The sequence below is a fragment of the Kribbella voronezhensis genome (genome assembly GCF_004365175.1).
Taxonomy (GTDB): domain Bacteria; phylum Actinomycetota; class Actinomycetes; order Propionibacteriales; family Kribbellaceae; genus Kribbella; species Kribbella voronezhensis.
Window position 1 is genome coordinate 5482664 of the sequence record NZ_SOCE01000001.1, and the last position, 113758, is coordinate 5596421.

Annotated in this window: 108 protein-coding genes and 1 pseudogene (2 of these 109 cut by a window edge); 69 read left to right on the plus strand and 40 right to left on the minus strand. The window is 67.8% G+C overall.

The features are described 5' to 3' along the window. Positions 1-480 carry the start of a sugar ABC transporter substrate-binding protein gene (locus tag EV138_RS25660; protein WP_133981314.1) on the minus strand. It extends 813 nt beyond the left edge of the window, so only the first 480 of its 1293 coding nucleotides appear in the window; the start codon lies at positions 478-480; its stop codon lies beyond the left edge, outside the window. Positions 481-499: 19 nt separating this feature from the next. Beyond that, positions 500-1555 carry a LacI family DNA-binding transcriptional regulator gene (locus tag EV138_RS25665; protein WP_133981315.1) on the minus strand — a complete coding sequence of 352 codons (1056 nt, stop codon included), beginning with the start codon at positions 1553-1555 and terminating at the stop codon, positions 500-502. Positions 1556-1626: 71 nt separating this feature from the next. Between EV138_RS25665 and EV138_RS38415 the strand changes: the two genes are divergently transcribed. After that, complete coding sequence (locus tag EV138_RS38415) at positions 1627-1761, plus strand: hypothetical protein (RefSeq protein WP_255513736.1); 135 nt, start codon at positions 1627-1629, stop codon at positions 1759-1761. Between the two features lie 26 nt (positions 1762-1787). After that, positions 1788-2375: a histidine phosphatase family protein gene (locus tag EV138_RS25670; RefSeq protein ID WP_133981316.1), complete on the plus strand. Its 588-nt coding sequence runs from the start codon at positions 1788-1790 to the stop codon at positions 2373-2375. A 432-nt stretch (positions 2376-2807) separates the two neighbouring features. Here EV138_RS25670 and EV138_RS25675 read toward each other — a convergent pair whose 3' ends face one another. Next, positions 2808-3374 carry a TetR/AcrR family transcriptional regulator gene (locus EV138_RS25675; RefSeq protein WP_133981317.1) on the minus strand — a complete coding sequence of 189 codons (567 nt, stop codon included), beginning with the start codon at positions 3372-3374 and terminating at the stop codon, positions 2808-2810. An 89-nt stretch (positions 3375-3463) separates the two neighbouring features. On the opposite strand from EV138_RS25675, the gene EV138_RS25680 reads away from it, so the two are divergent. After that, complete coding sequence (locus EV138_RS25680) at positions 3464-3910, plus strand: DUF4267 domain-containing protein (RefSeq protein WP_133981318.1); 447 nt, start codon at positions 3464-3466, stop codon at positions 3908-3910. A 339-nt stretch (positions 3911-4249) separates the two neighbouring features. Here the strand turns inward: EV138_RS25680 and EV138_RS25685 are convergent, their stop codons facing one another. Continuing rightward, a complete protein-coding gene (locus EV138_RS25685; protein ID WP_133981319.1) occupies positions 4250-5035 on the minus strand; it encodes a GNAT family N-acetyltransferase in 786 nt (261 codons plus the stop codon). A gap of 17 nt (positions 5036-5052) precedes the next feature. Next, positions 5053-5889 carry an NAD(P)H-binding protein gene (locus EV138_RS25690; RefSeq protein ID WP_133981320.1) on the minus strand — a complete coding sequence of 279 codons (837 nt, stop codon included), beginning with the start codon at positions 5887-5889 and terminating at the stop codon, positions 5053-5055. An 85-nt stretch (positions 5890-5974) separates the two neighbouring features. On the opposite strand from EV138_RS25690, the gene EV138_RS25695 reads away from it, so the two are divergent. Beyond that, on the plus strand, positions 5975-6703 hold the full coding sequence (locus EV138_RS25695; protein ID WP_133981321.1) for a helix-turn-helix domain-containing protein: 729 nt from the start codon (positions 5975-5977) through the stop codon (positions 6701-6703). A 140-nt stretch (positions 6704-6843) separates the two neighbouring features. On the opposite strand, the gene EV138_RS25700 is transcribed toward EV138_RS25695, so the two are convergent. Further along, positions 6844-7248 (minus strand): NUDIX hydrolase, encoded by a 405-nt coding sequence (locus EV138_RS25700; RefSeq protein ID WP_112244085.1) that lies wholly within the window; start codon positions 7246-7248, stop codon positions 6844-6846. 80 nt (positions 7249-7328) lie between these two features. Here EV138_RS25700 and EV138_RS25705 point away from each other — a divergent pair, with 80 nt between their 5' ends. The 8 genes from EV138_RS25705 (at position 7329) to EV138_RS25740 (ending at position 14416) form a co-directional block, all read left to right on the plus strand. Next, on the plus strand, positions 7329-8210 hold the full coding sequence (locus EV138_RS25705) for a PHP domain-containing protein (RefSeq protein WP_133981322.1): 882 nt from the start codon (positions 7329-7331) through the stop codon (positions 8208-8210). Further along, positions 8207-8824: a MarC family protein gene (locus EV138_RS25710; RefSeq protein WP_133981323.1), complete on the plus strand. Its 618-nt coding sequence runs from the start codon at positions 8207-8209 to the stop codon at positions 8822-8824. The genes EV138_RS25705 and EV138_RS25710 overlap by 4 nt, the downstream gene beginning before the upstream one ends. A 25-nt stretch (positions 8825-8849) precedes the next feature. After that, complete coding sequence (locus tag EV138_RS25715; RefSeq protein WP_133981324.1) at positions 8850-9746, plus strand: RecB family exonuclease; 897 nt, start codon at positions 8850-8852, stop codon at positions 9744-9746. 250 nt (positions 9747-9996) lie between these two features. Beyond that, a complete protein-coding gene (locus EV138_RS25720; RefSeq protein WP_133981325.1) occupies positions 9997-10839 on the plus strand; it encodes an alpha/beta fold hydrolase in 843 nt (280 codons plus the stop codon). Further along, entirely contained in the window at positions 10836-11675 is an 840-nt protein-coding gene (locus tag EV138_RS25725) for an alpha/beta fold hydrolase (RefSeq protein WP_133981326.1), read from the plus strand. The genes EV138_RS25720 and EV138_RS25725 overlap by 4 nt, the downstream gene beginning before the upstream one ends. 173 nt (positions 11676-11848) lie before the next feature. Continuing rightward, entirely contained in the window at positions 11849-12646 is a 798-nt protein-coding gene (locus tag EV138_RS25730; RefSeq protein WP_133981327.1) for an ABC transporter permease, read from the plus strand. Beyond that, positions 12639-13454, plus strand: a complete 816-nt coding sequence (locus tag EV138_RS25735; protein WP_238158352.1) for an ABC transporter permease — start codon at positions 12639-12641, stop codon at positions 13452-13454. The genes EV138_RS25730 and EV138_RS25735 overlap by 8 nt, the downstream gene beginning before the upstream one ends. A 2-nt stretch (positions 13455-13456) precedes the next feature. Further along, positions 13457-14416 (plus strand): ABC transporter ATP-binding protein, encoded by a 960-nt coding sequence (locus EV138_RS25740; protein ID WP_133981328.1) that lies wholly within the window; start codon positions 13457-13459, stop codon positions 14414-14416. Here EV138_RS25740 and EV138_RS25745 read toward each other — a convergent pair. Both EV138_RS25745 and EV138_RS25750 read right to left on the minus strand, forming a co-directional pair. Next, positions 14413-14727 (minus strand): hypothetical protein, encoded by a 315-nt coding sequence (locus tag EV138_RS25745; protein ID WP_133981329.1) that lies wholly within the window; start codon positions 14725-14727, stop codon positions 14413-14415. The two genes, EV138_RS25740 and EV138_RS25745, sit on opposite strands and share 4 nt — an antisense overlap. Beyond that, complete coding sequence (locus tag EV138_RS25750; RefSeq protein ID WP_133981330.1) at positions 14724-15548, minus strand: hypothetical protein; 825 nt, start codon at positions 15546-15548, stop codon at positions 14724-14726. The genes EV138_RS25745 and EV138_RS25750 overlap by 4 nt, the downstream gene beginning before the upstream one ends. A 218-nt stretch (positions 15549-15766) precedes the next feature. Here EV138_RS25750 and EV138_RS25755 point away from each other — a divergent pair, with 218 nt between their 5' ends. The 5 genes from EV138_RS25755 to EV138_RS25775 all read left to right on the plus strand — a co-directional run bounded on the left by EV138_RS25755 (position 15767) and on the right by EV138_RS25775 (position 28671). Next, entirely contained in the window at positions 15767-16273 is a 507-nt protein-coding gene (locus tag EV138_RS25755; protein ID WP_166678675.1) for an RNA polymerase sigma factor, read from the plus strand. After that, positions 16270-17310, plus strand: coding sequence for a hypothetical protein (locus EV138_RS25760; RefSeq protein ID WP_133981332.1), 1041 nt, complete (start codon positions 16270-16272; stop codon positions 17308-17310). Before EV138_RS25755 ends, EV138_RS25760 begins: the two co-directional genes overlap by 4 nt. A gap of 160 nt (positions 17311-17470) precedes the next feature. Continuing rightward, on the plus strand, positions 17471-23758 hold the full coding sequence (locus tag EV138_RS25765; RefSeq protein WP_166678676.1) for an RHS repeat domain-containing protein: 6288 nt from the start codon (positions 17471-17473) through the stop codon (positions 23756-23758). 2 nt (positions 23759-23760) lie between these two features. Continuing rightward, entirely contained in the window at positions 23761-27828 is a 4068-nt protein-coding gene (locus EV138_RS25770; RefSeq protein WP_166678677.1) for an RICIN domain-containing protein, read from the plus strand. A gap of 12 nt (positions 27829-27840) precedes the next feature. After that, positions 27841-28671: an RICIN domain-containing protein gene (locus EV138_RS25775; RefSeq protein ID WP_133981335.1), complete on the plus strand. Its 831-nt coding sequence runs from the start codon at positions 27841-27843 to the stop codon at positions 28669-28671. A 6-nt stretch (positions 28672-28677) separates the two neighbouring features. On the opposite strand, the gene EV138_RS25780 is transcribed toward EV138_RS25775, so the two are convergent. Next, positions 28678-29697, minus strand: coding sequence for an ArsR/SmtB family transcription factor (locus EV138_RS25780; RefSeq protein ID WP_133981336.1), 1020 nt, complete (start codon positions 29695-29697; stop codon positions 28678-28680). A 194-nt stretch (positions 29698-29891) separates the two neighbouring features. Beyond that, positions 29892-30749: an alpha/beta fold hydrolase gene (locus EV138_RS25785; RefSeq protein ID WP_133981337.1), complete on the minus strand. Its 858-nt coding sequence runs from the start codon at positions 30747-30749 to the stop codon at positions 29892-29894. Between the two features lie 47 nt (positions 30750-30796). Here EV138_RS25785 and EV138_RS25790 point away from each other — a divergent pair, with 47 nt between their 5' ends. Then, positions 30797-31555, plus strand: coding sequence for a ParA family protein (locus EV138_RS25790; RefSeq protein WP_133981338.1), 759 nt, complete (start codon positions 30797-30799; stop codon positions 31553-31555). 6 nt (positions 31556-31561) lie between these two features. On the opposite strand, the gene EV138_RS25795 is transcribed toward EV138_RS25790, so the two are convergent. Together EV138_RS25795 and EV138_RS25800 are read right to left on the minus strand one after the other, a co-directional pair. After that, on the minus strand, positions 31562-32500 hold the full coding sequence (locus tag EV138_RS25795) for a DUF4349 domain-containing protein (RefSeq protein WP_238158353.1): 939 nt from the start codon (positions 32498-32500) through the stop codon (positions 31562-31564). Between the two features lie 122 nt (positions 32501-32622). Beyond that, positions 32623-34830, minus strand: a complete 2208-nt coding sequence (locus tag EV138_RS25800; RefSeq protein WP_133981340.1) for a DEAD/DEAH box helicase — start codon at positions 34828-34830, stop codon at positions 32623-32625. 154 nt (positions 34831-34984) lie between these two features. Here EV138_RS25800 and EV138_RS25805 point away from each other — a divergent pair. The 3 genes and pseudogenes from EV138_RS25805 (at position 34985) to EV138_RS25815 (ending at position 37085) form a co-directional block, all read left to right on the plus strand. Further along, positions 34985-35838: pseudogene (locus tag EV138_RS25805) on the plus strand (ferritin-like fold-containing protein). Between the two features lie 198 nt (positions 35839-36036). After that, positions 36037-36675 carry a nucleotidyltransferase domain-containing protein gene (locus EV138_RS25810; protein ID WP_133981341.1) on the plus strand — a complete coding sequence of 213 codons (639 nt, stop codon included), beginning with the start codon at positions 36037-36039 and terminating at the stop codon, positions 36673-36675. Continuing rightward, positions 36672-37085, plus strand: coding sequence for a DNA-binding protein (locus EV138_RS25815; protein WP_133981342.1), 414 nt, complete (start codon positions 36672-36674; stop codon positions 37083-37085). Before EV138_RS25810 ends, EV138_RS25815 begins: the two co-directional genes overlap by 4 nt. 270 nt (positions 37086-37355) lie before the next feature. On the opposite strand, the gene EV138_RS25820 is transcribed toward EV138_RS25815, so the two are convergent. The 5 genes from EV138_RS25820 to ligD form a co-directional block, all read right to left on the minus strand. Beyond that, complete coding sequence (locus tag EV138_RS25820) at positions 37356-37634, minus strand: GlsB/YeaQ/YmgE family stress response membrane protein (RefSeq protein WP_133981343.1); 279 nt, start codon at positions 37632-37634, stop codon at positions 37356-37358. Between the two features lie 233 nt (positions 37635-37867). Beyond that, positions 37868-38095, minus strand: a complete 228-nt coding sequence (locus EV138_RS25830; protein WP_112244045.1) for a DUF3107 domain-containing protein — start codon at positions 38093-38095, stop codon at positions 37868-37870. A gap of 150 nt (positions 38096-38245) precedes the next feature. After that, a complete protein-coding gene (locus EV138_RS25835; protein ID WP_112244043.1) occupies positions 38246-38875 on the minus strand; it encodes a TetR/AcrR family transcriptional regulator in 630 nt (209 codons plus the stop codon). Positions 38876-38940: 65 nt separating this feature from the next. After that, on the minus strand, positions 38941-39147 hold the full coding sequence (locus EV138_RS25840; RefSeq protein ID WP_133981344.1) for a hypothetical protein: 207 nt from the start codon (positions 39145-39147) through the stop codon (positions 38941-38943). Between the two features lie 50 nt (positions 39148-39197). After that, positions 39198-40124 carry a non-homologous end-joining DNA ligase gene (gene ligD / locus EV138_RS25845; protein WP_133981345.1) on the minus strand — a complete coding sequence of 309 codons (927 nt, stop codon included), beginning with the start codon at positions 40122-40124 and terminating at the stop codon, positions 39198-39200. A gap of 41 nt (positions 40125-40165) precedes the next feature. Between ligD and EV138_RS25850 the strand changes: the two genes are divergently transcribed. The 3 genes from EV138_RS25850 to moeZ all read left to right on the plus strand — a co-directional run bounded on the left by EV138_RS25850 (position 40166) and on the right by moeZ (position 45458). Next, a complete protein-coding gene (locus EV138_RS25850; protein ID WP_133981346.1) occupies positions 40166-41083 on the plus strand; it encodes an alpha/beta fold hydrolase in 918 nt (305 codons plus the stop codon). Positions 41084-41323: 240 nt separating this feature from the next. Then, a complete protein-coding gene (locus EV138_RS25855) occupies positions 41324-44095 on the plus strand; it encodes a Calx-beta domain-containing protein (RefSeq protein ID WP_133981347.1) in 2772 nt (923 codons plus the stop codon). 172 nt (positions 44096-44267) lie between these two features. Continuing rightward, complete coding sequence (gene moeZ / locus EV138_RS25860) at positions 44268-45458, plus strand: adenylyltransferase/sulfurtransferase MoeZ (RefSeq protein WP_112244033.1); 1191 nt, start codon at positions 44268-44270, stop codon at positions 45456-45458. A 102-nt stretch (positions 45459-45560) separates the two neighbouring features. Here moeZ and EV138_RS25865 read toward each other — a convergent pair whose 3' ends face one another. Next, a complete protein-coding gene (locus tag EV138_RS25865; RefSeq protein WP_133981348.1) occupies positions 45561-46364 on the minus strand; it encodes a maleylpyruvate isomerase family mycothiol-dependent enzyme in 804 nt (267 codons plus the stop codon). Beyond that, positions 46361-47005 carry a TetR/AcrR family transcriptional regulator gene (locus EV138_RS25870; RefSeq protein WP_166678678.1) on the minus strand — a complete coding sequence of 215 codons (645 nt, stop codon included), beginning with the start codon at positions 47003-47005 and terminating at the stop codon, positions 46361-46363. The genes EV138_RS25865 and EV138_RS25870 overlap by 4 nt, the downstream gene beginning before the upstream one ends. Positions 47006-47081: 76 nt before the next feature. Between EV138_RS25870 and EV138_RS25875 the strand changes: the two genes are divergently transcribed. Beyond that, positions 47082-47348 (plus strand): DUF2277 domain-containing protein, encoded by a 267-nt coding sequence (locus EV138_RS25875; protein WP_112244027.1) that lies wholly within the window; start codon positions 47082-47084, stop codon positions 47346-47348. 7 nt (positions 47349-47355) lie between these two features. After that, complete coding sequence (locus EV138_RS25880) at positions 47356-47703, plus strand: hypothetical protein (protein WP_133981350.1); 348 nt, start codon at positions 47356-47358, stop codon at positions 47701-47703. Between the two features lie 21 nt (positions 47704-47724). Here the strand turns inward: EV138_RS25880 and EV138_RS25885 are convergent, their stop codons facing one another. Next, positions 47725-48594, minus strand: a complete 870-nt coding sequence (locus EV138_RS25885) for a phosphotransferase (RefSeq protein ID WP_238158354.1) — start codon at positions 48592-48594, stop codon at positions 47725-47727. A gap of 93 nt (positions 48595-48687) precedes the next feature. Here EV138_RS25885 and EV138_RS25890 point away from each other — a divergent pair, with 93 nt between their 5' ends. After that, positions 48688-49527, plus strand: coding sequence for a TIGR03560 family F420-dependent LLM class oxidoreductase (locus EV138_RS25890; protein ID WP_133981351.1), 840 nt, complete (start codon positions 48688-48690; stop codon positions 49525-49527). Positions 49528-49615: 88 nt separating this feature from the next. Continuing rightward, complete coding sequence (locus EV138_RS25895) at positions 49616-49912, plus strand: MGMT family protein (protein ID WP_133981352.1); 297 nt, start codon at positions 49616-49618, stop codon at positions 49910-49912. A 279-nt stretch (positions 49913-50191) separates the two neighbouring features. Here EV138_RS25895 and EV138_RS25900 read toward each other — a convergent pair whose 3' ends face one another. The 4 genes from EV138_RS25900 to EV138_RS25915 form a co-directional block, all read right to left on the minus strand. Further along, entirely contained in the window at positions 50192-50884 is a 693-nt protein-coding gene (locus tag EV138_RS25900) for a DUF6624 domain-containing protein (protein ID WP_133981353.1), read from the minus strand. Next, complete coding sequence (locus tag EV138_RS25905) at positions 50871-51242, minus strand: HIT family protein (protein WP_133981354.1); 372 nt, start codon at positions 51240-51242, stop codon at positions 50871-50873. Before EV138_RS25905 ends, EV138_RS25900 begins: the two co-directional genes overlap by 14 nt. A 111-nt stretch (positions 51243-51353) precedes the next feature. Further along, positions 51354-52799, minus strand: coding sequence for an MFS transporter (locus tag EV138_RS25910; protein ID WP_202866821.1), 1446 nt, complete (start codon positions 52797-52799; stop codon positions 51354-51356). Then, entirely contained in the window at positions 52796-53158 is a 363-nt protein-coding gene (locus EV138_RS25915) for a MarR family winged helix-turn-helix transcriptional regulator (RefSeq protein ID WP_133981355.1), read from the minus strand. The genes EV138_RS25910 and EV138_RS25915 overlap by 4 nt, the downstream gene beginning before the upstream one ends. A 231-nt stretch (positions 53159-53389) precedes the next feature. Between EV138_RS25915 and EV138_RS25920 the strand changes: the two genes are divergently transcribed. From EV138_RS25920 to EV138_RS25930, 3 genes are all read left to right on the plus strand, one after another. Further along, positions 53390-55312 carry a sensor histidine kinase gene (locus EV138_RS25920; protein ID WP_133981356.1) on the plus strand — a complete coding sequence of 641 codons (1923 nt, stop codon included), beginning with the start codon at positions 53390-53392 and terminating at the stop codon, positions 55310-55312. Between the two features lie 162 nt (positions 55313-55474). Next, positions 55475-58624, plus strand: coding sequence for an ATP-dependent helicase (locus EV138_RS25925; protein WP_238158355.1), 3150 nt, complete (start codon positions 55475-55477; stop codon positions 58622-58624). 169 nt (positions 58625-58793) lie between these two features. After that, positions 58794-62018 carry an ATP-dependent helicase gene (locus EV138_RS25930; protein WP_133981358.1) on the plus strand — a complete coding sequence of 1075 codons (3225 nt, stop codon included), beginning with the start codon at positions 58794-58796 and terminating at the stop codon, positions 62016-62018. Here the strand turns inward: EV138_RS25930 and EV138_RS25935 are convergent. Then, the gene (locus tag EV138_RS25935; protein ID WP_133981359.1) at positions 62015-62560 is read right to left on the minus strand and encodes a Uma2 family endonuclease; all 546 of its coding nucleotides are present in this window, start codon (positions 62558-62560) and stop codon (positions 62015-62017) included. The genes EV138_RS25930 and EV138_RS25935 overlap by 4 nt on opposite strands. A gap of 94 nt (positions 62561-62654) precedes the next feature. Continuing rightward, positions 62655-63185 carry a Uma2 family endonuclease gene (locus EV138_RS25940; protein ID WP_133981360.1) on the minus strand — a complete coding sequence of 177 codons (531 nt, stop codon included), beginning with the start codon at positions 63183-63185 and terminating at the stop codon, positions 62655-62657. A 120-nt stretch (positions 63186-63305) separates the two neighbouring features. Between EV138_RS25940 and EV138_RS25945 the strand changes: the two genes are divergently transcribed. Both EV138_RS25945 and EV138_RS25950 read left to right on the plus strand, forming a co-directional pair. Continuing rightward, positions 63306-64253, plus strand: a complete 948-nt coding sequence (locus tag EV138_RS25945; RefSeq protein ID WP_166678680.1) for a sigma-70 family RNA polymerase sigma factor — start codon at positions 63306-63308, stop codon at positions 64251-64253. Between the two features lie 104 nt (positions 64254-64357). Next, positions 64358-65038, plus strand: coding sequence for a GOLPH3/VPS74 family protein (locus EV138_RS25950; protein ID WP_133981362.1), 681 nt, complete (start codon positions 64358-64360; stop codon positions 65036-65038). Between the two features lie 100 nt (positions 65039-65138). Here the strand turns inward: EV138_RS25950 and EV138_RS25955 are convergent, their stop codons facing one another. Together EV138_RS25955 and deoD are read right to left on the minus strand one after the other, a co-directional pair. Further along, the gene (locus EV138_RS25955; protein WP_238158356.1) at positions 65139-65516 is read right to left on the minus strand and encodes a hypothetical protein; all 378 of its coding nucleotides are present in this window, start codon (positions 65514-65516) and stop codon (positions 65139-65141) included. 185 nt (positions 65517-65701) lie between these two features. Then, the gene (deoD, locus tag EV138_RS25960) at positions 65702-66415 is read right to left on the minus strand and encodes a purine-nucleoside phosphorylase (protein ID WP_133981364.1); all 714 of its coding nucleotides are present in this window, start codon (positions 66413-66415) and stop codon (positions 65702-65704) included. Positions 66416-66458: 43 nt separating this feature from the next. On the opposite strand from deoD, the gene nudC reads away from it, so the two are divergent. Then, on the plus strand, positions 66459-67382 hold the full coding sequence (gene nudC, locus EV138_RS25965) for an NAD(+) diphosphatase (protein WP_166678681.1): 924 nt from the start codon (positions 66459-66461) through the stop codon (positions 67380-67382). On the opposite strand, the gene EV138_RS25970 is transcribed toward nudC, so the two are convergent. From EV138_RS25970 to EV138_RS25985, 4 genes are all read right to left on the minus strand, one after another. Then, entirely contained in the window at positions 67365-67964 is a 600-nt protein-coding gene (locus EV138_RS25970) for a hypothetical protein (RefSeq protein ID WP_133981365.1), read from the minus strand. The two genes, nudC and EV138_RS25970, sit on opposite strands and share 18 nt — an antisense overlap. Before the next feature lie 127 nt (positions 67965-68091). Next, entirely contained in the window at positions 68092-69021 is a 930-nt protein-coding gene (locus tag EV138_RS25975; protein WP_166678682.1) for a LysR family transcriptional regulator, read from the minus strand. 60 nt (positions 69022-69081) lie between these two features. Beyond that, complete coding sequence (locus tag EV138_RS25980; RefSeq protein ID WP_133981367.1) at positions 69082-70635, minus strand: alpha/beta hydrolase; 1554 nt, start codon at positions 70633-70635, stop codon at positions 69082-69084. A gap of 100 nt (positions 70636-70735) precedes the next feature. Continuing rightward, positions 70736-70975, minus strand: a complete 240-nt coding sequence (locus EV138_RS25985; protein ID WP_112243990.1) for a mycoredoxin — start codon at positions 70973-70975, stop codon at positions 70736-70738. A gap of 112 nt (positions 70976-71087) precedes the next feature. Here EV138_RS25985 and EV138_RS25990 point away from each other — a divergent pair, with 112 nt between their 5' ends. The 4 genes from EV138_RS25990 (at position 71088) to EV138_RS26005 (ending at position 74630) form a co-directional block, all read left to right on the plus strand. Continuing rightward, entirely contained in the window at positions 71088-73214 is a 2127-nt protein-coding gene (locus EV138_RS25990; protein WP_133981368.1) for an ATP-dependent DNA helicase UvrD2, read from the plus strand. Between the two features lie 530 nt (positions 73215-73744). Further along, the gene (locus EV138_RS25995) at positions 73745-73939 is read left to right on the plus strand and encodes a hypothetical protein (RefSeq protein ID WP_133981369.1); all 195 of its coding nucleotides are present in this window, start codon (positions 73745-73747) and stop codon (positions 73937-73939) included. A 150-nt stretch (positions 73940-74089) separates the two neighbouring features. Continuing rightward, entirely contained in the window at positions 74090-74377 is a 288-nt protein-coding gene (locus tag EV138_RS26000; protein ID WP_112243984.1) for a WhiB family transcriptional regulator, read from the plus strand. Next, positions 74337-74630, plus strand: coding sequence for a putative WhiB-interacting protein (locus tag EV138_RS26005; protein WP_500778644.1), 294 nt, complete (start codon positions 74337-74339; stop codon positions 74628-74630). Before EV138_RS26000 ends, EV138_RS26005 begins: the two co-directional genes overlap by 41 nt. Before the next feature lie 194 nt (positions 74631-74824). Here the strand turns inward: EV138_RS26005 and EV138_RS26010 are convergent, their stop codons facing one another. Next, positions 74825-75364: an NUDIX hydrolase gene (locus EV138_RS26010; protein ID WP_133981370.1), complete on the minus strand. Its 540-nt coding sequence runs from the start codon at positions 75362-75364 to the stop codon at positions 74825-74827. A gap of 32 nt (positions 75365-75396) precedes the next feature. Here EV138_RS26010 and EV138_RS37380 point away from each other — a divergent pair, with 32 nt between their 5' ends. Beyond that, the gene (locus EV138_RS37380) at positions 75397-75564 is read left to right on the plus strand and encodes a hypothetical protein (RefSeq protein WP_166678683.1); all 168 of its coding nucleotides are present in this window, start codon (positions 75397-75399) and stop codon (positions 75562-75564) included. Positions 75565-75636: 72 nt separating this feature from the next. On the opposite strand, the gene EV138_RS26015 is transcribed toward EV138_RS37380, so the two are convergent. Next, positions 75637-76950, minus strand: a complete 1314-nt coding sequence (locus tag EV138_RS26015) for an ABC1 kinase family protein (protein ID WP_133981371.1) — start codon at positions 76948-76950, stop codon at positions 75637-75639. A gap of 242 nt (positions 76951-77192) precedes the next feature. Further along, on the minus strand, positions 77193-77351 hold the full coding sequence (locus EV138_RS37385; RefSeq protein WP_012922897.1) for a DUF5679 domain-containing protein: 159 nt from the start codon (positions 77349-77351) through the stop codon (positions 77193-77195). 513 nt (positions 77352-77864) lie between these two features. On the opposite strand from EV138_RS37385, the gene EV138_RS26020 reads away from it, so the two are divergent. Together EV138_RS26020 and EV138_RS26025 are read left to right on the plus strand one after the other, a co-directional pair. Next, a complete protein-coding gene (locus EV138_RS26020) occupies positions 77865-78401 on the plus strand; it encodes a M48 family metallopeptidase (RefSeq protein ID WP_133981372.1) in 537 nt (178 codons plus the stop codon). 647 nt (positions 78402-79048) lie between these two features. Next, on the plus strand, positions 79049-81238 hold the full coding sequence (locus EV138_RS26025) for an MMPL family transporter (protein ID WP_133981373.1): 2190 nt from the start codon (positions 79049-79051) through the stop codon (positions 81236-81238). A 66-nt stretch (positions 81239-81304) separates the two neighbouring features. Here EV138_RS26025 and EV138_RS26030 read toward each other — a convergent pair whose 3' ends face one another. Further along, positions 81305-83563, minus strand: coding sequence for an FdhF/YdeP family oxidoreductase (locus EV138_RS26030; protein WP_133981374.1), 2259 nt, complete (start codon positions 83561-83563; stop codon positions 81305-81307). 146 nt (positions 83564-83709) lie between these two features. Between EV138_RS26030 and EV138_RS26035 the strand changes: the two genes are divergently transcribed. Genes EV138_RS26035 through EV138_RS26045 form a run of 3 tightly spaced genes read left to right on the plus strand, consistent with a single transcriptional unit; the run spans position 83710 to position 87467 of the window. After that, the gene (locus tag EV138_RS26035) at positions 83710-84444 is read left to right on the plus strand and encodes an SDR family NAD(P)-dependent oxidoreductase (protein ID WP_133981375.1); all 735 of its coding nucleotides are present in this window, start codon (positions 83710-83712) and stop codon (positions 84442-84444) included. 13 nt (positions 84445-84457) lie between these two features. Next, the gene (locus tag EV138_RS26040) at positions 84458-85762 is read left to right on the plus strand and encodes an MFS transporter (protein ID WP_133981376.1); all 1305 of its coding nucleotides are present in this window, start codon (positions 84458-84460) and stop codon (positions 85760-85762) included. A 10-nt stretch (positions 85763-85772) separates the two neighbouring features. Beyond that, complete coding sequence (locus tag EV138_RS26045; protein WP_133981377.1) at positions 85773-87467, plus strand: helix-turn-helix domain-containing protein; 1695 nt, start codon at positions 85773-85775, stop codon at positions 87465-87467. Here the strand turns inward: EV138_RS26045 and EV138_RS26050 are convergent. After that, positions 87457-88389: an NADP-dependent oxidoreductase gene (locus EV138_RS26050; RefSeq protein WP_133981378.1), complete on the minus strand. Its 933-nt coding sequence runs from the start codon at positions 88387-88389 to the stop codon at positions 87457-87459. The two genes, EV138_RS26045 and EV138_RS26050, sit on opposite strands and share 11 nt — an antisense overlap. Positions 88390-88496: 107 nt before the next feature. Between EV138_RS26050 and EV138_RS26055 the strand changes: the two genes are divergently transcribed. From EV138_RS26055 to EV138_RS26100, 10 genes are all read left to right on the plus strand, one after another. Further along, the gene (locus tag EV138_RS26055) at positions 88497-88895 is read left to right on the plus strand and encodes a winged helix-turn-helix transcriptional regulator (RefSeq protein WP_133981379.1); all 399 of its coding nucleotides are present in this window, start codon (positions 88497-88499) and stop codon (positions 88893-88895) included. Positions 88896-89105: 210 nt separating this feature from the next. Beyond that, the gene (locus EV138_RS26060) at positions 89106-89966 is read left to right on the plus strand and encodes a CpaE/TadZ family protein (RefSeq protein ID WP_133981380.1); all 861 of its coding nucleotides are present in this window, start codon (positions 89106-89108) and stop codon (positions 89964-89966) included. Between the two features lie 45 nt (positions 89967-90011). Next, complete coding sequence (locus EV138_RS26065) at positions 90012-90362, plus strand: type IV pilin protein (protein WP_133981381.1); 351 nt, start codon at positions 90012-90014, stop codon at positions 90360-90362. An 85-nt stretch (positions 90363-90447) separates the two neighbouring features. Further along, positions 90448-91542, plus strand: a complete 1095-nt coding sequence (locus tag EV138_RS26070; protein ID WP_133981382.1) for a type IV pilus twitching motility protein PilT — start codon at positions 90448-90450, stop codon at positions 91540-91542. Next, positions 91539-93176 (plus strand): GspE/PulE family protein, encoded by a 1638-nt coding sequence (locus EV138_RS26075; RefSeq protein WP_133981383.1) that lies wholly within the window; start codon positions 91539-91541, stop codon positions 93174-93176. The genes EV138_RS26070 and EV138_RS26075 overlap by 4 nt, the downstream gene beginning before the upstream one ends. A gap of 1 nt (position 93177) precedes the next feature. Next, entirely contained in the window at positions 93178-94383 is a 1206-nt protein-coding gene (locus tag EV138_RS26080; protein WP_133981384.1) for a type II secretion system F family protein, read from the plus strand. After that, complete coding sequence (locus EV138_RS26085) at positions 94383-94847, plus strand: type II secretion system protein (protein WP_133981385.1); 465 nt, start codon at positions 94383-94385, stop codon at positions 94845-94847. Before EV138_RS26080 ends, EV138_RS26085 begins: the two co-directional genes overlap by 1 nt. Continuing rightward, the gene (locus tag EV138_RS26090) at positions 94838-95479 is read left to right on the plus strand and encodes a PilW family protein (RefSeq protein ID WP_166678684.1); all 642 of its coding nucleotides are present in this window, start codon (positions 94838-94840) and stop codon (positions 95477-95479) included. Before EV138_RS26085 ends, EV138_RS26090 begins: the two co-directional genes overlap by 10 nt. After that, positions 95476-97548 carry a hypothetical protein gene (locus EV138_RS26095; RefSeq protein WP_133981386.1) on the plus strand — a complete coding sequence of 691 codons (2073 nt, stop codon included), beginning with the start codon at positions 95476-95478 and terminating at the stop codon, positions 97546-97548. Before EV138_RS26090 ends, EV138_RS26095 begins: the two co-directional genes overlap by 4 nt. Before the next feature lie 125 nt (positions 97549-97673). Continuing rightward, the gene (locus EV138_RS26100) at positions 97674-98327 is read left to right on the plus strand and encodes a response regulator transcription factor (RefSeq protein ID WP_133981387.1); all 654 of its coding nucleotides are present in this window, start codon (positions 97674-97676) and stop codon (positions 98325-98327) included. A gap of 2 nt (positions 98328-98329) precedes the next feature. On the opposite strand, the gene EV138_RS26105 is transcribed toward EV138_RS26100, so the two are convergent. After that, positions 98330-99106, minus strand: coding sequence for a prepilin peptidase (locus tag EV138_RS26105; RefSeq protein WP_133981388.1), 777 nt, complete (start codon positions 99104-99106; stop codon positions 98330-98332). Positions 99107-99312: 206 nt separating this feature from the next. Between EV138_RS26105 and EV138_RS26110 the strand changes: the two genes are divergently transcribed. The 10 genes from EV138_RS26110 (at position 99313) to EV138_RS26155 (ending at position 108954) form a co-directional block, all read left to right on the plus strand. Then, the gene (locus EV138_RS26110; protein ID WP_133981389.1) at positions 99313-99966 is read left to right on the plus strand and encodes a response regulator transcription factor; all 654 of its coding nucleotides are present in this window, start codon (positions 99313-99315) and stop codon (positions 99964-99966) included. A gap of 358 nt (positions 99967-100324) precedes the next feature. Next, complete coding sequence (locus EV138_RS26115; protein WP_133981390.1) at positions 100325-100756, plus strand: type II secretion system protein; 432 nt, start codon at positions 100325-100327, stop codon at positions 100754-100756. 131 nt (positions 100757-100887) lie between these two features. Then, positions 100888-101949, plus strand: coding sequence for a type IV pilus twitching motility protein PilT (locus EV138_RS26120; protein WP_238158358.1), 1062 nt, complete (start codon positions 100888-100890; stop codon positions 101947-101949). Beyond that, positions 101946-103259: a GspE/PulE family protein gene (locus EV138_RS26125; RefSeq protein ID WP_133981392.1), complete on the plus strand. Its 1314-nt coding sequence runs from the start codon at positions 101946-101948 to the stop codon at positions 103257-103259. The genes EV138_RS26120 and EV138_RS26125 overlap by 4 nt, the downstream gene beginning before the upstream one ends. Positions 103260-103262: 3 nt before the next feature. Continuing rightward, the gene (locus tag EV138_RS26130; protein ID WP_133981393.1) at positions 103263-104468 is read left to right on the plus strand and encodes a type II secretion system F family protein; all 1206 of its coding nucleotides are present in this window, start codon (positions 103263-103265) and stop codon (positions 104466-104468) included. Then, entirely contained in the window at positions 104468-104905 is a 438-nt protein-coding gene (locus tag EV138_RS26135) for a type IV pilus modification PilV family protein (RefSeq protein ID WP_133981394.1), read from the plus strand. Before EV138_RS26130 ends, EV138_RS26135 begins: the two co-directional genes overlap by 1 nt. Next, positions 104896-105510 (plus strand): PulJ/GspJ family protein, encoded by a 615-nt coding sequence (locus tag EV138_RS26140; protein WP_238158359.1) that lies wholly within the window; start codon positions 104896-104898, stop codon positions 105508-105510. The genes EV138_RS26135 and EV138_RS26140 overlap by 10 nt, the downstream gene beginning before the upstream one ends. Beyond that, on the plus strand, positions 105507-107543 hold the full coding sequence (locus tag EV138_RS26145) for a hypothetical protein (protein WP_133981395.1): 2037 nt from the start codon (positions 105507-105509) through the stop codon (positions 107541-107543). The genes EV138_RS26140 and EV138_RS26145 overlap by 4 nt, the downstream gene beginning before the upstream one ends. A gap of 60 nt (positions 107544-107603) precedes the next feature. After that, positions 107604-108245 carry a response regulator transcription factor gene (locus EV138_RS26150; protein WP_133981396.1) on the plus strand — a complete coding sequence of 214 codons (642 nt, stop codon included), beginning with the start codon at positions 107604-107606 and terminating at the stop codon, positions 108243-108245. A gap of 43 nt (positions 108246-108288) precedes the next feature. After that, positions 108289-108954, plus strand: a complete 666-nt coding sequence (locus EV138_RS26155) for a glycosyltransferase family protein (protein ID WP_202866822.1) — start codon at positions 108289-108291, stop codon at positions 108952-108954. A gap of 199 nt (positions 108955-109153) precedes the next feature. Here EV138_RS26155 and EV138_RS26160 read toward each other — a convergent pair whose 3' ends face one another. Together EV138_RS26160 and EV138_RS26165 are read right to left on the minus strand one after the other, a co-directional pair. Beyond that, on the minus strand, positions 109154-109684 hold the full coding sequence (locus EV138_RS26160; RefSeq protein ID WP_133981397.1) for an NUDIX hydrolase: 531 nt from the start codon (positions 109682-109684) through the stop codon (positions 109154-109156). Beyond that, on the minus strand, positions 109681-110997 hold the full coding sequence (locus EV138_RS26165; protein ID WP_133981398.1) for a zinc-dependent metalloprotease: 1317 nt from the start codon (positions 110995-110997) through the stop codon (positions 109681-109683). The genes EV138_RS26160 and EV138_RS26165 overlap by 4 nt, the downstream gene beginning before the upstream one ends. Before the next feature lie 204 nt (positions 110998-111201). On the opposite strand from EV138_RS26165, the gene EV138_RS26170 reads away from it, so the two are divergent. The 5 genes in view from EV138_RS26170 to EV138_RS26190 are tightly spaced (at most 50 nt apart) and all read left to right on the plus strand, a layout consistent with a single transcriptional unit that may run on beyond the window. After that, positions 111202-111627 (plus strand): molybdenum cofactor biosynthesis protein MoaE, encoded by a 426-nt coding sequence (locus tag EV138_RS26170; RefSeq protein ID WP_133981399.1) that lies wholly within the window; start codon positions 111202-111204, stop codon positions 111625-111627. Between the two features lie 30 nt (positions 111628-111657). Further along, positions 111658-111897, plus strand: coding sequence for a hypothetical protein (locus EV138_RS26175; protein WP_133981400.1), 240 nt, complete (start codon positions 111658-111660; stop codon positions 111895-111897). Next, a complete protein-coding gene (locus tag EV138_RS26180) occupies positions 111894-112931 on the plus strand; it encodes a YlbL family protein (protein WP_133981401.1) in 1038 nt (345 codons plus the stop codon). The genes EV138_RS26175 and EV138_RS26180 overlap by 4 nt, the downstream gene beginning before the upstream one ends. 50 nt (positions 112932-112981) lie before the next feature. Next, positions 112982-113554 carry a PPA1309 family protein gene (locus EV138_RS26185; protein ID WP_202866823.1) on the plus strand — a complete coding sequence of 191 codons (573 nt, stop codon included), beginning with the start codon at positions 112982-112984 and terminating at the stop codon, positions 113552-113554. After that, positions 113551-113758, plus strand: the 5' end (the start) of a protein-coding gene (locus EV138_RS26190; protein WP_133981402.1) for a UPF0182 family membrane protein. It continues 2765 nt past the right edge of the window; the window shows 208 of its 2973 coding nt (coding positions 1-208); it begins with the start codon at positions 113551-113553; the stop codon falls past the right edge of the window. The genes EV138_RS26185 and EV138_RS26190 overlap by 4 nt, the downstream gene beginning before the upstream one ends.

Below are 113758 nucleotides of genomic sequence, written 5' to 3' on the forward strand. Positions count from 1 at the left end.
CCGCGTCTCGACGTACCAAGGCACTCCGTACGACGTGCCGCCTACCTTGGTGGTGTCCAGCGCGCCCGGGAAGAAGCCGGCGGTGTCGATGCCGCTCGGAGTCGGATCCAGCGCGCCGAGGTCGGCGAACTCGCCCATCCACGTGGTGCCGACCATTGCTGCATCGGGCACCGACTGGGCGGTGATCGCGGTGGTGAACTTGTTGTGCGCGGCGTCCCACGGGATCGGCGTGACGGTCACCTTGACGCCGGGGTTGGCCTGCTCGAACTCCTTGGTGAGCTTGGGCAGGTTCTCGCCCTCGGTGCCCATCGCCCAGACGGTGAGGTTGCCGGTCGCGGGCTCGCTGCCGACACTGGTCGTTGCCTTCGGCGCCGATTCGTCGGAGTTGGCGGACCGGCCGCAGCCGGTCAGTGCCAGCGCCGTCGCCGTAAGAGCCGCACCGCCGATCACCAGTCGACGGTGGAGGGTGTGCGTGGTCATTTCTGGTCTCCTCACTCGGTTACTGCCTCTCACTCGCTGCCCCCGGTCCGGTACCGCAGCTCTCCCGCAGCACAAGCTCTGTCGCCAGTACGTCGTTCCGCGCCCGGGTCCGTTCCCCGGTGATCCGCTCGTGCAGTCTCTGCGCCGCCAGCCGCCCCAACTCAGCCATCGGCTGCCGCACCGTCGTCAACCCCGGCGACACATACCGCGCCGCCATCACGTCATCCCACCCCGTCACCACAACGTCCTCCGGCACCCGCACCCCACCCCGCCGCAGCTCTTGCAGGACCGCCAACGCCAACTCGTCATTGGCACAAACCAAACCCTCAGGCAGTGCGTCGGTCCTTCGCTTTTCTGTGTCTTCCATTGCTGTGAGCAACTGCATGGCCAGCGCGGCGCCGGCGGCCTCCGTCAGCGGGACTCTCTCCGGCTCGTTCACCGGCAGCTTGTGGGCGCGCAGGGCCGCCGAGTAACCGGCGTACCGCTCGGACACGTCGTACGAACTCGCCGGATCACCGACGAACAACAAATTTTGCCGCCCGTGATCGAGCAACCGCCTCGTCAGCTGTTCCGCACTGGCGGCACTTTCGCTCCGCACCGAATCGCACCCTGTCACCGGCGGATGCGCTACCAGCACGATCGGTACGCCGGCGCGCCGCAACTCCTGCACCGCCGGGAGATCAAGAGCGTTGCCATGCACAACGATTCCGTCGACCCGCCCAGCCAGGTCCCGCAGGCTGCGCTGGGGATCCGCGTTGCCATGCGTGACCGTCAGGATCACGCTCTGACCGTGCTCACCGGCCCACCGCTCGTACCCCATCAGCAGATCGCCGTAGAACGGGCCGGCCAGGTCGGGCAGCACGAGCCCGTGCGCCTCGTGACGTTGCACCGCGAGACTTCGGGCGGCTCGCAGCGGCACGTAGTTCAGCTCGCGGGCCGCCTGGTCGACCCTCTCCTTCGCCTTCGCCGACACCGGACCGGTCCCTTGCAGGACACGCGAAACTGTCGCGATCGACAGCTTCGCGAGCGCCGCGACGTCATAGATCGTCGCGGGCCTGCTGGTTCCGGATGCCATCGTGCGAGTCCTTCCGCGGTCTGTCCGACAGGCTCCCATCGCGAAAGTGGAAGCGCTTACACTTTTCGACCTTGCCCTGTCCGGACCGGATCGGTCAAGGCCTCGGCGGTATCCATCACGCTCTGTCGCAGCGCGGGATCGGTCTGAGCGTCGTCGAGAGCGGCTCGCTCTTCCGGCTCGCCGCAGCGGTCCGCTACGGGTCCTGAACTTGCTCGTCTGCAACCATGAACGCGTGACGACACACGGGCAATCAGCGGAACGGGAGGACCGGCTCTGGCTGGTCCGGCATGGCGAAACCGAATGGAGCAAGTCGGGACGGCACACGTCGACAACCGACCTGCCGCTCACCGAAGAAGGGGAGCGGATCGCCGCCTCGTTGAAGGAACGGCTGGCGGGCGAACAGTTCGACCTGGTCCTGACCAGCCCACGCCAACGCGCCCGGCGGACGGCGGAACTCGCCGGCTTCCCGGACGCCGAGGTCGACGACGACCTGGTCGAATGGAACTACGGCGACTACGAAGGCATCACCACCGCGGAGATCCGCAAGACCGTTCCCGGCTGGACCGTCTGGGCGAACCCCGTACCCAACGGCGAAACCCCAGCCGAAGTCGCCACCCGCCTCGACCGGGTCAACGCCCGCATCGCCGCCGTCGACGGCGACGTCCTAGTCTTCGGCCACTCCCACGCCCTCCGCGCTTTAACGGCGCGCTGGCTGGAACTGGACGTCACCGAAGGCCGCCACTTCGTCCTCAACACAGCCACGGTCTCAGTCCTAGGCTGGGAACGAGGCTCCCCCGTAATCCACCACTGGAACAGCTAGCACAACCCCACCCACACAGCTGCTACGTCACTGCTCCCCACCCCAGCTACTGGCTCCTACGTCGCCCTCCGCTGCCTCGCTCGAGGACCTGCTCCCACCCTCGCCGACCCCGCCCACGCCGGTTCCTACGTCGCCGCTCCCCGCCCCCTGCGAGCTCGCGTGCTGACTCCGCCCACGCGGCTCCTCCGTCGCATTCAGTTGCCTCGCACAACGCGTGCCCCGGTCGATCGACTGAGTCGACCACCGTCGTTGCTACCGGGCGCCGGAGTGGTCAGCTCCGAGCGGCAGGCGTTCGTCGGGCATCCCTCGGCTGAGGCGCTACGAGAGCGGTCGTCCCCGGCGCCACCGCGGATGCGCGGTACTGGGTTTGCCTCGCCTACCGTGCATCGCGGCCGGTGGTGGGCGGGTACAGGAGTCGAGCCGCGGGTGCAGTCAGGGCGCTATCAGGTCGATCAGGAGGTCGATGCGTTCCTCGTGGTGGGTGGGGCGGAGGCGGTGGCCTTGGGTGAGGGTGGCGAGGCCGTGGAGGGAGCTCCAGAAGAGTTCGGTGAGGGCTTCGTGTTCTGCGCCGGCGAAGGGTTCGGTGGCCTGGTGGAAGGCGTCGAATGCGGCTCTCAAGGGTGCTGGGGTTTCGTTGGTGCCGAAGGTCAGGTCCGTGCGGCGGACGAACATCGCGTCGTACAGGGCCGGGTGGTCGGCGGCGAACCCGAGGTAGCTGCGGGCGATTCGTCGGAGTGCGTCGGGGGGAGACGCTGCGCCCGAGACGGCTTCGCGTAGTACGGCTGCCAGTTCTTCGAAGCCTTCCAGGGCGACCGTGGCGGCGATGGCGTCCATGTTCTTGAAGTGGCTGTAGAGGACGGGCTGGCTGTACTCCACCTTCTCGGCCAGCTTGCGGGTGGTGACCGCGTCCCAGCCCTCTGCCTCGGCCAGCTCTCGCGCCGCACCGACGATCAGCCGGCCGCGTTCGGCCCGTTCCCGGTCTTTCCGTGACTCCACCATGGTCTCGAATCTAGCAGCGCTAGACAATCTAGCGCTACTTCAGCTAGCGTTGATCGAAATACTAGCAACGCTAGAAATTGGAGCTGAAGATGTCCCTGCGTCGTTTCACCACAATCCTGACCGTCGCCCTCGCGCTCTTCCCGATGTCGTTCGGTCTGCAATACATCTTCGACGGGGCCGGTGCTGCGAGCGGTTTCGGGATCAACCCTTGGCCGACCGGCGTGGCGGCGGGCTACTTCCCTGTCAAGGGGGTCCGTGACGTGGCCCTCGGCGTGATCCTGCTGGTGCTGTTCGTCGCCGGCGAGCGACGCGCGACCGCGATCGCGATGGCGATCGCCACCCTCATCCCGATCGTCGACATGATCACTGTTCTCACTCACGGCGGCTCGGTCGCAACGGCCCTCGGCATCCACGGCCTGACGGCGGCCGTTGTCGCGATCGACGCCTACCTGCTGTTCCGCCTCAACCGGTCCGAAGCGGCACCGATCGCCCCGAAGCCCCAGACGTCACCCGCGAACGAGCACACACCTCGGTGAGCGGCCCCGCACTGAGCAGGCTGCTTGCGATGTTCCTACGGGAGCCGATAAGCCTGCTACTTCTCCCGAATGCTGCTCGTAGTGGTACTGGTGTTGCTTGTGGTCGGGTGTACGGACGTGGTCGCCTGCAAGCCGTGTGGGCCGCCGGTGGTGATGGATGTGAGTTCGGGTCCGAGGTCGACTCGGTGCGGGTGCCTTGCGTCCGATCAGATCAACGTTCTGAGCCTCAGACGTCCTAGCGGGAAAGGCTGCGACTGTGGCGAGCAGGTCGACCTGATCCCGCAGGCCGACGGGACGTTGGTCACCCGGCGAGACCTCGCCGGGTCCGCGTCGTCGCCGTCAGCCCGCTGACCACTCGTAAAGCTCGATCGTGCAGTACTCGCGGAAGCCGAGTCCGGCGTACACGGGACGTCCTGCCGAGGACGAGCCCAGTACGCCGTACGCGATGCCGGAGTCGCGGGCCTCGCACAACGCGGCGTGGGTGATGGCGGCGCCGATTCCGCGGCGGCGGGCTTCGGGGACGGTCATCACGAAGTAGACGCCCGCGACGCCGGCCGCGAGGAAGACGGTGGTCGTCGCGACCGGTTCACCGTCCAGCCAGCCGAGGTAGTGCCGCCAGGGGTCGCCGTAGCCTTCGCGCCGGTAGATCTCCGCCACCCAACGGGCCTCCTTCTCGCCCTCCCCGAAGCCGCGCGCCAACGTCGCCTGCCAGACACCGAGATCCGAGTCGTCCTCAACCCGAGTGATCCGTAGATCATCAAGCGGGCGGGGAGAAACCAGCTGGGTGAGCTCGACCGCCATCCCCGGCTCGCTTCCATCGGCCGTGAAGCCGGCCCTCACCAGCCGCTCGCCGAGATCCGCCGGTCGCATCGACGGCCCGACATGCCAGGTCCCGGGCACTCTGTGGGAGTTCATCAACCGCAGCGACTCGGTGATCGCCAAATCCGCTGTCTCAGTTGACAAGTCGGCCTCGACCACAGCGTTGTGATAGTCGAGCGGTGACCCACCGATACTCCACCGTACCCCGCCGGTCTCCCGCTGCTCGCCACCACCGACCGCGCCCATCCGCATCAACAGCTCAGCAGCGTTGCCCTCGATCGCCCGCACCACCTCAGCCGCATCCATCCAGCCAGTGTCACCGATCACGCGAAGGCGGCGCGATGGGTTTCCAGCCAGGCGCGGAAGGTGCCGGGTGGCCGGCCGAGCACTCGCTCGATGTCAGTGGTGAGGGTTTCGGCGCCCCCAGTGCGGATCAGTTCGGCGCCTCGAAGCGCCACTGTCACCACCGCCTCGTGAAAGCCCGCGGCGAGCATCTGCTCCTCGGCGATCGACGGCGGTACGTCGACCACGTCGACCTCGCGCCGTAGTACGGCGGACAGTCGCGCCGCCTGGTCGGAGACGCTGAGCAATTCGGGGCCCGTCAGCGTGAGCACCTCGCCGTCGTACGAGCCAAGCGGGAGCGTCTCGACGGCAACAGCCGCCACATCGCGGGGATCCACGAAGCCGTGTCGGCCGGAGCCGGTCAGATTGGGTACCGGCTGACCGGCCCGCACCGCCGACGCCCAGCGCAGCGCGTTCGAGGCAAACCCCGCAGGCCGCAGAATCGTCCACGCCAGTCCACTGTCGCGAACTGCCTGCTCACCGGCGACATGCCAACTTCCGGGCAACTTCTCGTCCGAGCCGCCGATCGCGGACAGCTTGACGATCTTCCGTACGCCGGCCGCGCTCGCCGCCCGCACCATCGCCCGGTCATGCTCCGGCACCCACGGCCCAGGGGCAGTGAGCAAGAACACCGATTCGACCCCGTCAACGGCTTCCGCCAACGACTCAGGCTTCTCCAAATCCCCTTGTACTACGGGAACCGGCAACCCGACAGCGCCCGGAGTACGTGTCATCGCACGGACCCTATTGCCGTGAGCAACCAATTGCCGGACTACTTCGCTACCGATGGTGCCACTCGCACCCGTGATCAAGAACATGGCGCCACTGTGGTCGACCAGAAGCCCCCAAGAATAGGAACTTTCGGTACTACGCAGGCCGCCGGCGACTGGCTACGCTCGGCAGATGACCCCATGGATCGAGGAGGTCGGCGTCCAGTACGACGACGGCTCCACCGCCGGCGACTCGCAGGTCCTCGTGCTCCCGCCGGATCCGGCCACCACGGTCGTCTGGCGGATGACAGCCGCGGGCGACTCCGACGTACTCGTGACCGGCCCGCGCACCAAGGCGTCGTACCAGGCGAAGAAGAAATTGCCGGCTTTGGTGCGATTGCGGATTCAGCCGGGGCGCGTGAGATCGCTGCTGGGCGTGGGCGGGGACGAGCTGGTCGATCGAGTGGTACCGCTGACCGAGCTGTGGGGGAGTGCAGCCACGTCGCTGGCCGCCGAGCTGACCGAGCATCGAGACGATCCCGACCGCGCAGTGGACCTGCTCGCACGGCAGCTGGCTGCGAAGGCGCCGGATCGGCAGGGTCGGTCGGGGCGCTCGGAGCTCGTCCTTGCGGCTATCGAGGAGTTGTCGGCGGGTGCCCGGGTCGCGCAGGCAGCCGGTCGTGCGGGTGTGAGCGAGCGGTACCTGCGCCGCGTGTTCATCGAGGCGGTGGGTCTCTCGCCGAAGCATTTCGCCCGGATCAACCGCGTGCGGAGCGTGCTCGGGCGAGCCGGCTCCTGGTCGAGGATCGCGACGGAGGCCGGGTACTTCGATCAGTCGCATCTCGTCGCCGAGTTCCGCAGCATCATGCGCGTGACGCCGGCAGCCTTCGCCGCCGGCCGCGTCCCGGTCACCACCTGCTGAACCCCAGCCGAGCAACCCGCTGAACCCAGCCAAGCAAACCGCTGAACCCCAGCCAAGCAACCCGCTCAACCCCCAGCCGAGCAACCTGCTAAACCCCCAGCCAGGCAACCCGCTCAACCCAATCCAGCAATCTGCGGGCCTCAGCCGGGGAGGGCGTTCCATTGGGCGAGGGTGGAGGCCAGGAGCGTGGTCGTAGGAAGGTTCTCGAATTCCTCCCGGCTGACGAACTTGGCGGCTGAGGCGTCGTCGCCCGCCGTCAGTACGCCGCCCACAGGGACCGCCTCGTAGTCGCGGATCACATAGAGGCGACCACCTGGAGCATCGCGTTCCACCTCGCCGACCAACGAACCGACCTCGACCGCGAGGCCGGTTTCCTCCGCGACTTCGCGGGTCAGCGCCGTCGAGTCGTCCTCGCCCGGCTCGACCCGCCCACCGGGCAGCGACCAGAGCCCGCGACCCGGCTCGTTGGCGCGCTGGACGAGCAGCAACCGGTGCTCGTCGTCGTACACGAGAGCCCCGACACACTCGACGCGGTCGCCATCCATGTGGAGAACCATAAGAGCAAGCGCCGGACACCGATAGCATCACTGCTGACAGTTGTCCAGAGAAAGGATCCCGATCGCTCGTGCGCATCGACCTGCACACCCATTCGAACCGCTCGGACGGCACCGATCCGGTCGACGTCCTGATCGCGCGTGCGAAGCGGGACGGCCTAGACGTGATCGCGCTCACCGATCACGACACGGCCGACGGCTGGGCCGAGGGTCGCCGGGCCGCGGAGGACCTCGCGGTCGGTTTCGTCCCCGGGATCGAGATCTCCTGCAAGCTCAACGGCATCAGCGTCCACCTCCTCGGGTACCTGCTGGATCCGTCATACGAGCCGCTGGCGCGCGAGCTCGCCACGGTCCGTGACGGGCGCACCGACCGGATTCCCTCGATCGTCGCCCGGATCAACGCACTCGGTGTGGACCTCACCGTCGACGAGGTGCTGGCCCAGGCAACCGGTACGCCGTCCGTCGGCCGGCCGCATGTCGCCGACGCGCTGGTTGCCAAGGGCACGGTCGCCGACCGCGGGGAGGCGTTCGACCGGTTCCTCGCCGACGGCCGTCCCGGGCACGTCTCGCACTACGCGATCGACCCGGGCCGCGCGATCGACCTCGTCCGCGAGGCCGGCGGTGTGCCGGTGATCGCGCATCCGTGGGGCAGGTCCAGTCACAAGGTGATCACCGAGGAGACGATCGCGCGATTCGTCACCGACCACGGTCTGGCCGGGATCGAGGTCGACCATCAGGACCACTCACCCGCGTCTCGGGTCGCCCTGCGCGCGATCGCGCAGAACCTGGGCATCATCTACACCGGCTCCAGCGACCACCACGGCGCCGGCAAGATCGACCACGAGCTGGGAGTGAACAGCACCGAGCCCGAGCAGTTCGAGGCGCTGCTCGAGGTCGCCAAGACGAACGCCGCGGCCGCCGACGCGACCGTGCCCGAGGCCTACCTGCCGTGAACAGCATCATCAACATCTCGTTGCTCAGCTCGGTCTTCGTCACGCTCTTCGTGATCATGGATCCACCCGGCACCGTGCCGGTCTTCATCTCACTGACGGCCGGCCAGTCGCGCGCGGTCCGGAAGAAGGCGGCCTGGCAGGCGGTCCTGGTCGCCTTCGGCGTGATCGTGGTGTTCGCCGCCTTCGGCCAGCAGATCCTGCAGCACCTGGGCATCACCTTGCCGGCGCTCCAATGCGCCGGCGGCCTGCTGCTTCTGCTGATCGCGTTGCAGCTGCTGACTGACACGGCCGAGGACCCGGTCCAGACGAAGAACGTCAACATCGCCTTCGTCCCCCTCGGGACGCCGTTGCTCGCGGGGCCGGGTGCGATCGTCGCCACCATGGTGTTCGTGCAGCGCGCCGACGGGAAGCTGGCCGACGTCGTCGCGATCTCGGTCGGCATCGTGCTGATCCACATCGTGATGTGGCTGACGCTGCGCTTCTCCGGCGTGATCATGCGGATCCTCGGCGAGAACGGCGTCCTGCTGGTCACCCGGATCGCCGGTCTGCTGCTGAGCGCGATCGCGGTCCAGCTGGTCGCCGACGCGGTCACCGACTTCATCCAGGCCGGCTGACGGCCGGCGGCATAGGGTCCGACCGATGAACGACATGCTGCCCGGGATGCCGACGAGGCTGTTCGTCGCGACGCCGACGAAGCTGCTCAACTTCGCCGACTGCAAGCGCAAGTACCGCTACACCTACCTCGAGACGCCACGCCCGCCGAAGGGCCCGCCCTGGGCGCACAACACGGTCGGCGCGATCGTCCACGAGGTGCTCGCCGAGTTCTGGCGCTGGCCCGCCTCCCGGCGTACGAGGGTGGAGGCGGTGAACAAGGTCCGGTCGAGCTGGCGGAACGAAGGCTTCCGCGATCTCGATCAGTCGGCCGTCTGGCGGGAGCGCTCCGCGGACATGGTCGCCACCTACCTGCACAACGCCGATCCGTACTTCGAGCCTCGCGGCGTCGAGCGGACCGTGTCGTTCACCACCGAGCGGGCGAGCCTGCGCGGCCGGGTGGACCGGATCGACGAGCGCCCGGCCCGGGACGGCAGCGGCGGCACCGAGCTCGCGATCGTCGACTACAAGACCGGACGCCGGCCGCTCACCAGCACAGATGCCAGGTCCTCGCTGGCGATGGCGCTGTACGTGCTCGGCGCGCGCCGGGTGCTGCACCGCCCGTGCACGCGGGTCGAGCTACATCACCTGCCGACGAACACGATCGCTGTCGCCGACCACGACGAGCAGTCACTGGCCCGACACCAGCGCCGCGCCGAGTCGATCGCGGACGACGCCGCCGCGGCCGAGGCGAAGTGGCGCGAGGGGCTGACTCCCGCGGAGGCCGACGAGCTCTTCCCGCCCGAGCCGTCCCCGCTGTGCGGCTGGTGCGACTTCGCCCGGATATGCCCGCAGGGCCGCCGAGTCGCCCCGCCCCGCGATCCCTGGGCAGCCCTCGACGAAACCGACGGCATCCCCGCCCCGGACATCGCCGAAGCCGGCTGACCGAACTGCGCCGGACCTCGCCGAAGCCGGCTGACGGAACTGCGCCGGACCTCGCCGAAGCCGGTTGACGGAACTGCGCCGGACCTCGCCGAAGCCGGTTGCCGGAACCGCGCTGGCACGATCGAGGCCGGCTGACGGAGCATCGCTGGCACGATCCGGGTCGGCTGACGTCCTGCGTGTCAGCGGCGTGTGCGTGGCGTGCCAGCGAGGGACGTGAAGGTTAGGTCACTGGAAAAGAAAGGTGACCGTCATGACCACGAAGACCCTTCGCCTGGTGTCTGTGCCCGGAGCCACGCTGCATTGCGAAGTCAGTGGCAGCGGCCCGGTCCTCCTGCTCATCTCCGGCGGGGGCACCGACGCGGCGGCGTACGACGGGATCGTGCCGCAGCTCGCCGAGCAGTACACCGTGGTCACCTACGATCCACGCGGGAACTCGCGGAGTCCGTTCACCGGCGCACCCGAGGACGAGCAGGTCGATCGGGCCGCCGAGGACGCGCTGGCCGTCCTGGACGCGGTGGCGCCCGGCGTACCGGCGTACGTGTTCGGCAGTAGTTCCGGAGCGATCACGGGGATGGAACTGCTCGTCCGGCACCCGGACCGGGTGCGATTGCTGGTCGCCCACGAGCCGCCGGCGGTCGAGCTGCTGCCGGATCCGACCGACCCGCGAGAGTTCTTCCTCGAGGTGTACGACACCTATCGGCGCGAGGGCCGGGCGGCGGCCGACCAGTTGTTCCTCGGCGGGATCGGCATCGACGACGACCAGCTACCGCCCCTGGCCGAGCTGCCGGCGGAGTTCCGCGAGGTGATGGAGCGGATGGACGCCAACAGTGACGTGTTCTACGAGCACAAGTTGCTGCCGTTCATCAGCTACCGCCCGGATGTCGCGGCGCTGGTCGCCCTCGAGGACAAGTTCGTACCGGCCGTCGGCAGCGAGTCGTCGAAGGTCCTCCCGGCCGAGCCGATCCTGGCGCTGTCGGAGCGACTCGGCTGGTCCGTGGTCGCTTTCCCTGGTGGTCACGGGGGCTACACCAGTGACCCGTTCGAGTTCGCCACCCTGCTGCAGCGGGTGCTGGCCGGAAAGGTTGCGCGATGACCGCGAAGACGCTGAACAAGCTGGCCGTGCCCGGCGCGACCCTGCACTACGAGGTGACCGGTTCCGGGCCGATGCTGTTGCTGATCGCCGACGGCGGGACCGACTCGGGTGCGTTCGACAGCATCGTCGAACCGCTCGCCACGCAGTACACAGTGGTCGCCTACGACCCGCGCGGGAACTCCCGCAGCCCGTACGCCGGGAGGCCGGCCGATGACCAGGTCGAGCTCTCGTCGGCGGATGCGCTGACCCTGATCGATCTGCTCTCGCCCGACGCTCCGGCTTTCGTCTTCGGCACCGGCACGGGCGCGATCACCGGGATGGACCTGATCAGCAGGTATCCGCAGCGGGTCCGGATGCTCGTGGCGCACGAGCCGCCGGCCGTCGAACTGCTCGCGGAGGCTGAGCACGCGCGGGCGTTCTTCGCCGACGTCTACGGCACCTACCAGCGGGAAGGCGCGCCGATGGCGCAGTTGCTCTATGCCGGTGGGACCGGTCTGGACGAGGACGACCTGCCCGCGCCGGAGGACCTGCGCCCGGAATTCCGCGAGTTGCTGGACCGGACCGAAGCCAACGCCGGCACCTTCTTCGCGCACAAGTTGTTGCCGTTCACCCGGTATCGGCCGGATCTCGTTGCGCTGAAGGCGGTTGCCGACAAGGTGGTCCCGGCCGCCGGTGTGGACGCGGCCAGGCATCTTCCGGCTCAGCCGGTGGTCGTGCTCTCCGACGTCATCGGCTGGCCGGTCGTCAGCTTCCCCGGCGGGCACAACGGGTACGCGAGCCACCCGGGTCGCTTCGCCACCCTGCTGGCCCAGGTGCTGGAGGCGGAGCTCACCTAAACGAGTTGACGCCCGCCAGCGCACCGGCGTACCGTCACTCTCCTTCCCTTGACAACGGCGTGTTCTGCATGCCGCCACAGTGGTGTCCGAACCCCCGGGTCCTGACGGATCCGGGGTAGTTCTGCGTGCCGCTGACGCCGGATACCACCCAGAGAAACCAGAGGAGGTACGGCGTGGGGGTGTACTGGGCGATCGCGGTGCGATCGTTCCGGCGGTTCTCGACCTATCGGATCGCCACCCTGTCCGGTGCGTTCACCAATACCGTTTTCGGCTTCATCTTCTGCGGTGTCTATCTGACGCTGTGGCACATCTCGCCCGGGCTCGGCGGATACGACCAGTCCGACGCGCTCACGTTCGTCTGGCTCCAGCAGGGGCTGCTGGCGCCGATCGGGATCTTCGGCGCGACCACCACGGTCGAGCTCGGCGAGCGGGTCCGGACCGGTGAGATCGCGGTCGACCTGTATCGGCCGACGGATCTGATGGTCTGGTGGCTCTCGGTCGATGCGGGCCGGGCCTGGTTCCAGTTGGTGACCCGCGGTGGGGTTCCGCTGCTGGTCGGCGCGCTCGTGTTCGACCTGACCTTTCCGACCTCGGCGGTGCAGTGGCTGGCGGTCGCGGTCACGCTGGCGTTCGGCATCCTGATCAGCTTCGCGATCCGGTACATGGTCGCGCTGTCGGGCTTCTGGATCACCGACTCGCGCGGGCTGGAGAGCCTCGCGATGGTGCTGTCGTTGTTCTTCTCCGGCACGATCCTGCCGCTGGTCGTCTTCCCCGGCTGGATCGGCGAGGTGGCCCGGGCGACGCCCTGGGCGGCGACGTTGCAGGTGCCGATCGATGTCTGGCTGGGGCGCAATCCGGGCGGGATCACGTCCGCGCTGATGTTCCAGCTGTTCTGGATCGTCGTCCTGGTGCTGGCCGGCCGGCTGGCGACGATGCTCGCGACCCGGAAGGTGGTGGTCGCCGGTGGTTGAGTTGCTGCGCCGCGCGCCCGCGCAGTACTGGATGCTGGTGACGATGTGGATCCGGTCGTCGCTGGCCTACCCGGCGTCGTTCGTGCTGATGCTGATCGCCCAGGCGCTGATCACCGGCACCGACTTCATCGCGATCCTGCTGATGTTCAGCCATCTCAAGGCTTTCGGCGGCTTCAGCCTGGCCGAGATGGCGCTGCTCTACGGCACGGCGTCGATGACGCTCGGTGTGGCTGACCTCTTCACCGGCTCGGTGGAGCGGATCGGGCAGCGGATCCGCGCCGGTGATCTCGACGTCTGGCTGGTCCGGCCGGTACCGGCCTTCCTGCAGGCGGTCAGCGACAACTTCGCGCTCCGCAGGCTGGGGCGTCCGATCCAGGCGCTGATCGTGATGGTGGTTGCCCTCAGCAACTTGCAGGTCGACTGGACGGCCGCCAAGGTGATGCTGCTGGTGGTATCCCTGATCAGTGGGGCGATCATCTTCGGCGCGATCTTCGTCCTGGGAGCCGCGTTCCAGTTCATCTCGATCGACGCGGCCGAGGTGACGAACTCCTTCACCTACGGCGGGCAGTTCCTGACCCAGTACCCGCTGTCGATCTTCGGCAAGAACATCGTCCGGGCCGTCACGTTCGTCGTACCGCTTGCCTTCGTCAACTACTACCCGGTCCTCTATGTGCTGGACAAGCCGGCCCCGCTCGGGCTGGCGGGCTGGACCGGCCTGCTCGCGCCGGCCGTCGCGGTCGTCATGGTCGCGCTGGCGGCACTCGCCTGGCGCGGTGGTCTTCGTCGCTATCGAAGTTCTGGGAGCTGATTGTGAGCGTCATCGAACTGGAGAACGTCTCCCGCGCCTTCACCGTGTCCAGCCGGACCGGTCTGCGGCGTACCCGGCGGGAGGTGCGGGCGGTCGACGGGCTGTCCTTCACCGTCGAGCCCGGCGAGGTGGTCGGCTACATCGGCCCGAACGGCGCCGGCAAGTCCACCACGATCAAGATGCTGACCGGCATCCTCGTCCCCACCGGCGGTACGATCCGGGTCGCCGGTGTCGACCCGTCGCGGAACCGGATGAAGCTGGCCAAGCGGATCGGCGTCGTCTTCGGCCAGCGCACGACGCTGTGGTGGGACCTGCCGCTGAAGGACTCGTTCGCGGTGCTGCAGAAGATGTACGGCGTACCGCGGGCCCGGCACGCCGAGAACCTGGCCACCTTCGTGGAACTGCTCAACCTCGGTGACCTGCTCGACGTACCGGTCCGGCAGTTGTCGCTCGGTCAGCGGATGCGCGGCGACATCGCGGCGGCACTGCTGCACGATCCGGAGATCGTCTACCTGGACGAACCGACGATCGGGCTCGACATCATCAGCAAGGCGCGGCTGCGCGAATTCCTTGCCGAGGTCAACAAGGAGCGCGGAACGACGATCATCCTCACCACCCACGACCTGGACGACATCGAGGCGCTCTGCTCCCGCGTGATGGTGATCGACCACGGCCGCCAGGTGTACGACGGCACGCTGGCCGGCCTGCGCGCCAGCCAGTCGGCCCCGCGCACTCTGGTGGTCGATCTCGCCTCCTCTCTACCGGCCATCACCGTCGACGGCGCCACCGTCACCAAGGTCGACGGCCCGCGCCAGCACCTCACCTTCCCCACCAGCACGTCGGCCGCACCCCTGGTAGCCCAGATCGCCGCGAACTACCCCCTCGTCGACCTCTCGGTCGCCGAACCCACCATCGAATCCATCATCGCCCGCCTCTACACCGCCGCCACCCCTACCCCCTAAGCCAAATCAGCGATGTGCGCCGAGAAGACCTCGTCAGGGCTGAGGGATTCAGTGTCGGCCTGCCAACGCCTCAACGCATCAGGAAAGATGATGTGGTCGACGGTTCCGACCCCGGCGGAGATCAGCCGGCGCGCCTCGGCGAGGCCGATATCGGTGTAGCTGAGTTCCCTGGTCATGAAGTAGTCGTGCCGGATGCCGTCGTTGCGGTGGAACCGGCCGGTGTTCACGACGTAGGTCCAGATGTCCTCGTCGATCAGGGCCGCGACCCAGAGCCGATGAGATCCTTCAGCGACCAGGTAGAGCCGTGTCATCGTTCGATCCCATCTCGAGGGTTCACTGTCGGGGTAGCTCCAGGCTTGGTCCGCTCCTGGCGAGCCGGTTGACCTGCGGCCGGCCGCGCCGCGGGGCCGACGTGGCCACCACCGTACTTTCTGATTTCGACCGGCACGCCACCGAGTTCGGTGAGTTCGGCGACACCAGTGGGCTGACGCAGGCCGTCCGACAAGCTGATGCACGCCGCTCGCGCGGCGACGCGGGCCTGCCTGGGCTGACGCGGATCGCGCTCGATCTCGTACAGGGGAGTCGTCCGGGTCTTGACCTCGATCGACTCCCGCGAATGGATCTGTAGCTCGACGAGTTCGCCTTCACAGCGCAGGAAGGTGTGCAGTCCCTTGTACCTGCTGCCGTCGACATACGAGTGGTGTGCGGACTCCATCGTCCAGCCCTTCGCCTGCAGGTCGCGCACGATGTCGGTGGCTGCGGCGACGAGATCATCAGGCTCCGGGACGACGATGGTGTAGCGCAGCAGGTCCTCGGGCGAGAGGACACGCCCGGAGTTGTCGAACTTGCTGAGCTTGCGGGCCAGCGACTGCGGCGACTTCATCCGGTGCTGCAGGTGATGCGGCTCGATGCCCGACGGCACAACTTCGGTGAAGTCCGCCGTCACGCGGCGTTCGACCTCGGCAGCCCGTCTCAGCATCGCCAGGCTGCGGACGGCCGCGCTTTCATCGAACTGGACGGCGATCTCGGTCTTGGTGGGGAGGGGGTCGCCCCAGTCGAGGGGGCGGTGGGTGGTGAGGCGGGCGTGCAGGTCGCGTGGCTCCGGTAGGTCGTCCAGTTCTGGCGGCGGCATCGGAATCTCCCCAGTCGATTTCGTTGCTTCGACGGTAGTCAGCCGGGGCGCGGCTGTGGGGCGACTTCGGCAATCTGTGGATAACCGTGGTCCGGCTCGGCTGATTGCGATCGGGTTGCCGGTTCGCTGCGACCATGACCCGGTGACTGCGGTTTCGTTGACTTGGTGGCGGGACCCAACCGGACCGGGCGTTCGCGGGTAGACAGGGTGTGTCGACGATGACGGATGAGCGAGCGGGTGCCACGGCTCCGCCCGCGGACGGTGCGGCGTTCGTCGACTGGGTGCGTCCGCATCTGGCCGCGATGGCGAGGCTGGCCGCGCGGCTCGCGGTCGGAGCCGATCGCGACGACATCGTCCAGGAGTCGCTGGCCCGCGCGTGGATGAAGCGACAGCAGTACGACGCGTCCCGTGGTACGGCGTCGTCGTGGCTGCTGGCGATCACGGCCGACCAGGCTCGCAAGGCAGCCCGGCGACTGCGGCCGGTCGCGGAGCTCGGCGACCACGATGCCGCCGAAGCCCGGCCGGACGTGGAAGCGCGAGTGGACGTGGACCAGGCGCTCGCCAGGTTGTCCGCCCGGCAGCGACTGGCTGTGGACTGCTACTACTTCGCCGACCTGTCGATCGGTGACACGGCGGCGGTGATGGGGTGCTCCGAGGGCACCGTCAAATCAACTCTTTCCGATGCGCGGGCCCGCCTGCGCTCCTTGCTGGAGGTCAGCGAATGAGCCCGAGCGACGAGGTCGACGACCTGCTGACGAAGGCCGGTGCCGACTGGCGGGCCGGTCAGCCGTCCCCGCCCGAACCCGACCTGTCCCGGATCGTCCCGGCGAAGAAGGCGCGCCGCTGGCTCGTCCCGGCGCTGGCCGCCGCCAGCGTCGCGGCGATCGCGACGGCCGCTCTGATCGTCCTGCCGGACAAGCACCAGCCTTCCGTTGCCCAGGGCAAGCAGCCCGCAGCGTCGACGGCGCTGGGTTCGATCGCCGGGGCCAAGAAGCATCCGCTGCAGGTGCGGGTCGGTGACCGGGTCCAGGTCGACGGCGAGGTGGTCGCCGCTCCGGGCAAACCGGTCGTCTACTGCTTCCCCGTCGTGACGAGCCTCCCGGCCGTGGTCGGCCAGGGTCCCAAGCCGGCGAAATGTGAGCAGGGTGCCGAGCTCGTGCTGACCGGGGTCGACGTGGACCGGCTGACCGATCTGTCCACGGTGCAGGGCGTGAAGGCCGGATTCGCCCACCTGGAAGGGAGCTGGGGCGGCGACAAGATCGCGGTCGACAAGCAGGGTCCCGTCGTGGCGACGCCGGATGCCGGGCCCAAGGTTCCGTGCGCCGCACCGCCAGGCGGCTGGAAGCCAGGCACCTCCGACAATCTGGTCACCCCCGCCGTCGCGGCCTTCGTCGACGCGCGCCCGAACCAGTTGCAGGAGCTGTCCATCGGCCGGGCGAACGGCGACGGCTCCCCGAGCGTCCTGATCGTCGGCGTGGCGCACGGCGATCCCGCCCAGCTCCGCCAGCTCCTCGCGCCGGTCTTCAAGGGCAACCTGTGCGTCACCAAGGTCAAGCTCAGCAAGACCGAGGTCGACAAACTCCGCGACCGGGTCGGCGCCATTCCGCCCGCCGTACTCCGTCCCCTCAGCTACGGCGGCAGCGTCGGCAACCATCCGATCAACATCACCCTCCGCATCCTGGACGACCAGGCCCTCACCGCCCTCGAACCCCTAGGCCTGGACAACCTCACCATCACCCCGATCATCCGCCCGGTGAACTGAGGACGGGGCCCACGCCGGACGACAGAACCGGCGCGAAATCCACCTCTTCGACCGGGATCGAATACCCGTGCCAGGGGGCTTCGAGGTCGGTCGAATGTGTTGCGATCCGGCGCAGACCGGATTGAACTCAGCGGGTCAACTACCACGCTGGGAGGGCCCCATGGGCAACCGCAGGCTGCATCCTGTGACGATCCGGCGAGCCAGGATCGCGCTGGCTACGCTGCTGAGTACAAGTGTGATCGTCTCGATGCACGGATTGCAGGCGACCGCGGTCCCGCAGCCGAAGCACGACGACGTGAGCTTCAGCACCAGCAAGCCGAAGTCGGTCTCGGGCAAGACGTTGCGAGCCGAGCCCGGGGTCGCGGACCTGGACGCTCAGCGTGCCCTGACGAGCACACCGACGGTCAACTGGCCGAAGCCCGCCGTTGCCGAGGTCACCGTGCCCACCGCGGGACTCAAGGCCACCTCGACGGTTCAGGCAACCGGAATGCCGGTGAAGGTCGGTGCCGTTGCCGCAGGCACCGGTCGAGCGCTCGCTGCCGCGAGCCCGGCCAAGGTGAGGGTCGACCTCCTCGGACAGCGCAAGGACCAGCTCCTGGTCCAGGTCGCCCGGTCCGACGGCCGGAGCGCGGCCGGCCGAATCGCGTTGAGTGTCGACTACTCCCGCTTCAAACAAGCCTTCGGCGCCGACTGGGGCAGCCGGCTGCGCGTGGTCCAGCTTCCGTCGTGCGCCCTGACGACACCGGAGAAGGCGGCCTGTGCCGGCATCCCGCTGCCCACTCACAACGACGGGACAGGTGAGCTGTCGGCAGATGTCACCGCTGCCCCCGCCAACACCTTGTACGCCGTACAGGCGGGTGCTTCGGGCGCGGACGGGGACACTGGCGCCACCAGCCTGAGCCCGACCGCGACCTGGCAGGTGGGCGGCTCATCCGGTGACTTCAACTGGAACTACCCGCTGCAGGTGCCGCCGAGCCTGGGCGGTCCGAAGCCGGATCTCGGCATCGCCTACTCGTCGGGCAGCCTCGACGGCCGGACGACCACGGCGAACAACCAGTCGTCGTGGGTCGGCGCCGGGTTCGACTTCGCCCCGGGCGGATCGATCGAACGACGCTACGCCTCGTGCGCGACGAAGTCGGAGCAGAACGGCAACAACGGCACCAAGGTCGTGGGCGACCTGTGCTGGGCCACCGACAACGCGATGCTGAGCCTGAACGGCACCGGCGGCGAACTCGTTCAGGACGACAGCTCCGGCAGTTGGCATCCGCGCGGTGACGACGGCACCAAGATCGAGCGGGTGAAGGACCCGGCCAAGCACAACGGGGACGCCGACGGCGAGTACTGGATCGTGACCAGCAAGGACGGGACGAAGTACTACTTCGGCCTGAACCAGCTGCCGGGTTACGACACCGCAGTGAACAAGGAGGAGACCAAGTCGGCCTTCACCGTTCCGGTGTACGGCAACAACGACAAGGAGCCCTGCCACCAGACGGTCTTCGCGGACTCGTACTGCAACCAGGCCTACCGATGGAACCTGGACTATGTCGTCGACGTGCACGGCAACACCATGAGCCTGTTCTACGACACCGAATCGAACTACTACTCCCGCAACGCCACCGCGACCACCGTCAGCTCCTACACCAGGGCCGGCAACGTCAAGCGGATCGAGTACGGCCAGCGCGACGGTGAGGTCTTCTCCGGCAAGGCGGTCGGGCGGGTCCAGTTCAACACCGCGGAACGGTGCCTCAACACCTGTACGGCGAGCGACTACCCGGACACCCCGCTGGACCAGGAATGCACCAGTCCGACGAACTGCAACAACAAGTTCAGCCCGACGTTCTGGACCAAGAAGCGGCTGGACAAGATCACCACGGAAGTCTGGCGGGACGGCTCGTTCGCGCCGGTCAGCTCGTGGCGGATGCAGCAGACCTACCTGAAGGGCGACAACGAGCGGGCCGGGTTGTGGCTCGACGGAATCAGCAACACCGGACTGCTCGGCACGGCCGTCCAGTTGCCCGCGATCACTTTCGCCAGCACGATGCTGGCCAACCGGGTCGCGGGTTCGGCCGGAACGAAGCTGGAATGGCCCCGGATCAAGGCGATCAAGTACGGCACCGGTGGTGAGATCTCGGTCAACTACAAGACGCCTGACTGCAGTCTGCCCGGTAACGTACCGGCGCCGGACACCAACGGAAAGCTGTGCCATCCGATCAAGTGGACCCCGACCGGGCAGGCCGAGCGGGAGGACTGGTTCAACAAGTACGTCATCGACAACGTGACCGAGTCCGACCTGACCACGGGCAACGAGCCGATGGTCACCAGCCTCGAGTACCTGACGCCGCCGGCCTGGCGCTTCGACGAGGAGGACGGCCTGGTCGAGATCGGGCAGAAGACGTGGTCGCAATGGCGTGGGTTCGGCAAGGTCAGGGTGACCAAGGGAACCGTGGCGGGCAAGCAGGACGTCGAGGAGAACACTTACTTCCGCGGGATGGACGGAGACCGGACCGCGGCCGGCGGCGTCAAGACCGAGACCGTTGAGGACAGCAACCATGTGAAGCTCGCCGACCTGAATCCGCTGTCCGGCCAGCGCCGTGAGCAGATCGTCTACGACGGGACCGCGATAGCCGATCGCAGCATCACCGACGAGTGGGTGTCAGCACCCACCGCGACCCGGGTCCGTCCGTGGGGTACGACCAGTTCGTACCAGGTGCAGGAGAAGAAGACCTGGCAGGAGCAAGTGGTCAGCGGCGGTACCCGGAAGAGTGCCAGCACGAACGTCTATGCGGAGAAGAACGACCCGGATGGTGTGCCGGTCGGTGTGCTGAAGCAGACCAGTGATCAGGGCGACCTGGCCACTGCCGCGGACGACAGTTGTACGACGTTCACCTATGCGGCCAATCCGGCGAAGGGACTGTCCGAGGTCATCGTGCGTAAGCGGACTGTCTCGGTCACCTGCGACCAGCCCGCGACCAACGCGCAGGTGCTGGCAGACGAGCTGACCGGCTACGACAACGCCGCGGCGGGCACTGTGGTCCGCGGCGATCAGACCTCGAAGCAACGGCTGTCCGGATTCACGCCGGACGGGGCGCCGACGTACCAGACCGTCACCACGTCGAGCTACGACGCCTACGGCCGGGTCGAGAGCACGAAAGATGCCGTCGGCAACGAGTCCAAGGTGCAGTACGTGCCGGCCACCGGCCCGGTGACGGCGACCAAGGTGATCCAGCCGAACGGTCAGACCAGTACGACGGAGGTGGATCCGGGCAACGGCCTGACCACGGCGGTCACCGACCCGGCCGGCCGCAGGACGGTGACGGCTCACGACGGCCTCGGCCGGGTGACGAAGATCTGGCAGCCGGGCAGGACCACCTCGCAGACCCCGAACACGGAGTACCAGTACCTGGTCCGGACCGACGGTGCCGGCGTGGTGACCACCAAGACGCTGAAGGCCGACGGCGTCGGGGTCGACACCAGTTATGAGCTGCAGGACGGACTGATGCGCAAGATCCAGACGCAGGCGCCGTCGAAGGACGGCGTCGGGCGGCTGATCACCGACTACGTCTACGACTCGAAGGGTCTGCAGAGCAAGCAGAACGGGCCGTTCTACAACGAGGCACCGCCTGGCACCGACTACTTCGAACCCAACGAGGAGGAACTGCCGGCGCAGAAGGTCACCGAGTACGACAACCAGGACCGCCCGGTGAAGGAGAGCTTCGTCTCCGAGGACCAGGTCCAGTGGAGCGTCGATCACCTCAACGGCGCCGACCGGCAGACGATCGACCCGCCGACCGGTGAGCAGGCGACCACCCGGATCAACGATGTCCAGGGCCGCATGATCGAGCAGCGCCAGTACCTCGGTGACTCGGCCACAGGCCCCTACGACAGCACCTTCTACACCTACCACCCGGCCGGTCAGCTGGCGACGGTGAAGGACCCGGCGGGCAACCTGTGGAAGTTCGACTACGACGTGCGCGGCCGCAAGATCCGCAGTCAGGATCCCGACACCGGCGTCACGACGTACGAGTACAACGATCTCGATCAGGTCGTCTCCCAGAAGGACGGCCGGGGAACGGTGCTGTCGTACAGCTACGACAACGCGGGGCGGAAGACCGCCGTTTACAAGGGACTCGTGCAGACGGCTGCCAACATGCTGAGCGAATGGAAGTACGACTCGATCAAACCGGGCTCGCTGACCAGCTCCACCCGCTACGTCAACGGCAACGCCTACACGACCAGGGTGACCGGCTACAGCGAAGCGGACGGCAAGCCGACCGGTACCGAACTGGTCATCCCTGCCTCGGAAGGCGCACTGGCCGGGACCTACCCGATCGGCAAGACCTACACCCCTGACGGGCAGCTCGACACCACCTCGGTGCCCGCGGTCGGTGGACTGCCGAAGGAGGACCTCAAGGTCGGCTACAACGCGCAGAACCAGCCGAGCACGCTGACCGGCGCGGACACCTACATCACCCAGACCTCGTACACGGCCTTCGGCGAGACGTCCGGCATCACGATGTCGCGGAACGGTCAGCCGGTCCAGCAGGTGTTCGACTACGACGAGGTCACCCGCCGCCTGTCCCGGGCCGTGACGAAGTCGGAGACCAAGAAGTACGCCGACCTCAACTACACCTACGATGCCGCCGGCAACATCACGCAGCTCACCGACGTCGCCGCGGAGTCCAGTGGTGAGAGCGACGACACCCAGTGCTTCGGATACGACGCCTTCCGCCGGATGACTCAGGCCTGGACCCCGGCCGACGGGAACTGCGCGGCCGCGCCGGACAAGGCCAAGCTGGGCGGTCCCGCGCCGTACTGGCACAGCTGGACGTTCGACAAGTCCGGCAACCGCAAGACCGAGACCCGGACCACGGCGACGGGTGCGACCACCAGCACCTACAGCTACCCGACGAACGGAGTGCAGCCGCACTCGCTCCTCAAGGTCACCAACGGGGCGAACACCAACCAGTACACCTACGACGCGGCCGGAAACCTCAAGACCCGGACCCTGAACGACGCCGGCGAGACCTCGACCTTCGACGACGAGGGGCACCTCAGCACTGTCGTTGCCGGGAGCAAGTCGACGTCCTATCTGTACGACGCCGACGGCAACCGGTTGATCCGGCGCGACCCGACCGGAACCACGCTGTACCTCGACGGCACCGAGTTGTTGATGAAACCGGACAAGACCGTGGTCGGCACCCGGTACTACTCCTACGGCGGACAGACTGTTGCCGTCCGCAAGGGAGCGAGCGACCTGAGCTGGCTCAGCACCGACAACCACGGCACGGCCAACCTGAGCATCGACGCCACCACCCTGGTCGGCCAGAAGCGCCGGTCCACGCCGTACGGCGAGCTCCGTGGCGCCGTACCGGCCAGCTGGCCGGGGCAGCGAGGATTCGTCGGCGGGACCAACGACGACTCCACCGGTCTGACCCATCTGGGTGCCCGCGAGTACGACCCGACGATCGGCCGGTTCATCTCGGTCGACCCGGTGGCCGACTTCAACGATCCGCAGCAACTCAACGGCTATGCCTATGCCAACAACAATCCCGTGAGCTTCAGCGACGCCGACGGTCAACGGACGGTCACCGAGACGATCACGGTGATGAAGACGGTCACCTACGTGATCACCAAGCGCATAGTGGAGTACCAGAAGGTCCGGATCCTGGTGCACGCGTGGGTGGCCGTGCTGGGTGCGCTGGCGACGATGGCGAAGGCTCTCGGGATGTACGCGCTGGGTGCGGTGCTCGGTGCCTACAAGGCGCACTACGAGACGGTCGAGAAGAAGATCGTCCGGATCATCCATCAACTGGTGAAACAGCTGATCAGGGTGGTCAAGAAGATCCAGCGCTACGTCGGTCCGGACGAACGCGAGGACCTGAATCAGATGATGAAGGCCGCCACCTCCCTGACCGACCCGAGCCAGGGCGCGAACAGCCTGTGGAAGATGAGTGCCCTGCTCGACGACTTCGCCAACGCCTCCCACAAGTGGGCGGTCGCGGCGAAGGTGATCACCGACCAGCCCAAGGGCGGTGGTGGCGGCGCGAGTGGTGGCGGGGAACCCGACCCGTACGGCGGCGCCTCGATCCACGGACAGGACCCGGGCGAGGACTCCGACGACAAGGCGACCGCGATGATCCTCGGCGGGATGGGCGGCGGAGCCCTGGCCCTGCTGTGCCTTCCGGCGGCCATTGCGTGCGGGGCCGCCGCCGCCATCACCGTCGGTATCGGCGGCGCCGGACTCGGCGCATGGACGGGCAACGCGACCTTCAACTACGTCAACGGCGCCGATGGCAAGGCGCACTGGGAGCGGCTGTGGGCGCCGCATGTCCTGAACACGGGCTTCCTCGAGTGGTGGCTCAAGGTGAACGCGCCGCTGCCGCAACGTCCGGACGCCGATCCGAATCAGCCCTGCAAGCACATCTATGCGATGGGCGCCGGGTGTTGACGATGATCGGTGGGTCCGGAAGAAGGAAGACGGCTCTGCTGGCCGCGTTGACGACGCTGGTGATGCTGCCGGTGCCTGTCGCGGCCGCGCAGCAGTCGGCCGGCGGTTCCGCCGAGGCTTCGTCAGCGCGAACCGAGCCGGACGATGCGGCAGCGGAAGCCAGGAAGTCCGGTCATGACGTCGAGTTGACGGCTCTGCGGTCCGAGACCAGTCAGGTGTTCGTCCAGCCGTCGGGTGAGCATCGCCTGGAGCAGTACGCCTATCCGGTTCGTGCCCGCAAAGGCACCGGCTGGTCCCCGATCGACACCACGCTGCGGGTCGGGGCGGATGGAACCGTCCGGCCCGTGGCGGTCGCAATGGATCTGAGCCTGTCCGCCGGCGGCTCCGGCCCACTTGTTGCCCTCGGTCAAGGGGCGGCTCAGGTCAGGATGGGGTGGCAGGGAAAGCTGCCGAAGCCGGTGCTGTCCGGCGACACAGCCACCTACCGCGCTGTGCTGCCTGGTGTCGATCTCCTGGTCCGGGCAACCTCCACCGGCTTCAGCGAAGTGCTGGCGGTGAAGGATCGCTCGGCCGCGATGAATCCGGCGCTGCGGCAGATCCGGTTCCCCGTGTCGGCCGGCGCCGGGCTCCGGCTCGCGACCGGAGGCGACGGCACCACCACGGCCAAGGACGCCCACGGGCGGGTCGTGTTCACAGCAGGCGGGGCGATGATGTGGGACAGCACGGCCCGGGGAACAGCGACGGCGATGAGTGGATCGAGCGGATCCCGGCAGGCGCGGATGGCGACCTCCCTGGCCGGCGGTGCCTTGGTGATCAAGCCGGACCAGGGTCTGCTGACCTCGCCGACGGCCCGGTTCCCGCTCTATCTGGATCCGTCGATGACCAGCGGTGAGTATCGGTGGACGCACGTCAACCGGGCCCACACGGACACGTCGTACTGGAACTACGACCGCGACGAGGGAGCCAAGGTCGGCAACGCCTGGGACGACCCGGGCAACAACATGTACCGGTCGCTGTTCCAGTTCTCGACCGAGCAGATCAGTGGCGCGCAGGTGATCGGTGCCTCCTTCGACATCGTGCTCGACCACAGCCCGACCGGCACCTCGACACCGACCAGGTTGTGGCAGACGAAGGAGATCGACCCGGCCGTTCCGCTGCGCTGGATGGACACCGAGCAGAACGGGTTCTGGATCAGGTACCTGAACGCAGAGGCCTCCGGGCATGCGCGGACCAATGCCGGCGAGCCGGACATGACGATGGCCTTCAGTTCGGACGACCTGAAAGCCCAGGCGCAGGTCATCGCCACGGCGCGCACCGGATTCATGACGCTCGGCCTGCGCGCGCCGAACGAGGAGGACGAGAGCCAGTGGAAGAGGTTCCACGCCGAGACGGCCAGGCTCGTCGTGGTCTACAACAACGCGCCGCTCGCGCCGGCGAAGGTGAACTTCGACCGGCCGCTGCCCTGCGGGACGGCGACCGCGCCGACCATGGTCGGCACGACCAGACCCTCCTTCGCCGCGGTGGCCACCGATCCCGACGGGGACAACCTGGTCAGCCGGCTGCTGATCCGGCGCGCCTCGGACGATCAACTCGTCTACCAGTCGGACGCGGGCTCGACGAACAGCGGTGCGGCGTTCGCCTGGCCGCAGGTGCCGTCGGGAGCGCTGACAGACGGCATGCCGTACTACTTCACCGCGCGCAGCGACGACAAGGTCGACGGGGACGGCATCGACGCCGGGCCGGAAAGCGGCAGGTGCTACTTCAGCATCGACTCGGTCAAACCGGCCCGTCCGGTGATGTCGTCGACGGACTTCCCCGACGGCAGCCCGGCCATCCCGGTGGGGACGCCCGGCATCATCACCCTGCGGCCCGCAGCGAGCGACACGGATGTCGCAGAATTCCTCTACGGTTTCGACTCGGGCAAGGTCTCGCTCCGGATCAAGGCCGGCGCGGACGGTACGGCGCGGTTGCCGGTGACGCTGTGGCCGGACACACCCGGCGGAGCGCGCACGAAACGTCTCTACGTCAAGGCCGTCGACCGCGCCGGCAACGTCGGTCCGGTGACGCCCGCCCGTGATCTGAGCGCCTTGCCCGGACCGGCGCAGGTGCCCCATGTGCGAGGTGACGTGAACGGCGACGGTCGTGCCGACGTGACCACGATCGTTGATCAGGGCAACGGGCGGACCGCGGTCTGGAACGTGCCGTCGTCGTCGAGCGGCTTCTTCACCGGCAGTATGGCGTGGGACTCGGGGGCCAACGGCGGGTTCCCGTTGTACCGCACCAAGCCCGTGCAGGGAGACTTCGACGGGGACGGCCGCACGGATCTCGTCCTGTTCCGCGAGGAGGCCGGCCATCGGATCGGGCTCTACAGCCTGAAGACCGACGGCAACCGGTTCGACGCAGCGTCGGATCCCTTGTGGAACAGCGGGACGGCAGGGTGGCCGTTGAGTTCCGCGCGGGTGATCTCAGGTGATGTCAACGCGGATCAGTCGACCGACATCGTGGTCCAGTTGAACAACGGCAACGGTACCTGGAAGGCGCTGGTCTTCCTCGGCGGCCATCTCGGCAGCCCGGTCGAGTGGCTGAGCTCGCCGTCCGTCGGCGGCGACTGGAGCCAGACCACACCGCTGCTGGCCGACGTGGACGGTGACGGCAGGAGCGATCTGGTCAGCATGCGCAACGCCGGCGGCTGCCGGACCGTGACCGAGGTCTACCGATCGAGCGGTACGGCGTTCGCGTCCACGCCGGCGATCCTGCTCGACAGCGGTCCGGGCGGCTACTGCTGGGACCGGAGTAAGCCGGCGGTCGGCGATGTGGACGGCGACGGGAAGGACGATCTTGTCGCAATGTACGACACGTCCGCGGCGACGGCCGGGATGTCGGTGAAGATCTTCCGCTCGACCGGGAGCGCGCTGGTGACGACGGACGGCTGGAGCGACACCGGTCGCTTCGATCCGGTGAAGACGACCCTGGTGGTGGGCGACTTCACGCTGGACCGTAAGGCGGACGTCGGACTGGTCAGTGCCCTGGACGGCGGCGGGCGCGAAGTGTTCTCGCTGGTATCGAACGGAACCGGGTTCGCGGCGCCGGTGAGCGGCTGGCGGGAGGCAGCGGTCGGTGCGGTCACCGGGCCGAAGTTCGCGATCGAGAACCGGACCTACGAACTGGTGTCCAGGAGCAGCGGGCGCTGTCTGGAAATCGCTGGTGCGAGTCAGGCGATCACCGAGGTCGCTCAGCAGTGGGACTGCTTCGGTGGGTTGCATCAGCGCTTCCGGCTGGATCAGGTCGCGGGGACGGAACAGTACGAGGCGCACACCGTCCACGCGAACGGCTCCACCCGCGACGGCAAAGCGCGGTGCCTGGACGTGCAGGATCGCAACACCGGCGAGAACGTGACCGTCTTCCAGTACACCTGCAACGGAACGTCGAACCAGCAGTTGCTGCTCGACTATGTGGAAGGCAGTAGTTACGACACCGTAGTGCGGCTGAAGTTCGCCCACAGCGGCAAGTGCGGCGGTATTGCGGGCGGCGACACCGCCAACGGCGCGAAGTTCGTCCAGCAATCCTGTACGAGCGCCACAAGTCAGCAGTGGTATCTCCGGCCGGCCCTGAACACTCCACAGCTGGACGGCCGGTACCGGATTCAGACGGTGATGCCGAAGCCGCCCGGCGTGACCGAGCCGTTCGTGCTGGACGTCAAGGACTGCAATCCGGCCCTCGGGCTGCGGACCTGGGACTGGATCCCGTCCAGTGGGTGCCAGAAATGGAACATCAAGCCGCTCGGTGACGACGTCTACCAGATCACCAACGCCAACGATGGCCAGGCACTGGACGTGGACGGTTGCTCGCCGAACAAGGAAGCGCCGGTGATCGAGCTCGCGGTGAACGGTGATGACGATTGCCAACGGTGGCGGGTGGAGCCGGCGGCTGATGGGAGTTACAGCATTCAGCAGGTGAAGACCGGGTATTCGCTCGACATTCCTGGCTGTTCGGACCAGAAGGTGGATCACCTGATCACCTGGTCGTACTGGAACGGTCCGTGTCAGCGCTGGAAGCTCGACAAGTTCTGATCGGAGGTCGGGATGCTCGGGTGGCGGAGGATCTTCGGTGCTGGGTTGATGGTCGCGGCTGTGGTGGGCGGGGGCGCGCAGTGGCCGGTGACGGGGGCCGCGGCTGCGGAGACCGTGGTACAGGAGGTCAGGCCGGACACGATCCGCAACCCGGTCCGGGAGGGTGCGGCCGATCCGTGGATGGTGTTTGCTGAGGGCAACTATCATCTGCTCTACACCCACGGCGACAAGCTGGTCGGGGTGTCGGCGCCTTCGGTGGCCGGGCTGGCTTCGGCTGCTCAGCAGACGTTGTGGACACCGCAACCAGGTCAGGCGTGCTGCAATCTCTGGGCGCCGGAGATCCATCAGCTGGACGGGAAGTGGTACCTCTACTTCACGGCCGACAACGGTACCGACTCCCAGCACCGGATGTTCGTGCTGGAGTCGGACCATCCGATGGGGCCGTATGTCTTCAAGGCCAAGCTGGACACCGGTGACTTCCACTCGATCGACGGCACCGTCCTGAAGGTGCCCGACGGACGGTTGTTCCACGTCTGGTCGAGCGGACGGCCCGACGGTGACGGCTCGTACCGGCTGACAGCCAACCACAGCGGCAAGGCGCTCGACGTGGCCGGCTGCTCGGCGGCCAACAACGCCGACGTGATCCAGTGGCCGTACTGGGGTGGCAGTTGCCAGCAGTGGTACCTCGACGCCCTCAGCGGTGGCTACTACAAGGTGACGTCGAAGGTCGGCGGCCGAACCCTCGAGGTGAGCGGTTGCTCGACCGCAGCCGGTGCCGACGTGCGGGTCTGGCCCTATTGGCAGGGCGACTGCCAGAAGTGGAAGCTGGAGAAGGTCGGCTGACCACGGTCAGCTGAGGAGATCGACGAGGGCGTCGCCGCGGGGAGTGCGCTGAATGCGGACCTCGCGGCCGACGCGTTGCCGGACCACCAGGCCGGCCGACGCGAGCTGAGTGCAGTGGTACGTCGCGGTGCTCGGCCCGGCGTCCAGGTGCTCGGCCACGCCGCCCATGCTGTTGGGACGGTCCAGTGCCCGCAGGATCGCGGCACGGATCGGCCCGAGCAGCAGGCTCAAGCTGTCGGTGGCCGTGGCGACCGAGCGGGTGCCTAGTCGCTCCAGCCCGGGCACGGGATAGCCGAGCCACGCTCGATCGGGCTCGTCGAGGTTGAAGACCGACGCGGCGGAGCCGGAGACCAGCGGCACCAGGACCAGCGGGCGGTCCGCGAGCTCGACCCGGTACGGATGGCGGTCGGACAGGTAGAGCGTCTCGTCGGCGTACCGGACCCTTGTGCTCAGGTTCGACAGCAGTACGTCCAGGCCGCCGGTGACGACGGCGGCGCCGATTCGCTCGGCCTCGCGGGTCCGGAGAGCGGTGGACTGCTGCCAGATCGGCGCGTACGCCTTCCAGGCCGCGGTCAGCACCTTCACGTACAGACTGGTCCACTGTCTCGGTCTGCGCAGCGCCCCTCGCCACGGCAGCGGTGGCTCTCCCGGCGTCAGCTCTTCGACCCCTTGGCTCAGGTCGTCGGGGGAAAGGTCGGCCACCCGGGTGAGCTGGTCCTGCACCGGAGAGCCGTCGATGCCCAGCGGGGTCAGGCAAGCAGGCAGCAGCGCGCGAGTGCGGTCGAACATCGGTGTCACGGCCTGCGCGGCGTCGGCGGGCAGCGCACGGCGTACGGTCCGGATCCACTCCGGGGCGATGCCTTGCCGGGGGCCGCCGAGCGCGTCGACGACCAGCGAGACCAGGCTGGCCATCGGAGCCGGCGCGACCGCGACGCGGACTCTGTCGAGGCCGCCCAGGAACAGTTCGGTGTGCCGTGGACTGTGGGTCTGCAGTGCGAGCCCCGCTTGCCCGGATTGCACCGTCATGGGGTGGTGGCCCTCCCACTCGGAATCACTTGTCTAGACCAGATTAGTCGCCGCCGGGGCCACTACAGGTCACGATAAGAGGCCGTCCAGTCCTTTTCGATCGTCGTCAAAAGGATTGACAGCACGCCCGGCCGAGCAGGGTGTGAGGGGTCGCCGAAGGGCCGGCCGTGGCAGGCCGGAGCGGACGGAGTCGGTCAGCGCTTGTGGAAGAAGTCGACCAGGATCCGGGCGGTCGCGGCCGGCTGGTCGATCGCGGGGGAGTGGCCCGCGGACGGAATCACCTGCGCCTGTACGCCGAGCGCCTCGGCCATCGCCTCCTGGACGGGCAGCGGCCAGCCGTCGTCGGTCTCGCCGTACACGACCTGCGCGCGGACGCCCGACTTGGCCAACTGGTCGGTCCGGTCGTCGGTGTCCAGCAGCCGCTTGGTGATCTCGGCCAGCCCGATCGGGGCATTGCCGGTGAAGCGCTTGCGCAGGAAGGCAGCCACGTCTCCGGCCGGTGCGACGTACGTCGGTTGCTTGCTGTCGTGGTCCAGTTTCAGGTCGTAGACCTGCTCGATCGGCAGGTTCTCCAGACCGAAGGCGAGCATCTGCAAGCCCTGCCGCGTCACCTCGTCGCTGAAAGCGGCCGGACCCGAGCACAGCAGCGTGATGCTGGAGAACACCGTGGGATCGGTGAGCACGGCTTCGCGCGCGACCAGACCGCCGAACGAGTGCCCGACCAGTTGACTGTAGCCACCGAGCGCCTTGCTCATCGCGACCACGTCCGCGCCGAACTCCGCCAGTGTGTACGCCGACGGGTCGGCCGGCCCGGGCGTCTCGTACTGGCCGCGCAGGTCCACGGCGACCGTGATCCACCCGTACCGCGCGAGGTGGTGCACCAGTGGGGTGAAGTCCTCCTTGCTGCCGGTCCACCCGGGGATCAGCAGCACCGTGCCGAGCGGCGTACCGACATCCGGGCGCGCCTGCAAGGTGGCGAAGCTGCCACGGTCGGTCTCGAGGGTTGCGGGGTGCACGCCATCGGGCAACGTCAGTGTGCGCGGAGTACTCACGAACCCAACGGTAACCGGTCGGCGGATCGGGGCGTTCGTACGGCACAATGGCTCGGGTGCCTCGCACACTCGCGGTTGCCAACCAGAAGGGCGGCGTGGCCAAGACGACCACGGTTGCCTCACTCGGAGCTGCCCTGGCGGAACTCGGTCAGCGCGTGCTGCTGGTCGACCTCGATCCCCAGGCCTGCCTGACGTTCTCCCTCGGTATCGATCCCGAGGACCTGGACAAGTCGATCCACCATGTCCTGCTCGGCTCGGTGAAGTCGCGGGACGTGCTGGTCGAGACCGGCGAAGGCCCGGACCTCTTGCCGGCCACGATCGAACTGGCGACGGCCGACGTCCGGCTGGCGGCCGAGAGCGGACCGGAGCACCTCGTCCGTACTGCGCTGCGCCCGCTGCGATCGGCGTACGACTGGATTCTGATCGACTGCCCACCGACCCTCGGGCTGCTCACGGTGAACGGGTTGTCGGCGGCGTCCGACGTACTGATTCCCTTGCAGTGCGAGACTCTTGCGCATCGCGGCGTCGGCCAGTTGCTCGACACCATCCACGATGTCCAGCAGTTGACCAACCCGGGCCTGCGGATCCTCGGCGTACTCCCGACCCTGTACGACGGCCGGACGACGCACGCCCGCGCTGTGCTGGAGACGATCGCCGAGACGTACGAGCTGACCGTGCTGGCGCCGCCGATCCCGAAGTCGATCCGGTTCGCCGAGGCGCCCGCGATCGGTCGGACGGTCCTCTCGACCGCCTCCCGTACCGCGGGCGCCGACGCCTACCGCAAGCTGGCAGCCGGGCTTTTGTAGTCCTGGTTACTCCGCCGGCGGCAGCGCGCCGGTAGCGGGGGCCGTCGCCGGCGTCCTGCGGAAGCGGTGGCGGTAGCGCCACAGCGGAATGCCGATCAGTGCGAAGACGACCAGGAACGGCAGCAGCGCGCCCAGTGCGGTGAGCAGTACGGTGACGGTCGCGGCGAACGCGTTCCAGCCGCCTTTCAGCCCGGCCAGGAATCCGGTCTCCTCTTTCTTGGGCGCCGGTGGCGCCTTGCCGGGCTCGGAGAGGACGAGGTTGAGCGTGGCGAGTTCGGTCTGGCCGGCCAGCGCCTTCTGCTTGGCCAGCAAGGCTTCCAGATCGGATTCGCGCCGGGTCAGCTCGGACTCGACCGACACGATCTCGCCGATCGTCGTGGCCTTCGCGAGCAAGGCCCGCATCCGCTCGAGGCCGGCCCGCTGGGTGGAGATCCTGCTCGCGACGTCGACGACGGCCTCGGTCGCGTCGGTGGACTCCTGGTGAATCGCGGTCCGCTTGCCCAGCCCGGACAAGCGCTGGATCGCGGTCTCGTACTGCGCGGTCGGTACCTTCAGCGTCAGATTGGCCCGGGTGATCCCGCCGTCGAGGTCACTGCCGGAATCCTCGGTCACCACCTGGCCGTTGAGGCCGGTGACGATCCCGATCGCCTTCTGGCGTTGGGCATCCACGTCGTCGGCCTCGATACTGAGCGAGCCGGTCTTGATGATCGCCCGGGTCACCGTCGGCTGGTCGGCGGCGTTGCCACCGGATTTCGGTGCCGCGGGCACCTTGCCGTCCGCGGTCGCTCCGTCGGCCTGGGACTGTGCTTGCTCGGGCGCCACCGCGGAACCGCTGTCCGCCTTGCCAGAGCTCCTGTTGCCGCCTTCCCCGCTACAGCCGGACAGCAGGACGGCCGCGGTCAGGATCACTCCTGCTACCGCGGCCGTGAAACGCGTCCTCGTCATCGCCACACCCTTCCCACCCGATGGTCACTGTGGACCTAGGACGGGTGGGCGGGCGGCGTTCGTTGCGCGAGACCGGTCACCGTTCAGCCACGAACCGGTCTCGCTCCTGCTTCGGTACTGCGTTACTCCGGTGCCGTGAAGGTCGGAATCACCGCGGCAGCCTTCTTCGCGGTCCGCTTCTGTGCGGTCGCAGACTTCTCAGCAGCCGGCTTCTCGGCAGCCGTCTTCTCGTCTGCCGTGAAAGGAGCATCCGTAGCCTTGACCGCCCGCTTCGGGGTCGCCTTCTTCGCCGGCGCCTGGTCGCTGGTGCTCTTGACCGGAGCCTCGCTCACCTCAGCTTTGACCTCAGCCACAGCCTTCGCAGCCCGCTTCCGCGTCCGCGCCGCCTTGACCGGAGCCTCGCCGTCACCCACGTCTGCCGGCTTCTCGCCCACGCCGGAGTCGGTCTCGGCTACGGCCGTCGCCGCCCGCTTCCTCGTCCGCTTCGCCTTCGGGGCGGCCGCTGTCGCCTCATCGGCAACGACTGGCGTTCCTTCAGCCGCTTCCGGCTCCGCGCTCGCCTTGGCCGCCGCGCGCTTGCGGGTGCGGGGGGCTCTCGGAGCCTCCTCGGCGGGTGCGGCAGCGTCGGTGGTGACCTGCGATTCGGTGTCGCTCGCCTGCGGTGCTGTGTCGGTCGTCTCGGTGGCAGCGGCCGCGCGCTTGCGGGTCCGCTTCCGGGCCGGTGCTTCGACACTCGCCTGCTGCTCGACCGGCGCCTCGACGGCTTCGGTCTTGGCCTCCACGGTGGTGTCGGTGAGCTCGGCGGCAGGGGCGTCGGCGGAGTTCGACGTACGGCGGCGCGTGCGCTGCCTCGGCTTGCGCTCGCGCGACACCTCGGCGGCCTCGGTCGACGACTCGACCGTCGGCGGAACCTCGGTCTTGGCAGTCACGTCGTCCTCGGACTTCGGCTGCGTCGCCGCCGCCTCGCCCTCGAGCGGACGGCCGCTGCGGGTACGGCGCCGGTTGCGGCTGTTGCGCTTGCGGTTCGACCGCTCGCCCGCATCGCCGTCGCCCTTGTGCTCCACGCGCGCATCGCCTCGCGAGTCACCGCGCGTACCACGGGAGTCGCCGCGCGATTCGCCGTGCGTACCACGGGAGTCGCCGCGCGATTCGCCGTCGGACCGGCGGGACGGCTTGTCCCGGGCGGAACGCTCCTCGACCGGGCGGGCCGGCTTGATCCGGCCCTTCGCCTCGGCCGGGATGCCGAGGTCGTGGTACAGCTCCGGCGAGGTGGAGTAGATCTCCTGCGGTTCGTCGTACGGAAGGTCGAGTGCCTTGTTGATCGTCTTCCAGCGGACCACGTCCGGCCAGTCGACGAAGGTGACGGCGATCCCGCTCGCGCCGGCCCGGCCGGTACGGCCGATCCGGTGCACGTAGGCCTTCTCGTCCTCCGGGCAGGTGTTGTTGATGACGTGCGTGACGCCCTCGACATCGATACCGCGGGCGGCGACATCGGTACACACCAGTACGTCGATCTTGTCGCCGCGGAACCTGGTCAGCGCCCGCTCGCGAGCCTGCTGGTTCAGGTCACCGTGGATCGCCGCGGCCTTGAAGCCGCGGTCCACCAGGTCGTCGGTCAGCCGGGACGCCTCGCGCTTGGTCCGGCAGAAGATCATCACCCGGCCGCGGTCGTCGGCCTGCAGGATCCGGGCGACCACCTCGGGCTTGTCCAGGTCGTGTGCGCGGTAGACGAACTGCGCGGTCGCCGGCACCATCTGCGAGTCGTCGTGCGACTCCGCGCGGATGTTCAGCGGGTGCCGCATGTGCGTGCGGGCCAAGGTGATGACGGCCGACGGCATGGTTGCCGAGAACAACATCGTCTGGCGCAGCTCGGGCGTCTTGCGCAGGATGCGTTCCACGTCGGGCAGGAAGCCTAGGTCGAGCATCTCGTCGGCCTCGTCGAGCACCAGCACCTTGATGTGGGACAGGTCGAGGACGCCGCGGTTGGCGAGGTCGAGCAGCCGCCCCGGCGTACCGACGACGACGTCGACGCCGGACTTCAGGGCGTCCAGCTGCGGGTCGTACGAGACACCGCCGTAGATGGTGAGGACGCGCACGGTCCGCACGGTCGACGCGGTGGTGAGGTCCTTGGCGACCTGGATGGTCAGCTCGCGGGTCGGGGTGACGACCAGCGCTTGCGGTTTGCCGGGCGCGGCCAGCTCCTCGTAGTCGGCTTCGCCGGGGGAGATGGTGCGCTGCAGCAGCGGGATACCGAACCCGAGGGTCTTACCGGTACCGGTTCGGGCCTGGCCGATCAGGTCGGTCCCCATCAGTGCGATGGGAAGCGTCATCTCCTGGATCGGAAAAGGCTCCACGATGTTGACGCGATCGAGCGCGTCACAGATCTCGGGCAGGACGCCGAGCTCTCGGAAGGTGGTCAGGCTGATCGCCTCTCACATGCTTGTACGGACAGTTGCAGCAGGGCCGGGCGCCAGGGGCGGATCGATGAGATCCACCCTCGTATTCACGGCGCGGGACACTGTGCAAGCGGCTCGCACCAGCTGCCCATCTGGGCGCGTCACCGGCGAAACACCCTCCAGTGTAGCCGGAATACTCACCCCGGCCGTCGCACACACTTTCCACCCACCGTGCCGGTTGCCCGATATGGTGCGACCCATGACCGAACTCACGGCCTTCGATGATCCCGCCTACCGGGCCGCGGCGGTGGATCTGCTGGGTGTCCTCGCGTACGGCGAACTGACCGCGTTCGAGCGGATCGCCGAGGATGCGAAGCTGGCTCCGACACTCGACGACAAGGCCCAGCTGGCCCAGCTGGCGACCACCGAGTTCGGCCATTTCGTCCAACTGCGTGACCGGCTGGTCGCGCTCGGAGTCGATCCGATGGACGCGATGCAGCCGTTCGTCACGCCCCTGGATGCCTTCCACGACCACACCGCGCCGTCCGACTGGCTCGAGGGCCTGGTGAAGGCCTACGTCGGGGACGGCCTGGCGAACGACTTCTACCGCGAGGTCGCCGCGTACGTCGACGCGAGACCCGCGCACTCGTCCTCGAGGTCTTCGCCGACTCCGGCCAGGCCGAGTTCGTGGTGGACCGCGTCCGCGCCGCGATCGAGGAAGACCCGAAAGTCGGCGGCCGGCTCGCCCTCTGGGGCCGCCGCCTCGTCGGCGAGGCCCTTAGCCAAGCCCAGCGAATCGCCGCCGACCGAGACCCGCTCGCCGCCCTCCTGGCCGGCAGCGTAGACCGCCCCGGCCTCGACCTGGCAGCCATCGGCCGCATGTTCACCCGCCTCACCGAGGCCCACACCGCTCGGATGACAGCCCTCGGTCTTCAAGCCTGACCCCACCCACGCGGGCTCCTTCGTCGCCCGCTCCCCACTCCCCAGCTACGGCGTTCCTACGTCACGCCTGCGCTGCCTTGGGTTCGACGACAACGCTTGATCGACCCTGCCCTCACAGCTAGCCAGCGGCAGGATCGCATCCGCACTATAGTGCGGATATGCGTACTATAGTGCCGATATCCGCACTATAGTGGTGCGATGGATCTGTCCCGACCGGTGACTACGGTGACTCCAACCATGGACGCGCCGGTACTTGCCATTTTGGCTCGAACGACCAAGCCGTTGACCGGAAGGCAAATTCACCTGCTGGCGGCCTCCGGCAGTGAGAGTGGTACGCGGAGGGTGTTGCGCCGGCTCTCCACCACAGGGCTGGTCACGGCAACCGAGGTCGGTCCCAGCACGCAGTACCTGCTGAATCGAGAGCACCTAGCTGCCGACGCTGTCATCGAACTGGTGGACCTTCGCGGCAAGCTGATCGATCGCATGCGGGAGACGATCGACCACGACTGGACCGAAAAGCCGCTGACGGCGAGCTTGTTCGGCTCAGTTGCGCGGGGAGACGGCGGGATGGGCAGCGACATCGATCTTCTCGTCGTGCGTCCGGTCGATGAGATCCATCCGCACTGGGAGCAGCAGGTCGGCTCGCTGTCCGAGTGGGTTCACCGATGGACGGGAAACCATCTTCAGGTCTATGACGTCAGCCGTGCCGAGCTACTCGCCCATTTCGCAGCCGACGAGCCGATCGTCAACGACTGGCTCCGCGACTGCATCACTGTCTATGGACAGGACTTCCGACAATTGCGCAACCGATTGATGCGCAGAGGAACCGAGCAGTGACGCGAGCAAGTGGACGTACGGAGGAGTGTGGCGCTGGCCAGGCCCGCATCCGACTGAGTCAGGCCCGTGCCTTCCTTGACGCCGCTGATCTGATCGGGCTCGAGGATGACGAGCTTGCGAGCGACAACGTGGTTGCTGCTCTGGCGGTGCTTGCTGGCATCGCTGCTGCTGATGCGGCGTGTGGCGCCACACTCGGGCGCAGATCGAGAGGACAAGATCATCGCCAAGCGATCCAGTTGGTGGAGCAAGCCGGTCCCGACGGTAAGACCTTGGCACGTGCTCTCGGCCGCCTGCTCGACATCAAGGACGGAGCGCATTACGGCATGGTCTTCGTCAGTGCCGCACAGGCGAAAGCTGCTTTCCGCAACGCGAGCACGCTCGTTGACGGAGCGGCGAAGCTGCTGACATGACATGAACTGAGAACACAACGTCAGAGAAGTAGAACGAAGCGGCGTGCACTATTAAGCGACTTAGGTGATTGTCCGGCAGCACTCGGCCGGATCCGCCGTTCGACCCGATCGGGTCCCCTCTGCGCCTGCGGTCATGGCAGCGGAGGTGCGACGGAGGAGCGCCGTAGCTGGGGGGTGGGGAGCGGGCGACGCAGGAGCCTGCGTGGGCGGGGTACAAACACACAACGGCCGCCTGCCCCGAGTGGGGTGGCGGCCGTTGAGGTGAGGTTGTCAGACGGTGGATCTCGACCGGCTCTGGTAGCCGGCGATGATGGCGACGACGATCACAGCGCAGATGATCTGGATCAGGTACTGAGTCCAGTCCGGTCCGCTGGTGTCCTTGACGCCGAGGGCCTTGGCGATCAGACCACCGACGAAGGCACCGACGCCGCCACCGAGGATGGTCCAGCCGAGGCTGATGTTCTGCTTGCCGGGGAGTATCAGCCGGGCCAACGGCCCGAAGATGATGCCGGCGATGAGGCTGACGATGAGCATCCAGACCCAGTACACGGTTCCTCCTAGAGGGATAACTGACCTGCAGTCATCCAGGTGCCCCCGGCTAAACGGGCCACCGGACCCGCAGGTCTAATCCTCATAGTCCTCGGTTCGTAGCGCTCCGCAACCGGGACACGCGGCCGTGCCGCAACCGTTGCCAACCCGGCCCCGAAGCCGGCCGTGACGGCCGGCTCTGGGACGGGACCGGCCTTGCTCTCGTCAGTGCCGGTACTGCGTGGTGCGGGCGCTCAGATGGCGCCGAAGCCGACCTTGCGGCTGGAGACCTCACCGATCTCGACATAGGCCAGCCGGTCGGCCGGTACCAGTAGCTTGCGGCCCTTCTCGTCGGTCAGGGACAGCAAGTTGCTCTTTCCGCTGAACGCGTCCGCCACGACCTGCTCGACCTCGGCCGGGCTCAGTTCGCTTTCCAGCACCAATTCGCGATTGGCGTGCTGAACGCCGATCTTGACCTCCACGAAACCCTCCCGGGCGCGTTCCGACCGGCGGGGATCGCCGGTACCCGATTCGAGCCTATCCGCTACCGGTCCCCGTCTCTCACCAGTCCGCCCAGAGCAGAACCTCCAGGCTTGGAAAGGACCGGACGCGGCGGGCCGCAGTACGGGGCGTCAGGATTCGGTGCGGGGGAAGCCTCGGATGCCTCGCCAGGCGAGGCTGGCGACCAGGTCGGCGGCCTGCTCCTGGGCCAGGGTCGGGTTGTCGGCGGCCAGCCAGTAGCGGGCGCTGACCTGGGCCATCCCGACCAGGCTGACGGCGAGCACCATCGACTGTTCCTTGTTGAGCCCGGCGTCGGCGCTGATCACCTCGGAGCACGCCTCGGCGCACGCGTGGGTGACCCGGTCGACCCGCTCGCGAACGGCGGGCTCGTTGGTCAAGTCCGACTCGAACACGAGCCGGAACGCGCCCTGGGCATTCGCCACGTACTCGTAGAAGGCGTGGATCGTCGCGCCGACCCGCTCCTTGTTGTCCTCGGTGGACCGCAGCGCCTGCCGGACGGAGGCGACGATGGCCTCGCACGAACTGTCCAGCAGCGCGAGGTAGAGGTCCAGTTTGCCAGGGAAGTGCTGGTACAGGACTGGCTTCGAGACGCCGGCGCGATCGGCGATGTCGTCCATCGCGGCGGCGTGGTAGCCGTTGGCGACGAAGACCTCCTGGGCCGCCTCGAGCAGTTGCGCGCGGCGGGCCAGCCGCGGCAGGCGGCTGCCACGCTTGGGCGCAGTCTCCGGTGTCGTCGACACGTCGGCTCCTTCGGTCTTGCGGTCCGGCAGCCGGCGCGGCCCCCGGTAGTTGAAGCGAATCCTACCTAGCGGTAGTCGTCGTCGTCCGCTTCGCCGACGGTTCGGCGCTGCTCGTCGACATCGGCCGGGTCGGCCTCGTCCGGCAGGTCGGGGTGAGTGTCGATGACTTCTTCCAGACCAGCTGACGGCTGGTATTGCTCGAGGACATCGGCCTCGGGTGCCTCGGCAGGCACCTCGACGATGCTGTCCGGTACGTCGGGATCGCTGACCATCAGAGCTCTCCTCTCGTGTCGTTCGTGGACCGGTACCCAAGTCGTGCGGATTAAGACGGTAGCGGCTGCGGATCGTCGTACAGGCCGTCGAGTACGTCGCCGTACTCCTCGATCCGGGCCAGCACGTCGGCCGGCAGGAAGGTGAGGTCCTCGACGCTGGTCGCGGCGGCCACTTCGTCCCAGTCGATCGGGGTCGACACCCGCGGCTCCTCGGCGCCGCGCAGCGAGTACGGCGCCAGCGTGGTCTTGGCGCCCGCGTTCTGGCTCCAGTCGATGAACACCTTGCCCGGCCGGAGCGCCTTCGTCATCGTCGCGGTCACGTTCTCCGGCAACGCCTCGGCCAACTGCTCGGCGAGTTGTTTGGCGAACGCGCTGGTACTGCGTGACGTCGCCGGCTCGATCGGCACGTAGAGGTGCATCCCCTTGTTTCCGGACGTTTTCGGCCAGCCTTCGAGGCCGAAGTGGTTCAGCAGTTCGCGCAATGCCAGCGCAACGTCGCAGCAGTCCACGATGGTCGCACCGGGCCCGGGATCGAGGTCGAACACGATCAGGTCGGCCGTCGGGTTCCTGCCGTCGTCGGACAGCGCGATCCGCCACTGCGGTACGTGCAGCTCGAGCGCGGCCAGGTTCGCGAGCCAGACGATGGTCGGTACGTCGTTGGCGACCACGAACTCGGCTTCGTCGCGGCCGGTGGAGCTGCCCGGGGTCGGCAGCGTCACGGTGTGGACCCAGTCCGGCGTACCGCGGGGCGCGTTCTTCTCGAAGAAGTATGCCGCGCCGGTGCCGTCCGGCCATCGCTTGCGGGTCAGCGGCCGGTCCGACAGGTGTGGCAGCAGCAACGGCGCCACCTGGAGGTAGTAGTCGATCACCTCGGCCTTGGTGAAACCCGTCTGGGGATAGAGCACCTTGCCGAGGTTGGTGAGCTTCATCGTCTGCCCGTCGACCTCGGTGGTCAGTTGCGTCTGTCCGGCTGCCATGTCTCCCAGTGTCCAGTCTCGAGGAGTCTTACCATGGCTTTGTGGAAAGTTACGGGTCAGTAACCGGCACCTCGGTGCCGTTGGGGGCGCAGGAATGGCCGGCGCGCACGGTGCCGGTCGCGGGTATCGACCTGCTGGTCAGGGAGGTACCGGGAGCGGCGAAAGAGTTACCGCCTGCCTTGTTCGTGCACGGACTAGGCGGGTCGTCGCTCAACTGGACCGCACTCGGGCTGTTGCTGAACGACACGGTCCGCGGCATCGCGCCGGACCTGCCCGGCTTCGGCCGTACGCCGCCGCTGGCGGGGATCGGCGGTATCCGGCAGCAGGCCGACCTGCTCGGCCAACTGATGGACGCCGAGTTCGACCAGCCGGTGCACCTGTTCGGCAACTCGATGGGTGGCGCCGCGGCGGTCGCCTTGGCGGCGTCGCGTCCGGAGCAGATCGCCTCGCTGACCCTGATCTCGCCGGCCCTGCCACATCCCCGGGCTTCGGCTGTCGCGGTCTGGTTCGCCGCGCTGGCGACGCCCCGGCTGGGCAAGGTGGTCCTGGATCGCAGCAAGCGGATGCCGTTCGACAAGCGGCTCGAGGTCGGTCTGTCGATGGTTTTCGGCGACCCACGCGCGCTGCCGCCCGAAGTACTGCGGGTCTATGAGGACGAGTTGCGTCGCCGTGACGATCAGCCGTGGGGTTCGCAGGCGACCCTCGACGGCGCCCGCAGCATCCTGCTTTCGTACCTCGCGCCGCCGCGACGTTCGTTGTGGGCGGACGCGGCGAGGATCGACTGTCCGGTGCAACTGATCTACGGCGGCAAGGATCGCCTCGTCGACGCCCGGATCCGGACCAAGGCCCAGCGTGCGTTCCCCAATGCCCGGCTGCTCTATCTGCCGCAGTCCGGTCATGTCGCCCAGATGGAACATCCCGAACTCGTCGAGAAGGCGTTCCGCCAGTTGATCGCCTGAGGTTGCAACGAACCTGCGATCCAATCCGTACGGAAGAGCAATGATGTTCAGGGCACCATCGTCGGCGACGGCTGACGTCCAGGCGCGTCGGTGGGGGAGCCGCTACCTCCTCAGGTAGCCATCTGTGAGGCCGAGATCATCCCGGGGGATGATCTTGGTGTCGAGTTCACCGGATTCGACAACCCGCCGCGTGTCCCGGGAGTCAGTCGCAGTGATCTGTCTGCTGACGAAAGGATCGTTGTGCGGGTATTCGGAAGACTGGGGCTTGCGGTGGTGCTGCTCGGCGGCGCACTGCTCGGACCCGCCGCCCAGGCTCAGGCCGCAACACCACCTCCGCCCATGGCCAACGGCAAGAACTGGGACGTCACACCAGTTGCCGGGGGCTACAAAATCACACTCAAGCTGGACGCGCCGGCGCCGTTGCGCGACGCGTTGCCGTTGATCGCCGTCGACGGAAAGACCGTCGGGGTCGCCAAGCAGTCCGTGGATCAGCGAACCGCCACCGTGGTGAGTTCCGATCCGGCGCTGTTGAAGGCGAAGGATGTCCAGTTGGTGTGGTCCACGGACGGGACCACTGACGGGCAGGACAACAAACGCAGCCGGGTCGCGGCGGGACCGACCGACGCCGACTGGCTGAAGGCGCCGAAGGGCCCGCTGCTGGCGGCCGATCCCGGTGCGCTCGGCAGATATGCGGTCGAGACCGCGGAGTACAACCTGGGTGACGAGGCGGTCTACCTGCCCGGCCTGGGGCACAAGTCCGAAGTACGGGGCAAGGTCTACTCGCCCAAGGGCGCGGCCGGTGCTCGCCCGCTGGTGATCTTCCTGCACGGACGGCACCAGGTCTGTTACGGCGATACGACCGAGCCGTCCGAGAAGCCGTGGCCGTGCGCCAAGGGCGAGAAGCCGATCCCGAGCTACAAGGGGTACGACGGTCCCGCGAAGGCTCTGGCGAGCAACGGCTACCAGGTCGTCTCGATCAGCGCGAACGCCATCAATGGCTGGGACAGCGACGTCGTCGACACCGGTGCGCAGGCGCGCGCCGAACTGATCCTCGACCACCTGGACCTGTGGAAGAAGTGGTCCACCGTCGGCGGCGGCCCGTTCGGGTCGAAGTTCGTCGGCAAGGTCGACCTGAACAACGTCGGCCTGATGGGCCACTCCCGCGGTGGCGAAGGCGTCGCCCGCGCGGCCGTGCTCAACGCGGATCGCGGCGGCAAGTACGGCGTTCGCGCGGTCCTGCCGCTCGCGCCGACCGACTTCGCGCGCGCCACGGTGCCCGGCGTCGCGATGAGTGTCATCCTGCCGTACTGCGACGGTGACGTGTCCGACCTGCAGGGCCAGAAGTTCTACGACGACACGCGGTACTCCGTGGCCGGCGACACCGCGCCACGCTCGACCGTGACGGTGCTCGGCGCGAACCACAACTTCTTCAACACCGAGTGGACCCCGGGTCAGTCCGAGGCGCCCTCGAACGACGACTGGTACGGCGACGACAACGACAAGACGTCGCCGTGCGGATCGAAGTACGCGGGCCGGTTGACCCCGAAGCAGCAGCAGGCCGTCGGTACGGCGTACGTGGCCGGCTTCTTCCGCCTTCAGCTGGGTCACGAGAAGCAGTTCTTCGGGTTGCTCGACGGCTCGAACAGCCGGGCGGCATCGGCCGGCAACTCCGTAGTACGGGTTGTCTCGCAGGCGCCGGCGGGGAGCCGGCGGGATCTCAACCACTTCGACCAGCCACTGCCTTATGGGGCGGTCAGTGGAAGCGCCAAAGCAACTGTGTGCGCGGGCGTGGACGCGCCGGCCGGTCGAGTTGCCGCTGCGACACCCAAGTGCGTGAAGAACGAGGACAGCTCGCAGTCGCCGCACTGGGTGGAGGCGTACCTCGCGGCCAAGACGCCGACGATGGCCGTCACCAAGCTCACCTGGACGGGGAGGAACGGAGTCGTGCGGGTCAACCTCACGGCAGCCCAGCGCGACGTACGCCGGTACGCCGCGCTCTCGTTCCGCGCGGCACCCGATCCGGCGGGCGCGCCGAAGACCGACCTGAGCATCCGGGTCGTCGACGGCAAGGGCAAGGCGGTGTCGATCCCGGCCTCCAGCCTCGGTGACGCGCTGGTCCGGATGCCCGGCTCGAACGACAGCGGTCTGCCGAAGAACCTGCTCCGGACCGTGCGGATCCCGGTCAGCCTGCTGAAGGGGATCGACCTGCGCGACGTCCGGGCAGTCGAGTTGCGGACCGATCGGGTCGCCTCCGGATCGGTGTTCGTCAGCGACCTGGCGTTCTCCAAGCCGGACCTCGGCTGGTCGGCGCCCTCGCGGCTGCCGCAGGTGTCGGCGTCCAGCATCGGCAAGATCCCGGAGGGCGACAGCGGTACCCGCAAGGTCGACTTCTGGGTGACGTTGTCGCGCCCGAGCATCGTCCCGGTCAGCGTGTACGCCGAGACGAACGGCAATTTGAGCAGCTCGGTGGGTGAGGTGGCTGAGCAACTCGTCTTCAAGCCGGGGCAGACGCGGAAGAAGGTGACCGTGGCGATCACCGGGAACACCCGGGACAGTGTCGACGCGGAGTTCAGCCTGGTGCTCTCGGCGCCGAAGCAGGCGTTGCTGGCGGCGTCGTTCGGCTACGGCACGGTGGTCGACGACGACCCGACCCCGACGATGACGATCGGCCCGGCGACGGCGGCGGAGAACGCGGGCTCGCTCAAGTTCCCGATCAAGCTGTCGGCCCCGAGCGACAACTTCGTCTACGTCGCGGGCACGATGAAGAGCGGTACGGCGGTCCTCGGCACGGACTTCCGCAACCCGAACGACGACGGCAGCGAACCGCAGCCGATCGACTACATCGACGGCTACATCGAACCCGGCCAGACCACCGGCGAGATCGAGGTCAAACTCCTCGACGACAAGGTCAAGGAACCGACGGAGACGTTCACGGTGACCCTCACCGAGTCCGGCGGCGCCGAGATCAAGCTCCCGCTGACCCTGACCGGAACCATCACCGACAACGACTGATCGACCGGCCCGTCGGCTGCCTGTTCCGCAGGCAGCCGACGGTTCGTAGTACGAGACAGATGTCTTGGGATGCGGACCTGGCGGGGGTCTGCTGGGGTGGTGCGGGAACATGGGGGAGGTGCGGCTGGTTGTAAGCCGTACCGCGAAGTTTTCCCGTTGACGAGGAGCACCTGTGTCACTGCCACCGCTGGTCGAGCCGGCCGCCGAGCTGACGATCGACGAGGTCCGCCGGTATTCACGGCACCTGATCATCCCCGAGGTCGGGATGGCCGGTCAGAAGCGGCTCAAGAACGCCAAGGTGCTGGTGATCGGCGCCGGCGGTCTGGGCAGCCCCGCGCTGCTGTACCTGGCCGCGGCCGGTGTCGGCACGCTCGGCATCGTCGAGTTCGACACCGTCGACGAGTCCAACCTGCAGCGCCAGATCATCCACGGCCAGTCCGACGTCGGGAAGTCCAAGGCGCAGTCGGCGCGCGAGTCGATCCTGGAGACCAACCCGAACACCAACGTCGTGCTGCACGAGGTGCGCCTCGACAACGACAACGTGTTCGAGATCTTCGAGCAGTACGACCTGATCGTGGACGGCACCGACAACTTCGCCACCCGGTACCTGGTGAACGACGCCGCGGTGCTGCTCGGCAAGCCGTACGTGTGGGGTTCGATCTTCCGCTTCGACGGCCAGGTCAGCGTGTTCTGGGCCGAGCACGGCCCGTGCTACCGCTGCCTGTACCCCGAGCCGCCGCCGCCCGGCATGGTCCCGTCCTGCGCCGAGGGTGGCGTCCTCGGCGTCCTGTGCGCGTCGGTCGGCGCCGCCCAGGTGACCGAGGCGATCAAGCTGCTCACCGGCATCGGCGACCCGTCGCTAGGCCGGCTGAACATCTACGAGGCGCTCGACCTGAACTGGCGTGCGCTGAAGGTCCGCAAGGACCCGAACTGTGCGATCTGCGGTGAGAACCCGACCGTCACCGAGCTGATCGACTACGAGAGCTTCTGCGGCGCGCTCACCGAGGAGGCGGCCGACGCGGCCGTCGGTTCGACGATTTCGGTGAAGCAGCTCAGCGAGTGGATCAAGCTCAAGGACAACGGCGAGAAGGACTTCGTCCTGATCGACGTCCGCGAGCCGAACGAGTACGAGATCAACCGGATCCCGGGCTCGGTGCTGATCCCCAAGGCCGACTTCCAGACCGGCGTCGCCCTCGAGAAGCTCCCGCAGGACAAGCAGTTGGTCTTCCACTGCAAGTCCGGCGTCCGCTCCGCCGAGGTCCTGGCCATCGCCAAGGGCGCCGGCTTCTCCGACGCCGTTCACGTTGGCGGCGGCGTCGTCGCCTGGGTCGACCAGATCGACCCCTCGCAACCGTCGTACTGACCGATCTCCTCAGCAACCCCTCGGCCTCCCGGCCGAGGGGTTGCTGCTTTTTAAGCCCTCAGAGCCGGCCGGCGCCGCCCCTCCGTGGTGCCGGTGTTTCGCTCAGAAAGGCATGCGGCAGATGGCCACGGCCTCGGCGCCCGACTGGTCGCCGTCGAGCAACTCGACGACCGGGTGGTCGTCGCGACCCGACAGGGTGCGCATGTAGCCGACCGCGTCGGTCCGGACCGTGGCGATCGGGGTCCCGTCGCCCAGCCGGTAGGTGCCGCCGCCTTGCCCGGTGAGCACGAGCTCCACCGGCACGCCCCGCCAGAACGGCCCTTCCTGAACGTCGAGGACGACCTGAGCGATCAGCTCCTCGGCGTACGGGCCTGCATCGAACGAACGACCGAGGGCCTGGCAGACGTCATCGCGATGCATCCACAGGTCGCGAGCGAGCAAGATGTCCTGGATGTAGCCGAGGTCGAGTTTCTCGAACCCTGGCACGCCTTCCACCTTCACCGGCATGCGCCGGATCAGTCCGGGATTGCGGCTGATCGTGCGCGTCGCCTTGCCCCACAGTTTGGCGAACCGCTCGCGCAGCTCGGCCGGCGGCGTACCGCGGTGTTCGTCCGCCTGGATCATCATGTGCGCGTCGAGCAGCACAACATTCGGGTACGCCCGCTTGGCCCGGCGGTCCCGGAGCGGGAAGAGCCACGGCCGGTTGACGTCCTCGGCCTGCCCACACAGGTGCCCGACGATGTCGGCCACGTCCCACTCGGTACAGACCGTACGGCGGTGCCAGTCGGCCTCGTCGAACGATTCCGTCAGGTCGCGCCACGCCTCGATCTCGGCGTCGCGGTGTTTGCGCGCGGTCGCCCGGTCGGCCCGGTGAATCTCCCTGGCGTGCAAGACGGTGGTGGTCATTTCTTCCCCCTGGTTGGCTTGTACCGCTGGTAGAACATGTCGAGGACGACGGGCATCAGCCGGGTGAACCGGCCTTCCTCGTACGTCGTGTCGGGCTCGTTCGCCATCTGCTGGGACAACAGGCCGGCCGTCATCGAGGTGAACAAGGCGATCCCGTCGTCACTCACCGCGCCGCTGTCGAGCTGGCCGGCGTCCACTGCTCCCTGCAGGTACTGCCGCAGGTCGTTCAGCATGTCCAGAGAAGGCGCGAACGCTTCCGGTGAGGGCTCGAACCCGGGCACCGTGCGCCAGAAGAGCAACTGGCTGAGCACCTGGTTCTCCATGCACCACTTGCCGAAGGCGGTGACGCCGATCATGCCTAGCTCGAGCTGGTCCGTCGTGTCGGCCGCCGCCCGTGCGGTGCGCTGCGCGTCGCGAACCTGCTCGGCGCCGCGCTGGAAGAGCGCGTCGTAGATCGCCATCTTGGAGGCGAAGTACTGGTACAGCGAGGGCGGCTGCATGCCGACCTTCCGGGCCACCGCCGACAGGCTCAGCGCGGCGACACCCTCGGCCTCCATCAAGTCCACTGCCACGTCGAGGATCTCGTCGATCGTCTCCTGACGACGGCGGCCGCGGCGGTCGAGTTCCTGCGCTGTAGACATACCTTGAGGAAAACCTAATGGCATTAGGATTGTCAATAGCTCGTAGATTGTCCCCGTCGGGACGTACTGTCGGAGCATGTGCAGAAACATCACCGTTCTCCGTGGACTAGAGCCGGCGGCGACCTCCGACGAGGTCTACGCGGCAGCGCTGCAGTACGTGCGCAAGGTGACCGGCGTCGGCTCGCTGAGCGCGACCACCCGCGGCCCGATCGAGCGCGCCGCCGCCGAGGTCGCCCGGATCACCCAGGAACTGCTAGCCGAGATGCCTGAGCGCCGGGTGCCGCCACAGACGGTCCCACCGTTGCGCAGACCCGAAGTACGGGCTCGACTCGGGCTCGACTGACCGCTGCATGGCGATGGACGCCCGACGGCGGCAGGGAGTCGTCTTCGGCATCCTCGCGGTCGGCATCGTGCTCGCGCTGAAGTCGAGCAACGTCCAACGTGCGGTAGCCCGGCACCGTCAGCGCACCTGCGACGGCACCTTGCCCCTACCGCTGTCCGGCTACCTGTACTGCGGTATCGGGTTGGCCGTGGGCGTTCTCGCACTCGTGCTGCTGATCCGCTGGTTCCGCCACAACCCGGAGCCGCTCGTGATGACACTCGCGATCACAGCTGTCGCCGGCATCCTGTTCGAACTGTTCACGCTCTTCGCCGCCATCTCCGAAGCTCATCCGGCCATCCCACTGTGCGGAGGCTGACCGGTCAGCCCGCCTGCTGATTCAGTCCGTCCGCCGTTCTGCGAACGTGACCCAGTGGTCGACCTCGGCCGGCGTGAAATGGCGGATCGCCCAATCGACCATCCGCAAACTCATGTGCGCCCAGAGCGGCCGTAGTACGTCTTCGGGAAAGCTGTCGAGCAACTCGTCGAGCCGCGCTGCCGCCGTCGAGTCGAGCCGGGCCCCGAAACGCAACGTCACCAGGTCAAGGCGCCGGTCGCCTCGAGCAGCGCCGTCCCAGTCGATGACTCCGGTGAGCTTGCCGTCGAGCGCGAGCAGATTGCCCGGATGGAAGTCGAGATGCATCGCGTCGTCACCCGCGAGCTCTCTTGGGTGCGCGGCGCCGACCTCGGCGATCCAGCTCTCGAGCTTCGCCGTACGCCGGCTGTGCGCCCGAAGTGGCCCGTGCAAACAGAATCCCGGCCCGTCGTCGGTGAGATAGAGACTCACGGTCGGGATGTCCGGGCGCTCGGCGAGAACTCCCGCCTGCAGTTCGTTGAGCACGAGTGCCTGATCGAGCATGGCTTCGTCCAGCCGGTCGACCGTGCTGCCTGGCAAGAGCTCTTGGATCGTCACCACCGCATCGCCAACCGGAGCGGAGAAGTCGGTCGCTGGTGCCGGATACCCAACGGACCGGAGTACGTCCACCACCGCCAACGGACCCGCCTGCAGCTCCGCGACCGTCGTACCGGGCCGCCACTTCAACACTCCGCGCCGCCCGTCCTCCCAACGCACGAACGCGGCGCCCACCTCGCCCCCGGAGCAAGGCCCTTCGACAACGACCCGCACCCCGGTCGCACGCTCGACCTCGACCGCCATCCGGCCGGCATCGAGCCGCTCGACCCGTCCCCAGGACCCCTCCGCAGCACTCACCGCACCGATTATCGCCCTCGGGCCTGTCCCCAGCTCCGTCGTACCGGGGTAATGTGCAAGGCGGCGGAAAGCCTTTACCTTGGAGGGACTGCGATGCGGTTTGCGATCAAGACCAGGCCCGAGCACACGACGTGGCAGCAACTCCGCGACGTGTGGATCGCGGCCGACGAGTTCGAGATCTTCGAGTCGGCCTGGCACTGGGACCACTTCTACCCGCTCAGCGGCGACATGGCCGGCCCGAACCTGGAGGCCTGGACCACCCTCGCCGCGCTGGCCCAAGCGACCAGCAGAATCCGCGTCGGCTGCCAGGTCACCGGGATGATCTACCGGCACCCCGCCGTACTGGCGAACATGGCCGCAACCACCGACATCATCTCGAACGGGCGCCTCGAACTAGGCGTCGGCGCCGGCTGGAACCAGCTGGAGTGCGACGCGTACGGGATCGACCTCCCGCCGCTGAAGGAACGCTTCGACCGTTTCGACGAGGGCGTCCAGGCGATGATCGCCCTGCTGACGGAGAAGGTCGCGAACTTCGACGGCGAGTACATCAAACTCACCGACGCGTACTGCGAACCTAAGGCCGTTCAAACCCCGCACCCGCCGATCACCATCGGCGGCAAAGGCCCCAAGCGCACCCTCCGCGCGGTAGCCCGCTGGGCCCAGCACTGGAACGTCATCGTCGCGGACCCCTCCGAGTGGACGCCACTCAAAGAGATCCTCGTCGCTCATTGCGCCGACTTAGGACGCGACCCGGCGGAGATCACCTGCTCGGTCAACGTCCGCATCGACCCGGACGAGCCCCTCGACAAGGCGGTGGCCGACGCCGCGGCGTACGGCGAAGCAGGCGTCGACCTGGTCGTCATGAACCTCCCCCTCGACTCCCCACCCTCAGCCGTCGAACCCCTCGCCAAGGCCCTGGCCCCTCTCGCCTGACCTCTGCCGCTCACCTTCTCAGCCGCTCACCTGACCCGTACGCCGCCCGCGCACCGATTCTGTCGGCGCGGGCGGCTACCTTTTGTCCGTGGACAGGGAGGAATACGTAGAAGCAGTCCTACTCGCCGTCGAGTCGATCCCACCCGGCAGCGTCGCGACCTACGGCGACATCGCCACCTACGTAGGCCAAGGCGGCCCCCGCCAGGTCGGCGCCATCATGCGCGAGTACGGCGGCGGCGTCCCCTGGTGGCGCGTCATCCGAGCCAGCGGCATCCCCGCCGAAGAAGTAGGCGACACCCAACTGGAACTCCTCCGCGGCGACGGAGTCCGAGTAACCAACGGCAAAGTCAACCTCCCCGCGGTCCGCTGGAACCCGGACGACTGACTTCGTACTACGAACCGCCCCCACGCAACTCCTACGTCGCTGCTCCCACCCACCCCTTAGCGGCGCTCCTTCGTCGCGCCTTGCTGTGCAGCTCGCCGACGTCGCTCAGAAGGACCTTGATGCGTACGATCCCGAATCCGGCATCACCGCACTGCCCCCACCCAGCGGATCGACCGGAAGCGACAGCCACACTTCAGCGCGCACAATTCGACCGAGCCAGGTCGTGGTGACAGCTTCTCCCGCGCCATTCATCTCACACGGCCGAAGACATTCAGTACCTCAGCGGTTCAGCGCCGGCCACGGTTCGGGTAGCCCGGGTGCGACGGGTGACAGAGGGTCGCCGAGTGCCCGGCGGCGGACGTCCTCGGCCAATGGGACCAGGCCGATCTCGCCTCGACGGCGATCGACGGTGCGGACATCGAGGGGACGGCTGAAGACCGGCTGACCATCGACGACGGAGTACGCGGACATGAGTACTGCGAACTCCGGTGGCTCGCCGGCGCGTGCGTGCAGGTTGTCGGCTATGTGCGCGAGGTGGCGAGGATGGGCCTCGCCGATCGCCGCGGCTTGCTCGAGGAGCGGGAGGCAACGTCGTTGGAAGGCCAGAAGCTCCGGCGTACCGACAGTCGGCACACCGGAGCCGCAGTGCTGGAGAATGAGCCATGCCGCGTCGGCCCCGTCTTCGCCAACGAGCGACCTACCCGGCCATTCGCCGTACTGCGTGATGATCTGACCCAATCGCTCGGCGTTGTCGTGCACGACCGTGATCACCCGGCGGACGGTTGCGGGCGCGCTCTCCGGCGGTGTCCATTCGAGCAGCCCGTACGGCCAATCGATGCCGGCAGACGCTTCCGGTCGCGCAGCGAACTCAACGCGGTACTCGTCCGCCGTCGCCAAGAGCGCGCGCACTGCCTCGCCGTCGGTGTTCATCCGGCCGATCAGCTCGGCTCGGAGTTCCTCAGCTCTTCGCATCGGCGAAGTACCTTCGGAGCTTGTGGCTGTACGGCGCGCGCTCGTTCGGAGTCGCCGGGGTTGCCAAGGGGCGAGTGTTGTAGAGATTGTCGTCGGCGTAGCGAGGAAAGACGTGGACGTGAAGGTGCCACGCGTCCTGGTACCCGTCGGCGGCGGGCAGGTCGTACAAGTTCTCGTGATGAGTCCGCGGAGCGACAAGCACGTGTCCGTGGTTGTTGGGCCACCAGCGCGACGACACGAACGCGAACGCCTGCGACGACTCCAACACCACATCGTCCCGCGAAGTCAGCTGATCCTCACCGCCCGCCGCCACCAAACAGAACGGGCACCGATAACCAACAGGCTCATGATTGAACACACCAACTCCGTTCAGGTGAGCTGCCAGCCTGCCACGCGTCGGCGACCAGCTACGGTGCGACAACACCGCTTGTCGACTCGACCGGTCCCGGTGCGGCGCGACGGGCGCCGGTCAGCGGCTCGGCCGGTCCTGGCGTGGCGCGTCGGTCGGGTTGGTCTCGCGCGAGCGGAGCCGGGCGAGGGTAAGGCTGGTGATTGTCGTGATCGCCATCGCCACGATGCCGACCAGCGCAGCTGTGGTGTAGGCGCCGTCGTTCGGGAAGAGATGGCCGGTGGCGGTGCCGGCGGCCAGTACCAGGCCGCCTGTGGCGCTGCCCAGGGAGTACCCGACGCTGCGGACGACGTAGTTGAAGCTCATGGCGCTCGACGTCTCGCTCTTCGGTGTGACGGCCAGGATGACGCCGGGCATGGCGGCTGAGAAGCTGCCGACGCCGAAGCCGAGCACGCCCATGGCTGCGAACAGTTCGGCCAGGTTCGAGCGGGCCGCCGAGAAGAGGACGAACCCTGCACCGACGACGACGGCGCTGCCGGCCAGGAGCAAGGGTCCGTCGATCCGTTTGCGCACCCGAGGCGTGAGCTTGCCGGCGACGAACCCCAGTACGGAGAACGGGACGAGGACCAGTCCGGCGACGAAGGTGGTCAGGCCGAAGCCGTAGCCGGCGCTGTGCGGCGTCTGTGCGTACCGGGTGATGAGCGTGAGGAGCAGGTACATGCCGATTCCGCCAACGAACATGGCGATGTTCGCCCCTGCGACTGCCGGGTGCCGTACGGCGCGGACATCGACCAGCGGCGTCTTGCTACGCAGCTCGGTGGCGGTCCAGACGCAGAGCAGGAGCACGGCAACGAGTGCCAGGACCACCGCAAGGACCAGGTGATGGCTCCACAGACTCGTCTCGCTCGCGAGGAACAGGATGAGGAACAGTGCACCCGCCAGAAGGAGCGCGCCAGGTAGGTCCAAATGGGCGGAGCGGCCTTCAGGGGCTTTGGGGACAGAGCGCCAGGCGGTCAGGAAAGCGACGGCGGTGACGAGCAGACCGAGGCTGTAGGCGACGCGCAGCCCGCCGAACTCGGCGAGCAGCGCGGCGAGGGGATAGCCGACGCCGGCACCGATGATCGAGACCACCGAGATCAGCGCGATGGTGGGCGCGCTGCGCTCCTCGGGGAGATGGTCGCGGGCCACGCCCATCATCAGCGCCGTCAGACCGAGCCCGACGCCTTGGGCGGCTCTACCGACGAGCAGCCACGCGAACGGCAACGGCAGCACGGTGAGCGCACTGCCGGCGACGACGATCGCCAGCGTGGCGAGAATCGTGGCTCGTCGGTGGGGGCCGGCCCCGAGCCGGCCGAGGACGGGCGTGGCGACGGCACCACTCAGCAGCGCGATGGTCAGCGTCCACTGCGCGCTGTCGAGTGAGACGTGGAACGTGGTCGCCACGCTGGTGATGAGCGGCGTCCCGAGGCTGCCGACTGCCGCGACGACCAGGGCTATGAACATCAGGGAGGGCACCAGCAGCCGCGCCCCGGAGTGTTCGGGGCCAGTGCTCGGCTGCCCGCTCACTGCTTCGGCTCTTCTCGCTCTTGGCTGTCGAGCGCTGCGAGATGCTGCAGCGCCGGAAGCGCTGCTGCGAGGGCCTGGACCTCGTCGTCCTCGAGTTGGTCGATCAAGCGGACGAACTCGTCGACGCCCGCCCGGCGCCGCGCGCGGACGTACGCCGTACCGGCCTCGGTCAGCGCCACCAGCGTGACCCGCTTGTCGGCCGGGTCGCCTCTCCGCTCGACCAGTCCGGATTCCTCCATCACCCGAACCAGGACGGTCATCGCGGGCTGGGTGACTCCTTCGAGCACGGCCAGATCGGTGATTCGTCGTGGGCCGGTCCGGTCCAGGGTGGCCAGGGTGGAAGAGGAGGTCAGCGTCATCTCACGGGGACTGCGTCGCACAGCCTTGAGGGCCAGTCCGTAAAGCGCTGCCCCGATGGCAGTGGAAGGGCGACGAGCAGGATCTTGTCGGCTCACGTCAGGAACATAACCGATTTATATGAACAATTTATACATCTGCCAAGGTGAACCATCGCACACATCGACCCGCCACGAGTCGGTATCACTCTCAAGAGTGACGGCCTGAGCCTGGTCCGGCCACAGAATGGAGAGGTGAACGAAGCGATCGCGCCGGTACGGGGACCGGCCGGGCACGGAGCCCGGCTGAGGGCAGCGATCAGCCGCCGGGTGGTTCGCGACGCCTTTACGCTGGACGTCCTGCTGGCGATCGCCGGGCTCGCCGTCACCCAGGTGCGGATCATCCAGTCCCAGCACGGCTGGCCGTACGCGCCGCTCGCGCTCCAGGTCATCGTTGCCGTCGCGCCCGCGCTGATCGCGATCCGCCGGGTGGATCCGGTACTGGCGACGGCCGGTCTGGCGCTCGGCGCCTACACCTCGCTGCTGCTCGGACAGACCGACTGGGTGCTGCTGATCGGCTGCGCGCTCGCACTGTGGTCCCTGGCCGGTCGCTGCCGGGCCGTGCCCACCGTCGGCGTCACGGCGGTTGTCGCCGTCGCCCCGCTGCTGGCCTCCGGTTCTGTCGGGATCCTGGCCTGGGACCTGTACCCGGAGATCTTCCAGGAGTTCACGAGTCCGGACGGATCTCACGGGTCGACCGGACGGACCCCGTCAGCGGTGTACGACCAGATCGCCAACATGTCCTGGCCGTGGTGGATCTCGGCCGCGCTGGCCTTCGCGGGACTGGCCGGGCTGGCCGCTCTGCACCGGTGGAACCGGCCGCGGGTGCTGGCCACCACCGGCGAACGCTTCGACGACGTACGCCGGGTGCTCGGCGAGCCGAATCACGCGCTCGCTGTCGATCTCCTGCTGGCTACGGCGATGGCCTCACTGCTCCTGATGGACATCTGGCACGGCAAGAACCTCGGCAACTGGTGGACCGCTCCGCACTGGATGCAGTACGCGATCGGGTTCGCACCGCTCACTCTCGTACTACGGCGGCTCTGCCCCGAGGTGCCTGTCGTCGTCATGGCCGCGGCCGGACTGCTGACCTACTGGCAGACAGAGGAGCGCTGGACGCTCCTGATCGCCCTCACGATCGCGCTGTACACCTTGGCCGTCCTCCGCCCACTGCCGGTCGCGTTGCCGGTGGCAGTCGTCGCCTTGACGGCTCCGCCGGTCGTTGCGGCCACGGCCGGCTTCGGTCTGATCTCCGCGCTCTTCCCGGTGGTCCGGAACAGATGGTTCCCATCCGAAGGGCTCGACACCAACTGGGACTACCAAGATCTGGTCGGCCGGCAATGGCCGGTCACGCTCTCGGCGATCCTGCTGCTGCCGGTCTGCCTCGGGGTCGTCGGCCGGCTGTACCAGCGGACCAGGGTCGCCCGGCTGCGTGAGGTCGAGCTCGAGGAGCAGAACCGGCAGCGCGAGGAGACCCAGATCCTGCTCGAGGGGCGCTCCCAGATCGCCCGGGACCTGCACGACGTGGTCGCGCATCACGTGAACCTCATGGTGATCCAGGCCGAGACCGGCCCTGACCTGGCCCAACGTGACCTCGACGAGGTACTGGCCGGGTTTCAGCGCATCGGGGACGCCGGTCGCCGGGCTCTCGGCGAGTTGGACCGGATGCTGTCGGCGCTTCGTGACGCAGAAGGCCGGCCCGATCCGGCGCTGGCACCGCAACCAGGGCTCGACCAGATCACTGAGCTCACGAACGGCCTGCTGGAGCAGGGACTGCCGGTAGCGCTCGAGCTGCGGGGTAGCGCCGTCGGGGTTCCGGACGGCATCCAGCTCACGGCGTACCGGCTGGTGCAGGAAGCGTTGACCAACGTGGTCAAGCACGCGGGGGCGAGCGCGGTCGAGGTGCTCGTCGAGATCACCTCCGACAACGGCGTCCGAGTGTGCGTCACCGACGACGGGAAGGGCTTCGATCCTGACGGTGACCGGGCCGGGCGACACGGACTCACCGGAATGTACGAACGGGTCAGGGTCCACAACGGGACCCTGACGATCTCCTCCACCCAGGAGTGCGGGACGACGCTCAGCGCCTGGTTGCCGGTCAGTGAGGTCTCCGTCTGACGCCAAAACCGTCCGTATACCGGGAAGTCCGGCGCCTGCCGCCGGGTGTCGTGACGGATTGTCGGCGGGCTCTGATGGGATGGGGTGGTGGTCAGTAGAACAGGTTCTCGATACCGGCTGGTGAAGCCGGCCGGGCGTGGGAGCGAGCAGCACCCACCGCCCGTGCTGGATGCTGACCAGCAAGCCGTCGTGGACCACCCGGGTGGTCCACTTCTCGTTCTCGCCGGCCCTGGTACCGGTAAGACGACGACGCTGGTGGAGGCCGTCGTCGACCGCGTCAGCAACCGAGGACTGAGCCCGGACCAGGTGCTGGTCCTCACCTTCGGACGCAAAGCAGCGACCGAGCTTCGCGATCGCATCACCGCTCGCCTCGGCCGCACGACGCGCGTCATGCCGTCCATGACCTTCCATTCGTTCTGCTACGCCTTGCTCAGAAGATTCACTCCACCCGACGCCTTCGACGTGCCGCTCCGCCTGCCCTCCGGTCCGGAGCAGTCGCTGCGTTTGAGCGAAGCTCTGGCAGGCAGCCGCGAGGTCGGCATGACGAAATGGCCGAGCAGCCTGCACCCGGCGCTCAAGACGCGCGGCTTCACCGACGAGGTGCAGGCCGTCATCGGCAAGGCCAGGCAGCTCGGGCTCGACCCGGAGGACCTGTCCGCGATCGGTCAGTCGGCGAGCCGTTCGGAGTGGGTCGCGGTCGGCGACTTCTTCGAGGAGTACCTGCAGATCCTCGACCACGAGCAGGTGCTGGACTACTCCGAGCTGATCCACCGCGCGGTCATCCTCGCCCAGCAACCCGAAGTACAGGCCAAACTCCGCGAGGAGTTCAAGGTCGTCTTCGTCGATGAGTACCAGGACACCGACCCGGGTCAGACCAAGCTCCTGCAGGCGATCGCCGGCGACGGCCGCGACCTCGTCGTCGTCGGCGACCCGGACCAGTCGATCTACACCTTCCGCGGCGCCGACGTCCGCGGCCTGCTCCGCTTCACCGACGAGTTCCGTACGGCGTCCGGCGACGAAGCAGCCCAGATAGCCCTGGCGACAACCAGAAGATTCGGTACGACGCTGTTGCGCGTCTCCCGCAACGTCGTCAACCGCCTGGGCGTGCCCGGCACCCTCGACCGCGACACCTTCGACCGTTTCCGCAACCCCGACGCGAGCAGTTGCGTGTTCGGGCCGGGAAAGGTCGAGGCCAACCTGTATTCCACCAGCGGTGCCGAGCTCGAGCACATCGCCGACCTGCTCCGGCGCGCCCATGTCCAGGACGGCGTCGGCTGGCACGAGATGGCCGTCCTGGTCCGCTCGGGCACCTGGTCGATCCCACCGCTACGTCGTGCCCTGGCTGCAGCAGGCATCCCGGTCGACATTGCCGGCGACGAGTTGCCCCTGTCTCGCGAGCCCGCAGTGCGGCCCATGTTGCTCGCACTGAGAGCCGTCGCGGATCCGGTCACGCTGACGGTCGACGTGGTCCGCGCGCTGGCGTTGTCGCCACTGGGCGCGATGGACGCGGGACAGCTCCGGCGACTGGCCCGCGTACTGCGGAAGCGCGATCGCGAGGCCGCCAACGGTCAACGGCTACCCCGATCGTCCGACGAACTACTCCGCGAAGCTCTGCTCAACCCGCTGCTCCTGGACGAGCAGGCCTCGCCCGCCGAAGCAAGGTTCGTCGCGCTCGGCGAGAGGTTGCTCAAGGCAAGGAATATCCTGACGGCCGGGGCCGCGCCGGACGAGGTGATGTGGTCACTGTGGTCCGAGTCGCCCTGGTTGCGCCGGCTCCGCGGTCAGGCCAACAGTGGCGGTGAGACCGCCCGCGCGGCCAACCGGGACCTCGATTCGCTCTGCGCGTTGTTCGATGCTGCGAGCCGGGCCGAGGAGCAGGTCGGGTTCAAGGGTGTCTCGGCGTTCCTCAGCGAGTTGGAGTCGCTGGAGATCGCGGCCGACAACCGGTTCGACGCGACGTACCGGGAAGCCGGTGTGCAGTTGATGACCGCCCACCGTTCCAAGGGCTTGCAGTGGCGGCTGGTCGTCGTGGCCAGCGTGCAGGAAGGGCAATGGCCCGATCTCCGGCGTCGCGGCTCGCTGCTGGAGCCCGACAGGCTCGGGCCGGACGGGCTGGTCGAGCCGCTGTCGGCAGGAGCACTGCTGGCCGAGGAGAGACGGTTGTTCTATGTGGCGATCACGAGAGCCCGCGAGCGGCTGATCGTCACGGCGGTGCAGGCGCCGGAGGCCGACGGCGATCAACCGTCCCGATTCCTTGCAGAGCTGGACATTCCTTTGAAACTGGTCGCCGGACGACCGCGCAGGCCTTTGTCACTGCCCGGTCTGGTCGCGGATCTGCGCTGTGTGCTCTCCGATCCGGCGTCGTCGCCCGCGTTGAAGCGCGTCGCGGCGGACAGGCTCGCCCAGTTGGCCGACGCGGTCGACGAGCGGGAGTATCCGCTGGTCCCGACCGCGAATCCCGAGCGCTGGTGGGGTGTGCGCGAACGGACCAGATCGGAGCGTCCGGTCGCGAACCCGGACAAGCCGGTGCCGCTGACGGGAAGTGCGCTGACGACGATCGTGGACTGCCCACTGCGCTGGTTCCTGCAGCGGCGTGCGGGCGGCGAGACACCCAGTACGTCGGCGATCGGGTTCGGCATGGTGCTCCACACGTTGGCGGATGCAGTAGCCACCGGCGCGCTGCCGGCGGAGATCAACGAGCTGAACGGGTGGCTCGACAAGGTCTGGACCCAATTGGAATTCGAGTCGACCTGGATCTCCGACCGTGAGCGGGTCGAGGCCGAGGACGCGTTGCGCCGCTTCGTCGCCTGGCACAAGGGCCGGCCGGACCGCAAGCTGCTCGGCACCGAGGTGGAGTTCGACGTCCTGCTGCCCGACGAGAACAAGCCGGCTGTCCAGGTGAAGGGCCGGATGGACCGCCTGGAGCAGGACGGCGACGGCGAGATCCGGGTGGTCGATCTGAAGACCGGCCGGAACATGCCGACCAAGCCGGCCCTCGCGCGGCACGTCCAGTTGGCGATCTACCAGCGCGCGATCACGTCCCGGCAGATGAAGGCGCTCGGTGACGACCCGCGCAGCGGTGGAGCCGAGCTGGTGCAGCTGCGCCATGACGACATCGGCCTGCCGAAGGTCCAGAGCCAGGCACCACTCGAAACAGATGACGACGGCCGCACGTGGCTGGACGAAGCCGTGGAGGAGGCTGCAGACATGGTCCGCTCGGAAGAATTCGTTGCCAAACGCAACGACGGCTGCAGTCGCTGCGACGTCCGCGGCCTCTGCCCGATCCAGCCCGAAGGCCGGGAGATCGTCTGATGCGCGCGCTCGATGCCGCGGGTGACAAGCGAGTACGCGCCTTCTTCTCTGCCCAGCCTTGGCGGAGCGCGACGACCGACGCGCCGACCAGCAGCAGGGCGCAAGTCTGCCCCGATGATCGGCGATCCGGAGAACGGCCGCGAAGCCGGTCGGCCGAGTGGAGCGGCCGGTGACCCGGGCGAAGCTCACCTCGACGGCTGAGCTCTGCGACCTTCTCGAGATTCCGTTCAGCGACCAGCAGTTGCAGGCGATCACCGCGCCGCTCGCGCCGGGGGTGATCGTGGCCGGCGCCGGATCAGGCAAGACCACCGCGATGGCTGCCCGCGTCGTCTGGTTGATCTGCACGGGCCAAGTCCAGCCGGAGGAGGTGCTCGGGCTGACCTTCACCAAGAAGGCGGCGAACGAGCTCGACGTACGGATTCGCGACGACCTCACCAAAGCGGGCGTTCTCGGATCCACGCTGCCGCCTGATCAGCACCCGATCCTCGCGGCACACCTGCGGAGCAACCTCGAGGCCTGGCACACCGAAGACGCCGGGGAGCCGGTCGTCTCGACGTACCACGCCTTCGCCGGGACCTTGATTGCCGAGCATGGCCTGCGACTCGGCCTCGAGCCGGACGTCCGGGTGCTCGCCGACGCGACGAGGTACCAGCTCGCGGGACGCGTCGTACGCCGTTCCGCCGGGCCGATTCGCTTCGCGTCCCATCACGTGCCGACCCTGGTCAACAGCCTGCTCTCGCTCGACGGCGAACTCGCGGACCACCTGATCCGGGCCGATGACGTGCGGGCTCACGACGAGGCGGTCCGGGCCGAGGTGGCGGCGGCGCGCAAGCAGACCGTCGACGTGAAGAAGCTGGCCGAGACCGCGCTGAAGCGGAACGAGATCCTGCAGTTGGTCGAGGAGTACCAGGCGTACAAGGCCGAGCGGGGCGTGGTCGACTTCGCGGATCAGATGGCGCTCGGCGCGCGGCTGGCCGAGGAGTGCCCGGAAGTCCCGCTGATCGAGCGAGCGCGGTACAAGGTCGTGCTGCTCGACGAGTACCAGGACACCTCGGTGTCGCAACGGCGGATGCTGACCGCCTTGTTCTCCGGCGGCGGGCATCCGGTCACGGCCGTCGGCGACCCGTGCCAGGCGATCTACGGTTGGCGCGGCGCTTCGGTGGCGAACCTGGACGAGTTCCCCGAGCACTTCCCGAGCGCGGACGGTACGCCGGCGAGGCGCTACGTGCTGAGCGTGAACCGCCGCTGCGGCAGCAAGATCCTGGCCGCGGCCAACCAGCACGCCGCCGAGCTGTACGAGCAGCATCCCGGCGTGATTCCACTGGAGGCGCCGGAGAACGCGCCCGAGGGAGCGATCACCGTCGGCCTGTTCGAGACGCGGTCGCAGGAGATCGAGTGGGTCGCGGACGCGATCGTCGCCGCGCACAAGACCACGAACCGCCGGTGGAAGGACATCGGCATCCTGATGCGGACGAATACCGACCTCAGTGCGGTCCACGAGGCGTTGATCGCGCGCAAGGTGCCGGTCGAGGTGGTCGGCCTCGGTGGACTCCTCGCGCTGCCCGAGGTCGTCGATGTGGTGGCCACACTCCAGGCGGTCAACGACCTGACCGCGAATGCGGCGATGCTCCGGATCCTGACGGGTCCGCGGTACCGGATCGGCCATCGCGACCTGGCTCTGCTCGCGAACCGATCGCGCATCCTCGCCGACGCGGGCGATCGCCCGGCCGCCGACGACCTGGTCGCGGCGCTGGACGCGGCCGTCGCCGGGATGGACTCGACCGAGGTGATCTCGCTGGCCGAGGCCGTCGACGATCCGGGGCCAGAGGGCTGGGGATACTCGGCGGAGGCGCTCTCGAGATTTCACGAGTTGTCGGCAGAGTTGCGTGAACTGCGCGCGCATGCCGGTGAGCCGCTGCTCGATCTGGTCCGCCGGGTGATCAGCACGATCGGGCTGGACGTCGAGCTCACTGCGACCCCTGATCACGTGGACTCCGGTCGGCGCGATCACCTGGCCGCTTTTCTCGATGCCGTGGGCAACTTTGTCTCGACCGAGTCGGACGGATCACTCGACGGGCTGCTCGCCTATCTGGCGGCCGAGGAGGAGTATGCGGCCGGCCTCGACCTCGCCGTACCGAGTGAAGCCGACTCGGTGAAGCTGCTGACCACGCACCGGTCCAAAGGGTTGGAGTGGCCGGTCGTGTTCGTGCCGACGCTGGTGCAGAAGGTGTTCCCGTCGGATCGCGGCCGGGACAAGTGGACCACCAACGCGAAGGTGCTGCCCTGGCCGTTGCGTGGTGACGCCGACACGCTGCCCGACTTTCACGACCTGTCGAACGCGGGGTTGAAGGCGTTCGCGGACGAGTGCAAGGAGGTCAACTCACTGGAGGAACGCCGGCTCGGGTACGTCGCGTTCACCCGGGCGAAGGAGTTGCTCGTCGCTACCGGGCACTGGTGGGGTCCGACGCAGAAGCGCCCGCGCGGGCCCTCGTCGTACCTGGAAGTGCTGAAGAAGCACGCGGGGGAGCGGGTCATCTCCTGGGCGGAGCAGCCTGAGCTTTCCGCCGAGAACCCGGAGCTGGCCGAGCAGACCCAGGCGCCCTGGCCCGCGCCGTACGACGCGGACGCGTACCAACGGCGGCTCGAGTCGGTGGCGCTGGTGCAGCAGGCCCGCGCCGAAGGGCCGTCGCTCGATGCCGAGGAGTCGTTGCTGCTGGACGAGCAGGCGACGGTGGCGCGCTGGGACTCCGAGCTCGAGCGGTTGTTGTCAGAGGCAAGGGAAAGCCGGAGCCGGCAGGCGTACGACGTGGAGTTGCCGGCCTCGTTGTCCGCGACCCAGGTGATGCGGCTGGCGAAGGATCCGGACGGGCTCGCGTCCGAACTGGCCCGGCCGATGCCGCGCAAACCCAACCGGGCGGCGCGCTTCGGCACCAGGTTCCACGCCTGGGTGGAGAGCTATTTCGGCCAGCAGTTCCTGATCGACCCCGACGACCTGCCCGGCGCGGCGGACGAGGGGATCGTCGACGACACGGACCTGACCGAGCTGATGGACGCGTTCCGGGTCGGCCCGTACGGCGAGAAGATGCCGTACGAGATCGAGGCCCCGTTCGCCCTGTCGATCGGCGGCCGAGTGGTCCGCGGCCGGATCGACGCCGTCTATCAGGTGGTCCGCTCGGACGGCTCGCGCGGCTACGAGGTGATCGACTGGAAAACCAGCCGCTCCGAAACCGCCGACCCACTCCAGCTGGCCATCTACCGAGTCGCCTGGGCCGAACTCCTCGGCATCCCCGTCGACCAGGTCACCGCCGCCTTCTACTACGTCCGCACCGGCGACGTAGTCCACCCCGAAAACCTCCCCGGCAAACCAGCCCTGGCGGCCCTCCTGACCAGCTAATCCACCAACTCCGCCGGCACGACCCGCACGGGGAACGGCAACTCGGCCTCAAAGGCGTCACTGCCTTTGACAACGGCCCGCTCGACATAGTGCCCGTCGACCAACTCCAGCACCGTCAACTGCTCGGCCATCGGATCGAACATCCAGTACGAGACGACTCCAGACTCCTCATAGACCCCACGCTTCAGGAGTAGGTCCTTCATCCGGGTAGAGGATGACAAGATCTCGACTGCCAACAGCAGCGGCCGTTCGATCGAGGTCGGTCCGACATCCTCCTTGCGACAGACGAGCACATCCGGCTGCAAGGATCGTTGTGCAGTCGGTCGGAAGTCCAATGGCGCAACGAAGACTTTGAGACTCTTCGGGCAGGCGAGCAGCAAGCGACTACCGAGCTGCAGAACAGCCGTCTGATGAATCGGTAACGGCGCAGGCGTCACCAGCAGCATCCCGTCCACGAGCTCGCGCCGCTTCCCGTCGTCCGGCAGGGCGTCGAGATCGCCCATCGTGTAACCGCCCGGGTCAAGTGTCTGCACGAGTCCCATGGTGCCTCCTCCGTGGTCATCGGACCACTGTTCCTAGATGTGTGGGACCGGGGGAGGGCAGATCGAGATCTGCCCTTGGTTGCCCTGTGCCCCATCAGCTGAGTAGTTCGGCGGGGGAAAAGGTGAGCGGGAAAGGGGAATCGGTTTCGAAGAGTTCTTCGGATTGGACGACTGTGTGGCAGGTGTAGGTGTGGTTGGTGAGGTGGAGGACGGTGAGTTCCTGGTTGTCGGGGTCGAGGAGCCAGTACGACGGGACGCCGTACTGCTCGTAGCGGGTGCGTTTGAGGACCACGTCGGTGACGCGGGTGCTGGCGGAGATGACCTCGACGGCGAGCAGCGGAGGCCGTACGACGATTTGCGGGCCGGCCTCGTCGCGACGGCAGACCATCAGATCGGGGCGGAGTGAGACGCCCGGCACCGGCCGGAAGTCGAGCGACCCAACGGTGACGAGGAGCTCCGACGGGCAAGCCTGTTTGAGTCGGACCAGCAACCCGACCACCGCGGCGTGGTGAACCGACGCTTGAGCGCCGGTCACCAGCAGCTTTCCGTCCACCACCTCATAGCGATGCCCACCCCTCCTGGGCAGCGCGCCGCTGTCCGGCGTCGTTCGTAGCTTTCCAGTCATCACCCGACAAGCTTCGCGGATTTCGCCCGAGGCCCGCGGAAGTTATCCACAGCCGGATCCGTCCGTATCCTTCCGGTGTCTCCAGCCGTCCGTAGAGGTATGACCGTTCAAGATGTAGTGGTGACCACGGAGCTGGATCTGCCGGCGGTGCGAGCTGCGCGGCAGGCTCGGAAGGACTTTCTGGATCGGCTGGAGCCGTTGCGGAAGGATCTGTATGCCTACTGCCGCAGACTGGCCGGGAACGCGTACGACGCGGAGGACCTCGTTCAGGAATCGCTCGCCCGAGCGTTCAACCAGGCAGCACAGGCGAACGCGCCGATCCAGAACCCGCGCGCCTGGCTGTTCCGGGTCGCCACCAACACGTACGTCGACGGCTACCGCAAGCAGCTCCCGGTGCCCGCAGAACTCCCCGAGCAGACGGCGCCGCCTGCTACCGACCCCATCGAGGTCCGCGACGCCTGGAGAGAACTGGTGACCCTGCTGCCCCCACAGGAACGAGCCGCCCTCGCACTGAAGGACCTCTTCGGCTTCAGCCTGGCAGAAGTGGCCGACGTACTCCGAACGAGTACCGGCGCCGTCAAGGCCGCCCTGCATCGCGGCCGGACCCGCCTGGACGCACCCGACCGCGCCGTCTCGCTCCGAGGCCGGGCCGAACCGGATCGGCGGCTCCTGGACGCAGTGGCCGCCGCGTTCACGGCGTACGACGTACCGCGGTTGACGTCGCTTCTGCTGGAGAACGCCGACAGCGAGATCCTCGGCATGCTGAACGAGTGCGGCGCCGAGCAGATTCGCGACGGGTCGATCGAGCACACCCTCGACCTGACCAAGCCGTACCGCTACACGGCCGAAGTGGTCGACCTGTGGGGCGAGACCGTGCTGGTGATCCGCCTGGTCGACAGCGACGGCAAGTCCTCGGTCAACGACCTCATGCGCGTCGTGGCCGAGGACGGCAAGGTCCGCTCGATCAGCTGGTACTACTTCTGCCCCAACTTCCTCGCCGAGGTAGCCGCGGAGCTCGGCGAGCCAGTAATCCTCAACGGCCACCGCTACCCGGACGGCAAGCACTGAAGCGTTCGCTGCAGCCTGAGCCGAGTAACAGTCTTGCGGAGGATGCGGTGACTAATACCTATGGTTGATGACCGCCTGGGTGGGTCGGCCCTACGTTGGACGGCATGTTGATTGCAGAGGACCTGTTGTTGCTGCTGTACAACGACGAGAGCGGCAAGCCGATCACGGGCAACCCTGGACTGGACTACTCACTTGCGGGCGCGGTGCTGATCGAGCTGACGCTGCTCGGCCGGGTCGACATCGCTGTAGCCGGTGAGGACGTCAAGGAAGGTCGGTTGAAGGTCCTGGACACGTCGTCGACCGGCGACGCGATCCTGGACGAGCGGCTGGCGATGCTGGCGGAGAAGTCCGGCCAGAAGCCGAAGAACCTGATGAGCAAGCTGTCGAAGAAGCTCCGCGATCAGGTTCTCGCCCGGCTGGTGGAGCGCGGTGTTCTGGAGGCGGACAAGGGGCGCGTGCTCGGGCTGTTCCCGGTCACCCGCTGGCCGGCCAAGGACGCGCGGCACGAGGCAGAAGTCCGTACTGCGCTGGAGAGCGTGCTCAAGCTCGGTACTCAACCGGACGAGCGCACCGCGGCACTCATCGCTTTGCTGAACGCGCTGAACGTGGTGCCGAAGGTCATCACCGACGCGGTGGACAAGAAGGCGCTCAAGCGCCGGGCCAAGGAGATCGCCGAGTCCGAGTGGGCCGCGGAGGCCGTTCGCAAGGCGGTCCAGGACATGCAGGCCGCGATCACCGCCGCCATCGTCGTCAGCTCCAGTGCAGGCGGCGCAGCCGGCTCCTGACCAGCCACCCGCCGGCGGCGGGCCGTAGTACTGGCACTGGCGGGGAGACCTAGAACAAGGAGGTGGAACCGCTACTCGGTAGCGGTTCCACCTCCTTGGGTCATTCAGCCGTGCAGTTGGCCTTGCAGAGCTTGTCCATCAGGCTCAGGGACGCGCCCGGCTCCTCGGTGTCGATCTCGGCCGAGTAGTCGACTTGCCAGTCACCAGCGGACAGCTGCCCGCTCGTCTTGCCGTTCTGCTTCGCGAACCAGTCGGTGATCTGCTGGCTCTGACCGATGTGCGCGATCTCGAGCGCCTGTGGCAGCACCTTGGCGATGGCTGCCGATGCCGTCGCCACCGGACCAGCGGAGTGCAGTGACACCACCGGCGGCCGCGGGTGGCTACCGGTGAGCACCCAGACGGCCGCAGGCCCCGAAGTACAGATCGCGTACGTGCCGTCGTTGCTGCACTTGTAGCCCGCACTGGCGAGACCCGCCACGACAGCCGTCGCCTTGATCGGCGCTGTCGAGTTCTCCGAAGCCTTCTCGGTCGGCTGGCTGGAGCTGGGCTGGTCAGAGGCCGGCGCGGTAGTGGCCGGCTTGTCGGTGGAGGTGGTCTTGTCGCTGGAACAGGCCGCAGTACCGGCGAGCAGGGCAGTGCTCAGCAGTACGGCGCCCCAGCGGTTCAGACCGGCACCTCGATCGCTGCGTCGAGGGCGATCGTGATCATCTCGGAGAAGGTGGTCTGGCGCTCCTCGGCGCTGGTCTCCTCCTTGGTGATCAGGTGGTCAGAGACCGTCATGATCCCGAGCGCACGGCGTCCGAACTTGGCGGCCAGCGTGTAGAGCGCCGCTGCCTCCATCTCGATGCCCAGTACGCCGTACTCCGCCGTGCGCGACACCAGGTCGGGACGGTCGTTGTAGAACAGGTCGCCGGAGAACACCTGGCCGACGTGCACGTTCAGCCCGGCCGCCTCGGCGGCGTCGGCGGCCGCGCGCAGCAGCTGGTAGTCGGCGGTCGGCGCGTAGTCGATGCCGTGGAAGCGCAGCCGGTTCATCTGCGAGTCGGTGCTGGCGGACATCGCCACGATCACGTCGCGGATCTTCACCTTCTCGGTGAGCGCGCCGCAGGTACCGACCCGGATCAGGGTCTGTACGTCGTACTCGGCGAACAGCTCGTTGGCGTAGATCGAGGCCGACGCCTGACCCATCCCGGAGCCCTGGACGGAGACCTGCTCACCCTTGTAGGTGCCGGTGAACCCGAACATGTTCCGGATCTCGGTGTAGCAGATCACGTCGGACAGGTAGGTCTCGGCGATCCACTTGGCCCGCAGTGGGTCGCCGGGGAACAGCACGCGCGGCGCGATCTGCCCCTTCTCGGCGGCGATGTGAATACTCATGCCGGGATCCTCCCATGGGTGCCGGGCGAGATACGTTGAGGACGTGGCTTACTCCATCGCTCCCGGTTCCCTGTCGCTGTCCCGCTCCGTCCTAGACCGTGCTGCCGACCGGCGGCGCGACGTGGAGTGGCTGGACAAGGCCTGGGCCGCCGCCGATACGCAGGTGACCTTGGTGATGGGCGACAAGCTCGCAGTAGAGGACGACCGTACGTCGTTGCGCCTGGTGCCGCCCGCTGCTGCGCCTGAGGGTGTGCGGATCTTCCTGGGGATCGATCGAGTCGCCGGGGCCGGGCAGACGGCGGACGGGCGCGCTGTCTTCGCAGTACTGGTCGATGGCGAGGCAGACGAGTCGTATGCCGGGCTGCGGGAGATCGGTGGCGTGCTGGACGACCGGGAGGCAGGGATCGCGGTCAACGTGGTCGGGCTGTCCAACTGGCACGCCGTACACACGCACTGCGCCAACTGCGGCAACCACACCGAGGTAGTGGACGCGGGACACGTACGGCGCTGCCCGGTGTGCGGACTGAGCCACTTCCCGCGCAGCGACCCGGCGATCATCGTGCTCGTCACCGACGACCAGGACCGCGCACTGCTCGGCCGCAACGAGGCGTGGCCGGAGGGACGCTACTCAACCCTCGCCGGCTTCGTGGAGCCCGGCGAGTCGCTGGAGGCCGCAGTACGCCGGGAGGTCTTCGAGGAAACCGGCGTGGTCATCGGCGACGACATCCAGTACGCCGGCAGCCAGCCGTGGCCGCTCCCGTCCAGCCTGATGCTCGGCTTCTACGCCACCGCGACCGGCTACGACATCAACGTCGATCAGGACGAGATCGCCGAGGCCAAGTGGTTCAGCCGCGCCGATCTCGCCGAACTCGTCGAAGCCGGCACCATGGCCCTGCCCGGCAACATCTCGATCTCCCGCCGCCTCATCGAAGGCTGGTACGGCAAGGAACTAACCGGCAGTTGGTAGGCCGGACACCGCCGCCTGCCTCGTCCTCGACGCAGCCCTCAGGCTCAGCGCCAGCCAGCAGTACGACAGGCTCCACAAGGTGAGGGCCGCGATGCCCAGCCCGTCACTCGCGAAGAACCTCACCAGCAGAGCAACGGCGAGGAACGATCCGTTGACCAGCAGCGGCAGAGCGAAGCGGGAGCCGGTGCCTCGCAGTACCAGTCCGCTTCCGATCGTGCCCACGACGATGACCAAGCCACTGATCGCGTAGCCGACGTCGAGCGCGGTGAGCACCGGAGCGTCGAGGTCCGTACGGGCCACGAGACCGGACCACAACTCGCAAAGGGCGACGGCGGCGGTCCCTGCCGCGCCGACTCTGGCGAGGGTCGAGCCGAGGCCGGTCGTCCGCCGGGCCACTTCGAGATAGCCGACGAGGACCAGCAGGTGCGCGATCGCCAGAACGACCGACATCCACAGGAAGGCCGCCGGCTGGACCGGATAGGACCACGTGTGCGAGCCCTCGGTCGCCGTGATGCTGCCGAGCGAAGCACCTCCCACGAGCGGGAGAACTGCCCCGATGACGACCAGAATCCATGCGCGCACGACTCCACCCCTTCCCCGCCCTCAGCGGGCGACCGATAGACCGAAGGTAGCCATCGGCGGACCGCGGAGGTGATCTGTTTCCAGCCGGGAAACAGGGCGCGGATCCGGGTCGTGCGGTTCGCCCGGGTCAGCGGTCGAGGGCCAGGGCCGCGCGCGAGATGGAGTCGGTGAAATCGGCCATCAGCTCGATCGCCGTACGGAGTTCCGGCCGGAGGTCGTCGCGGCGGTGGTGGGTGTAGTAATAGGTCGGCGGGACGCCGGTGAGTCCGATGCGCTTGAGTTCGGGCGGAAGGTTCGCCGTCAGCGCCACCGGCACGACCGTCACCTCCCGGCCGAGCAGGATCCGCTGAGCGACGTGGGCGGTGTTCGAGGCGTCGATCGGGACGAGGGTCGCCTTGGTGAGCGGGCGGACATCGGCCAGGACGAACGGGAGCATGTAGTCGTCGGGCAGCTCCGGATTGAGCAGCATCGGCAGCCGGGCGAACTCCTCGACCGGGACCGTACGCCGACGGGCCAGCGGATGGTTCCCGCTGACCAGGCCGACGCGGTAGATCTGCGAGAGCCGCGTCGACTGCACCTGCGGCTCAGCTGAGGCTCCGAAGGTCAGCACGAGGTCCACCGCGCAGCTGAGCAGTTCCGGCTTCAGCCTGGGGAACGGTGTCGGCACCGACTCGACGGCGACGCCCGGATGCGTGTGCCGCAGGGCCAGCTCCAGGCTCGCCAGCGCGGCGGGCAGCAGCGGCGCCACGACTCCGACACCGGCCGGCACCGCCAGTCTCAGCGTCGTGTCCGGCTCACCCGCGGCAGCAAACCGGGCCGTCTGTACTGCGCGCAGCAACTCGGGCGCGACCTGCACGAACCGCTGCCCAGCGGCCGTCAACCCCATGAACCCGCCCGAGTCCCGCTCGATCAGCGGCACACCGAGGTCAGCCTCGAGCCGCTGAATCCGCTTGGTCACCGCAGACACCGAGATCCCCAACTCCGCCGCAGCCCGCCCGAAATGCCGCTGCGCCGTCACCGCGACAAAACACTCCACAGCCCCCAGCTCAAGATCCACCCACCAAAGATCCCACCCACAGCCGGCGCGCGACCAGCTACTGGGCAACGTCGAGAAGCGTCAGGGGTGCGTGCCTGCGGCTGGGGTTGGGATCGGTAGGGGGTGTCCCGCCACGGCGGTGTCGGTGGTGGGGAGTTCGCCCGTGAGCAGGTAGTGCGTGCCGATGGCGTTTGCTGCCGCGTTGACTGTGGCGTGGGGGTTGGCGAACACGCCGTGCTTGCCGGAGTTTCGTTCGGTGACGAGGATCGAGGTCGGCAGCGCCTTGTGCATCTTCAGCGCACCGGCGTACGGCGTACCGGGGTCGCCGATGGAGTTGAAGAGCAGGATGCCGGGCAGCCCCTTGCCGGTGATCTTGGGTGGGTTGTTGTTGTCGAAGGCCCAGTTCTGGCAGGCGCTGGCGCTGGTCCACATGTTGTACCAGGCGAATTGTGAGGTCTTGGCAAGCCTGGCGGCGTCTTTCTCGTACGTCGATCGCTGGCGCGGCCAGGCCGAGTCGGCGCAGATCACCGAGGTGAAGCTCGCGGTGGCCTGTTCGGTGTCGGCGCTCAGGTCGGGGGCGGCGAAGTCGGTCAGGAGGCTGCCGTCCCCGTCGACGGCGTAGGCGCTGAGTGCCTCGGTGAACGGGATCCAGGCGGCTTCGGCGAACATCACGCCGTACGCCGTGCCGAGCAGTTCGCTGCCGCCGACGACTCCGTGTGGGGTGGTTCGGAAGTCGGTGAGGGTCTTGTTCCAGGCAGCGCGGACGGCTGCGACGGTGGTGCCGAGGTGGAAGACGTTGTCGTACTTCGCTACCCATTGCAGGTAGTCGTGGTCGAACCGTTTCTGCAAGGCGGTCGACTGGGCCAGCGCTAGCTGGTACCACAGGTCTTTCGGTGTGGGGTCGACGTTGCCGTCGAGGATCATCCGACCGACCCGGTGTGGGAACAGTTGTCCGTAGACGGCGCCGAGGTAGGTGCCGTAGGAGAGACCCAAGTAGTTGAGCTTGTTCTCACCGAGACCGGCGCGGACGGCGTCCATGTCCCGGGCGACGTCGACCGTGCCTAGGTGGGGAAGGAGCGCCTTGTTGTTGGCGTAGCACCCGTCCGCGTAGCTGCTCCACAGCTTCCACAGCTCGCGTCGGCTCGCCTTGGCGTCCGGGTCCGGCTGCGGTGCGTTGAAGTGGTCAGGGGCGGCGCAGCTGACCGGCGAGGTGAGGAAGACGCCGCGTGGATCGAAGCCGATGACGTCGTACGCATCCAGTACGGCGGTGTCGAGTCGGGTGAAGCCGGTCGGGTCCAGTCTGGTCAGCGATCCGGCGTACGCCGCGCCGCTGATGCCCGGGCCGCCAGGGTTCACCACCAGCGAGCCGATCCGCTGCGAAGGCTTGTTGGCCGCGTGCTTGGTCACCAGCACCGAGATCGTGGCGCCGTGCGGGTGGGAGTAGTCCAGCGGGACCTTCAGCGTGGCACAAGTGAGCGCAGGGTACGGCGTGGCGAGCTCGGCCGGGCACGCACCGAAGGTCAGCGCCTTCTCAGCGGCGCCCGGCTGCGCGACAGCCGGCACCGAGCGCGCGATCGGCGCAAGCATTGCTGCAGCGGTGAACGCTGCCAGCAGGCGAGTTCGCAGGAGAATCATCTGCCTGTACTACACCCAACGGCCCGGCCACAGCCACAGATCACCCGCAAGCGCACCGCCGCCCGTCAGGAGCGCGGCGGGGCGTACGTAGTACTGGGTGTCAGGCGACCAGTTTGTCGGCGATCTGGGCGATGCTGGGGTTGGTCATCGCGGTGCCGTCGGGGAAGACGACGGTGGGGACGGTCTGGTTGCCGTTGTTGACCTTCTCGACGATCTTCGCGGCGTCCGGGACCTGCTCGATGTCGACCTCGGTGAACTCGATACCGGCCCGCTTCAGCTGGCCCTTCAACCGGTGGCAGTAACCGCACCAGGGAGTCGAGTACATCGTGAATGCCGCCATCGTCGGCTTGCTCCGTCTCTGTTGAACGCCGGGCTGCGGATTCTGTCCGACGGCCCGTCTAGGGTGGCTCTACCTTGTATCCGAACCGCTGTAGTGGGAGTGCTGTTCCCGCATGTCTCAGTCCGTGAGCAACATCACGCAGGCCGTCGCCGGCCGGTCCGCCGACGAGCTGCTCGAGGCCCTCGACCCCGAGCAGCGAGCCGTCGCGACCGCCTTGCACGGCCCGGTCGTCGTGATGGCCGGGGCCGGCACCGGGAAGACCCGCGCGATCACCCACCGGATCGCGTACGGCGTGCGCACGGGCACCTACGACCCGGCCCGCGTGCTGGCCGTGACGTTCACCCAGCGCGCGGCCGGTGAGATGCGCGGCCGGCTCGCCCAGCTCGGCGCGAACGGCGTCCAGGCCCGGACCTTCCACTCGGCCGCGCTCCGGCAGGCGAGGTGGTTCTGGCCGAAGGTGTTCGGCGGCGAGCTGCCACCGATCATCGACCGGAAGTTCCCGCTGCTGACCGAGGCGGCGAACCGCTGCCGGGTCCGCGTCGACACCCCGGCACTGCGCGACCTGGCTGGTGAGGTGGAGTGGGCGAAGGTGAGCAACGTCCGCCCCGACGACTACGCGAAGATCGCGCCGCAGTCCGGCCGGGCGCTGGCCGCGTTCGACCCCGCGACGATCGCGCGCGTCTTCGCGGCGTACGAGGACGTCAAGATCGAGCGCGGCCGGATCGATCTGGAGGACGTGCTGCTCTGCGCGGTCGCGCTGCTGGCCGAGGACGAGCGGGTCGCCGCCGAGATCCGCCGGCAGTACCGGACCTTCGTGGTCGACGAGTACCAGGACGTCTCCCCGCTGCAACAGAGCCTGCTCGACCTGTGGCTGGGCGGCCGCGAGGACGTCTGCGTGGTCGGCGACCCCGCGCAGACCATCTATTCCTGGGCCGGCGCCGACCCGGAGAACCTGGTCCGTTTCGCCCAGCGCCACCCGTCCGCCGCGGTGATCAAGCTGGTCCGCGACTACCGCTCCACCCCGCAGATCGTCGACGTGGCGAACAAGGTGCTCGACGCGGCCGGCCCGTCCGGTCTGCCCGGCCGGGTCACCCTGCGCTCGCAGCGCGACGCCGGCCCGACCCCGACGTACCGCGAATATCCGGACGAGGTCGCCGAGGCGGACGCCGTCGCCCGCGCGATCAGCCGCCTGCAGGATTCCGGTACGGCGCTGCGCGACATCGCCATCTTGTTCCGGACCAACGCCCAGTCCGAGAACTTCGAGCAGGCGCTGGCCGAGCGGAAGATCCCCGCCGTACTGAAAGGTGCCGAGCGGTTCTTCGAGCGCGCCGAGATCCGGCAGGCGGCGATGCTGCTCCGCGGCCAGGCCAAGGCCGGCAGTGCCGCCGACGACGACCTGGTCGAGACCGTCACCGGCATCCTCGGCGGTGCCGGCTGGACGGTCGACCCGCCCGAGGGCAAAGGCGCGGTCCGGGATCGCTGGGAGTCATTGGCCGCGCTCGTCACGATGACGTCCGATTTCGCCAAGGCACATCCCGAGGCCGGATTCGCCGACCTGATGGCCGAGCTGGACCGGCGCGCGTCGATCCAGCACGCGCCGCTGGCCGAGGGCGTCACGCTCGCCACCCTGCACGCGGCGAAGGGCTTGGAGTGGGGCTGCGTGTTCATCGTCGGCGCGCACGAGGGCACGCTGCCGATCAGCTACGCCCAGACCCCGGCCCAGGTCGAGGAGGAGCGGCGGCTGTTCTATGTCGGCGTGACCCGGGCGAAGGACCAGTTGTCCGTCAGCTGGTCGACCTCGCGCTCACCGGGCGGTCGCGGTCAGCGGGGGCCGACCAGATTCCTGGACCCGATCGGGGTGCGCAGCTCCCGCGCCGGCGAGCGGGAGCCGTCGTCGGTGCGGGCCGGTGCGCCACGGGCGGGGCGCTCGGACAAGCCGATCCCGAAGTGCCGGGTCTGCGGCCGCGGCCTGCTCGAGGCGGCCGCCCGCAAACTCGGCCGGTGCGAGGACTGCCCGGGCTCGATGGACCAGAAGCTGTACGACGCCCTGCTCGAGTGGCGGGCCGAGCGCGCCGCCGAGGAGGGGATGCCCGCCTTCGTCATCTTCACCGACGCGACGTTGATCGCGATCGCGGAGACCCGCCCGACCGACGAACGCGAACTCCTCCGCATCCCCGGCATCGGCCGCACCAAGGTCTCGAAGTACGGCGAACCAGTCGTCAACATCTGCACCCGCTGACCCCCGCCGGTCGTCCGGGCTTGCAGTAGGGCGCTCAGCCCGGCGGCCACCACGGCTCGCGGTACGGCGATCAGCGGGGGACACCCCGGCTCGGGGTACGGCGGCTCAGTCGTCAGACCGACGGTCGTGGGGGCTCGGAGTGCGGTGCGGGCTGAGGTCTGGAGCGTTTGCCCTTCGGGCAAACAGTTCGGGTGTAGGGGGAAATGTTGTTGCGGGGTCAGCGGGGGCGGGCGCATTGTTAGATCTCAGGTTCTGCTGACGGCAGATCTGGCAATTAGATGACAGAGGCAACGATCCCGGAGGGTGCCGGAGAGGCGCCGGAGCGTGCCGGAACGGTGCCCCGGAAGCAAGATCCGGACCCCGCGGCGGCAACTTCCGGCCAACTTCGCAAACTGGCGTTAAATAGTTTGCGGGGCCTGACGAGGTCGGCGTACTGTTCTTTCTGCGGTCGAGGGTGTGGCCGAAAACTTCAAACCATAGCGATCGAGCTAACCGCCCGCTTCGCCACAACGAGAGGAGGTGCCTTGGAAATGATCACCATCAACGCGATGAAGCCGAACGGCGTCAGCGTGCCGTCGTGCGCCCAGATCCAGGGTGCCGTCCCGACGCGCCCGCACGCGTCCGTTGTGCTCATGGCCACCGGTTTCGCCCAGTTCCGGGGCGCAGCTGTGGGCGATGCGAAGTACGGCGGTCAGGGTTCTCGAGCATGGAGTCCACCGGTCTGACTCGAAGTCAGCCGGCACCTCCAAGGCCGCGGAACCCTCACCAGGGTCCCGCGGCCCTTTTGTTTGTCCGACACAGTTTTGTCGGCCACCACCCGGTGGTCGTCGAAGACGGCAAGAGAACAGCAAGACAGTCACTAGGAGGTGACCGGAATGAGCGTTAGCTTCCTCGATGCCTTCACCGAGGTTGCAACGTCGCAGGACCTGCCCTGTCGGTCCTACGCGCCAGAGCTCTTCTTCGCCGAATCGCCGGCGGACGTCGAGCACGCAAAGTCGTTGTGCACCACCTGCCCGCTCAAGGCCGAGTGCCTGGCCGGAGCGCTCGAGCGTTCCGAGCCGTGGGGAGTGTGGGGCGGCGAACTGTTCGTCCAAGGTGTTGTGGTTCCGCGCAAGCGGCCCCGTGGGCGTCCACGTAAGTGCGACACCGTTACCGCCGCCTGAACGACCCCATCCACCCGAATCGAGACGACAAACCATGAAGACCCAGACTTCACCCAGGAGAGTTGAAATGCATTTACTTCAAGAAGATCTCGCTCGTGCTCATTGTCGTTCCAAACTGAACGACGCGGAGCAGAACCGGCGCTTCCACCTGGCGACCCAGATCGCCAAGGCCCAGAAGCAGGCCGAGCGGGCCACCCGTCGCGCGGAGAGGGCCAGTGCAAAGGCACGCCTCACCCTCGCCCGGCTGGTCTGATCTACCACCACCCCCGGCACTTCTGACCAGGCGCCGGACACACTGAACGCCCGAGGGGCGGCATCCACCCGGATGCCGCCCCTCGGCACGTCCACGCCGGTACGCCGTACGCCGGTACCTCGGCGTCGCCCTGCAGACCCAGCCACAGTGTGCTGATCTCCCTGGCCGCCCCATCCGTCCGGGTCGGCCAGGGTTCAGGCCTTCGCGAGCAGCTCGGTCAGCATCGCCTGTTGCAGACCCACCAAGGTGATTCCGCTGACGATCTCCTGGCGGGCGATCATGCCCGGTACGTCGGCCAGCGGCACCCATTCGATCCGGTCCGACTCGTTCCGCTCGACCGGTTCCCCGACGTACGACGCGCTGGTCGCCCGGAAGACGTGATGGGTCGAGTCGATGATCCCCGCACCTGGTTCGGAGCGGATCAAGGCTGTGAGCGGACCCGGCCGCCACCCGGTCTCCTCCTCGACCTCCCGCGCCGCCGCGTCCACCGGCGCCTCACCCGGCTCCACGATCCCCATCGGCAGCTCCCACGCCCAGGTGTCGGTCAGGAACCGATGCCGCCACAGCAGCAGTACGCGCTGCTCGGCATCGGTGACGACAGTCGCAGCGACATCACTGAGCCGTACTGCGTCGTAGGCGACCCGCTGGCCGTCCGGCTGTTCGACGTCCAGCCGGCACACCCTCAGCCAGGGACTGCTCCACACCACTTCTTCGCCGTGCACGAGCCAACGCATGCGCCGGAGCCTAGCTGTTCAATACTGGGATCATGCCCAATGCAACCTGCTCCCTCTGCGGCCGGCAGGCCGATACCGAAGAGGCGCCGATCACCTGGATGACCTCGCTCGAGAACGGCCGCAAACTCCTGTACTGCGACCAGTGCGCCCGCGAGAACGTCCGCAGCATCGAGGGGAAGCTCGACAGCGCCTGGTGGTGAGCACGTGTCGACCTGCGCGAGTCCGACACGCCGCGCCCGGCGTACTCGGGGTGCGGCGGATCGGCGTACGGGCTAGTCGTCTGCGAAGCCGGGGAGGAGTTCCTGGAGGACCGAGCGGAACGGGGCTTCGGTGTCCAACTGGGACAGCACCGCGATGCCGCCGATCCAGACGCGGTGGATCAGCAGGTACGACGGTGGCAGGTTGATCTTGAGGCCGAGGGTCGCGTTGGGGGAGCGGAAGTCGCTCGTCCGGCTGGTCTGCTCGCGCATCCAGGTCCGGCTGAACTGGAACGTGTCGCCCCTGGCCGGTTCGGCGAAGGGCGCCAGATACTCCATCAGCTGATCCGGGTCGATGTCCATCCGCGGCTTGATGAATCCCTCTTGGCGCAGCCCGGCCAGCACCGCGGCGCCGTCGCCCTCGAGCGAGATCCGCAGCAGCCGGCCGATCGCAGGCGGCAGCCCGTCGGGGAGCCGCGCGCAGAGCCCGAAGTCGACCACTCCGAGGCGGCCGTCGGGCATCACCCGGAAGTTGCCCGGATGCGGGTCGGAGTGCAGCAGACCGGCGTACCGCGGTCCGCTGAACATGAACCGGACGTACTTCAGTCCGATCTCGTCCCGCTCCTGCTTGGTGCCGTCGGTGATCACCTTCGACAGCGGCTTGCCTTCGATCCACTCCGAGACGATGACCGTGGGGGAGTGCTTGATCACGCGGGGGACCACGAACTCGTCGTGGTCCTTGAAGGCATCGGCGTACTGCTGCTGGGCCTGCGCCTCGCGGTCGTAGTCCAGCTCCTCGCCGATGCGTTCCTGCAGCTCGGCGACCAGCGGCTTCATGTCGAGACCGGGGAACAGCGACCCGAACGTCCGCGCGAACCGGCCGAGCTGGCGCAGGTCGGCGCGGAGCGCCTCCGCGGCACCCGGGTACTGCAGCTTGATCGCGACCTCGCGGCCGTCCTTGAGGATGCCCCGGTGGACCTGGCCGATCGACGCGGCGGCCGCGGGCAGGTCGTCGAACTCCTCGAACCGGTCCCGCCAGCGCTTGCCCAGCTCGCGCGACAGGATCGTGTGCACGGTCGAAGCCGGCATCGGTGGAGCGGAGTCCTGGAGCTTGGTGAGGGTCGCCCGGTACGGCGCCGCGAACTCCTCGGGCATCGCCGATTCCATCATGCTCAGCATCTGCCCGAACTTCATCGCGCCGCCCTTGAGTTCACCCAGGACGGAGAACAACTGATCCGCGGTACGACGCTGGAACTCGGCCATCACAGCCTCGGCGGGAGCACCGCCGATCCGCTTGCCCAGGCCGACGGTCGCGCGCCCGGCGGCACCTAGCGGCAGGCTGGCCAGCTTCGCAGTACGGCTGAGCGCCTTGCGGGGGAGGTCGGACACGTCCCCATTCTGTCCGGTCACCCAAGCCGGACCCTCGGCACCCCACCCGCGCGCCGGTACCAACTAGATCTCGTACGCCGCGACGCGGGCATCCCGTACGCCGGGGCGTCGGCATCTCGTACGCCGTGACGCGGGCCGGCGTCGCCGCGCCGACCCCAGCCGGCGGGCCGGCGTACCGGGTGAAACGACGGAGGGGCGGTGGTGGACCCGAAGGTCCACCACCGCCCCTACGACTTGGTGCGTCAGGCCTTGCCGAGGATCCGGTTCAGGTTCGTACCGCACTCGGGGCACTTGGCCTTGGCCATGCGCGTGCCCTTGTCGTTGACCTTGACCTCGCCGTCGGCGGTGCGCTTGGCCTTGCACTTGACGCAGTAGAACTCGCCGCTCCAGGTCTCTGCCATGAGGGCCCTCTCCTTGCTCTGAATACCAGCCGGGGCATATCAACCCCTGGCCGTCGTGGATGCTAACGGCAGACCGTCCTGCCGTAGGCCGTTCGGCCCAGTCGGGATTCACCCTACGGCAGGCTGGGAGCCGCTCAAGCGCAACTCCCGGTCCGCGTGCCGCTTGGAAAACCATTTCCGGGATTCGTCGTGACACTGAACAGGCTCCCGGTTGTCCGCCTTCGGAACCACTCGGCTTCCCCTCCGAGCGGCCCCGGAGGCGGTCCGGGAGCCTGCTGGGACAGACGCTGCCAGGCCCGCGTCCCGGTGGCAAGCCCAGGTTGTCCACCCCTGTGGATAAACCTGTGTGCAAGCTGTGGGGCGCGCCGTTCGAGGCTGTGGACGAACGGGGGAACAGGATGTGAACAAACCTGGTCGCGGCTGCCACTGAAAGCCGCCTGACCTGCGGAAACGTCAATTCACAGGGTGTGGACAGAAGAAAGTTGGAAGATTCGGTGCGGTAGCGTCTGACGCATGGCCGAGTCTCCACCGCGCTCGATCCCGCCCTATGTGGACATCCGTCGCAGCAAGCGCCGCAAGCGGACCGTGAGCGCCTATCGCGACGGCGAGCGGGTGGTCGTCCTGATGCCCGACCGGCTGTCCGCCGCCGAGGAGGCGCGCTGGGTCGAAACCATGCTCCAGCGCCTCGAGAAGCAGCGCAGCCGATCCCGCGTGTCGGACGAAAAATTGTTGGCCAGAGCACACGAACTAGCGTGTCGCCACCTCCCAGAGGTGCCCGAACCTGCGTCAGTCCGCTGGGTTTCGAACCAAAACAGACGGTGGGGATCCTGTACTCCGGCCGACCGCTCGATCCGCCTGAGCGACCGATTGCAGTCGATGCCCGCCTGGGTCGTCGACTACGTCCTCGTCCACGAGCTCGCCCACCTGGTCGAGCCGTCCCACAACGCCGCCTTCTGGAACCTCGTCCACCGCTTCCCCAAGTCGGAGCGCGCCGAGGGCTACTTGGAAGGCGTCTCAGCAGCCGCCAACCTCACACTCGACGACTTCTGAGACCCGCCCAGGCGACTCCCGCCCGCGACTCCGCCCACGCGGCTCCTGCCGTCGCCGCTCCCCATCCCCCAGCTCCGGGCTCCTCCGTCGCCCTCCCGCTGCCTCGCCGGAGGAACCGCTGCTCGTCCGGCTCCCGCCCCTGACTCGATCGGCGCCGCCCCTTCCGGCTCTCGCCCCCTGACTAGAGGCTCCGCCCCCGCATCCAACTCCCGACCCGAGGCCGCCCCGGTCGCTGCTCCCCATCCGACGCCCCGGTCCGGCCTGCCGACCCGCTCCGGCGGCTCCGACCGACGCCGCCCTCAGATCCCGAGACCTCGCTTCCGCTCCCGGGCTCCCAGGTCATGCCCAGCGCCTTTCACCACATTCCTCGGCCTCCGCTTCCCTGGGCAAGGCAGCGGAAGGGCGACGGAGGAGCCCGTAGCTGGGGGGTGGGGAGCGGCGACGCCAGGAGCCGCGTGGGCGGGTTCCCCCCGGGGTGCATTCCTGTTCACCCCCGAGTCGGGGTGGGGCTGGCACCAGGGTGAAGTCGGTGGCTTCCTGCATGGTCGCGACCCCCTGCTGTCCAACAGGCTGAGACCCGTGAGTCAGTGCGGCGTCGGGCCGGACTGGAGGGTGTGCGCCAGAGGCGGCGCGGAGGGGCAGGAACCATGGCCAGGGGACAGATCACGGTGCGGGCGGCACGCTGGAGCGCCACCCATCCGTGGCGGGCGATCGCGATGTGGGTCGCCGTTGTGATCGCGTGCTTCGCGCTCGGCTCGGTGACGGGCACGAAGCAGTCGGACAACGAGGGCGACATCGGCGAGGTGACCCGGGCCGACAACATCGTGAAGTCCGGCAACTTCGACGATCCGGACATCGAGAGCGTGCTGATCACCGCGCCCTCCGGCCAGCTCGACAAGGCCGCGGCCGACAAGGTCGCCGGCGTCGTGACCCAGCGGATGCGTGCACTCGGGGGAGTCGCCGACGTCGCCAAGCCGATGCTGTCCCCGAACAAGGAAGCGCTGATCGTCAGGGTCACCCTGAAGGACGGCGACTCCGACGACCGGGTCCAGCCGCTGCTCGACACCACCGCGAAGATCCAGCAGGAGAACCCGGGCCTGCGCGTCGAGGAGGTCGGCGGTGAGTCGATCGACAAGGCGCTGAACGAGACACTCGGCAAGGACTTCAAACGGGCCGAGATGTTCAGCCTGCCGGTGACGCTGGCGATCCTCTTGGTCGCGTTCGGCGCACTGATCGCGGCCTCGGTGCCGCTGGTCCTCGCCCTGTCCGCGGTTGCCGCCGCGATCGGGCTCTCGGCAGCCGCTTCACAGCTGGTCCCGGCAGTCGACGCGGTGAACAGCGTCATCCTGCTGATCGGTATGGCGGTAGGCGTCGACTACTCGCTCTTCTACCTCCGCCGCGAACGCGAGGAACGCGCCAAGGGCCGCGGCCACGTCGACGCGGTCGAGATCGCAGCCGCCACCTCCGGTCACGCAGTCGTGGTGTCCGGTACTGCGGTGATCATCTCGATGGCCGGCCTCTTCCTCGCTCGTGACGCGGTCTTCTCGTCCTTCGCGGTCGGCTCGATCCTGGTCGTCGCCGTGGCTGTTGTCGGCTCGCTGACCGTGCTCCCCGCAGTACTGGCCAAGCTCGGTCGCTGGGTCGACCGCCCGCGCATCCCGCTGCTGTGGCGCCTGACGGCGAACAAGAGCAAGCCGCGCTTCTGGCCGACCATGCTCAAGCCGGCCCTGAAGCACCCGGTCGCCACCCTGCTGGTCGCTGTCACCGCACTGCTGGCCGTCGCTTCGCCCGCACTCGGCATGACGCTGAAGTTCCCTGGCACCGAAGACCTGCCGCGCGACACCGCGGTGATGAAGGCGTACGACCGGCTCACTGCGGCCTTCCCGAGCACCGGCACCAGCCACGAGGTCGCAGTACGGGCTCCTGCCAACCAGCAGCCGGCAGTGAAGGCTGCGCTGGCCGACCTGGTCAAGCGGACGCAGTCCGACAGCCTGTTCGCGCAGGACGGGCTGGAGGAGCCGCGGGTCTCCAAGGACGGCACTGTGACCACGCTGGAGGTCGCGACTCCGTACGAGGGTGGTAGCCAGCAGGCGCGTGACTCGCTGACCAAGCTGCGCAAGGAACTCATGCCGAAGACGGTCGGCAAGGTGCCGGGCGTGGAGTACGCCGTCGGCGGGTTCGTAGCGGCCGATGTCGACTATGCGGCCCACACGCGGGCCAAGCTGCCGCTGGTGATCGGGTTCGTCCTGCTGCTGACGATGATCGTGATGATGGTGACGTTCCGGTCCGTGGTGGTCGCGGTCACCGCGATCCTGCTGAACCTGCTCAGCGCCGGAGCGGCGTACGGCGTGGTCACGGCGGTCTTCCAGAACCACTGGGCCGAGGGCATCCTCGACTTCAAGTCGAACGGAGCGGTCGTGTCCTGGCTGCCACTGTTCCTCTTCGTGGTCCTGTTCGGGTTGTCGATGGACTACCACGTCTTCGTGGTCAGCCGGATCCGCGAGGCCGTCCTGCGAGGCGTGCCGACCAAGCAGGCCGTTGCCGAAGGCATCACCGGTTCGGCCGGTGTGGTGACGAGCGCGGCGGCGGTCATGATCGGAGTGTTCGCGGTCTTCGCCACCCTGAGCACCCTGGACATGAAGCAGTTGGGTGTCGGTCTGGCGGTCGCGATCCTGATCGACGCGACCATCATCCGGGCGGTCGTCCTGCCGAGCATCATGACCCTGCTCGGCGACGCCAACTGGTGGGCCCCCAAGTGGCTCCGCGGCAAGCAGCCCAAGCACGCCGCCCCGACCGCCACCCCCGAAGAGGAGCGCGAGCTCACCCCGGTCGGCTGACCCTCCAGCCCGTACTACGAAGCGCCCCGCCGCGGAACTCCCCGCGGCGGGGCGCTGCACGCCGTCTCAGCTGACGGGTTCCAAACGAACTGTCAGCCCCTTGGCAACCGGCGTGTTGCTGCCCTTGGCTACGTCGTCGGCCGCCATCAGGACATTCGTTTCCGGGTAGTACGCCGCCACGCAGCCGCGCGCCGTCGGGAACGAGACCAGCCGGTACCCCGCCGCCCTCCGCTCGACGCCCTTGAACTCGCTCACGATGTCGACCCGCTGACCATCCTTCAACCCGAGCGCCTTCAGGTCGTCAGGGTTCACGAACACCACCTGGCGCGTGCCGTCCACCCCGCGATAGCGATCCTGCAAACCGTAGATCGTGGTGTTGAACTGATCATGACTCCGCATCGTCTGCAGCAGCAGCCGTCCCGGCTCGGTCGGCAACCAGGACAACTCGTTCGCGCTGAACTGCGCCTTGGCATCAGACGTCTTGAACTCACGCTTGTCCCGAGCAGCGTGCGCCAGCAGGAAGCCGCCCTCGTTGGCCCGCAACCGTTCCTCGAAGTTCTCGTACCCGTCGCAGACCCGCCCGATCCGGTGCCGGATCAAGCTGTAGTCGTCGGCGAAGTCGGCCCACGGAATCTGCCCGACCTCCGGTACGACGAGCGCCGCCAACCCGCAGACGATCCCGATCTCCGACTTCAACTCAGGTGCCGGCGGCGTCAGATTGCCGGTGGACAGATGCACCGCACCTTGAGAATCCTCCACCGTCACCGACTGCGGCCCGTTGGGCGTGCGGTCGTGATCGGTCCGACCCAAGGTCGGCAGGATCAGCGCCTCACGCCCGGTCACCGTATGCGACCGGTTCAGCTTGGTCGACACCTGAACCGTCAGGTCGCACTCCCGCAAGCCCTGGTGCACGACCTCCGTATCCGGCGTAGCCATCGCGAAGTTGCCACCCATCGCGAAGAACACTCGTACGGCGCCGTCGCGCAACCGCTGCACCGTCGCCGCGGCGTCGACCCCGTGCTCGCGCGGGGAGGTGAAGGCGAACTCCTGATCGAGCCGATCCAGGAACGCGTCCGGCATCTTCTCCCAGATGCCCATGCTTCGGTCGCCCTGCACATTCGAGTGGCCACGCACCGGACACGGCCCGGCACCAGGCTTGCCGATGTTCCCCTGCAAGAGCAGGACGTTGACGATTTCGGTGATGGTGGCAACGGCCTCGCGGTGTTGCGTCAGTCCCATCGCCCAGCAGATCACCGTCGCCTTCGACTTGATGAACCGCCGCGTGAATTCCTCGATCTCGGCGCGCCTGAGCCCGGTGGCCAACTCGACCGCTGCCCAGTCCAACTCCGCGTTGTGCTTGGCGTAGAGCTCGTACCCACTCGTGTGCGAGTCGATGAACGCCTTGTCCAGCACGGTTCCCGGCGCAGCCGCCTCGGCCTGCAGCAACAAGTGGCCGACGGCAAGGAACAGCGCCTGATCGCCGCCGATCCGGATCTGCAGGTGCTGGTCTGCCAGCTCGGTGCCCTTGCCGACCCAGCCGGACGGGCGCTGCGGATTCTTGAAGTTCATCAGGCCGGGCTCGGGCAGCGGGTTGACCGAAACGATGTCGGCGCCGTGCTTCTTGGCGATCTCCAGATGACTGAGCATCCGGGGCGCGTTGGTGCCGGGATTCTGGCCGACCACGACGATCAGTTCGGCCTCTTCGAGCATCTCGAGCGTGACCGCACCTTTACCGCTGCCGATCACCCGCGACAGCGCAGTACCGGATGATTCGTGGCACATGTTGGAGCAATCGGGCAGGTTGTTCGTGCCGTAGGCGCGGACGAAGAGCTGGTAGAGGAAGGCGGCCTCGTTGCTGGTCCGGCCGGAGGTGTAGAAGACGGCGTCGTCGGGGTCGACCAAGGCCTTGAGGTGCCGGGCGACGACCTGGAACGCCTCCTCCCAGCCGACCGGCTCGTAGTGAGTGGCGCCGGCCCGGAGCAGCATCGGCTCGGTGATCCGGCCGAGCTTGCCCAGCTCGTACTCCGAGATCTGGTTCAGCTGGTCGATCGAGTGCTCCGCGAAGAAGGCGCGCGGTACCCGTTTGCGGGTCGCCTCCCAGGCGACCGCCTTGGCCCCGTTCTCGCAGAACTCGGCCGCGTGCTTGCGCTTGTGGTCCGGGTCGGGCCAGGCACACGACGGGCAGTCGAAACCGCCGTCCTGGTTCATCTTCAAGAAGACCTTGCCGGTCCGGGTCGGCCCCATCTCGCGGAAGCCGAACTTGAACGACGACAGCACCGCCGGTACGCCGGCGGCCTTCTTCTTCGGGTGTTCGATGTCGACCATGGTTCAACCATAAATCGTCCGATCGGCACGAGCAGGTTCGACAGTCGTCGGCGTGACGAGATGTCCGATCGGCCCATCGGCGACCGCCTGAGTGTGTGGTCCGATCCCATAGTGCGCAGCGGCCGTGATTTCTAGAGTCCTGGGCCATGGAGACCCGCCGAGCCCTCGTCACCGGAGCCGCCTCAGGTATCGGAGCGGCCTGCGCGCGGCGGCTCGCTGCCGACGGCGTACATGTGATCGCGGTCGACTACGACGCCGACGGCCTGGCGGAAGTCGTCGGCCCAGGGATAGAGCCGCTCCAGGCCGACCTGTCGGATCTGGACGGGCTGAGCAGGCTCCCTGTCGACGTCGACATCCTGGTGAACAACGCAGGCGTCCAGCAGGTTGCCCCGGTGGAGCAGTTCCCGCCGGAGCGCTTCGGCTACATCCTGCGCCTCATGCTGGAGTCGCCGTTCCGGTTGATCCGGCAGACCCTGCCGTACATGTACGGCCGTGGCTGGGGCCGGGTGGTCAACATCTCCTCGGTCCACGGACTCAGAGCCAGCCCGTTCAAAGCGGCGTACGTCGCTGCCAAGCACGGACTGGAAGGACTCAGCAAGGTGGTCGCGCTCGAAGGCGCGGCCCACGGAGTCACCAGTAACTGCGTGAACCCGGCGTACGTCCGTACGCCGCTCGTCACGGCCCAGTTGGCCGACCAGGCAGCCACCCACGGGCTGACCGAGTCGGAAGTGCTGGACAAGGTCCTGCTCGAACCGGTCGCGGTGAAGCGGCTGATCGAGCCGGCCGAGGTGGCCGAGTTGGTCGCACTGCTGTGCGGACCCGCGTCGGCCTCACTCACGGGGAGTTCCCTCGTCCTCGACGGCGGCTGGACCGCCCACTAAAAGGAGCCATGAGATGGCAACATCAACAGAACCCACCCGGACGAGGACCCCGATCGCCAGGGTCGTCGGCGCCAGCCTGATCGGCACCACGGTCGAGTGGTACGACTTCTTCCTGTACGGCGTGGCCGCGTCCGTCGTCTTCGGCGACCTGTTCTTCCCCAAGGGTGAAGAGCTCACCGGTACGTTGCTGAGCTTCGCCACCTTCGCCGTCGGCTTCTTCGCCCGTCCGATCGGCGGTGTCGTCTTCGGTCACTTCGGAGACCGACTGGGCCGCAAGAACCTGCTGGTGCTGTCCCTGCTGATGATGGGGCTCGCCACCTTCGCCATCGGGTTGCTGCCGACGTACGCGCAGGTCGGTGCGCTGGCGCCGATCCTGCTGACGGTGCTGCGCCTCATCCAGGGGTTCGCGCTCGGTGGTGAGTGGGGCGGCGCGGTACTGATCGTGTCGGAGCACGGTGACCCGGCCAGGCGAGGCTTCTGGTCGTCGTGGCCGCAGGCGGGTGCTCCTGCCGGTCAGCTGATCGCGAACGGCGTACTGGCTGGGCTGGCCGCCTTCCAGAACGATGCCGCGTTCGACAAGTGGGGCTGGCGGATCCCGTTCCTGCTGTCCGCGGTACTCGTGCTGGTCGGGCTCTGGGTGCGGCTGCGGATCGAGGAGTCGCCGCTGTTCAAGCAGGCCAAGGCCAGGCAGGAGCCGACGGACAAGCTGCCGTTCGTCGAGGTCATCACCAAGTATCCGCGCGAGGTCCTCACCGCGATGGGCGCCCGGATGGCGGAGAACGTCAGCTACTACATCTTCACGATCGTCATCGCGACGTACGCGAAGGAACACCTGAAGCTGGACAAGTCGTTCGCGCTGAACGCCGTACTGATCGGTGCCGCGATCCACTTCTGCGCGATCCCGTTGTGGGGCGCGCTGTCCGACCGGATCGGCCGCAAACCGGTCTATCTGTTCGGCGCGGTCGGGGTCGGGATCTGGGCGTTCGTCTTCGTGGCTCTGGTGAACACGAAGAACTTCGCGCTGGCGGCGCTGGCCGTCACGGTCGGCCTGATCCTGCACGGCGCGATGTACGGCCCGCAGGCGTCCTTCTTCACCGAGTTGTTCGGCACCAGGGTCCGGTACTCCGGGGTGTCGGTCGGCTATCAGCTCGCGTCCATCATCGCCGGTGGGCTGGCCCCGTTCATCGCGGTCGCGCTGCTCAAGGCGTACGACTCCGGCTTCGCGATCTCCGTGTACGTCGCGATCTGCGCGGTGATCTCGATCGTCGCGGTCACCTCGTACGCCGAAACCGGCCGCCGGGACCTGACCACGCTGTGAACCTGCTGGCATGATCGCGCAGATGGAGGACCTGCGGCAGTTGCTGGCCGCGAGCAAGAAACGCGAGGCGGAACTCTCGGCCCTCGTCGACGTTGCTCGCGAGCTGGCCTCTGCCCGCGACCCCGGCCGCGTCCTCGACACGATCGTGCACCGCGCCCGCACCCTGATCGGCACCGACGTCGCGTACCTGACCTTGTACGACGCGGCGCAAGGCGACACCTACATGCGAGCAACCGACGGCTCCGTGTCGGCCGCCTTCCAGCAGTTGCGGCTGCCGCTCGGGGCCGGGCTGGGCGGCCTGGTCGCCAAGACCTACAAGCCGTACTGGACCGAGGACTACCCGAGTGACCGGCGGTTCCGGCACACCTCCTCGATCGACGACGCGGTCGGGGAGGAGGGCCTGGTCGCGATCTGCGGCACGCCGCTCATCGTCGAGGGCGCCTTCGTGGGAGTGCTCTTCGCCTCCAACCGCACTCGCCGGCCGTTCAGTCGCGAAGAGGTATCGCTGCTCGGATCCCTAGCAACGCTCGCCGCGGTGACGATCGTTCAGGTGCGCGCCGCGGCCGAGACGGCCGCCGCACTGGAGCAACTGTCCGCTGCCCATGCCGGCGCCGAGCACGCCGCCGCGGCCCACGACCGATTCGCCGAGATCGTCCTGTCCGGCGGCGACGTCGATGCGATCGCGGCCGCTCTCGCCGACCTCCTCGACGTCTGGGTCGTCCTGGTAGATGCCGCTGGCAACCAACTCGCCACCGCCGGCCACACTGCCCCGTCCGAGCCGGCGGGCGGCATACCGTGGGCGGATTCGCCGGTCTCCGGGCGGTTGACCCGCATCGGTGACCGCTGGGTCGTGGCAGCGACCGCCAAGGGCGAGCGACTCGGAGCACTGGTGATCGGCGGCGTACAGGACCTGTCCGGTGCCGACCAGCGGATCGTGGAACGCGCTGCCGTCGTCACTGCCCTCGTCCTGCTCTTCCGTCGCCAGGCAGCCGAACAATCGCGCCGCGCCCGAGCCGACATCCTCGCCGACGCCCTCAGCGGTACTACGGACCCGCGCGCCCTCGTGGACCGCCTTCGCCTGCTCGACCCACCTCCGCCAACCTCATGCCAGCTGGTGGTAGCCGTCTGCCGAGGAGACCACAGCGCAGTACGCCTCTCCGCCCCACTGGAAGACAAGCTCGTGCTGGCCGGCCCGTACGCCGGTGACTTCGTTCTCCTACTCCAAGGCCCCACCACGGCAGGGGAGCTCAACGACCTGGCCCGACGTTCCAACCTCACCATCGGCGTCACCGGACCGGCGACCTGGGGGCCGACGCTCGTAGAGGCCCACCAGCAAGCAACCCGGCTCGTCACCACCATGCGTCGCCTGGGCAGGTCGGCCGAAGCCGCCGCTCCAGACGACCTCGGAGTTGCCGGGCTCATCGGTGCTGCACAGGTCGACGTGCAAGCTCACGTGCACCACCTGCTGGGCGCAGTACTGGACTACGACGAGCAGCGAGGTACGGATCTCATCGGAACCTTGCGGGCGTACTTCGCTGCCGGGCAGAGCCCCACCAGAGCAGCAGGTGAGCTCCACCTCCATCCCAATACAGTGCAGCAACGGCTCGACCGAGTCAGTGCACTGCTGGGCGACGGCTGGCAGCAGCCGGAGCGCGCCCTCGACGTACAGGTCGCACTCCGGCTGCTTCAGGCGATCAAGGAATGAGTACGAGCCGCCCGCGAACGCCACCCTTGGCCAGCCGCTCGTACGCCGTCCGCCCGTCCTCCAGCGAGTAGGTGTCGGCAACCCGCGTAGAGATGACGCCGGCTTCGACCAGCCGCACCACCTCCAGCAGGTCTGCCCGATTGGCATTGATGAAGACCGGGAACACAGTGATGCCCCGCAGCGAGGTGGGTGGCGGCCCGGCGACCACGTGCGCATGTACGCCGCCGTTGCGCACCGACTCTTGTGCGCCGATTCCGATCACAGCTGCGTCCACCAAGCCGTCCACACCCGCCGGGAATACCGCATGGACGGCTGCAGTGACGTCAGCTGAACGGGGTACGAAGTGGTCCGCACCAAGCGACCGGACGAACTGCTCGTCGTCTTCACCTGCTGTGGCGACCACTGTCAGTCCGCAGTGCTTACCTAGTTCGACTGCATAGCCGCCGACTCCTCCCGCGGCGCCAGTGACGAGCAGCGTCTGCCCGGCGCTCAAGGCCAGCGCATTCAGGGCTTGGTGAGCAGTCAGTGCGTTCAGCCCGAAGGTGGAGGCTTCTACGAACTCCAGGCCGGCCGGTGCAGGCGCAACGGCCGACGCGTTCAGTACGACGTACTCGGCGTGTGTCTTCAACGGCCGGCCGAGCAGGTCGGCGACGCCGATGACCGCAGTACCGACTGGCAGGTCGGCGCCGGGGCCGGCCGCGTCGACGGTTCCGGCGACGTCCCAGCCGATGCCGAACTGCTCGCGTGGGGCAGAGAGGTTGTAGTCGATCAAAGTCCCGTCGGTGGTCGCGAGGTCGACCGGGTTGACGGCGGCCGCTGCCACCTTGATCCGGACCTGGCCGGCGCCCGGCTCCGGGATCGGGGTTTCGATCAGCTCAGCGGTTGCCGGACCGTCCAGGCGGCGGGCCACGAGTGCGCGCATCGAGTGCTTCTCCTCTGGTCGAAGGTGTTGATGAGGCCACTCTTAGAGAGTTACTCTCTTTTCGGAAGTAGGCACTTCGAGGTGCGTACCGAACCCAGGGGAGAGCCGTGCCGACTCGTAACGCCGCCCAGCAGCGGGAAGAACTGGCCCGCGCGTACGACGCCTACCTCGCCTCCTGCCCGGCCCGCCAACTGGTCGACCGGATCAGCGACAAGTGGGTCACGCTCGTCATCTCGGCCCTCTCCGACGGCCCCCAGCGGTACTCCGACCTGTCCCGCCGCATCGCCGGCGTGAGCCAGAAGATGCTCACCCAGACGCTGCGGAACCTGGAACGCGACGGCCTCGTGAGCCGCGAGGTGACCCCGTCGGTCCCGGTCCGGGTCGACTACGAACTGACCCCGCTCGGCCTCACCCTGATGCCGCTCATCGTGCACATCAAGTCCTGGGCCGAATGCCACATGGGCAAGGTCGCCGCCGCGCGGGAGACCTACGACGCCGCCAAGTAGCCGCTCCGCGCCACCGGGCCGAACTCGCGGCCTTGTCTGTCGGCCGTTCGGGGGACAACGGTCCTCCGATCGGCCCACCCGGTTGTAACCCTTTGTCGCCCGTTCACCCGCTGTGACGAAATTCGCCCGAGACTCACTCTTGAGGCGGGATCGACGCCGGAATCAGTGACAGAGAGTGTCGACTCCCTCCAAGTGGGGCGGGGGTGCGAAATGGCGAACGGACAGCTCATCACGGTCTTCGCGGCCAAGGGCGGCTGCGGCAAGACCACGCTGGCGACGAATCTCGCCACCGTGCTGTACGACCGTGGCGCGCACCGGGTCTGCCTGTTCGACCTCGACCTCGAGTTCGGCGACGTCGCCGGCGTCCTCGGTCTGCGGTCCGCCCGCAGCATGATGGACGCGCTCCCGCACGACGCGGCCGGCAATCCGCCGTACAGCGATCTCCCGTACGGCGAATTGCCACTCGGCGACCTCCCGTACGGCGACGTCTCGGGCGGCGAGCGCTCGTACGGCGACCTCGCGCCGGCCGGTGTCCGCGAGTTGATGACGCCGTACCGACCCGGGTTCGACTGCTTGCTCGCTCCGACCCGTCCTGGAGAAGCCGCGCTGATCCCGGTCTCGCTGGTCACCCGGCTCCTGGACGTTCTTCCGCTGCTCTACGACTTCGTCGTGGTGGACACGCCGAGCCGGTTCAGTACCCAGGTCCTCGCGGCGCTCGACGCCGCGGACCACCACGTCCTCGTCACCACCCCGGACCGCCCGGCCTTGAAGAACCTCCGGGCGACCATCGACATGCTCGACCTGCTGCAGTACGACCGGACCGCGCGGTCGATCGTGGTCAACCGCTCGGACGCCGCGGCGAATCTGCCGGCCAGCGTCCTGGACGAACTGGTCAGAAGCCCGATCGCGAGCCACCTGCCCAGCTGGAACGGCGTACCGGCGTCGATCAATCGCGGCGAACCACTCGTAGCAGCCGACCGTGACCACCCGGTCAGCCTCGCCATCCGGCACCTCGCAGCGGCCCTCCTCCCCAGCGACGGGAGGTGCAGCCGCGACCCGCCACCCGGCTAGCAACCACCTCAACCTTCAAATCCCTTGAACAGAAAGCGATCCATCATGCTTCAGCAACTACGCACAGCCCGCAAGAACGAATCCGGCTTCACCCTCATCGAACTCCTCATCGTCATCGTCATCCTCGGCGTCCTCTCCGGCATCGTCGTCTTCGCCGTCGGCGGCATCACCGACCGCGGTGAAGCTGCTGCCTGCAAGTCCGAGGTGAAGACGATCGCAGTGGCCGAAGAGGCCTACTACGCCAAGAACAACCCCGGCTCTTACACCGATCTCGCGGGCTTGGTCACGGCCAAGTTGCTGCGGCCTGGCACGCCCAAGTACGTGTTGAGCGCGAGCGCGACGGATGGCTCGTTGACCTTGGTCGCCAGCCCTCCGGCGGGATGCACCGCAGCCTGATCCACCTCGATCCACTGCCGGGGAGGGCAGACCCCCAAGGGCCCTTCCCGGCAGTGCTCCAACCGCCTCACTCAAAGGAAATGCCATGAAAGGTCTTGCCCGCGGTAGCCGCGTCGACGTGCTGCTGGAGGAGCTTTGGAACGCCGGCGGCACCGACCTGCTGCTCACCGTGGGCATGCCACCGCAGATCCGCGTCCACGGCGAACTGCACCCCGTCATCAACACCAAGGTTCTGACGCACGACGACACCGACGAATTGCTCACCGAACTCTTCACACCCACCCAGGCCGATGCCTGGTGCAACACCTTCGAGCTCGACTTCTCCTTCTCCTGGCGCGACAACGCCCGCATCCGCGGCAACGCCTTCAGCCAGCGAGGCGACAGCACGGTCGCGCTCCGGATGATTCCACGCAACATCCCGACGATGGCCGAGCTCGGCCTGCCGCCGATCCTCAACACGTTCGCCAAACAACATCAGGGCCTGGTCCTCGTCACCGGCCCGACCGGCTCAGGCAAGTCCACGACACTCGCCGCGGTGATCAACCAGATCAACACCGATCGTGCCTGCCACATCATCACCATCGAGGACCCGATCGAATACGTCCACGAACACAAGCGCTCCGCGGTGAACCAGCGCGAGGTCGGCAGCGACACCGCCTCGTTTCCGGACGCGCTCCGCTCGGCTCTCCGCGAAGACCCAGACGTCCTGCTGGTCGGCGAAATGCGTGACCTCGAATCCGTCCGATTCGCCCTCACCATCGCCGAGACCGGCCACCTGGTCTTCGCCACTTTGCACACCAACGACACGGCCCAGTCGATCGCCCGCATCATCGACGTCTTCCCGCCGGAGCAGCAGTCGCAGGTCCGCGTCCAGCTCGCCGCAGCACTCAGCGGTGTCGTCTACCAACGCTTGATCCCGCGAGTCGGCGGCGGCCTGATCGCCGCGTACGAAGTACTGGTCGCGAACTCGGCGATCCGCAACCTGATCAAAGAAGGCAAGACGCACCAGTTGCGCAACTCGGTCGTCACCGGCCAGCGCGAAGGCATGCTCACTCTCGAGCAATCCTTGTCGACCTTGGTGCAGGCCGGGACAGTCTCGTACGACGATGCCGCCGCGCGCAGCCTCTATCCCAAGGACATCGAGACGCGGCCGCGGCTGCGGGCAGGAGTGCCGGCATGAGGCACCGCAAGCGCGAGGAGGCCGTGGCCGCCGTCAGCCTGACCGCACGACCCGAGGTACGCCCGGCAGCGACCGCCGAAGACCTGCAGATCGAGCGCAACCGGGCCCGGCAGATCGCCGAACAGCACGGACTCGCGCAGGTCGATCTCCGCACAGTCAGCCCTGATCCCGCAGCGGTGGAGCTGATCGACGAGCAGACCGCCCGCGCACTCACCGCGGTACCGCTGACAGTCGACGAGCACCAGATCGTCGTCGCGGTCGCCGATCCTGAGGTGGAGACCGATCTGCGGGCGGTGCTCGACCGTCGCCTCGTACTTCGGATCGCCGCGCCGACCGACATCCTCAGTGCCATCGGCAACAGCTTCCGGGCGCTGAGCGGGATCGACTCGCGGCTCAAGATGTTCGAGGCCCGTGATGTGATCCGCAAAGACTCCAACCGGGTCGACGTGGCGGCCGCGAACGACGAGGCCCCGGTCGTCCAGGTCGTCCAGCTGATCATCACCCAGGCCCTGCGCGACCGCGCGTCCGACGTACACATCGAACCGCACGACGACCGGGTCCGGATCCGCTTTCGCGTCGATGGTGCCCTGCACGACCAGCTCGAACTGCCGGGGTCGATCGGCCCGGCTGTGGTCAGCCGGATCAAGATCCTCGCCGACCTCAACATCGTCGAGCGACGCCGTCCCCAGGACGGCCAGATCAGCATGGATGTCGAAGGCCGCGAGGTCGACATCCGCGTCTCCACGACCGCGGTGGTCGGCGGCGAGAAGGTCGTACTACGGCTGCTCGACAAGAGCCGCCCCCTGTTCAAGCTGGAGCAACTCGGGATGCCGGCCGAGATGGCCGCGCGCTACTCCAGCCTGCTCAGGTCGCCGTACGGCATGGTGATCTGCGCAGGTCCGACCGGCAGCGGCAAGACCACCACGCTGTACGGATCGCTCGGCGAGATCAACACGCCCGAGCGCAACATCATGACCATCGAGGACCCGGTCGAGTACACGTTCTCGTCGATCAACCAGATCCAGATCAACGAGTCGGCCGGTATCACGTTCGCCGGCGGACTACGGTCGATCCTGCGGCAGGACCCCGACGTGATCCTGGTCGGCGAGGTCCGTGACGTGGAGACCGCGCGGATCGCCGTACAGTCCGCACTGACCGGTCACTTCGTGCTCTCTTCGCTGCACGCGACCGATGCGGCCACGGCCCTGCATCGCTTGCTGGACATGGGAATCGAGAACTTCCTGATCGCCTCGTCGGTCAGCGCGGTGGTCTCCCAGCGGTTGGTTCGCCGGGTCTGCGACAACTGCCGCGAGACGTATCAGCCGGCCGCGGAAGAGGTTGCGTTCCTGGCGACCTTCGGCGGGGAGGTCCCGATCGGTGGGCTGGTCCGCGGAGCGGGCTGCAACTTCTGCTCGCACACCGGCTTCCTCGAGCGGACCGGCGTCTACGAACTGATGCCGGTGTCCGACGGCATCCGCGAGCTGATCGTCGAGCGGGCCTCGCACGACGAGATCCGCAAGCTCGCGCGGTACGAGGGAATGCGAACCCTGCAAGAGGAAGCGGTCCGGTTGGTCGGAGCCGGAGTCACGACGGTCGCCGAGGTTCTCCGCTCCATCTACGTGGTCGGGAGCTGACATGACCAGATTTGCCTATGTCGCCGTCGCGCCCGACGGCCAGCGTGCCAAGGGGATCACCAAGGCGGACAGTCGCGAGGAGGCCGAGCTGGCGCTGTACGAGCGGGAGCTCCGCGACATCCGCGTGACGGAAAAGCCCGGCGTGCTCCAGTTGGAGATCACCGCGCGCCGGGTCAAGCGCGAGGAGGTCATGCACCTGTCCCGTCAGCTCGGCGCGTTCATCAAGGCGGGCCTGCCGCTGATCGACGCCGTGCACAGCCTCGGCCAGGAGGCCGACAACAACTCGGTACGCCGGATGATGGCCGAGGTCGAAGAGGGACTCCGAGGCGGTGAGAAGCTGTCGGACTGCTTCGATCGGCATCCCAACATCTTCCCGGAGTTCTATCGGGGGATCCTGCGATCGGCAGAACTCAGCGGTCAGCTCGATACCGTGCTTTCCCAGCTCGCGAAGTACCTCGAGCGGGATCTGGAAGCGCGCCGCAAGGTCAAGCAGGCCATGATCTACCCCACCATCGTGGCGCTCATGTCGCTGGTGACCGTGGTCGTGCTGGCAGCCTTCGTACTGCCACGGTTCAAGGAGTTCTTCGCGAGCCTGCACGCCGAGCTGCCGCTGCCGACCCGGATGCTGCTCGCCGTCACGGACTTCCTCACCGCGTGGTGGTGGGCCGTCGGCCTCGGGATGGCGATCCTGGCACTGATCTTCTTCGCCGTCACGAGAACGCAAGGCGGTCGCTACGCCCGGGACAAGGTGTTTCTGGCGCTCCCCGTGGTCGGTGGCACCATCCGGTTCGCTCTGGTCGAGAGGTTCTGCCGGATCCTCGCGTCGATGGTCGGCGCCGGTGTGCAGCTTCCCGAGGCTCTGCGAGTCGCGACCGGTTCATTGCCGAACCTCGTCTTCCGGCGCGCACTCGGCGGAGCCGGTGAGGCACTACTCGAGGGCGAAGGACTGGCACGCCCACTCGCAGCTACCGGCCTGTTCCCGACCACTGCGGCGCAGATGATGCGCGTCGGCGAGGACACCGGAACGCTCGACACCCAACTGGAAGTCACCGCGGAGTACTACGAAGGCGAGCTCGACTACAAGCTGAAGAAGCTGATCGGCCTGTTCGAGCCGGCCGTCATCATCGTGATGGGAGTCGTCGTCGGCTTCGTCGCCGTCGCGCTGGTGTCCGCGATGTACGGCATCTTCCGTCAGGTCCAGGGCTGATGTCCGCCCGCCACCGGGTCGCCGACGAGCGAGGGGAGACCCTGGTCGAGATGCTGCTGGCCGTCGCGATCATGGGCATCGCCGCGGTAGCCCTGATGGCGGGCCTCACCACGAGCGTCCTGATGTCCGACATCCACCGCAAACAGGCAACGGCCGGCACCGCGGTCCGCGACTACGCGGAGGCGCTCCAGAAGTACGTTGCCGACGGCCACTATGTCGACAACTGCCTCTCGACGACGTCGTACGGGCTCGATTCCCTTGCTGACACGCCGGGCTTTCATCACTTGCTTGTCGCAGGATCGATGAGGTACTGGAGCGGAACCGACTGGCAGCCGACTTGCACGACGGACACGGGCCTGCAAAAGCTGACTATCCGGGTGTACACCGATGACGACCGGGCGAGCGAGCAGCTGGTCGTCGTACTGCGCAAACCCTGCAGGCTGGGGGACGACCTATGCAGCTAAGAGACCGAATCCGCTCCGAGGGCGGGTTCACCCTGGTCGAGTTGCTGGTGGCGATCGTCATCATCGGCATCATCACGATCCCGCTGTCCGGCACTGTGGTCAGCGCTTTGAAGAACACCACGACCACCGAAGAGCGGATGGACCTGTCGCACGACGCCCAGCTCAGTTCGTCGTACTTCGCTCGTGACGTAGCGGCCGTCGGCATCCGTGACTACGACAATGTCAATGGCAACTCGCTTCCGTTCAAGCCGTCCGTCCAATTGAACGCGGCCTACAACCAAGGTGGTTACACCTGTGGAGCAGTCGGTACGCCGACCGCCGCGGTGCGGTTGCTGTCCGACTCCTGGGACCCGGCGGACTCGATGACAAGCCCGAAGACGGTGGTCATCGCCTACTACCTGAAGACGGTGGCCGGTTCGATCGAATTACACCGGCTGAAGTGCTCGGGCAGCGATACCCCGGTCGACGTGCCGATCGCGCACAACGTGAAGTCAGGCAGCGTCACGGTGACCTGTTCATCGACTTGCGAATCGGCGGATGTGCCGAACGAGATCACTTTTCGCCTGATGGCGACCAAGCCCTCGGTCGGCGACTACCCGATCACGCTCAACGGTCAGCGGAGGCAGTCATGAAGTCCCGGTTCACTCGCGCCCACCGGGAGGACGGTGCCGCGCTGGTCCTGGTCCTGATCCTCGTCACGGTGATCGCCCTCGGACTGGCCGCCTTGCTGACCCGATCGGACACCAGCATCCGGGAGACGCTGGGATTACGCGACCAGGCTGCCGCAACGTACAACGCGGACGGTGCACTGCAGGCGTCGATCAACAACCTCCGCAACAGCACCTACAACGACGCTGCCGGCCAGAAATGCTTCGGTGCCTCCAACACCCTGCAGCTGAACGGCTTCTACGGCGCCGACTCCGCGGCGGTGACCTGCGCCGCGGATCCGAAGAAGGTGCTGATCCAGTGTCCGTCGTTGTCCCAGTGCAACCGACCGGGCAACGCGATCCTCACCCTGGGCAAGATCAGCGGCGAAGACGGCGTCAACATCCAGCAACCGACCGGCTCGACCTTCCGGGTCCGCGGCAACGTCTTCTCCAACTCGAACATCAACGTCGTCAACGGTGCCCTGAACACCAACGCTTCCGTCTGGGCCCGGACCGCCTGCTCCGGAACGATCCAGAGTACGCCGACGAAGTCCTGCAACTACGGCAGTACGCCGAACGTACTGGGCGACGACCCCAACTACGCCCCCGCGGCAACGGATCCACCGGTCCACCGCAACCTGCCGTCCTGCACGGCGGCCAACTCGGTGGTGACATTCCTGCCTGGCACCTACGACGACGTGGTCGGGCTGAACAACATGATGCAGGGCAACAGCTCCTGCAAGCACAGCACCTGGTGGTTCAAACCGGGCGTGTACTACTTCGACTTCCGCAACAACGGGGTGAACTCCAACCCCTTGTTGCCAGCAGGACCTGACGGCAACACCTGGACGGTCAACGACGGCCAGCTGGTCGCCGGCACACCGGTCAACGCCGCAGGCGCCGTCATCGCCAGTCCGCCGGTGCCCGCCACCATTCCAGGCTCCTGCGACAACCCGATCAAGAACGCCTCCGCGGTCGGCGTGCAGTTCATCTTCGGCGCCGACAGCCGCTTCGCGGTGAAAGCCGGTGAGGTCGAGATCTGCGGCACTTACCGCGTGGACAAGGCGCCGGTAGCGATCTACGGCCTGAAGTCCGGAGCTGACACGCCGACGAGTTGGACCGGCGCCAACGCGCTGGCCATGACCGCGGTCGACACCGCGGGCGCGTTCACGAATGCGGCCGACATCGCCGCGCCCGACGGCCAATTGGCGACCTGGACGAAGGCCGGGAACAACACCCAGACAGGGACGGTCACGGTCAAGGGCTACCCGCCGTCGAGCGCCATACCGGAGGGTTCCGTGCTGGCCTCTGCCAAGCTCGTCGCCGTGCACGGCAACTCCGCCGGATCGACCCAGGACAGCCTGTCCGTACAGCTCAGCCCCACGGGCGGCACGCCGTACACGGTGACGGTGCCCAGCTACAACGACACGGCGATGCACACGGACTCGATCGACATCCTTCAGGGCGGGACCGGAACACTGGCCCAGTTGGTCAACAAGGGGACGTACGCCGGCGGCAAGGTCGCCTACAGCGCAGTCCTCAAGCACCCCGGCATCGAGCGGATCGACTCGCTCCGGATCGAACTCACGTTCGTGCCGCCGGCCTTCCGCGGGTCCAGTGGCTGCGTCACCAGCACTCCCTATGCCGGAGGTGGTGAGGCTGCTGCCAACTGCTCCCTGGTCACCGCGGTGAACAACTCCGGTAATCAGTTCTACGTACAGGGGACGACGTACGCGCCGAAGGCTGCGCTCGACATCACCTTGAACAACGCGGCCGAGCAGGTCTTCCGGTTCGGGGTCATCTCCCGCTCCCTGTGGGTCAAGGAGACCGGCAGCTTCTCGTACACGGGTGTGGTGATCGAGGTGCCGGACGACTCGCCGGGCTTTGTCTTCAGCATGTACCTGTCCGTCTACATCTGCCCGAAGTCTGCGACCTGCAGTCCAGCCGGCTCTCCGGTACTACGGTCCAAGGTGGCCCTGGTCGACAGCGATCCCACCACGCCCCATGCGGGGGCGCGGCAAGTGACGATCCTCAGTTGGTCCCGGCCTGGGTGAGGGGGGCCCGGGGTTACTGATTGTGATACTGGAGAGTCTCGCTTCCTGGGGCGAAACTAGGGTCTAAAGTCCCTAGCTGGGGCCGGTGGGTGCTACCTAGGGTGACGCTCACGGGGGTGAGGGGCGTGGCTGATCGGATCAGGGTTGTGATCGTTGACGGGCATACGTTGACGAGGTTCGGGTTGCTCGGAGTAGTGGGTGGGCTGGCCGACATCGAGGTCGTGGGGGACAGCGGGCTCGGGGGTGACGCTGTTGGGCTGGTTGAGGCGGTGCGGCCCGATGTGGTGGTGCTGGACACCGCGCTGCCGGATGCGGACGGGTTGCTGATCGCGCGGGAGTTGCGGGATCGGGACGACCGTCTCGGCATCGTGTTGCTGGCGGCCAACGGGGAGGACGACCTGCTGTTCCGGGCGCTGGAGCTCGGGGTGTCGGCGTTCGTCACCAAGACCGCGCCGATCGCCGAGGTGCTGGCTGCCATCAGGCATGCGGCGGTCGCGGCGAAGTCGTTCCTCGCCAGCGGGCTCGGGCCGGCCTTTGCGCGCAGGCAGTTGGCTGCGCCGGTGACAGTGCTGAGTCCGCGCGAGACCGAGGTCCTCGTCCTGCTCGGCAGAGGGCTGACGATCCCGGCCATCGCGGGCAGGATCTTCGTGAGCGCTTCGACGGCGAAGACCTATGTCGCCAGGATCTACGAGAAGTTGGGCGCGTCCAACCGGGCGCAGGCGCTGATGGCCGGCGTACGGCTCGGCCTGATCAGCGAGGAACTGGCCGCTGCGGGTTGAACTCAGCGCCAAAGGCCGGTCAGCGGATCGGTGAGGAAGATCGCCACGAGCGCACCGCCGATCATGAAAGGGCCGAAGGGGAGCGCCGTTTTGCGCCCGGCTCGGCCGACCGACATCGCGGCAATGCCGACGACCGCGCCGAGGGCGAAGGCAGTGAAGGCGCCTATCAACAGGGCAGGCCAGGACAGATAGGCCAGTACGCCGCCCAGCAACCCGGCGAGCTTGACGTCGCCCCAGCCCATCCCGGCCGGGGCGATCAGCACCAGGAGCAGGAAGAAGCCGAACAACGCCGCCGCTCCGATCCCGGCCCTTGCCAGCGGCCACCAATCGTGTTGCCAGGCGGCAGCGCCCGTCAGCAGCAAGGCGAGTACCGGGTACGACGGCAGGACGATTGCGTTGGGCAACTTTCGTAGTTCCAAGTCGATCAGCGCCAAGGCGATCCCGACTGCCGCGAACCACAAGTACGCCGGTACGGCGGGCAGCCGGCCGAGTTGGTCCAGGCGCCAGGTGAGCGCGGCGAACAGGAGCCCGGTACCGAGCTCGACCAACGGGTAGCGGGCGCTGATCGGCGTACCGCAGTCGGCGCAGCGTCCCCGGAGGATCAGCCAGCCCAGAACCGGAACGTTGTGGCGCGCGCGGATCGGCGTACCGCAGCGGGGGCAGCGGGAAGGCGGGCTGACGACGGACTCGCCGCGGGGCACCCGATGGATGACTACGTTGAGAAACGAGCCGACGGCGAGCCCGAGCAGGAACACCAGCAGTAGCAGGGCGACGACCATGCGTAGATCCTCCCGCTCAGTGGCACTGGGTAACCGAAAAGCCGGTGCTGACGTGGAAAAACACCTGTTTGACAGGCGTAACAGATGGTGGATCGTGAGCGATCATAGTTACAGAAGGTTAATTGCGCGTTCAGCAACTTCATCGCAGAATCTGTCGCCATCAATTGCTCGCCCGTCACGGAGAGCAATGACAGCCGGGGGGAAACATGGCGAAATCAATCACGGTCGTGGTCATCGACGGCCACACGCTCACACGCTACGGCCTGGTCGGGCTCGTTGCCGGGGCCGAGGGCATCGAGATGGTGGGCGAGTGCGGTACGGCCGCGGAGGCCGCCGCGGTGGTGGCCGTCGCCGTTCCCGATGTCGTGGTGCTCGATGTCGCCCTGCCGGACGGCGACGGACTGCGGGTCGCCGCCGAGTTGCGCGACCGGTACGCCGACCTCGGCATCGTCGTACTGACCTCGAACACCGAGGACGATGTGATGTTCCGCGCCCTGGAGACGGGTGTCTCGGCCTTTGTCTGCAAGACGGCGCCCAACGGCGAGGTGCTGGCCGCGATCCGGCACGCGGCGGTGGCCGCCTGCTCCTTCACGGCGACCGGTCTGGCCGGTGCGCTCGGTCGCCGGAACTCCGTCATGGTCGGTCTGACGCTGAGCCCGCGGGAGCAGCAGGTGCTGGCGTTGCTGACCGATGGGATGTCGGTGCCGGCGATCGCCCGGTCGATGTTCGTCAGTCCGTCGACGGCCAAGACCTACGTGGCCCGGCTGTACGAGAAGCTCGGCGCCTGCAATCGCGCCCAGGCGATCATGACCGCCTTGCGCCTCGGCCTGATCGAGCGCCAGCTGGCGGTCCCGGCGTAAACCGAAGGCCAGGCGATTGGTGCCGCCAGCAAGTAACCGACGGCCGGCGGATGCCGGAGCAGAGTTGCCCCTCAGCAGGCGAAACGCTTGATCGAATCCCGTCGGCCGTTCGGCTGACAGCTGTCGGCCGTTCGGCCAGTGAGACCAGCCGTTCACCCGCTGTGGCAGCGATCCCACAAGGGCAAGTCTTTGACGCGGCAGCAAGGTGCGCCGACCCGGCGTACCGGAAGCATTCCGGGGGGAATGCGAGCGGGCCGCGCTGGATTTACAGGGGTCGAGCGCGTGCCGGTCGTCCGCGCTGTCGCGCCTGCATGACCCCGTCTCCGTCGCCTGCCGGAGCCTCTGCAAAGGAAGCACCATGAGCCACCGCCTTCGGGCCGCCGTCAAGCACGCCCGAATCCGCCAGCACGTCAACAACCTGCTCGACCCCGACCAACTGACCCGACGGGTCCACCGTGCCCGCAAGCGCTCCGAGTCCGGCTTCACCCTGATCGAGTTGCTGATCGTCATCGTCATCCTGGGTGTGCTGTCCGGCATCGTCGTGTTCGCCGTCAGCGGCATCCAGGACCGCGGCAACGCGGCCGCCTGCAAGACCGACAAGAAGACCGTTCAGGTCGCGGTCGAGGCGTACTACGCGAAGAAGGGCGTGTACCCCGACGCCGGTCCCGCCGGCTGGCTCCAGTTGACGGTCGGCGCGGACCAGATGCTCCGCGAACAGCCGGTGGGTGATGGCTACACGATCACCCTCGCGGCCGGCGGCGTAGTCACCGCCGCCGGCGCCTGCACGTAGTACCCGAGTAGTGCTCCGCGCAGTGGACCGGCTCGGAGGAGGGCCGGTCCACTGCCCGACGTGACCTTGAGGAGGGTCACAAACCGAACCCCGGAAGGGTTTCCATGAAAGTTCCCGCTCCTGGTAGCCGGGTGGATCTGCTGTTGGAAGAACTCTGGAACGCCGGTGGTACCGACCTGCTCCTCACGGTCGGGATGGCACCCCAGCTCCGGGTTCACGGCGTACTGCGGCCGGTCGCCGATCAGTCGAGGCTGACCCGGCGCGACACCGACGCGATGCTCGCCGAGGTGCTCAATCCGCATCGCTCGAACGTCTGGCAGACGACGTACGAGCACGACTTCTCCTTCTCCTGGCGCGACAACGCGCGGATCCGCGCCAACGCGTTCACCCAGCGCGGCGACACCGCCCTCGCGCTACGGATCATCCCGCGCAGCATCCCGACCATGTCCGAGCTCGGGCTGCCGCCGGTGCTGTCCCAGTTCGCCCGGCTGCACCAGGGACTGGTCCTGGTCACCGGCCCGACCGGATCGGGCAAGTCGACCACGCTCGCCTCGATGATCCACCAGATCAACACCGACCGGGCCTGCCACATCATCACCATCGAGGACCCGATCGAGTACGTGCACGAGCACCGAAGGTCCGCGGTGAACCAGCGGGAGGTCGGCAGCGACACGGCCTCGTTCCCGGATGCGCTCCGGGCCGCTCTCCGCGAGGACCCGGATGTCTTGCTGGTGGGCGAAATGCGCGACCTGGAGTCGATCCGGTTCGCGCTGACGATCGCCGAGACCGGCCACCTCGTCTTCGCCACCTTGCACACCAACGACACCGCGCAGTCGCTGGCCCGGATCATCGACGTCTTCCCGGCCGAGCAGCAGTCGCAGGTCCGCGTCCAGTTGTCGGCGGCGATCAGCGGCGTGGTGCATCAACGCCTCCTGCCCCGAACGGGTGGCGGCCTCGTCGCTGCGTTCGAGGTGATGGTCGCCAACGCCGGAATCAGGAACCTGATCAAGGAAGGCAAGACCCACCAGCTGCGCAACGCGCTGGTCACCGGCCGGCGCGAGGGCATGGTGACGCTCGAACAGTCGCTGTCCCTGTTGGTCCAGGCCGGCGACATCTCGTACGACGACGCCGTCGCGCGCAGCTCGTATCCGCGCGAGATCGAAGCCCGGCCCCGATCGGTCGTCCGGCCATGAAGCACCGGGGCCGCAGTACCGCGGTGCCACCCGTGGTCGACGGTCGCAACGCCCTGGCGGGGATCGACGAGCGGGTCCGGATGTTCGAGGCCCGCGACGACGCCGAACGCCGGCAGCCGGTCGGCGCGACGGTCAACGAGGAGGCGCCGGTGGTCCAGGTGGTGCAGCTGATCATCACCCAGGGCCTGCGCGACCGCGCTTCCGACATCCACATCGAGCCGCACGACAGCCGCATCCGGGTCCGGTTCCGGGTCGACGGCGCGTTGCGCGACCAGCTCGACCTGCCCGGTTCGATCGGGCCGGGCGTGGTGAGCCGGATCAAGGTGCTGGCCGACCTGAACATCGTCGAACGCCGGCGCTCCCAGGACGGCCAGATCCGGATGCGGATCGAGGACCGCGAGGTCGACATCCGGGTCTCGACGGCGGCCGTGGTCGGCGGCGAGAAGGTCGTGCTGCGGCTGCTCGACAAGAGCCGGCCGCTGTTCCGGCTCGAGCAGCTCGGGATGCCCCCCGAGCTCGCTCGCCGGTACGCCGAGTTGCTGCGTACGCCGTACGGGATGGTGATCTGCGCCGGGCCGACCGGGAGTGGCAAGACGACCACGCTCTACGGTTCGCTCGGCCAGATCGACACTCCCGAGCGCAACATCATGACGATCGAGGACCCGGTCGAGTACTCCTACGCCTCGATCAACCAGATCCAGATCAACGAGGCGGCCGGGATCACCTTCGCGACCGGGCTGAAGTCGATCCTGCGCCAGGACCCCGACGTCATCCTGGTCGGTGAGGTCCGCGATGCCGAGACCGCCCGGATCGCGGTCCAGTCGGCGCTGACCGGGCACTTCGTGCTGTCCTCGGTGCACGCGACCGACACCGCCACCGCCGTCCATCGCCTGCTGGACATGGGGATCGAGAACTTCCTGGTCGCCTCCTCGGTCAGCGCGGTCATCTCGCAACGGCTGATCCGCAAGATCTGCGAGAAGTGCCGCGAGTACTACGAACCGCCCGCCGCGGAGCAGGCCTTCCTCGCCACGGCCGGGAGCTCGGTGCCCATCGGTGGATTGATCCGCGGGGTCGGGTGCGACGCCTGCGCGGGCACCGGCTATCTGGAGCGCACCGGCGTCTACGAACTGATGGCGGTGACCGACACCATCCGGGACCTGATCGTCGACCGGGCACCGCTGGTCGAGATCCGCAAGACCGCCCGCTACGAAGGGATGCGGACCCTGCAGGAGGAAGCCGCCCGGCTCGTCCAGGCCGGCGTCACCACGGTCCCCGAGGTGCTTCGGTCCATCTACACGGTCGGGAGCTGACAGATGACCAGATACGCCTACGTCGCGGTCGAGCCGAACGGCCGGACCACCCGGGGTACCACTCGGGCCCAGAGTCGCGAGGACGCCGAACTCGCCTTGTACGAGAAGGAACTGCGGCAGATCCGGGTGAAGGAGAAGCCCGGCCTGCTGCAGATCGAGCTCACCGCGCGGCGGGTCAAGCCGGAGGAGGTCATGCACATCACCCGGCAGCTGGGTGCCTTCGTCCAGGCCGGGATGCCGTTGACCGACTCCGTGCACAGTCTCGGCCGGGAGTCGTCGAACGCGACCCTGCGGCGGATGATGTTCGAGGTCGAGGACGGCCTGCGCGACGGCGAGCGGCTGTCGGACTGCTTCGACCGGCATCCGCGGATCTTCCCCGAGTTCTACCGGGGCATCCTGCGCTCGGCGGAGCTGAGCGGCCGGCTGGACACCGTGCTCGCCCAGCTCGCCCGTTACCTGGAACGCGACCTGGAGGCGCGTCGCCGGATCAAGCAGGCCCTGATCTATCCGTCGGTGGTCGCGGTGATGTCGCTGGTGACGATCGTCGTTCTGGCCGGTTTCGTGCTGCCCCGCTTCAAGGAGTTCTTCGCCAGTCTCGGCGCCAACCTGCCGCTGCCGACGCGGATCCTGCTCGGCGTCACCGACTTCATCACCGCCTGGTGGTGGGCGATCCTGATCGGCACGGGCCTCTTTATCCTGATCCTCGTCTACGTGCTCGGTACGACGGCGGGCCGCTACCTGCGCGACCGGTTCGTCCTGATGATCCCGGTGATCGGTGGGACCGTGCGGTTCGCGCTGGTGGAGCGGTTCTGCCGGATCCTGTCGTCGATGGTCAGTGCCGGCGTGCAACTGCCCCAGGCGCTACGGGTCGCCACTGGATCGCTGCCCAACAAGGTGTTCCGGCACTCGCTGTCCGGCGTACTGGAGGCGATGCTGCAAGGGGAAGGGCTCGCCAAGCCGTTGGCGGCCACCGGGTTGTTCCCGCCCACTGCTGCGGAGATGTTGCGAGTGGGGGAGGAGACCGGGACGCTGGACAACCAGCTGGAGGTCACCGCGCAGTACTACGAGGGCGAGCTGGACTACAAGCTGAAGAAGCTGATCGGACTCTTCGAGCCGGTCGTCATCATCGTGATGGGTGTAGTGGTCGGCTTCGTCGCCGTCGCCCTGGTCTCCGCGATGTACGGCGTCTTCCGGCAGGTGCAGGGCTGATGCGCGAACGCGGGGAGAGCCTGCTGGAACTGGTGGTGGCGGTCGCCTTGATGGGAGTGGCCGTCGTCGCGGTGATGTCCGGGCTGACCACGACAGTGCTGATGTCCGACGTCCAGCGTAAGCAGGCGACGGTGGGAGTCGTAGTACGCGACTATGCCGAGGCGCTGCAGCAGTACGTTGCTGCGGGCCACTATGTTGCTTGTGGTTCGTCGTACAGCGTTCCGGACTTCGTTGCCCCACAGGGCTTTTCGGCGAAGGTTGTTGCCGGGTCCGTGCAGTACTGGTCGATCGGACTGACCTGGTTGCCGCTCTGCCTGCTCGACAACGGGCTGCAGCGGGTACGGGTCCTGGCGACGAGCGCGGATGGGCGAGCCTCGGAGTACGTGTACGTCGTACTGCGGAGGCCGTGCGGCGTGGAGGATCCCCCGTGCGGCTGAAACGAGGGGAGCGCGGCTTCACCCTGGTCGAGTTGCTGATCACCATTTCGCTGATGGGCGTGATCACCCTGGCGCTGGGAGACCTGCTGATCAGTGCACTCCGGGAGATGAGCGCTACCTCGGACCGCATGGACCTGGCGCAGGATGCACAGCTCGGTGCCGCCTACTTCGCCCAGGATGTGGCAGCGGTTGGATTGCGGGACTACACAGCGGGCGCGGTCGACTCCACGCTGCCCTTCAAGGAGTCGGTGCAGGTGAACGCCGCCGCCGATGCCGGTGGCGCGACCTGCGGCCCGCTCCCGACCTCCGTACTACGCCTGCTCTCGGACGACTGGTCGATCGCGGCCACCCGGCGTACTGCTGTGGTCGCCTACTACCTGCAAGGCGGAGACCTGCACCGGGCAACCTGCATCAGCCCGGCGACTGTCCCGGCGAGCGACGTGGTGGTCGTGCAGAACGTCGTACCGGCCAGCGTCTCGGTCACCTGCTCCACGTCCTGCACTGCGCTCCCGGTACCGGTCGCGATCACGCTGCACCTGGTGGCGAACAAGCCGACCATCGGCGACTACGCGATCGCACTGAGCGGCCTGAGGAGACAGTCGTGAGGAGGCGTCGCAGAGACGAGCACGGTGCTTCCCTACTGCTGGTCCTGGTGGTGATCAGTGTTGTCGCGGTAGCTCTCTCGGCGCTGCTCACCAGAGCCGACTCTGCTCAGAAGGTCACTGCAGCCCTTCGTGAGCAGGCATTCAACTCGTACACGGCAGATGGAGCACTGCAAGCAGCGGTCAACAACCTGCGCAACAGCAGCTACAACGGCGAGTCCGGTCAGCACTGCTTCGGTCTGTCGGACACGCTGTCGCTACCGACCTTCACACCAGCTCGCAACCTGCTGGACCTTCCCGACTCCGCAGCCGTGACCTGTACTGCGGACCCGAAGCAGGTGGTCGTTCAGTGCGCCGGGTCGGACTGCAATCGCCCCGACAACGCGATCCTCACCGTCGGCCGCGTCCCGGGGGAGGACGGCATCTCGATCGATCAGCCGGCCGACTCGACCCTGCGGATCCACGGTGACGTGTTCTCCAACTCCACTGTCGACGTCTCAGCCGGCCAACTCAGCGCCAGCGGCGGTGTGTCCGCACGAGGCCTTTGCTCGGGCACACTGCTCGGTACTGCGGTCTGCAACCTCGGGCTCGGCACATTGCCGGCCGGCGACGACCCTGGCTACTCCTCGGTACTGACCTCGGCGCCTGTGCATCGGAACCTCCCCACCTGCACCACCGCGAACTCGGTCGTCACCTTCCTGCCCGGGTACTACGACGACGCCGTCGGGCTGAGCCGGATGATGAAGGCGGACAGCCCTTGTCACGGCAGCACGTGGTGGTTCAAGCCGGGCGCCTACTACTTCGACTTCCACAACACGGCGAACCCGCTGCTGGACACCGGCTCCCACGTCTGGACCGTCGACGACGGCAACCTGGTCGCCGGGACACCGGTGAACGCATCCGGAGCGCCACTGGCGACCCCGCCCGTGCCGGCGGTGATTCCCGGCGCATGCGCATCGCCGCTCACCGGCGCCACGGGCGGGGTGCAGTTCGTCTTCGGCGGAGACAGCCGACTGGTCATCGGGAGCGGTCGTGCCGAGTTGTGTGGCAGCTACTCGTCCTCGAAACCTCCCGTCGCTCTCTACGGCCTCACCTCCGGGGACGCGGCGGTGACCGACCGAACCGGCGCCAGCGCGTTGACGCCGACAACGGTGTCCTTGCTGACTCCGTTCCTGCTGACAGCTACTCCGAGCCGGCTGTCGACGGTCGACGGCGTCGCCGCTACCTGGAAGAGCACCAAGGTCGACGACAGCGCAGTGCTCCCCTTGAGCGGTTTCGCGGCTGGTGCGGTTCCTACGGGATCGGTACTCGAGTCGGCGGCCCTGAAGATCACGCATCGGCACAAGGATCCGGCGACGACCGACAAGCTGGCCGTGTCCGTGGATGTCGGGTCGGGACAACCCCTGAGCGTCACGGCCGGCGGATTGCCAGGCGGATCGGCGTACGGGACCGAGACCTTGCCGTTGGACGCCGCGCGGACCGGGTCGTTGGCGGCGGCGATCTACGCGGGGACCTTCACCGGGGCGAGTCTCACGCTGACCGCTGGGCTCGCGGTGAAGGACGACGTCGAGGACATCGACGCAGTACGGCTGGAGCTCACCTACACGCCACCCGCGCTCCGGAAGGCCTCCGGTTGCGTCGTGGACGGCCCGTACGACGGTAGTGGGAGCGCCTGCGCGCTCGTGCGCGCCACTGGGCGGTTCTCCGTGGCAGGGACTGTCTATGCACCGGCGGGGGCAGTGGACCTCACCATCGACTCGGACGGCACCGGTTTCCGGGCTGGTGGCGTCGTCCGTGCTTTGAAGGTGGCTGTGACGGGAAAGGTCACCGGTGTGCCGTTCGATCTTCCCGACGACTCACCTGGGTTCAGCTTCGCGCTGCACCTCAAGGCGTACGTCTGCCCGCGGTCGGTGCTCTGCCTGCCGAGCGGGCGCCCGGCACTGCAGGCCAAGATCGGCCTGGTCGACGCCGACCCGTCCTCGCCCGTCCCCGGCCGCCGCAAAGTCACAGTGCTCGCGTGGTGGCGTCCAGGCTGATCCGGCTGGGCTCTATCGCCACGGGACAGGTTTATCTAGGTTGGTCTACGGGGGAACGACATGAACGAGCAGGTCAGGGTGGTCGTCGCTGACGGCCACACACTGGTTCGGTACGGCCTCAGCGGGCTGGTTGCCACCGAACCGGACATCGAAGTCGTCGGTAGCACCGGCCTGGGGCGGGAAGCAGTGAGCATCGTGGCCACCGTGCGCCCGGACGTCCTCGTCCTGGACGTCGTACTGCCGGACACGGACGGCCTCCAGCTCGCCTCCGAACTCAGAAGCCGGTACGCCGACCTCGGCATCGTGCTGCTGGCGTCGAACGGCCAGGACGATGTGCTGTTCGAAGCACTCGCCTCGGGTGTCTCCGCCTTCGTCACGAGAGCAGCTCCGGCCGACGAGGTGCTGGCCGCGATCCGGCACGCGGCCGTAGCGCCCGTCTCCTTCACCGCGACCGGTCTGGCCAGCGCGATGGAGCGCCGCGAACTCGCCGCCAACCAGCATTTCCTCAGCCGCCGGGAGGCCGAGGTGCTGGCCCTGCTGGGTGAGGGTCTCTCGGTCCGGGCGATCGCGACCAGGCTCTGCGTCAGCCTCTCCACCGCCAAGACCTACGTGGCCCGCCTGTACGAGAAGCTGGGCGCCTCCAACCGGGCCCAGGCGATCATGGCCGCCATGGAGCGGGATCTCCTCGCAGCCAAGCACTAGTCGGCTACTGTCTCCCGAACCCCCGCTTGTTCGAGAGGCCACGATGCACGACTCGTCCGACACCCAGCCGGCGCCGAACCCGGATCCGCCGGAGCAGGCGCTGGACCGACGGGTCGTAGTACTGGTCGTGCCTGCCGTGGGCACCTGGGCTCCGCCCGGCCGCTCGCCTGAGACCTGGCGTCTTGCTCTTGCCGAGGACACCTATGAGGTGCTGGCTTCGCTGGACCGGGTGGACGTGGCAGTCGCCGTCGTCGGTGGAGACGAGTCCTCCGTCGCCGACATCTCCGCTCTGACCTGGCCGGGGACGGCCGTCTACTCGGTCGATCCCACTCGCCCTGTCCTCGACGCGTTGTCAGGGGTCGGTCCCGCGGCCGCCGCCGTCGCGGTCTCGTACGACGCTCCCGATCTCCCGGGCCTCCTCATCGGCAAACTCTTCCGGGCTCTTTCGAGCGCCGACCTCGCCGTCTGTCCCGCCGAAGACGGCAGCCAGGTCGCCATCGGCGTCAATTTCCCGGTGGCGCCCTGGGTCGCGTCAGCCGCGCCGACCTTCGACACCTCGCTGGCAGAGCTGGAGCGGCTCAAGCCACGACGGCACGCGGTGGCGATCGGCCCGGGCTGGCACAGACTGCGGTCGGCTGGTGACATTGCGCGACTGGATCCGGGCCTGGAGGGCTGGGATGCGACTCGCGCCGTACTTCGAGGTGCTTGAGGCGTCACCTTCTGCGTTCCGGCTCGTTTCATCTGCAACGGGACCTGGGGGTGTCCTCGAGGTCGTCGTCGTGACTGGAGCTGTCGGTGCCGTTCAGGGGCGGTGAGATCGGCAGTCCCGGAGACGGGGAACGACGACGACCCGGGGGACCACAATCAGACGTGTGCGGACCGGACCACAGGGACCGGTCCGCACACCCCTAGACAGCGCTTTTCACCAGATCTCTGACCGTCTGGTCGACACCGTCCGGCAGGGCGTCGACGCCGAACCAGGACAGGTCGTGCGACTCGTCGCTGACCACGTACTGCGTGCCTGCCGTCGTCGTCACCAGGTACTGGACGTCCAGGTGAAACGCGCCCCGGCACCCGCCGGCGGTCAACTCATGGCGGGACAGCAGCAGCGGCTCCGCGCCGATGACGAGACCCGTCAACCCCGACTCCTCGGTTGCCTCGCGCAACGCGGCACCGGCCAGCGTCGTGTCGCCCGGCTCGCAGTGCCCGCCGAGCTGCAGCCAGCGATTCACAGTCTTGTGCAGCGTGAGCAGCACCCTGGACCCGGACTGATCCAGGACCAGGGCGCTTGCGGTCACGTGGTCGGGCCGGCAGCTTCGCCACATGCCGTCCGGATACTGCGCGAGATGCTTGAGGTAGTGCTCCCGCAGTTCGGCCTGCTCGGCGTCGGGCGGGGTCCACGCGGTCAGCGTGGCCGTGGCGTCGTCATGCAGCGTCACTTGCCGGCGTTGCCCTCCTCGTTGCCTTCGTCATCTTTCGGTGCGTCGTCGGCGGCATCCTCGGCCGGCAGGAAGTCGGTGATGTCGATGTCGGCCAGCTCGCCCGCGTGCTGGGCGAAGCCGATCGGGTCGTCCAGATCGGTGGCGCTCGGCAACAAATCGGGGTGGGACCACAGCTCGTCCCGCCCGTCGACCCCACGAGCATCCCGTACTGCGGCCCACAGGTTCGCCGCGTCACGGAGGCGCCGGGGCCGGAGTTGCAGACCGACCAGGGTGGCGAACGTCTGCTCAGCAGGGCCGCCCGCCGCGCGACGCCGGCGTACGGTCTCGGCGAGCTGCACCGCGGCCGGCATCCGGTCCTTGGTGGCTTCGCGGACCACGTCGTCGACCCAGCCTTCGACCAGCGCGAGCGCGGTCTCCAGCCGGACCAGCGCGGCCTTCTGCTGCTCGGAGTCCTCCGGCTCGAACAGCCCGCCGGCTAGCGCCTCCTGCAGCGCCTCCGGGTTCTGCATGTCGACGTCAGCCATGGCCGCCTCGATCTTGCCGGAGTCGACCTCGATCCCGGCCGCGTAGTCGGCTACCGCGGCGAACAAGTGCTGGCGTAGCCACGGCACCCCGGCGAACAGCCGTTGATGTGCGCATTCACGCAGCGCCAGATAGAGCCGGACGTCCTCGTCGGTGAGCTCGAGGCCCTCCGCGAACTTCGCCACGTTGTCCGGCAGCAGCACCGCCTGACCGGCGGGTCCGAGCGGCAGGCCGATGTCGGACGAGCTGACGACCTCGCCGGCCAGCTCGCCCAGACCCTGGCCGACCTGCGCGCCGAAGATCGAGCCGCCGAGCTGGCGGAGCATGCCCGCCATCGGGCCGGCCAGCTGCTGGGCCTCCGCGGGCAGCGCGCCGCCCATCGCACCGGCGACGTGCTCGGCCACCGGGTCGACGACGGTCTGCCACACCGGCAGGGTGTTCTCGACCCACTCGGCACGGCTCCAGGCCGCGGACGTGGTGGTTGCCTCGGGCAGCGTGGTGACCGGGTCGAGCCAGTGCTCGGCCAGCCGGACCGCGTCGGCGACCCGGTCGCTGTCGGTCGGTGTCACGGAGCGGTCCCCGGCGGCGGAGACGGTCTTGCGCGCGATGTCCTTGGCCAGGTCCCAGTTCACCGGCTTGCCGTCGGTCGATCCGCTGAGCAGCTGCTGGACCTGAGCGAAGATCGCGTTCAGGTCGGGGGCGCCGCCCGCGCCGGCCGCACCGGAGAACTGCTGGAACATGGCCTCGAACGGAGTTCCCTTGAACGGGTTGTCCGGCTCGTCGCTCATCGGAGGGCCTTCCTGTGCAGTGGGGCGTACAAGTCCAACGTACTGGTTACCGCGTACCGTTCCTCCCTAGGCGAACGTATTCGCGGGCTGTGACTTCGCCCGCAGCAGAAGTTCGGTACTCCGGGCTGCCACGCCCGTACTACGGGTGGCCGGCGGCTCACGTCGTACGCCGGCAGATTGCCGGGCTGAGGGTGAGGAAGAGGTATGACCGAGGCGATCAGGTTGCTCGACATCCGCGAGTCGGCGCTGTCCAGTGACGAGGTGCTGGCCGCGATCGCCGACCCGGCGGCCGGCGGGACCGCGCTGTTCATCGGCACCGTCCGCAACCACGACCACGACCGGCCCGTCGACGAGCTGACCTACGAGGCGCACCCCGAGGCGCTCAAGCACCTGCGCGACGTGGCCGAGCGGATCTGCGCGGACTCGGCGGTCATCGCGCTGGCGGCCGTCCACCGGACCGGTCCGCTCGAGATCGGCGACGCCGCGGTGATCGTCGGCGTCGCCGCCGCGCACCGCGATCTGGCCTTCGCGGCCTGCCGCCGGCTGATCGACGACCTCAAGGCCGAGGTTCCGATTTGGAAACACCAGCACTTCACCGATGGTGCGAGCGAGTGGGTCGGTACTTGCTGACCCGTACGCTGGGCGCATGAAGGTGGCCCGATGAAGGTCCTGGCGTGGCTGGCGTTCCCGCTGGTGACCACCGTGCTGGCGATGTGCTGGGCGGCTTGGCGTGGGCGCAGCCGCGGCCCGCGCCGCTCCGGTGGTGCCTTCGCGTCGGTGGAGGACTTCCGCCGCTTCAACGAGGCGGTGGCCGCACCCGGCCCGCTCGCCACTCCCGCACCGCGAGCAGGACTGCGCGGCCTCATCCACAAATTCAAGATCGCAGGGCAGGGTTCGTGACACGTCGTACCGCCACGCTGGTCACCTCGATCGTCGTGCTCGTCATCTCGCTCGGACTGGTGACCGTCTTCCCGGTGCCGTTCGTCTCGTTCAGCCCGGGGCCGGTGAAGAACACCCTCGGGCAGTCGAAGAGCAAGCCGGTGATCGAGATCACCGGCCACGAGACGTACCCGACCACCGGCGAGCTCGACCTCACCACGGTGTCGGTGACCTCGCCGGACCGTGACCTCACCCTGCCGCAGGCGATGCGCAACTGGCTCGACCCGCACCACGACCTGTTCCCGCGCGACATCATCTATCCGCCGGAGCAGAGCGCGGACGAGGTCGAGCAGCAGAACACCGCGGAGATGACCGGCTCGCAGGACAGTGCCGTCGCCGCCGCGCTGCAAGAGGTGCCGGTGCCGTTCCACCCGAAGGTCTCGACGGTGTCGAAGGGCAGCCCGGCCGACGGCAAGCTGAAGCCCGGCGACGTGGTGCTCAAGGTCGACGGCGTCGCCGTCAGCCAGGTCCCGCAGGTCGGTGAGCTGGTCCGGAAGAACAAGGTCGGCGAGAACGTCTCCTTCCTGATCCGCCGCGGTGGCGCCGAGCAGACCGTGGTGGTCAAGGCCGCCGCGACCCCGGGCGACGCGGGCCGGCCGATGGTCGGTATCACCATCGGTGTCGACTCCGCGGTGAAGGTCAGCGTGAACCTCGGCCAGGACATCGGCGGCCCGAGCGCCGGAACGGCGTTCGCGCTGGCCATCTACGACAAACTCACCCCGGGTCCGCTGCTGAACGGCAAGCACATCGCGGGGACCGGAACCATCGACGCCCTCGGCCAGGTCGGCGCGATCGGCGGCATCCAGCAGAAGATCGCCGGCGCCAAGGCCGCCGGCGCCACCGTCTTCCTGGTCCCGGAACCGAACTGCGCGGCCGCTCTGCACGCGGGCGTCAAGGACATCCGGCTGGTGAAGATCACCACCCTGCACGAGGCAATCGGCGCTTTGAAGGCACTGGCCAGTGGAACTGGAGACGTCCCGGCATGCACTCCGTAGGACCTGACGAAGAACCCCGCGACTCGACAGCAGGCGCCTTGAGTCAGGCGGTGATCGAGATCGAGAAGCACGTCAGCGGCGCGGGTTGGGACCAGCCGGCGCAGTTGTTCGCGCTGGTCCCGACCGAAGACCTGCTCCGCGCCGAACCGCAACTCGCGGCCCAGCTCGGCGCGGACGATGCCGCCCAGCCGCTCACCCCGGTGGCTCAGGGCGAACTGCCCGGTGGCATGGACGACGAGCACCTGGCCGAGGCGCTGGCTCAGATCGAGTGGCCGGACGGCGTCAGTGGCTGTGCCTTGGTCGTCGAGCGGATCGTCCTCCCCGCCTCGGTCGAATCCGGCCTGCCGGACGCCGAGTCCGACGCGGAACTGGCCCGGCTGGCCGGCAGCGACCCGCGCCGTCACGAGGTCCGGATGGTGGCCGGCGTACTGCGCGAAGGAGGCCGGTTCGGGGCCGTCCGGCTGCGCACCCATGACGAGGACAGCGCGGTACTCACCGGTGTCGACTTGGTCCCTACGCTGTGCGAAGTACTGTCATTGACATTCGAGCCTTCGACGGGCAGTGGTCCCGCTCGTGGCGCTGGGGTCGACGGCAGCAGTGACGACGAGGAGAACCGATCATGAGCGACGGCGTCTACGACATGCCGGAGGAGCCGCGTCGGTCCCGGCGAACGCCGGGCCAGCGGCCCCGGGCCCTGCTGCCCACGATCGCCACCCTGATCGTGCTGCTCATCCTGTTCAGCGTCTTCACCGACGTCTGGACCCAGCGGCTCTGGTACCGATCGGTCGATCTCGGTTCGGTGTTCAGCACCGTGCTGGGCACCCGGG

What these genes read in the sequence shown, in the direction of transcription:
- EV138_RS25665 (WP_133981315.1), bottom strand. Translation starts at nt 1,555, where the DNA reads ATGGCATCCGGAACCAGCAGGCCCGCGACGATCTATGACGTCGCGGCG.
- EV138_RS25675 (WP_133981317.1), bottom strand. Translation starts at nt 3,374, where the DNA reads ATGGTGGAGTCACGGAAAGACCGGGAACGGGCCGAACGCGGCCGGCTG.
- EV138_RS25680 (WP_133981318.1), top strand. Translation starts at nt 3,464, where the DNA reads ATGTCCCTGCGTCGTTTCACCACAATCCTGACCGTCGCCCTCGCGCTC.
- EV138_RS25685 (WP_133981319.1), bottom strand. Translation starts at nt 5,035, where the DNA reads ATGGATGCGGCTGAGGTGGTGCGGGCGATCGAGGGCAACGCTGCTGAG.
- EV138_RS25690 (WP_133981320.1), bottom strand. Translation starts at nt 5,889, where the DNA reads ATGTTCTTGATCACGGGTGCGAGTGGCACCATCGGTAGCGAAGTAGTC.
- EV138_RS25695 (WP_133981321.1), top strand. Translation starts at nt 5,975, where the DNA reads ATGACCCCATGGATCGAGGAGGTCGGCGTCCAGTACGACGACGGCTCC.
- EV138_RS25700 (WP_112244085.1), bottom strand. Translation starts at nt 7,248, where the DNA reads ATGGATGGCGACCGCGTCGAGTGTGTCGGGGCTCTCGTGTACGACGAC.
- EV138_RS25715 (WP_133981324.1), top strand. Translation starts at nt 8,850, where the DNA reads ATGAACGACATGCTGCCCGGGATGCCGACGAGGCTGTTCGTCGCGACG.
- EV138_RS25720 (WP_133981325.1), top strand. Translation starts at nt 9,997, where the DNA reads ATGACCACGAAGACCCTTCGCCTGGTGTCTGTGCCCGGAGCCACGCTG.
- EV138_RS25725 (WP_133981326.1), top strand. Translation starts at nt 10,836, where the DNA reads ATGACCGCGAAGACGCTGAACAAGCTGGCCGTGCCCGGCGCGACCCTG.
- EV138_RS25745 (WP_133981329.1), bottom strand. Translation starts at nt 14,727, where the DNA reads ATGACACGGCTCTACCTGGTCGCTGAAGGATCTCATCGGCTCTGGGTC.
- EV138_RS25750 (WP_133981330.1), bottom strand. Translation starts at nt 15,548, where the DNA reads ATGCCGCCGCCAGAACTGGACGACCTACCGGAGCCACGCGACCTGCAC.
- EV138_RS25755 (WP_166678675.1), top strand. Translation starts at nt 15,767, where the DNA reads ATGACGGATGAGCGAGCGGGTGCCACGGCTCCGCCCGCGGACGGTGCG.
- EV138_RS25760 (WP_133981332.1), top strand. Translation starts at nt 16,270, where the DNA reads ATGAGCCCGAGCGACGAGGTCGACGACCTGCTGACGAAGGCCGGTGCC.
- EV138_RS25765 (WP_166678676.1), top strand. Translation starts at nt 17,471, where the DNA reads ATGGGCAACCGCAGGCTGCATCCTGTGACGATCCGGCGAGCCAGGATC.
- EV138_RS25770 (WP_166678677.1), top strand. Translation starts at nt 23,761, where the DNA reads ATGATCGGTGGGTCCGGAAGAAGGAAGACGGCTCTGCTGGCCGCGTTG.
- EV138_RS25775 (WP_133981335.1), top strand. Translation starts at nt 27,841, where the DNA reads ATGCTCGGGTGGCGGAGGATCTTCGGTGCTGGGTTGATGGTCGCGGCT.
- EV138_RS25780 (WP_133981336.1), bottom strand. Translation starts at nt 29,697, where the DNA reads ATGACGGTGCAATCCGGGCAAGCGGGGCTCGCACTGCAGACCCACAGT.
- EV138_RS25790 (WP_133981338.1), top strand. Translation starts at nt 30,797, where the DNA reads ATGGCTCGGGTGCCTCGCACACTCGCGGTTGCCAACCAGAAGGGCGGC.
- EV138_RS25795 (WP_238158353.1), bottom strand. Translation starts at nt 32,500, where the DNA reads ATGACGAGGACGCGTTTCACGGCCGCGGTAGCAGGAGTGATCCTGACC.
- EV138_RS25800 (WP_133981340.1), bottom strand. Translation starts at nt 34,830, where the DNA reads ATGACGCTTCCCATCGCACTGATGGGGACCGACCTGATCGGCCAGGCC.
- EV138_RS25810 (WP_133981341.1), top strand. Translation starts at nt 36,037, where the DNA reads ATGGATCTGTCCCGACCGGTGACTACGGTGACTCCAACCATGGACGCG.
- EV138_RS25840 (WP_133981344.1), bottom strand. Translation starts at nt 39,147, where the DNA reads ATGGTCAGCGATCCCGACGTACCGGACAGCATCGTCGAGGTGCCTGCC.
- ligD (WP_133981345.1), bottom strand. Translation starts at nt 40,124, where the DNA reads ATGGCAGCCGGACAGACGCAACTGACCACCGAGGTCGACGGGCAGACG.
- EV138_RS25865 (WP_133981348.1), bottom strand. Translation starts at nt 46,364, where the DNA reads ATGACCACCACCGTCTTGCACGCCAGGGAGATTCACCGGGCCGACCGG.
- EV138_RS25870 (WP_166678678.1), bottom strand. Translation starts at nt 47,005, where the DNA reads ATGTCTACAGCGCAGGAACTCGACCGCCGCGGCCGCCGTCGTCAGGAG.
- EV138_RS25875 (WP_112244027.1), top strand. Translation starts at nt 47,082, where the DNA reads ATGTGCAGAAACATCACCGTTCTCCGTGGACTAGAGCCGGCGGCGACC.
- EV138_RS25880 (WP_133981350.1), top strand. Translation starts at nt 47,356, where the DNA reads ATGGCGATGGACGCCCGACGGCGGCAGGGAGTCGTCTTCGGCATCCTC.
- EV138_RS25890 (WP_133981351.1), top strand. Translation starts at nt 48,688, where the DNA reads ATGCGGTTTGCGATCAAGACCAGGCCCGAGCACACGACGTGGCAGCAA.
- EV138_RS25900 (WP_133981353.1), bottom strand. Translation starts at nt 50,884, where the DNA reads ATGCGAAGAGCTGAGGAACTCCGAGCCGAGCTGATCGGCCGGATGAAC.
- EV138_RS25915 (WP_133981355.1), bottom strand. Translation starts at nt 53,158, where the DNA reads ATGACGCTGACCTCCTCTTCCACCCTGGCCACCCTGGACCGGACCGGC.
- EV138_RS25935 (WP_133981359.1), bottom strand. Translation starts at nt 62,560, where the DNA reads ATGGGACTCGTGCAGACACTTGACCCGGGCGGTTACACGATGGGCGAT.
- EV138_RS25940 (WP_133981360.1), bottom strand. Translation starts at nt 63,185, where the DNA reads ATGACTGGAAAGCTACGAACGACGCCGGACAGCGGCGCGCTGCCCAGG.
- EV138_RS25950 (WP_133981362.1), top strand. Translation starts at nt 64,358, where the DNA reads ATGTTGATTGCAGAGGACCTGTTGTTGCTGCTGTACAACGACGAGAGC.
- deoD (WP_133981364.1), bottom strand. Translation starts at nt 66,415, where the DNA reads ATGAGTATTCACATCGCCGCCGAGAAGGGGCAGATCGCGCCGCGCGTG.
- EV138_RS25980 (WP_133981367.1), bottom strand. Translation starts at nt 70,635, where the DNA reads ATGATTCTCCTGCGAACTCGCCTGCTGGCAGCGTTCACCGCTGCAGCA.
- EV138_RS25985 (WP_112243990.1), bottom strand. Translation starts at nt 70,975, where the DNA reads ATGGCGGCATTCACGATGTACTCGACTCCCTGGTGCGGTTACTGCCAC.
- EV138_RS25990 (WP_133981368.1), top strand. Translation starts at nt 71,088, where the DNA reads ATGTCTCAGTCCGTGAGCAACATCACGCAGGCCGTCGCCGGCCGGTCC.
- EV138_RS25995 (WP_133981369.1), top strand. Translation starts at nt 73,745, where the DNA reads ATGATCACCATCAACGCGATGAAGCCGAACGGCGTCAGCGTGCCGTCG.
- EV138_RS26000 (WP_112243984.1), top strand. Translation starts at nt 74,090, where the DNA reads ATGAGCGTTAGCTTCCTCGATGCCTTCACCGAGGTTGCAACGTCGCAG.
- EV138_RS26010 (WP_133981370.1), bottom strand. Translation starts at nt 75,364, where the DNA reads ATGCGTTGGCTCGTGCACGGCGAAGAAGTGGTGTGGAGCAGTCCCTGG.
- EV138_RS37380 (WP_166678683.1), top strand. Translation starts at nt 75,397, where the DNA reads ATGCCCAATGCAACCTGCTCCCTCTGCGGCCGGCAGGCCGATACCGAA.
- EV138_RS37385 (WP_012922897.1), bottom strand. Translation starts at nt 77,351, where the DNA reads ATGGCAGAGACCTGGAGCGGCGAGTTCTACTGCGTCAAGTGCAAGGCC.
- EV138_RS26020 (WP_133981372.1), top strand. Translation starts at nt 77,865, where the DNA reads ATGGCCGAGTCTCCACCGCGCTCGATCCCGCCCTATGTGGACATCCGT.
- EV138_RS26025 (WP_133981373.1), top strand. Translation starts at nt 79,049, where the DNA reads ATGGCCAGGGGACAGATCACGGTGCGGGCGGCACGCTGGAGCGCCACC.
- EV138_RS26030 (WP_133981374.1), bottom strand. Translation starts at nt 83,563, where the DNA reads ATGGTCGACATCGAACACCCGAAGAAGAAGGCCGCCGGCGTACCGGCG.
- EV138_RS26035 (WP_133981375.1), top strand. Translation starts at nt 83,710, where the DNA reads ATGGAGACCCGCCGAGCCCTCGTCACCGGAGCCGCCTCAGGTATCGGA.
- EV138_RS26040 (WP_133981376.1), top strand. Translation starts at nt 84,458, where the DNA reads ATGGCAACATCAACAGAACCCACCCGGACGAGGACCCCGATCGCCAGG.
- EV138_RS26045 (WP_133981377.1), top strand. Translation starts at nt 85,773, where the DNA reads ATGATCGCGCAGATGGAGGACCTGCGGCAGTTGCTGGCCGCGAGCAAG.
- EV138_RS26050 (WP_133981378.1), bottom strand. Translation starts at nt 88,389, where the DNA reads ATGCGCGCACTCGTGGCCCGCCGCCTGGACGGTCCGGCAACCGCTGAG.
- EV138_RS26060 (WP_133981380.1), top strand. Translation starts at nt 89,106, where the DNA reads ATGGCGAACGGACAGCTCATCACGGTCTTCGCGGCCAAGGGCGGCTGC.
- EV138_RS26065 (WP_133981381.1), top strand. Translation starts at nt 90,012, where the DNA reads ATGCTTCAGCAACTACGCACAGCCCGCAAGAACGAATCCGGCTTCACC.
- EV138_RS26070 (WP_133981382.1), top strand. Translation starts at nt 90,448, where the DNA reads ATGAAAGGTCTTGCCCGCGGTAGCCGCGTCGACGTGCTGCTGGAGGAG.
- EV138_RS26075 (WP_133981383.1), top strand. Translation starts at nt 91,539, where the DNA reads ATGAGGCACCGCAAGCGCGAGGAGGCCGTGGCCGCCGTCAGCCTGACC.
- EV138_RS26080 (WP_133981384.1), top strand. Translation starts at nt 93,178, where the DNA reads ATGACCAGATTTGCCTATGTCGCCGTCGCGCCCGACGGCCAGCGTGCC.
- EV138_RS26085 (WP_133981385.1), top strand. Translation starts at nt 94,383, where the DNA reads ATGTCCGCCCGCCACCGGGTCGCCGACGAGCGAGGGGAGACCCTGGTC.
- EV138_RS26090 (WP_166678684.1), top strand. Translation starts at nt 94,838, where the DNA reads ATGCAGCTAAGAGACCGAATCCGCTCCGAGGGCGGGTTCACCCTGGTC.
- EV138_RS26095 (WP_133981386.1), top strand. Translation starts at nt 95,476, where the DNA reads ATGAAGTCCCGGTTCACTCGCGCCCACCGGGAGGACGGTGCCGCGCTG.
- EV138_RS26105 (WP_133981388.1), bottom strand. Translation starts at nt 99,106, where the DNA reads ATGGTCGTCGCCCTGCTACTGCTGGTGTTCCTGCTCGGGCTCGCCGTC.
- EV138_RS26110 (WP_133981389.1), top strand. Translation starts at nt 99,313, where the DNA reads ATGGCGAAATCAATCACGGTCGTGGTCATCGACGGCCACACGCTCACA.
- EV138_RS26115 (WP_133981390.1), top strand. Translation starts at nt 100,325, where the DNA reads ATGAGCCACCGCCTTCGGGCCGCCGTCAAGCACGCCCGAATCCGCCAG.
- EV138_RS26125 (WP_133981392.1), top strand. Translation starts at nt 101,946, where the DNA reads ATGAAGCACCGGGGCCGCAGTACCGCGGTGCCACCCGTGGTCGACGGT.
- EV138_RS26130 (WP_133981393.1), top strand. Translation starts at nt 103,263, where the DNA reads ATGACCAGATACGCCTACGTCGCGGTCGAGCCGAACGGCCGGACCACC.
- EV138_RS26135 (WP_133981394.1), top strand. Translation starts at nt 104,468, where the DNA reads ATGCGCGAACGCGGGGAGAGCCTGCTGGAACTGGTGGTGGCGGTCGCC.
- EV138_RS26150 (WP_133981396.1), top strand. Translation starts at nt 107,604, where the DNA reads ATGAACGAGCAGGTCAGGGTGGTCGTCGCTGACGGCCACACACTGGTT.
- EV138_RS26155 (WP_202866822.1), top strand. Translation starts at nt 108,289, where the DNA reads ATGCACGACTCGTCCGACACCCAGCCGGCGCCGAACCCGGATCCGCCG.
- EV138_RS26165 (WP_133981398.1), bottom strand. Translation starts at nt 110,997, where the DNA reads ATGAGCGACGAGCCGGACAACCCGTTCAAGGGAACTCCGTTCGAGGCC.
- EV138_RS26170 (WP_133981399.1), top strand. Translation starts at nt 111,202, where the DNA reads ATGACCGAGGCGATCAGGTTGCTCGACATCCGCGAGTCGGCGCTGTCC.
- EV138_RS26175 (WP_133981400.1), top strand. Translation starts at nt 111,658, where the DNA reads ATGAAGGTCCTGGCGTGGCTGGCGTTCCCGCTGGTGACCACCGTGCTG.